Origin of the sequence: Streptomyces chilikensis (assembly GCF_001642695.1) — a bacterium.
GTDB classification, from domain to species: Bacteria; Actinomycetota; Actinomycetes; order Streptomycetales; family Streptomycetaceae; genus Streptomyces; species Streptomyces chilikensis.
Genome location: NZ_LWCC02000005.1, coordinates 415,983 through 504,782 on the forward strand (window position 1 = coordinate 415,983; position 88,800 = coordinate 504,782).

Genomic DNA, 88,800 nt, shown 5'->3' on the forward strand with positions numbered 1-88,800 from the left:
GTGTCCCTCGACGACCCGGCCGTCGTCGAGGGACACCACGACCAGGTCCTCCTCGGTGAGGTCGTCGTAGGAGACTCCGGAGGGCTTGATGACGAAGACTCCCGCCTCCCGGTCCACGCCGCTGACGTTCCCCCAGGTGAGGGTCGCGAGGCCGGCCTCGGGTATCCGGAGGTTGGCCGCCAGCACCTCGCGGCGCAGGTCCTCGAGGGGAGTTTGGTTCACTACGCTCTCACCGTCCTTCCAGGGGCGGCGGCAGTTCTCCGCGGGAATTTCGCGGGGACCCTGCGGCCGGTTATGGGTGGGCCTGAGAATTGTGAGCGCTAACATGGCGCTGACTCAAGGGTGGAGACAAAATTGCGGCGTGCGGTTGACGGTTCGCCGGGTTCATGATGTGAGCGCTCGCATCGAGCGTTCGCGGTACGGCCGCATACCGGTCCGCGATCCGGGGTGCCGCGTCGCGCGGGACGGCACCCCGGGACCGGCCGCCCATCGAGGAAGGAAGAGGATTGATCCAGATACCGGACGGCTCCAAGGCGCCCACGATGGCGGACGTCGCCCGGGTCGCCGGCGTGTCCCACCAGACGGTCTCGCGCGTGATCGGCGGTCACCCGAACGTCAGCGCCAAGACCCGCGCGGCGGTGACGGAGGTCATCGAGCAGTTGGGCTACCGCCGCAATTCGGCGGCCCGGGCGCTCGCCACCCGGCGGACGCACACGCTCGGGGTCATCGCCGTGAACACCACGCTGCACGGGCCCGCCAGCACGCTGGCGGGGGTGCAGGAGGCGGCGCGTGAGCGCGGGTACCTGACCTCCGCCGTCACCCTGCGGGCGGCCACGCAGGAGGCGCTCACCGAGGCGGTCCAGCACCTCGCGGGGTGGGGGGTGGAGGGGATCGTCGCCATCACCCCCTGGCGTGACGCCGTGCGGGCACTGGCGGCGCTCGACGCGCCGTGCCCGGTGGTCACCGTGGAGGGCGGTCACGACCTGGATCTGCCGGGGGTCTCCCTGGACCAGGACCTCGGGGCCCGCATGGTGACGGAGCACCTGCTGACGGCCGGCCACTCCACCGTCTGGCACGTGGCGGGACCCGCCGACTGGCTGGAGAGCGAGGCGCGCACGGCCGGCTGGAGGGCCGCGCTGCGGGACGCCGGGGTGGAGGAGCCGCCGTTGCTGCGCGGCGACTGGAGCCCTCTGTCGGGGTACCAGGCGGGCCAGCAGCTCGCGGGCCGGGTGCTGGCGTCTCCCGGGCAGGGCGACGGCCTCACCGCGGTGTTCGTCGCCAACGACCAGATGGCGCTCGGGGTGCTGCGGGCGTTCCGGGAGGCCGGGCTGCACACTCCCGCCGACGTGGCGGTGGCCGGTTTCGACGACATCCCCGAGGCGGAGTTCTTCCCGCCGCCGCTGACGACCGTGCGGCAGGACTTCGCCTCGCTCGGGCGCAGCAGCATCGGACTGCTGCTGGAACACATCGAGGGCACGGCGGAGGGCACCACCCACCTCACGCTGGCCCCGGAGCTGATCGTGCGCGCGAGCACCGCCCGGCGGCGGCCGGCTGAACGGCCGGCGGCGGCCGGCTGAACGGCCGGCGGCGGGCACGCGGACCCGCCCGGGCCGGCCGCCGCACCGGCCCGGCGGGCACCGGGGACGGCGCCCGGGCCACGGGTCAGGGCGCGGTGTAGGCGGCCAGGTGCTCGGCCGTGAGGGTGGACGCGGCGCCGACCAGGTCGGCGGGGGTTCCCTCGAAGACGACATGGCCGCCCTCGCGGCCGGCGCCCGGACCGAGGTCGATGATCCAGTCGGCGTGCGCCATGACCGCGAGGTGGTGCTCCACCACGACGACCGACTTGCCCGAGTCGACGAGGCGGTCGAGCAGGGTCAGCAGCTGCCCCACGTCGGCGAGGTGGAGGCCGGTGGTGGGTTCGTCGAGCACGTAGACGCCGCCCGGGTCACCCATGTGCGTGGCCAGCTTGAGGCGTTGGCGCTCTCCGCCGGAGAGGGTCGTCAAGGGCTGGCCGAGGGTCAGATAGCCCAGACCGACGTCGTCGAGCCGGGTGAGGACCCGGTGCGCGGCGGGCGTGCGGGCCTCGCCGGAGGCGAAGAAGTCCAGGGCCTCGGACACCGGCAGGGCGAGGACCTCGCTGATGTCCCGGCCGCCCAGGCGGTACTCGAGGACGGCCGGCTGGAACCTCTTGCCCTCGCAGTCCTCGCACGGCGTGGAGACGCCCGCCATCATCGCCAGGTCGGTGTAGACCACGCCGGCTCCGTTGCAGCCCGGGCAGGCGCCCTCGGAGTTGGCGCTGAACAGGGCCGGCTTCACGCCGTTGGCCTTGGCGAAGGCCTTGCGGATCGGCTCGAGGAGACCCGTGTAGGTCGCGGGGTTGCTCCGCCGGGAACCGCGGATCGCGCCCTGGCCGACGGACACCACTCCTGCCCCGTCGCCGAGGGGCGTGCCCACCAGCGAGCCGTGGACGAGGGAACTCTTGCCGGAACCGGCGACGCCGGTGACGACGACCAGGACACCGAGCGGGATGTCGACGTCGACGTCCCGCAGGTTGTGGGCCCGGGCCCCGCGGATCTCGAGCCGGCCGGTGGGGACGCGCACCTTCTCCTTGAGGAGGGTGCGGTCCTCGAGGTGGCGTCCGGTGACGGTGCCGGCCGCGCGCAGCCCTTCGACGGTGCCCTCGAAGCAGACGGTGCCGCCTTCGGTGCCCGCGCCCGGACCCAGGTCGACGACGTGGTCGGCGATCGCGATGGTCTGCGGCTTGTGCTCGACGACCAGGACGGTGTTGCCCTTGTCGCGCAGGCGCAGCAGGAGGTCGTTGACCCGCTGGATGTCGTGGGGGTGCAGGCCGACGGTGGGCTCGTCGAAGACGTAGGTGACGTCGGTGAGGCTGGAGCCGAGGTGGCGGATCATCTTGACGCGCTGCGCCTCGCCGCCCGACAGGCTGCCGGTGGGGCGCTCCAGGGAGAGGTAGCCGAGGCCGATCCCGACGAAGGAGTCGAGGACGCCTCGCAGGGAGGCGAGCAGGGGAGCCACGGCGGGCTCGTCGAGACCGGCGACCCACGCGGCGAGTTCGCCGATCTCCATGGCGCAGAGGTCGGCGATGTTCCGGCCGCGGATGCGGGAGGACCGCGCGCTCGCGCTCAGACGGGTGCCGTCGCACTCGGGGCAGCTCACGAAGGTGACCGCACGGTCCACGAACTCGCGGATGTGCGGCTGCATCGCGTCGCGGTCCTTGGAGAGGATCGACTTGCGGAGCTTGGGGATGAGGCCCTCGTAGGTGAGGTTGGCGCCTTCGACCTTGACCTTGACCGGCTCGTGGTGGAGGAAGTCCTCCATCTCCTTCTCGGTGAACTCGCGGATGGGCTTGTTCGGGTCGAGGAGGCCCGACGCGGCATAGGTCCTGACCGTCCACCAGCTGTCGGACTTCCACCCCGGGATGGTGAAGGCCCCTTCGGCGATCGACTTGGAGTCGTCGTAGAGCTGGGTGAGGTCGATGTCGGAGACGGTGCCGCGGCCCTCGCAGCGCGGGCACATGCCGCCGGCGCGGGAGAAGGTCTGCTTCACGGTCCTGGCCGTCCCCCGCTCGACGGTGATCGCGCCGGCGGCGCGCACGGAGGGGGTGTTGAAGGAGAAGGCGCTCGGAGGGCCGATGCGGGGCTCACCGAGCCGGCTGAAGAGGATGCGCAGCAGCGCGTTGACGTCGGTGACGGTGCCGACGGTGGAGCGGGGGTCCGCGGCGATGCGTTCCTGGTCGACGACGATCGCGGTCGTCAGCCCTTCGAGGACGTCGACGTCGGGGCGGGCCAGGGTGGGCATGAAGCCCTGGACGAACGCGCTGTACGTCTCGTTGATCAGCCGCTGGGATTCCGCGGCGATGGTCTCGAAGACCAGGGAGCTCTTGCCGGAGCCGGAGACGCCGGTGAAGACCGTGAGGCTGCGTTTGGGGATGTCGACGCTGACGTCCCGGAGGTTGTTCACCCGGGCCCCGTGCACGCGGATCACGTCATGGGGAGCGGGGACCGGTGTGTGCGGTCCGTTCTGGGCCGGGACTGCGGCTTTGCTCACGACGGGCTCCCACGCGGCAGAAGGACGGGTCGGCTCGGGCACGGGGCCACGGTAGACGCCGCCGCCGACAACGTCCGCGGATCGCCCGCACGCGCACGATCCTGTCGCCGGCGGTCGGCGGTCGGCGGTCGGCGGTCGGCGGTCGGCGGGACCCCACCGCACTGATCCGTACGGAACAGGCGTAGGGCGCGGTGACGGAGCCGGGCGGCGGCTCTCGGCGATAGTCGGCACATGTCGAACATCTGGGGAAGGCGGGAAGTCCGGGAGACCGGCAGACGGGAGAAGGGGCTCTGGGAGCTCAGGGAAGGTCTTTCCTCGCGCATCGGTGAACTCGACGCGCTGCTGCAGGCCGAGCGGGAGGGCGGCGGTGCGCAGCCCGGCCCGGAACGGGAAGCGCTGACGGCCCGGGCCTTCGAGGAACTGGACGAGGCGCGGGAGACGCTCCGCCATTCCCACCGGCGCAGACAGCCGGCGGCGCACCTCGCGGTGGCGCAGGCCCACTACGACACCGCGTACTCCCTGATGCTGCGTCTGACTCCGCCGGAGAAGATCGCGGCCATGCTCCCCGGACTGCTGGCCTTCGTGCGGGAGCACCTCGCGGTGAGTGACGAGCGGAGGGTCCAGACCGAGCAGATCGCGCTGTCCGTGCTGGCGGGCGGCGTCCTCGACGACGCCCGGCGACAGGTCCTCGTCGACGCGACGAGCGTCGCGCGTCAGGCGCACCTGAAGGAGACCCTGCGGGTCCGGAGCTTCACCCAGATCGTCTACGGGATCTCCGCCGTCCTCGCCGTGGTGGTGATCCTGGTCGGGGTGGTCGGGGCGCTGTCGCCGAGGATGGTCCCCCTGTGCTTCGAGCCGAAGGGCGTCGGAGTCGTGTGCCCGACGGGCAGCGCTCCCGCGCGGGCCGTGCGGCCCGGGCAGGACGTGGACGTGGTGATCGCGCAGGTGGTGTCCCGGTGGGACTACGCCGTCGTGCTGTTCGTGGGCATGGTGGCGGCCGCCATCGCCGCGGCGGCGTCGCTGCGGCGGATCAGGGGCAGTTCCACGCCGTACAACGTGCCGGTGGCGCTGGCGATGCTGAAGCTGCCGACGGGGGCGCTGACGGCCGTGCTGGGGCTCCTCCTGATGCGCGGGGAGTTCGTCCCCGGGCTGCAGTCCCTGGACTCTTCCGCACAGATCATCGCCTGGGCGGTGATCTTCGGGTACGCGCAGCAGCTCTTCACGCGGTTCGTCGACACCCAGGCGCAGAGCGTGCTGAATTCCGTCGGAGGGCCTGGCAAGACGCCCGCGAAACAGTCTCGTGATCCGCAGGGCCCTCCGGCCTGAAATGTTGACCGGGCAATCACGTCACCCCCTCCGACCGGTTTCGGAGGGAATTCCCGGAAAGCGGCCGGAGAACTACTCTGGAAGCATGACGACACGACATCTGACACGACACGAAACGTATTACACGGTACAAGCCGGGGATACTCTCACGGCCATCGCGAAGCACTATCGCACGACCGTGAAGCAGCTCCAGATATGGAACGACATCCCCAACCCGAACATCATCAGGGTCGGGCAGCGGCTCGTCGTCGCCAAGCACCACTCCTCCGAGAGCTACGTCCCGTTCCCCGGCAAGGAATGGTTCGCGAGCGTGCCGAACAGTCCCGTCATCGTGATGATGGGCTACCGGCTGGTCGACGAGGGGTGCGACTGCTATCCCGACGGCGTGGAGGGCATCGGCCCGCGCTGGGACGAACACCACCGGGATTCCTACGCCATGTGGCAGCGCAAGCTGGGATTCACCGGAGCGGACGCGAACGGCGTGCCGGGGCGCGTGTCCTGGGACAAGCTGCGTGTGCCCGTTCCCGTGGAGGGCGGCTGAGACGTCGGGTTCCCTCTTCCCGCACCCGCCGGACGGAGAGGGGCCCGGGAATTCTTCGACGCGGTGAATTTTGAAGGGGCAACGGGGTGCTCGTGCCGCGCATTTCCGGCGCACGGAATTGCGGGCGTCCGCGGCGAAGAGGAGGCTGGACACTGAAGGGGATTCCCGCAATACGCCCTGTGCGGGTGTGGAGGGGCGAGCGACATGACACGCCAGTACTACCAGCGCGGCCGGCTCCTGGAGGCCGAGGAGATCGACGGGGTCGTGGCGGTGAAGATAAGCGCGGACGCCCCCGGCGGCCCCACGGGAATCGGTGCGGAACTCGGCACGGCGGCGCTGGAGAGCATTCGCGACGCCGGTGTGGAGGAGGACGTCTCCGAGGCCTTCGCCCGCGCCAACTGGGTGCTGGTGCGGCCCGCACCCCACGTCCACGAGGCGTTCACCACCGGCGAGCCGCTGCCCGGCGCGGAGGCGACCGGGACGGTGGTGCGGCGGCCCAACGGCAGGATCGGCATCGCCACCGACGAGCTCACGGTCCGTCTGGATCCCGCCCTGTCCGAGGAGGAGGCGGAACGGGAACTGGCGGCCGCCCGTCTGACCACGCTGCACAGGCTCGCCTTCGCGAAGAACCTGTACCAGGTGCGCGCCCCGTCCGGTCTGGACTCCCTCGGCGCCTCCGTGCGACTGCACGAGAACGACCGTTTCCTCTTCGCCGAACCGGCCTTCGTGGAGCACATGCCCGCCCGGCTGCGGCCCACCGGCTCGCGTTACGCCCGGCAGTGGCAATGGCACAACACCGGCACCGACGGCGGCGTTCCCGACGCCGACGTCCACATCGAACCCGCGTGGGACCACACCCTGGGAGCCGGTGTCCGGGTCGCCGTCATCGACAACGGTTTCGACACCCTCCACCCGGACCTGACCGACGGCCTCGACCCCCTGTCGGGTCATTACACCGAAGGGGCCGACGGGACCACCTTCACCCGGGGCGCGGCGGGGATGCCCGACAGCGACCACGGGACCTTCTGCGCCGGCATGGTGGGGGGCCGGCTCGGCAACCCCTCCGGCGGGACCGGCGCCGCTCCCGAGTGCGACCTCCTCCTGCTCGCCTGCCTGCCCGACCAGGTCGGCACCCAGACCACACTCGCCCGCGCCGTCGCCTACACCGCCGACCCGTCGACCGAGACCGGCTCGGCACGAACCGGCGACGGGGCGGACGTCCTCGTGTGCAGCCTGGGCCCCAACGAGGCGGACTGGGACCTCACCACCACCCTGGAACTCGCCCTGGAGTTCGCCGCCGCGAACGGCCGCCGGGGCAGGGGACTCCCCGTCTTCTGGGCCGCCAGCAACGGCCGCAACGTCGACATCGGCAAGGACGAGGTCGTCTCGCACCCCGACGTCATCGCCGTCGTGCGCTCCACCAACCAGGACCGCGAGGACCAGGCCGCGCGCGGCCCGGAGGTCGAACTGATCGCCCCCGGCGTCAACGTCCTCAGCACCACCTCCGGCGGGGGCTACGGCACCGACACCGGCACCAGCTTCGCCGCTCCCTGCGCCGCCGGCTGCGCGGCCCTCGTCCTCGCCGCGAACCCCGGCCTCACCCGCGACCAGCTCCGCGGCATCCTGCGCGACACCGCCGACAGGATCGGCCCGCCCACCGTCGAGTACGACGCCGACGGCCACAACGACGACTACGGCTTCGGCCGCGTCAACACCATCGAGGCGCTCCGCGCCGCGCAGGCGGTCTCGTGACGGGCGTTTCCGGCGCCGCGCGCCCCCGGTCGTCCGGGGGCGGGAGCGGCGTCAGACGTGGAGTTCGGGCGGCAGGCCGGTCCAGCGCAGCGACTCCGGCAGGTGACGGGTGTCGTTGTAGGTGAGGAGGGCCGGGGGGCGGTCCGGGGTGTAGCGGATGACGGTGAGGCCCGCGTTGGCGTGGTCGAGGCCGATCCACCGGCCGGGCGGGGCGTCCAGCGCGGCCCGGACCAGCCAGCCGATGAGGAAGTTGTGGGTGACCACGAGTTCGTGCCGGGGGCCGTCCTGGTCCGCCGGTCCGGTGAAGCGGTCGAGGGCCTCCCGGGCCAGTCGCGGGCCCTGTTCGCGCTCCGCGGCGGGGAAGGAGGCCAGGAACTCGAGGATCCCGTCCGCGGACGCGGGGTGCAGTTCCTCCCGGGCCGGGAGGTGGGGGACGTAGTCCCCGGCCGGATCGCACGGATGGGCGGTCACGCCGCCGAGCCGGGCGGTGATCAGGGCCGCGGTCTCGGTGGTGCGGGGCAGCGGGCCGTGGTGGACCGCGGCGAAGGGGACGCCGCGCAGGCGTTCGCCGAGGAGGGTGGCCTGGCGGCGGCCGCGCTCGGTGAGCGAGGTCTCGTCCGCGGCGGCCTCGCCGTGGCGCGTGAGGTGGAGGAAGCGGTCGGAGAGGACGGGCACGCGGTGACTCCTGCGGTTGTCGGATGACGGACCGCCGCGAACCGCCCTGCCTTCCGGCGATCTTGGCGTCAGTGGGTTCCGACGCGCCTTCCGCCGCCGTGGTTCCGGAACGCCCCGGACCCGTTTCCTCGCTCTCCGCCGTCTCGTTGGACATGCGTTGGACAAGCCCGGGCGGATGAGGCCCCGTGGGCGGTCGGCGGGAACGGGGGCTCGTGTTCTCCGTCGGGAGCCGGACCGGTGGACGGGCCGGCGAACGGTTCCTCCCTCTCCGCCCCCTACGAAGGGATACGCCCCGGTGCGAGTGACCGACATCCAGCGATGCGACGTGCGTCCCGGACTGCTCGTCGAGTGGACGCTCAGTCCGGAGACCGTCGAGGCGGCCGCGGGCCTGCCGGAGGACTCCCGGCCGCCGGCGTACGTCCAGGAGTCGCACATCAGGACGGCACGGTCGGTGCGGGAGGACGGGCTGTTCGTGCCGACGTGGGTCGGCGCGGCGTTCGACGTCCCCGGGAACGTCGACCTCGGGGCGCTCCAGCGGGCGCTGCACCACTGGACGTTGCGGCACGAGACGCTGCGCAGCGGCTTCCGCTGGGACCGGGGGACGATGCGCCGGTTCACGCTGGACGCCGGCGCGGTGCGGCTGCGCCGCGAGGTGGTGGGCGAGTTCACCGGGGCGAGGGAACTGGTCGACCACCTGCAGGACCGGTTCGACGTCGCGGCGGACGCGCTGGACTGGCCGAACTTCATCTACGCGGCGGTGGTCCGGGAGGACTGCGCCAGTGTGTACATGGCCTTCGACCACAGCAACGTGGACGCGTACTCGCTGCACCGGATCCCGGCCGAGGTGCAGGAGTTCTACGCGGCGGCCGTCGAGGGCCGGGAGGTGGCGCAGCCGCCGGCGGGCAGTTACGTCGACTTCTGCGAGGCGGAGCGCGCGGACGCCGACCGCGTGGACGACAGCCACGGGATCGTGGCGCGCTGGCGGGAGTTCGTGTCGCGGTGCGACGGGCGGCTGCCCGGCTTCCCGGTCGACCTGGGGCTGGACGCGGAGGGCAAGCTGCCGACGCAGAAGCTGATGCAGGACATGCTGGCGGACGCCGGGGACGCGGCGGGCTTCGAGGCCTTCTGCCGGCCGTTCGGCGGCAGCCTGGTGGGCGTGCTGGCGGCCACGGCGGTGATCGTCCGGGAGATCTCCGGCACGCGGGTGTACCGGACCGTGGTGCCGTTCCACACCCGGGCGAAGTCGCAGTGGCAGGACTCGGTGGGCTGGTACGTGGGCGGGGTGCCGATCGAGGTCGACCTGTCGGACGGGGCGGGGTTCGAGGAGGCGCTGCGGCGGGTGCGCGCCGAGCTGCGCGAGAACCGGCGGCTGGCGCGGATGCCGATCGCCCGGGTGCTGCGCCTGCTGGGTTCCGAGTTCCGTCCGCGCTCGCCCGACCTGTACTCGATCGTGTCGTTCGTCGACGGCCGTCCGGTCCCCGGATCGGAGCGGTGGGACGAGCTGCACGCGTACGGGCTGCTGCGGGTGTCGTACGGGGACCAGGTGTGCGTGTGGGTGAGCCGGGTGCACGAGGGTCTGCAGTTCGCCGCCCGGTACCCGGACACCGGACCCGCGCTGCGGAGCATGGAGGCCTATCTGGAGCGGCTTCGGGAGATCGTCTCGGAGGTCGCCCGGCCGGCGGGCGGGGCTCGTGGGGAGGGGGCCCTGGTGTGAGAGCGGGCGTCACCCGGTTAGGGTGAGGGCCCACTGCTCGTGGTGCAGGAACCCGGTGAGAGTCCGGGGCGGTTCCGCCACTGTGTCGTTCCCCTCGGGGACGCAGCCAGACACTGACCACGGGTCGTCCGACCGTCGTACGGGGCGAGAACCCCGGGGGAGGAACACGGCCTTGACCGTGCCTGTTGCGCTGCTGTCCACGTCCGACACCGATCTGCTCTCCGCGCGGGCCAGTGGCGCCGCCTACGTGTGGGCGAATCCGTCCCGGGCCTCCGACGAGGAACTCTCCGCCGCGGTGGAGGGCGCCGCCCTGGTGGTGGTGAGGCTGCTCGGCTCTCCGCAGGACCTGTGGCCGGGACTCGCGGCCGTCCGCGAACGGGGGACGCCCCTCGTCGTGCTGGGCGGGGAGCTCCAGCCGAGTGCCGAGCTGATGGAGCACTCGACGGTGCCCGTCGGGGTGGCCGCCGACGCGCACCGGTACCTCGCGGAGGGCGGGCCGGCGAACCTGCGGCGGCTGCACGCCTTCCTCTCCGACACCGTGCTGCTCACCGGTGAGGGCTTCGACCCGCCGGAGGCGGTGCCGCTGTGGGGGTTCGCCCGGCGGGACGTTCCGGTGGACGAGGGCCTGCCGCGGGTGGGGATCCTCTACTACCGGGCGCACGAGGCGGGCGGCAACGCGGCGTTCGCGCACGCGCTGGCCGACGCGGTGGACGCCACGGGCCGGGGCGTGGGCGTTCCGGTGTTCGCGGGGTCGCTGCGGTCGGCGCCGGACGAGCTGTACGAGGCGCTGGGCGCTTTCGACGCGCTGGTCGTGACCGTGCTGGCGGCCGGCGGGAGCGTCCCCGCCTCCGCGAGCGCCGGCGGCGACGACGAGGCGTGGGACGTCGAGCGGATGGCCGCGCTGGACGTGCCGGTGCTGCAGGGGCTGTGCCTGACGAGCTCGCGGGCCGAGTGGGAGGCGTCGGAGGACGGCGTCACTCCGCTGGACTCGGCGAGCCAGATCGCCATCCCGGAGTTCGACGGGCGGATCATCACCGTGCCGTTCTCCTTCAAGGAGATCGACCGGGACGGCCTGCCGCGCTACGTGGCGGACCCCGAGCGGTGCGCCCGTCTGGCGGGGATCGCGGTCGGCCACGCCCGGCTGCGGCACGTGCCGAACGGGCGGAAGCGGATCGCGGTGGTGCTGTCGGCGTACCCGACCAAGCACTCCCGCATCGGCAACGCGGTCGGGCTGGACACGCCCCGCTCGGCGGTGCGGCTGCTGCGCCGGCTGCGTGAGGAGGGCTACGACCTGGGCGCGCCCGGCGACCTGCCCGGTCTCGACCTGCCCGACGACCAGGAGGCGGGGGACGCGCTGATCCACGCGGTGATCGCGGCGGGCGGGCAGGACGAGGAGTGGCTGACCTCCGGCCAGCTCACCGACGCCCATGTGCGGATCACCGCCGAGGAGTACGCGGCGTGGACGGCGGACCTGCCCGCCGGGCTGCGGGACGCGATGACCGGGGCGTGGGGCCCGGCCCCGGGCCGGCTGTTCGTCAACGAGGCCGGGGAGATCGTCCTCGCCGCGCTGCGCGCGGGCAACGTGGTGGTGCTGGTGCAGCCGCCGCGCGGCTTCGGGGAGAACCCGGTGGCGATCTACCACGACCCGTCGCTGCCGCCGAGCCACCACTACCTGGCCGCGTACCGCTGGCTGGAGAACGGTTTCGGCGCGGACGCCGTGGTCCACCTGGGCAAGCACGGGTCGCTGGAGTGGCTGCCGGGCAAGAACGCCGCGCTGTCCGCGTCCTGCGCCACCGACGCGGCACTGGGCGGGATGCCGCTGGTCTACCCGTTCCTGGTGAACGACCCCGGCGAGGGGGCCCAGGCCAAGCGCCGGGCGCACGCCACGGTGGTCGACCACCTGATACCGCCGATGGCGCGCGCCGAGTCCTACGGCGACATCGCGCGCCTGGAGCAGCTGCTGGACGAGCACGCCAACATCGCGTCGATGGACCCGGCGAAGCTGCCGGCGGTCCGGGGCGAGATCTGGTCCCTGTTGCGCGCGGCGGAGCTGCACCGGGACCTGGGGCTGGAACAGCGGCCGGACGACGAGGAGTTCGACGACTTCCTGCTCCACGTCGACGGCTGGCTCTGCGAGATCAAGGACGCGCAGATCCGGGACGGCCTGCACGTGCTGGGCGAGGCGCCGACGGGTGAGGCGCGGGTCAACCTGGTGCTGGCGATCCTGCGGGCCGCCCAGGTGTGGGGCGGGGTCGGCGGCGCCGTGCCGGGGCTGCGGAAGGCGCTGGGGCTGAAGGACGACGAGCGGCTGGACACGGTCGACGGCGTCGAGGCGCGGGCGCGCGAGCTGGTGGAGCGGATGGAGGCCGCGGGCTGGGACCCGGCGGCGGCCGCCGCGCTGCACGACGACCCGCAGGTGCGGCGGGTCCTGGAGTTCGCCGCCGAGCAGGTGGTGCCCCGGCTCGCCCGGACGACGGAGGAGCTGGACCACGTGGTCCACGCGCTCGCGGGCGGCTACGTGCCGGCCGGCCCTTCGGGGTCCCCGCTGCGCGGTCTGGTGAACGTGCTGCCCACCGGGCGGAACTTCTACACGGTGGACCCGCGGGCGGTGCCGTCGCGGCTGGCCTGGCAGACCGGCCAGGCGATGGCCCGCTCGCTCGTGGAGCGGCACCTGCAGGAGACCGGGGACTACCCGGAGTCGGTCGGCCTGTCGGTGTGGGGCACGTCGGCGATGCGGACCTCCGGCGACGACGTGGCCGAGGTGCTGGCGCTGCTGGGCGTGCGGCCCGAGTGGGACGAGGCGTCCCGGCGGGTGTCGCGGCTGGAGGTGGTGCCGCTGGAGGAGCTGGGCCGTCCCAGGATCGACGTGACGGTGCGGATCTCGGGTTTCTTCCGCGACGCCTTCCCCCACGTGGTGGCGATGCTGGACGACGCGGTGCGGATGGTCGCCGTGCTCGACGAGCCGGACGAGCGGAACTTCGTGCGGGCGCACGCCCGGGCCGATCTGGCGGTGCACGGGGACGAGCGCCGGGCGACCACGCGCATCTTCGGCTCGAAGCCGGGCTCCTACGGGGCGGGCATCCTGCAGCTGGTGGAGTCGGGCAGCTGGCGTGACGACCGCGACCTCGCCGAGGTGTACACGGCGTGGGGCGGCTTCGCCTACGGCCGGGGGCTGGACGGCGTGCCGGCCGCGGAGGACATGCGCGCCAACTACCGCCGGATCAAGGTGGCGGCGAAGAACATCGACAGCGCCGAGCACGACATCGCGGACTCCGACGACTACTTCCAGTACCACGGCGGCATGATCGCCACGGTGCGCGCGCTGACCGGCGCCGACCCCAAGGCGTACGTGGGCGACTCGACGACGCCGGACGCGGTGCGCACCCGGACGCTGGCGGAGGAGACGGCCCGGGTGTTCCGCGCCCGGGTGGTCAACCCCCGCTGGATCGCGGCGATGCGCCGCCACGGGTACAAGGGCGCGTTCGAGCTGGCGGCGACCGTCGACTACCTCTTCGGTTTCGACGCCACGGCCGGCGTGGTGCACGACTGGATGTACGAGAAGCTGGCCGCCGAGTACGTCCTCGACGAGGAGACCCAGGAGTTCCTGCGGCGCTCCAACCCGTGGGCGCTGCACGGCATCGTGGAGCGGCTGCACGAGGCGGCGGAGCGCGGTCTGTGGGCCGAACCCGATCCGGAGACCCTGCGGGCCATGGCCGAGGTCTACCTGGAGGTCGAGGGCGAGCTGGAGGAGCGGTCCGAGTGAGCGTCGCGGTGAGGGTGCGGATCCTCGGCATCGGCATGGGGCCGCGGCACCTGACGGCCGAGGTCGTGGAGGCGCTGCGGGGCTGCGACTACGCGGTGGCGGCCCGCAAGTCCGAGGACGACGGGCTGCTGGAGACGCGGCGCGCGGTGTGCGGGGCGCACGGCGTGGAGCTGGTGGAGGTGCCGGACCCCGAGCGCGACCGGCGCGATCCGAAGGACTACCCGGGGGCGGTCGCGGCCTGGCACGAGGCGCGGGTGGCCGCCTACGAGCGGGTGCTGGCCGCCCGCGGCGGCACGGCGGCGTTCCTGGTGTGGGGCGACCCCTCGCTGTACGACTCGACGGTGCGGATCGTGGAGCGGATCGCGGCGCGGGGGGTGGTGCCGGTGGAGTACGACGTGCTGCCGGGGGTGGGCGCGCCGCAGCTGCTGGCGGCGCGGCACCGGATGGTGCTGCACGAGGTGGGGCGGCCGGTGCACGTGACCACGGCCCGCCGGCTGGCCGCGGCGGTGGCGGAGGGCCAGGAGAACATCGTCGTGATGCTGGGCGCCGAGCCCCGGTTCGACGGGCTGGAGGACTGGTCCGTGTGGTGGGGCGCCAACCTCGGCACGGACACCGAGGAGCTGGTGGCCGGTCCGGTCGGTGAGGTGCTGCCCGAGATCGCGCGCGCCCGCGCCCGGGCGCGGGAGGCGGCCGGATGGGTGATGGACGTCTGTCTGCTGAGGAAGGGCGCGGGGGCATGAGCGGGCTGCTGGTGGCGGGGACCACCTCGGACGCCGGGAAGAGCGTGGTGACGACGGCGCTGTGCCGGGCGTTCGCGCGGCGGGGGCTGCGGGTGGCCCCGTACAAGGCCCAGAACATGTCGAACAACTCGATGGTCTGCCGCGGCCGCGACGGGGTGACGGCGGAGATCGGGCGTGCCCAGTGGGTGCAGGCGGTGGCGGCGCGCGCGGTGCCCGAGCCGGAGATGAACCCGGTGCTGCTGAAGCCGGGGACGGACCGGCGCAGTCACGTGGTGCTGATGGGGCAGCCGGCCGGGGACGTGTCGTCGGCGGACTGGGAGACGGGCCGCAGGCATCTGGCCGAGGCGGCGCACGCCGCCTTCGACGATCTGGCCGCCCGGTACGACGTGGTGGTGGCCGAGGGGGCGGGGAGCCCCGCCGAGATCAATCTGCGGGCGGGCGACTACGTCAACATGGGGCTGGCCCGGCACGCGCGGCTTCCGGTGGTGGTGGTCGGCGACATCGACCGGGGCGGGGTGTTCGCCTCGATGTACGGAACGGTGGGGCTGCTGGAGCCTGCCGACCAGGCGCTGGTCGCCGGGTTCGTCGTCAACAAGTTCCGCGGTGACGCGGGACTGCTGCGGCCCGGGCTGGAGGATCTGGAGCGGCTCACCGGTCGCAGGGTGTTCGGCGTGCTGCCGTGGGATCCGGGGCTGTGGCTGGACTCGGAGGACGCGCTGGACCTGGAGGGCCGGCGGGCACGCGGGGACGCGGTGCGGCGGGTGGCCGTGGTCCGGCTGCCGCGCGTCAGCAACTTCACGGACGTGGACGCGCTCGGGCTGGAGCCGGACCTCGACGTGGTGTTCGCGTCGGGGCCCCGGGACCTGTCGGACGCGGACCTGGTGGTGCTGCCGGGGACCCGGTCGACGCTGGCCGACCTGGCGTGGCTGCGGTCGCGGGGGCTGGACCGGGCGGTGGTGGAGCACGCACGGCGGGGCCGGCCGGTGCTGGGGATCTGCGGAGGGTTCCAGATGCTGGGGCGCGTCGTCGCCGATCCGGACGGGGTCGAGGCGGAGCCGGGGGCGCGCGCGGAAGGGCTGGGACTGCTCGACGTGCGGACGGACTTCGCGGTGGAGAAGACGCTGCGGCTGCCGGAGGGGTCGGCCCTGGGGGCGCCGGCGTCCGGGTACGAGATCCATCACGGGCGGATCACCGTCGGCGACGGGGCCGTGGAGTTCCTCGGCGGCGCGCGGGCGGGCAACGTGTTCGGGACGATGTGGCACGGAAGCCTGGAGGGGGACGCCTTCCGGCGGGCGTTCCTCGCCGAGACGCTGGGGTGCGCGCCGTCGGGGGTCCGGTTCGCCGCCGCGCGGGAGGGACGGATCGAAGGGCTGGCCGATCTGGCGGAGAAGCACCTCGACGTCGACGCGCTGGCCGGGCTGGCGCGGGACGGGACGCCGGGTGCGCTTCCGGTGCTGGCGCCCGGAGGTGTGCGGTGAGGCTGCTGCTGCTGGGCGGGACGGCCGAGGCCCGGGAGCTGGCCGCCCTGCTGGTGGACGCCGGGGTGGAGGTGACGACCTCGCTCGCGGGGCGGGTCGCCCGGCCGCGCCTGCCGGTGGGGACGGTGCGGATCGGCGGTTTCGGCGGCGTGCCCGGGCTGCGGGCGGCGCTGGCCGACTACGACGTCGTGGTGGACGCGACGCATCCGTTCGCCCAGGGCATGAGCGCCAACGCCGCGGTCGCGTGCGGGAGTTCGGGGGTGCCGTTGCTGCGGCTGGAGCGGCCGGCCTGGGACCCCGATCCGGCGTGGACGTACGCCTCCTCGCACGAGGAGGCCGCCGGGCGCGCCGCCGGGCTGGGCGGTCGGCCGTTCGTGACGGTGGGGCGGCAGGAGCTGGCGCGCTTCGTGCCCGCGCTGGGGGCACGTGCCGTGCTGGCGCGGGTGGTCGACGTGCCGGACCTCCGGCTCCCGCCCGCCTGGCGGCTGCTGACCAGCCGGGGGCCCTACGTCCTGGACGGCGAGCTGGAGCTGTTCCGCGAGCACGACGCCGATGTGCTGGTGACCAAGGACTCCGGGGGAACCTACACCTGGCCGAAGATGGAGGCGGCGCGACTGCTCGGGGTTCCGGTGGTGGTGGTCCGCAGGCCCCGCGGCACGGACGGTGTGCCGGTGGTGCACGACGTGGCCGAGGCGTTCGCCTGGGTGCGGGAGCAGGAGGGCTGACCGCTCCTGCGCTCAGGCGGTCCCGGCGGCGGGCACGGCGTAGCCGGGGACGGACGGCCATCGCACGGTGAGCACCACCGACTCCTCCTCCGCGCACCACGAGTGGTCCACGCCCTCGCCCCAGACGACGTAGTCGCCCTGGCGTTCCAGCACGACGCTGCGGCCGGGGAACTCCACGCGGAAACGTCCGCTGATCAGGACCTGCAGTGCGGTGCGCTTCTCGCCCCGCACCCACCGGGCACGGGTGTCGCCCCGCGGGTGGACGCCCCACTTGATCTCCACGGCTTCGCTGTGCCGCGGGTCGTCCGCGTCCTTGAAGTGCCCGAGCAGCCAGCCCCGGTCCAGGGCCGCGTCCTGGCCGGCGTTGCCGACGTACACGCTGTCGTCCATGGCTGCGGACACTAACAGCTCCGCCGCGCCGGCCCGCGGCGCGAGGCCGCCGCGGTCACCGCGGCGGTGACGGCCGCGGCCAGGGCGACGCGCCGGGCCAGGGCGGTGGCCCGGGGGATGTCGGTGGGCGCGGGGGGCGGGCCGTCGCCCATGACGGCCCGGTGCTCGGTTCCGGAGGCGTACCGGTTGGTTCCGCCGAGGCGGACGCCCAGGGCGCCCGCGAACGACGCCTCGACGACGCCCGCGTTGGGGCTGGGGTGGGCGGCGGCGTCCCGGCGCCAGGCGCGCAGCGGCCCGGCGGGGCCGGTCGGCGAGGCGGCGGCGGTGAGCAGGCCGGCGAGGCGGGAGCCGGGCAGGTTGAGGAGGTCGTCGAGGCGGGCGGAGGCCCAGCCGAAGCGCTCGTGGCGCGGGGTGCGGTGGCCGACCATGGCGTCGAGGGTGTTGGCCGCCCGGTAGGCGAGCAGCCCCGGGACGCCGGTGACGGCTCCCCAGACCAGCGGCGCGACGACGGCGTCGGAGGTGTTCTCGGCGACGGACTCGACCACGGCGCGGGCGATCTGCCCCTCGTCCAGGGTCGTGGTGTCGCGGCCCACCAGGGAACGGAGCCGGGTGCGGGCGGCGGGCAGGTCGGCGGCTGCGAGGTGGTCGTGGACCGCGGCCGCCTCGCGTTCCAGGGAGCGGCCGCCGAGGACCGCCCAGGTGGCCAGCGCGGTGGCGGCAAGGTGGGCGGCGGGGTGGCGGGCGGCGGCCCGCTCCACCGCCGTGCCCAGGGCCGCGGCGCCGCCCACCAGCAGGAGCGTGTGGACGGCGCCGCGGGCGCGGGAGTCGGCGTGCAGCCGTCGCTCCAGGGAGGCGGCGACGGTTCCGAAGCCGGCCACCGGGTGGAAGCGGCGCGGGTCGCCGAGGAGCCGGTCGGCGGCGTGGCCGAGCAGGAGGCCGGCCGCCCGGGTGTTCACGCGGTGGCGCATGCCCGCACCTCCGTCAGGGCGTCGAGGAAGCGGCGGCCGGTCTCCGGCGGGCGGACCGCCAGGCGGATCCAGGAGCCGTCCAGGCCGGGGAAGGTGTCGGCGCGCCGGACGGCGACGCCGCGTTCGCGGAGCAGGCCGTGGACCCCCTCCCCCGGCCGGGCCAGGACGAAGGGCGCGGCGGACGGGACGAACGGCACGCCCTGACGTGCCAGGCCCTCCTGGAGGAACTCCCGCCACTGCGTGAGCCGCCGGGCGCGCGACAGGGCCTCGGGAAGCGCCTCGGCGGCGGTGCAGGCGACGGTGGCGGCGACGGCCGGGGACGACAGCGACCACGGGGTCTGCGCGCGGGCCAGTTCCCGCACGACGTCCGGGTCGCCGACGACGTAACCGGCCCGGATGCCGGGGATCGACCAGTGCTTGGTGAGGCTGCGGATCACCAGGAGTCCTCCGGCCCGGTCGTCGGCCAGGGACTCCGGTTCGCCGGGGACGGCGTCCATGAACGCCTCGTCGACGACGACCAGGCGGCCCGGGCGGCGCAGCGCGCGCAGGGTGGCGGCCGGGTGGAGGACGCCGGTGGGGTTGGTGGGGTTGCCGATCATCACCAGGTCGGCGTCCTCGGGGACGGCGGCCGGGTCGAGGGCGAAGCCGTCCTCGGGGCGGCAGAGCACGGTGGTGACGGTGTGTCCGGCCTGTTCCAGGGCGGCGTGGGGCTCGGTGAACTGCGGGTGGACGACGACGGGCCGCCGCCAGGGGCGCAGGCGGGCCACCAGGGTGAAGGCCTCGGCGGCGCCGGCGGTGGGCAGCGCCTCGCCGGGCGGCCGGTGGTGGCGGCGGGCGACGGCCCTGCGGGCGGGCTCCGGGTCCGGGTAGGCGGCCGCGTCGGCGATGCCGTCGTGCAGGGCGCGGTCGAGCCAGTCGGGCCGGTCGCCGCAGTAGACGTTGACGGCGAGGTCGAGGAGTCCGCTGCGGGCCTCGACGTCGCCGTGGTGGCGCAGCGGGTCGGCGACCGCGCTCGTGGGGGCGGCGGGCGCGGTGTTCCCCGGCCGCGTGGCGGCGGCGAAGCGGGCGGCGAGGTGGGGGTGTCCGGCCCAGTGGACGTGCAGGTAGGAGGCGTGCAGGGTCGCGGTGGCGAAGCCCTCGGGCCGGCCGTCGATCTCCCAGGCGGGCGTGCCGGCCGAGGCGCCGGGGGTGGTGCGCGTGCGGTGGAACTCGTGTCCGGTGACCCGCTCCCCCGCCCGGGTGAGGAGGGTGTCACCGGGCGAGACGGCGTGCGGGTAGCGGAGGGTGAGGCGTTCGGTCATCCGGGCGTGGGCGGGGACGGCGCCGGCCATGGGGGTGTCGTCGAGGGTCTTCGCGAGGTAGAGCAGGCCGGCGCACTCGGCGACGGTGGGCACGCCGTCGCGGACCGCTTCCCGGATCTCGGCCAGCAGCGGCGTGTTGGCGGCGAGTTCGGCCGCGTACACCTCGGGGAAGCCGCCGCCCAGGTAGAGGCCGCGGGTGCCGGGGGGCAGGGCGGGGTCGGTCAGCGGATCGAAGGGGACGACCTCGCAGCCGGCGGCGGTGAGGAGTTCCTCGGTCTCGGTGTAGCGGAAGGTGAAGGCGCGGCCTCCGGCGACGGCGACGACGGGACGTCCGCCCCCGCGCGGTGCGGTCACCTCCTGCGCCGGGTCCCAGGGCCGGGCGTGGAGCGGGGGCGCGCTGCGCGCCAGGGCGAGGACGGCGTCCAGGTCGACCTGGCGGGCGATGCGCTCGCCGAGCCGCCGGACGGCGCGGGCGGAGCCGGCGCGTTCGGAGGCGGGCACCAGGCCGAGGTGGCGGGAGGGGGCGGCGATCTCGTCGTCGCGGGGGACGACGCCGAGCACGGGCAGCCGCAGGGAGCGGCGTATCTCGGCGACGTTCCGTTCGGAGCCGGCCTTGTTGAGGATGACGCCGACGACCTCGACGGCGGGGTCGTAGACGGCCATGCCCTCCACCAGCGCGCCGACCGAGCGGGACATGCGGGAGACGTCGACGACGAGCACCACGGGGGTCCGGGTGAGGGAGGCGACGTGGGCGGAGGAGGCGAAGCCGTCACCGCCGATCCGCCCGTCGTGCAGGCCCATCACGCCCTCGACGACCGCGACGTCGGCGCCGCGCGCCCCGTGCAGGAGGAGCGGCGCCACCCGGTCCTCGCCGGCCAGGTGGGGGTCGAGGTTGCGGCCGGGACGGCCGGTGGCGAGGGCGTGGTAGCCGGGGTCGATGTAGTCGGGGCCGGTCTTGTGGCCGCTGACGGTGAGCCCGGCGTCGCGCAGGGCGGCCATCAGGCCGGTGGCGACGGTGGTCTTGCCCTGCCCGGTCATCGGGGCCGCGATCATGATCCGCGGCAGGTCCACGGGGACCGGGGCGCCGTGGGACCGGCTCGGGCGGTGCGGATCGTGCGGGTCGTGCGGAGGGTGCGTCACCATTCGATGCCTCGCTGGCCCTTCTGCCCCGCGTCCATGGGGTGCTTGACCTTGGTCATCTCGGTGACGAGGTCGGCGGCCTCCAGCAGCTCGGGGGCGGCGCGGCGGCCGGTGATCACGACGTGCTGGCGGCCGGGCCGCTCGCGCAGGGTCGTGACGACGTCGTCGACGTCGATCCAGCCCCAGGCGAGGGGGTAGGTGAACTCGTCGAGGACCAGCAGGTCGTAGGTCTCGTCGGCCAGCCGGCGCTTGATCTCGGCCCAGCCCTCGACGGCGGCCGCGGCGTGGTCCTCGGCGTCGCCCTGCTTGCGGGTCCAGGACCAGCCGGAGCCCATCTTGTGCCAGTCGACGGGACCGCCCTCGCCGGTCTCCTCGTGGAGCCGGCCGAGGCGTTCCAGGACGGTCTGCTCGCCGATGCGCCACTTGGCGGACTTGACGAACTGGAAGACCCCGATCCGCCAGCCCTGGTTCCAGCCGCGCAGGGCGAGGCCGAAGGCGGCGGTCGACTTGCCCTTGCCGTCGCCGGTGTGGACGACGAGGAGGGGCTTGTTGCGGCGCTGGCGGGTGGTGAGGCCGTCGTTCGGCACGGCGGCGGGCTGTCCCTGGGGCATCAGGCGGCCCTCTCTCGGACGGCGGTGCTCAGCGCGTCGGCGCTGACCTCGCGGACGGGCAGGTGGTCGGCGTGCAGGCGGGCGGCCAGGTGGGCGGCCAGGCCGAGGCGGAGGGGTCCTGACTCGCTGTCCACGACGACGGTGCTGACGCCCAGGGAGGCGACCTGGTCGGCGGCGGCCAGCGAGCGGGCGACGGCGTCCTTGCCGCCGGTGGCGCGGCCGTCGGTGACCACCACCAGCAGGGGGCGCAGCCGCGGGTCGCGGCGGCGTTCGCGGGCGACGACGCGGGCCGCCTCCAGCAGCCCCTCGGCGAGGGGGGTGCGGCCGCCGGCCGGGAGGCCGTCGAGGCGGGCGGCGGCGATGTCGACGGAGTGGGTGGGCGGCAGGGCGAGTTCGGCGTCCTGGCCGCGGAAGGTGATCAGGCCGACCTTGTCGCGGCGGCGGTAGGCGTCGAGGAGTAGGGAGAGGACGGCCGTCTTGACCTGGGTCATGCGCTTGCGCGCGGCCATGGAGCCCGAGGCGTCGACGCAGAAGAGGATCAGGTTGGCCTCGCGGCCTTCCCGGACCGAGGTGCGCAGGTCCTCCGGGCGCAGCCGCAGCGGGCCGGCGGCGCGGACGGAACCGCTGCGGGCGGCACCGGCGCGGGCCGCGGCGGCGCGCACCGTCTCGACCAGGTGCAGGGACCCCCGGGCGCCCCGGTGGCCGGGCCTGTCGGCGCCGATCCTGCGGCCGCGGGCGCCCAGGGCGCGGCTGCGGCGGCCGTCGGCGCCCTCCCCGGTGCCGCGGACGGTGAGGAGGCGGGGGCGGTAGGGGGCGGTGGCCTTGACGGTCGTCTCGGCGGCGGGGGCCGTGCGACGGGGGCCGTCCGGGGCCTCGTCGCCGGCGGTGCCCGGGGCGGCCCCGTCGGGGAGGGCGGGGGTGCCGCCGGGCTGCGGGGTGCTGTCGGAGTCCGCCGCGCCCTCGGGTCCGTGCGTGCTCCCGCCGGACCTCGTGCCGTCGCCGGGGCCGTCCGTGGGGCCGCCCCCGTCGGGGCCGTCCCCGCCGGGGCCGGCGTCGGGCCCGTCCGGTCCGCCGTCGGCGGGCGGGGGCGGCGTCGTGCCGTCCGGCGGGTCCGGCGGGAGTTCGTCGTCGCCGAGTATCCGGTCGAGCAGCTCCTCGTCGAGCCCCGGCGCGTCGAAGGGGTTGCGGCGCCGGCGGTGCGGCAGGGCGAGCCGGGCGGCGCGGCGGATGTCGTCGCGGGTGACGGTGGTGCGGCCGGCCCAGGCCGCGTGGGCGACGGCGGTGCGCGCGGTGACGATGTCGGCGCGCAGCCCGTCCACGTCGAACGCGGCGCATATCTCGGCGATCTTGTGCAGGGCGGCGTCCGGGAGCCTGACCTCGCCCAGTCGCGAGCGGGCGGCGGCGATGCGGGCGGCGAGGGCCTCCTCCGACGGGCGGTGGCGGGCGGCGAAGGCGGCCGGGTCGGCGTCGTAGGCCATGCGGCGGCGCACCACCTCGGCGCGCGGGGCGGGGTCCCGGGGCGCGGCCACCTCGACGGTGAGGCCGAACCGGTCCAGGAGCTGCGGACGGAGTTCGCCCTCCTCGGGGTTCATGGTGCCGATCAGCAGGAACCGGGCGGCGTGCTCCATGGAGAACCCGTCGCGTTCGACGGTGACCCGGCCGGTGGCGGCGGCGTCGAGGAGGAGGTCGACCAGGTGGTCGGGGAGGAGGTTGACCTCGTCGGCGTAGAGGATGCCGCGGTGGGCGCGGGCCAGCAGGCCGGGCTCGTAGGCCACCTTGCCGTGGGAGAGGGCCTGTTCGAGGTGGAGGGAGCCCAGGACGCGGTCCTCGGTGGCGCCGACGGGGAGTTCGACGAGGCGGACCGGGCGGCTCTCCAGGGGGCCGCCGGGCTCGAACGGCCCGTCCGGGGAGGCGTCGTCGGGGTCGGCGGGGTCGGTGGAGAAGCGGTCCGCGGGGTGGACGTCCACGGGCGGCAGCAGGGCGGCCAGCGCGCGGGCGGCGGTGGACTTGGCGGTGCCCTTCTCGCCGCGGACGAGGACGCCGCCGATCTGCGGCGAGATCCCGGTGAGGATCAGGGAGAGGCCGAGGTCGTCGGGTTCGCCGGCGTCGCAGCCGACGATCGCGGAGAAGGGGTAGTGCGAACGCACCAATGGCATGTGAGGCTCCCGCTCGTTTCGCCATCCGTAAGGGGCGGGCGCGAGGCCGGTCTTCGGACTTGCCGAGTCCTCGCGAACGAGGCTCGGTTCACCGCAGCGGGCCTGTGCCGGATTCTCACCGGGCTTCCCAGATTCTCCCCGTCGACCGTCCTCGCCGTTTCCGACGGATGGGCCGTAGGGGCACCTCGTGCCTGTGATCGACCACGATAGCGTCATGGGTATGACGATCGGCACGCCCCCTCCCCCTGTTCCCCGCATCACGGGTCCCCGCACCGCGGGTCCCCGGATCACCGTCGTCGGCGTTGCCGCCGACGGCTGGTCCTCGCTGCCCGAGCGGCTGCGGCGGACGGTGCTGGAGGCGGAGGTGGTGCTGGGCGGACGGCGGCACCTGGCGATGCTGCCGAAGGCGCCCGGACAGCGCCGTGAGGTGTGGCCCTCGCCGCTCCGGGAGGGACTGCCGGCCCTGCTGGCCTCCCTCGCCGGGACGCGTGCGGTGGCGCTGGCCTCGGGCGACCCGCTGGTGTCGGGGATCGGCACGACGCTGATCGACGCGCTGGGGGCCGACGCGGTGCGCGTCGAACCGGCGGTGTCGTCGGTGGCGTTGGCGCGGGCCCGGCTGGGCTGGCCGTCCGAGCGGTGCGCCGTGGTGACCTTGGTGGGGCGTGATCCCCGGTCCCTGGTGCGGGAGTTGGCGCCCGGGCACCGGGTGCTGGTGCTCTCCTCGGACGCGACGACCCCGGACGCGGTGGCGGCGCTGCTGGTCGGGGCCGGCTACGGGGAGAGCGTGATGACCGTGCTCGGCGACCTGGGGGCGGAGTCGGAGTCCCGGCTGGAGGGCACCGCGGACGGCTGGCTGGCGTCGCCGCCCGGGGAGGTGCCGCCGCTGCACGTGCTGGCGCTGGAGCTGGCGGGGCCGCCCGGGTACGGGCTGGTGGCCGGGCTGCCGGACGACGCCTTCGAGAACGACGGACAGCTCACCAGGCGTGATCTGCGGGCCTCGGCGCTGGCCCGGCTGGCTCCCTGCCCGGGGCAGCACCTGTGGGACGTGGGCGCCGGCGCCGGCTCGGTGGGCATCGAGTGGATGCGGTCCCACCCGGCCTGCACGACGACGGCCGTCGAGGCGAACGGGGAACGCGCCGGGCGCATCGCCCGCAACGCGGGCCGGCTGGGCGTGCCGGGGCTGCGGGTGGTGACCGGGCGGGCCCCGGACGCGCTGGCCGAACTGCCGCCGCCGGACGCGGTGTTCGTGGGCGGCGGGGCCACCCGGCCGGGCGTCCTGGAGACGTGTCTCGGGGCGCTGCGGACGGGTGGCCGGCTGGTGGTGCACGGGGTGACCCTGGAGACCGAGGGGCTGCTGGCGGAGGCCTACCGCCGCCACGGCGGGGAGTTGACCCGCCTGGCGGTGGAGACGACGGCGCCCATCGGCTCGTTCACCGGATGGACGCCGGCGCGCACGGTCACCCAGTGGAGTCTGACGGTGGGCTGACGCGGGGGCGGGCCGGATCGTAGAGGAACGACTCGCCGCCGGGGGCCGGGTCGAGCGCCCGGCCCACCAGGATCACCGCGGCCTGCCGCAGTCCGGCCCGCTCCACCGCGTCGGCGATGTCGGCGACCGTGCCGCGGAGCACCAGCTCCTGCGGCTGGCTCGCCCGGTGGACCACGACCACGGGGCAGTCGGGACCGTACTCGGGCGCGATCTGCGCCATCAGTTCGCGGACGCGGGTGATGGCGAGGTGCAGGACCAGGGTGGCCCGGGTGGCGGCGAACGCGGCGAGCGACTCGGTGCCGGGCATCGCGGTGGACCGGGCCCGGGTGCGGGTGAGGACCACCGACTGGGCCAGCAGCGGCACGGTCAGTTCCCGCCCCGCCAGCGCGGCCGCGGCCGCGTAGGCGGGGACCCCGGGCGTGACGTCCCAGGGCACGCCGTGCGCGTCCAGGCGCCGGGTCTGCTCGGCGAGCGCCGAGTAGAGCGAGGGGTCCCCGGAGGTCAGCCGGACGACCTCCCGTCCGGCCCGGTGCGCGGTGACCAGGTGTTCGGTGATGCGGTCCAGGTCGAGCCGCTGGGTGTCGACCAGTTCTGCGCCGGGGGCGCAGTGGTCGAGGACCTGCGGGTCGAGGTAGGTGCCGGGGTAGAGCACGGTGCCGGCCCCGGCGAGCAGCCGTACGGCGCGGACGGTGAGCAGGTCGGCGGCGCCGGGACCGGCGCCGACGAAGTGGACGGTCACGGCTTCACCCACCTCGGCGTCCACACCCGGCCGGCCTGCGAGACCCGGGTGCCGGACGCGCCGACGATCAGCAGGCAGCGCATGTCGACGGTGGCCGGGTCGAGTTCGCCGAGGGTGGTGACGGTCAGCGACTCGCCGGGGCGTCCGACGTCCCGGCCGACCACGACCACGGTCGCGGGTCCGCGGTGCTCCAGCAGGACGCGGCGGGCGGTGGCGATCTGCTCGGTCCGGGACCGGGAGGCCGGGTTGTAGACGGCCAGCACCAGGTCGGCCTCGGCGACGGCGCGCAGGCGGCGCTCGACGACCTCCCAGGGCTTGAGCCGGTCGGAGAGGCTGACGACCGCGAAGTCGCCGCCGATGGGGGCGCCCGCGCGGGCGGCGACGGCCTGCACGGCGCTGACGCCGGGCAGCACGCGCACCGGCACCTGCCGGAAGGCGGGGTCCTCGGCGGCCTCGAAGACGGCGGTGGCCATCCCGAAGACGCCGGCGTCGCCGCCGGAGACCACCGCGACCCGCTCGCCGTTCCTCGCCAGCTCCAGGGCGAGGCGGGCGCGTTCGAGCTCGACGGTGTTGCCGGAGGCGTGCCGGGTCAGGCCGGGGCGCTGCGGCACCCGGTCGACGTAGGGGCCGTAACCGACGACGTGGTCCACCTCGGCCAGCGCCGCGGTGGCCTCGGGGGTCAGCCAGGCCCCGGGGCCGGGACCCAGGCCGACGACCAGCAGCTCGGCCGCGGGGACCGCGGGCCGTTCCCCGGCCTCGGGGGCGGCGGACCGGTCCCGGGCCTCACTCCGCTCGCCGGGGAGCCGGGAGCGGGTCCCGTTGCGGCTGTCGCCGGTGACGAGGATCAGCGAGAAGTACGGGACGCCGGCCGGATCCACCTCGGCGACGGGCAGGCGCCGTTCGCCCTCCATGGAGGCGCGCTCGACGTACACGGCGTGGTCGAGCCGTCCCGCCGCCTCCAGGGCGCGGCGGACGGCCGGGAAGGTGCGGCCCAGCTTCATCACGACGGCGGCGTCGGTGTCGGCGAGGCGGCGGGCCAGTTCCGGTTCGGGCAGGGTGCCGGGGAGCACGGTGAGCACGTCGGTCTGGCGCACCAGGGGCGCCGCGGCGGCCGCGGTGGCCGCGGCGAACGCGGGGACGCCGGGCACGATCTGCGTCTCGTACCGCTCGGAGAGCCGGTCGTGCATGTACATGAACGACCCGTAGAAGAGGGGGTCCCCCTCGGAGAGCAGCACGACGTCGCGCCCGGCGTCGAGGTGGGCGGCGAGGCGGGCGGCGGACTCCTCGTAGAAGTCGGCCAGGGCGCCCGCGTAGCCGCCGGGGTGGTCGGTGGCGCCGGTGGTGACCGGGTAGGCCAGCCGTTCCTCGATCGCGGTGTCCGGTATGAGCGGGGCGGCGATGCGGCGGGCGTTGGACTCCTTGCCGACGCCCGCGTGGTAGGCCACGACGTCGGCGGCGGCGATCAGCCGGGCCGCCTTGAGGGTGATCAGTTCGGGGTCGCCGGGGCCGACGCCGACTCCGTGGAAACGTCCGGTCACTCCTCCTCCTTCGCGAGTGCGTTCAGGGCCGACGAGGTCATGGCGGATCCGCCGCGGCGGCCGTGGACGGTGACGTACGGGATGTCGATTCCGTGCTCGTCGGCGAGTTCGGTGAGGGCCTGCTTGGACTCGGCGGCGCCGATGAAGCCGACCGGGCAGCCCACGATCGCGGCGGGGCGGGGCGCCCCGTCGATCAGCATCTCCAGCAGGTGGAACAGGGCGGTCGGCGCGTTGCCGACGGCGACCACGGCGCCTTCCATGAGCGGCTCCCAGAGGGAGACGGCCGCCGCGGTGCGGGTGGTGTTCCAGCGGCGGGCGAGGGCGGGCACGCGTTCGTCGCCGAGCAGGCAGACGACATCGTTGTCGCTCGGCAGGCGGCTTCGGGTGACTCCGGTGGCGACCATGGTGACGTCGCAGAGGATGGGCGCGCCCGAGCGCAGGGCGGCGCGGGCGGCGGGAACCAGTCGCGGGTGGACCACCAGGTCGTCGGCGAGGTCGACCTGCCCCGCCCCGTGGATCATCCGCACGGCGAGGCGTTCCGCCTCGGCGGGGATGTGGTCCAGTCGCGCCTCGCGGCGGATGGTGGCGAAGGAGTCGACGTAGATGGCCGGGCCGTCGGCGAGGTAGTCGTAGTGCGTGTTCGGCCGGCGGGGTTCGGTGTGTCCTGGGGTGGTGGTGTTCACGCGGCGGCTCCGGGGACGATGACGCCACGCCAGGGGGTGACGGTGAGTTCGGTGGCGCCCGCGGCGTGGGCGTCGTCCACCAGTCGGGCGGTGAGGCCGGGGGTCATGCCGTCGTCGGGAACCCCGACGTGCCGGCCGCCCTCCGGCAGCGGGCCCGGGGGCAGGGGTGGCTCGGGGCTCGGCAGACGTGGGTCCGGGCTCCCGGGGGGCGCCATGGGGGCGGGCAGTTCGACGACGTGCCAGGGCGCCGTGGGGCCGGTGCCCCGGGCGTCCATGAAGCTCCGGGCCAGGCCGGTCAGCGCCGGGGCGGCTTCGGGGAGCGGTACGACGGGACCCCAGGAGTCCCCGATCCGCAGTTGGGCGGTGTCCTGGTCGAGGGCCACCAGGCCGAGGTCGGCGGGGCGGGTGACCAGGTCGCCGCGGCCGTCGTCCAGGACGAACAGGAAGCGGGCGGGCAGTCCGGCGAGGTACGGGTCCGCGCACAGCAGCCGGTCGAGCTCGGCGGCCACGGGGCGCAGGTCGGCGCGGCCGCCGGCCGTTCCCGTGCGGGGCGAGACCATCACGTTCCTGACGAGTTCGTGCGTGCGCGAGGGCAGCAGGCCGGTGGCCTCCACGGCGTCGAGGACGGCGCTGCCGAGGCGGCCCTGGTGGCCGGGCAGGGCGCGGATCTGGAGGTTGGCCCGGCCGGTGACGTGGACCCGGCCGTCGCCGTGGCGTTCGGCGACGGCGGTGAGGGCGGTCAGCGAGGACGTCGGGAGGCGGCCGCCTATGAGGCGGAGCCGTATCAGGAGGCCGTCCTCGGCGGGCCAGGGGCGGAGCACGCCGGGGCAGCGGTCGCGGCGGGCACGGCGTGCGGAGACGATGGCGTTGTCCATCCGGGACATGCGAGTCCTTCGAGGTCAGGGACCCGTTCGCGGGGTCCGCGGTCGACCTGGCGGCCCGTCACCGCCAGCGCCAGCAGGTCTTCGGACTCGGGTTCCTCCGGTACGGGCGCCTTCCCGGAGCATCGCTCCAGTGGCTGCGCCGCGCTCGTCGCGCCTGCGCGTGCCCGACCGTCACCCTCACCGCTGCGCGTCAGTCCCGGACTCCCACCGGGTTCCCTGACCCCACCACGTGGAGTTCGACTGGCTGGACGAGAGTACCTTGCCCCGCGAGGGCCGTGGACGGCGGCGTCGGAGCCGGGGTTAGGGTCCGGCCATGACTTTCTCGATCGCCGCGCGCAGTGCGGACGGGACCTGCTTCGGGGTCGCCGTCGCGTCCAAGTTCCTCGCCGTGGGAGCGGCCGTTCCGGCGGCACGGGCCGGGGTGGGCGCCCTGGCCACGCAGGCCCTGGCCAACCTCGCCTACCGCCCGGACGGCATACGCCTGCTGGACGAGGGGCGCTCCGCCCGGGAGACCCTGGACACGCTGCTCGCCGGGGACGAGCGGCGGGACGACCGGCAGGCCGGGATCGTCGACCGGGACGGCGGCTCGGCGACCTGGACCGGTCGCGCCTGCATGACGTGGGCGGGGGGCGTGTCCGGGCCGGGGTACGCGATCCAGGGCAACATCCTGACCGGCCCCGAGGTGGTGCGGGCGATGGAGCGGGCCTGGCTGGAGACGGACCAGGACCTCCCGCTGGCCCGGCGGCTGCACGCGGCCCTGCTGGCCGGCGACCGCGCGGGCGGTGACAGCCGGGGCCGGCAGAGCGCGGCCCTGCTGGTGGTGACGCCGGACGGCGGATACGGCGGGGGCAGCGACGTGCTGGTGGACCTGCGGGTGGACGACCACGCCGATCCCTCGGCGGAACTGGGCCGTCTGCTGGACCTGCACGACCTGTACTTCGGCAGGCCCGATCCGCGGACCCTGCTGCCGCTCTCGGGCGAGCTGGCCGAGGAGGTGGCCGGACGGCTGGCCGCGCTGGGGCACCGCGGCGTGGAACTCGACGTGGCACTGGCCGAGTGGGCGGGGATCGCGAACCTCGAGGAGCGGCTGGTGACCGGGGCGATCGACCCGCTCGTCCTGGAGCACCTCCGGGCGGCGGGGGACCCGCGGGCGTAGCCCGCCGCGCCGCCGCCCGGCGGGCCCCGGCCACGCGGCCGGGGCCCGCCGTCCCGGTACCGGTCAGGGGACGTCGAGGAACGCCGCCAGCTCCGTCACGAAGGCCGGGGCGCCGACGGCGCCGGAGTGGTCGCCGGGCACCGTCCTCAGCGTGGCCGCGGGAAGTGCTCCGGCGAGCACCTCGGGCCGGGTGGCGAGCGGGTCGTCCTCACCGGCGAGGAGCAGCGTGGGCGCGGTGATCTCCGTGAGGGGGATCGGCTCCTGGTGGATCGCCCGCGCGTGGGCGGCCAGGGCGAGGCGGTCGGCGCCGACGGCGTCGGCGAAGGCCCGGAAGTCCGCCGCGGAGGGGTCGGTGACGGTGGAGGGGTCCTCGGCGGTCAGGGCGTCCACCAGCGCGGGTCCGCCGACGACGCGGCTGTCCACTCCCCCGAGTTCGACGACCGCGGCCCCCACGCCGCCGATCACCAGACGGCGGATCCGGGTGTCCCGGGCGGCGGTGAGCAGGCTGACGACGGCGCCCATGGAGTAGCCGACGAGGTCGTAGGCCTCCTCGTCGAGGAGGTCCATCAGTTCGCGCAGGTCCTCGGCCATGCGCGCCTCGCCGTACCGCGCGGGGTCGTGCGGCTTCCCGCTGCGGCCGTGTCCCCGGGCGTCGAGGGCGAGGACCCTGCGGCCCGTCTCGGCGAGCACCTGGACGATGCCGGGGGAGATCCAGTCCACGTCGGCGTCGGCGATGAAGCCGTGGTGCAGGAGGATCAGCGGCTGCCGGGAGTCCTGCTCCCAGAGCCGGTAGTGGATCTCGACGTCGTCGGAGGTCTTGAAGTACGGCATGTCAGGGGATCCTTTCCGGTCGCGCGGGCGCTGCGGCACGGCCCGCGCGGGTCAGCCGTCCCGGTGGCGGACGTGGACGTGGCCGGGGCCGGGATACCGCGGGGGCCACGGCGCGAGGACGCGGTCGAGGGCGTAGCGGCACCGCTCGGCGACGCGGCAGGAGGCCTGGTTGGACTCCTGGTGGGTGAGTTCCAGGGCGGTCAGGCCGTCGAGGACGGTGAACGCCCAGCCGGTGAGGGCCTCCAGGGCCCGCGGGGCGACGCGGCGCCCGCGGGCGGGGGCGGCCGTCCAGTAGCCGACCTCGGCGGTGGGTGCGCCGGGCCGGATCTCCCGCAGGACCACCTGGCCGGCGAGTTCGCCGGTCTCCTCCAGGACGGCGAAGGAGAAGCGTTCGCCGCGTTCGGCCGCCGTCCGCTGTTCGTCGATCCACCTGCGGGCCCCGGCCTCGTCGTCGAGCGGGTCGGTGAGCCACCGGCGCATGGCGTCGTCCCGGTGCGCCGCGGCCAGGGCGGCGGCGTCCGTGGCCCGCCAGGGCCGCAGGAGGAGGCCGGAGGCGGTGTCCGGCACCGGTCGGGTGGCGGTCACCGGACGCGGGCCGGCGGGCCGGGGGCGTGGCCGCCGTCGGCCGTCCGGCTGCCGGGCGTCACGCGTCGGGGGGCCCGGCGGGTGCGCCCGTCGGTGGCCGGGGCCGTGCCGTCACCGGCGGACCGGGGGACGCCGGCCTCCGTGCCGGTGTCCGTGCCGGTGTCCGGCATGCCGCCGCCAGGAGCGTGATCGGTTGCGTCCATGCCCGAAGCCTCACACGGCGCTCCGGGCTTTCGCCGGTGTTTCGGTCAGTTCGGCCGGGCCGGGCTCAGCCGGTTCTCGAGGAGGGTCCGCAGCCGGTCCCCCGAGCCCTCCTTGGGCAGCACCACCAGGCAGGGCTGGGCGCGGCCGGAGCCGATCAGCAGGAAGAGGCGGGGCGTCTCCAGGTGGCGGGAGATCTCCGGCCACGCGAAGCGGCGCTGCTCGGCGCCGGTGGTGACGCGCACGCCGGTCCCGTCGATGCGGACCCGCTGCCCGCCGTCCTCCGCGGCCTTGGCGGCGGCGCGGCCGGCCTGCGCCCGGGGCAGGAAGACCAGGGCGAAGAACAGGTAGGCGACGCCCATCAGCAGGGAGAGCACGGTGACCGAGCCGCCGCGGATGCCCACCGCCATCACCGCGACGGTCAGCGCGAGGGTGACGGCGAGCCGGCGGCGGCCCGCCCAGGTGGAGCGCGCGTGGGCGCGGTGCGCCTCGCGGAAGTCGCGTGCGGTCGGGGTGTGCCGGAGGTCCATGCGGTCCGTCCGGGTGTTCTTCTGCCGGCTGTCGGTGGTCACGTGCGTCGGCTGCCTGTTCTGTGGTGTGAGGACCGGCGGTGGGGGGCGCCGCCGGCGGGACCGGTGGAGCGGGGCGTGACCGCCCGGGGGAACGGAAGGGACGGTTCTCACCCGCTCCCTCCCAGTGTGCCCGTGTGCGCGGCTCCCACCCCCGCCCCGCCTGTCGCGTCGGGGCCCTCGGGTGAGGATCAGGCCGCTTCGTCCTCCAGGAGGGCGAGGAGGGTCGAGCGGGCGAGGTTCGACATGACCGGGTTGGTCTCCCGGTAGTACCAGAGGCAGCCGACGGCCTGGGCGAGGGCCCAGCCCTTGCCCCGGTCCCAGGCGGCGTCGTCGGCGCCGAGGGCGAGGCGGAACGCCTCGCGGGCGGTGGGGCCGAAGTGGTTCCAGGCCGGCTGCAGGTCCAGGGCGGGGTCGGCCACGCCCGCCTGGCCGACGTCGATCACGCCGGCGAGCCGGCCCCGCTCGGTGAGGAGGTTGCCGGGCATCAGGTCGCCGTGGGTCCAGACGTCCGGCTCGGTGCGGGGGGTCCGGCGCAGCCGTTCCCACAGGCGTGCCAGGGCGGGGGTGTCGATCAGGTCCCGGCTCTTCTCCAGGCACGAGGCGACGTAGTCGTCGTGGCCGCCGAGCAGTCCGCCGCGGCCCTTGCCCCGGAAGACGCGGCCCTCGGTGTCGAGGGCGCGGACGTCCAGGACGAAGGCGGCGAGGTCCTCGGCGAAGGCGGTGGAGTCGTGGACGTCCGCCGCGGTGGCGGTGGTTCCGGGGATCCAGTGGTAGACGCTCCAGGGGAGCGGGTAGCCCTGGCCGGGTTCGCCCAGGGCGGCGAACCGCGGGGTGGGCACGCGGGTGGCCCCGGCGATCCTGGCCGCCGCTTCGATCTCCCGGCGGATGTCCTGGAGTTTGCCGTCCGGGTCGTCGCCGAGGAGCGGGAGCCTGGCGACCAGGCCGTCGCCGATGCGGAAGAGGGCGTTGTCGGTGCCGTCCGAGGGGCAGGCACGGACCGGCAGTTCCTTCCACCGCGGGAACTGGGCGGCGACCAGGGCGGTCATCTGCTGTTCGGTGACGACGAGTTGACCGGCGTGCATGGGAGGTGAGGACGGCATGGGCGCATTCTGCCGGAACGCCGTACGGGCCGCCCGCCGGTTTCCGGGTGGTGCCCACCGGGCCGGAGGCCGCGACGGCACGAGGAGCTCTCGCGGGCCGTCGGCCTGTGCGGCGGGCGGGGTGACTGAGGCCCCGCCCGCCGCATCGCCGTGACCACGGTCCGGGTTGCCTGCGCGGCGGACGCCAAACCGGTCACTTCGGACCGTGGGTGAACCGCGGCTCGAGGGAGCCTCCGGCCAGCCGGAGGGCGGTGACGCACCGGTGCGGGGGGCGCGCTCCGCCACGCGGGCGGCGCCGGAGGGCGGTAGCGTGCTGGTGCCGGACGTCTCTCCCCGTGGAGGGCAGCATGCGCGACCCCGTACCGCACCCCGCCCTGCGGCGGCTGGACCCCCTGACCGGGGTCTGGGACATGTTCGCGCGGGGCACCGATGTCGGGCCCGTGCGCACCGAGTTCGCCTGGCGGGAGGGCGGCGCCTTCCTCGTCCAGCGCGCCGACCTGCGCCCGGACACCGTGCTGCCCGAGGACTGGCAGGGGCACGTGCCCTTCCCGACCTCCTGTGTCACGGGGTACGACGACACCGCCGACGAGTTCACGGTGCTCTACGCCGACGGGCGGGGCGTGGCCAGGGTCTACCGAGCCGATCTGGTGGACGGTGTCTGGCGGCAGTGGCGGGCCGCGCCCGGCTTCCACCAGCGCTTCACCGCCGACGTGGACCCTGCGGGCGGGACGCTGGCCGGGGCGTGGGAGTTCTCCGAGGACGGCACGGCCTGGCGCCGTGATGTCGACGTCACGTACCGGCGGGTCCGCTGACGGCCGGACCGCCGTAGGCTGGGCGGGTGCACCTGACGTTCGTCTGCAGCGGAAACATCTGCCGGTCCCCCTCCGCCGCCCTGGTGGTGGCGGAGCATCTGCGCCGGGCCGGTCTCGACGACCGGGTCCGGGTGACCAGCGCCGGCATCGGCGACTGGCACGTCGGGGAGCCGATCGACCCGCGCTCCGGGGGCGCGCTGGCGGGCCGCGGCTATCCGACCGCCCACGCGGCCGCGCAGGTCGGCGCCGAACACCTGGACGCCGACCTGTTCCTGGCGATGGACCGCACCCACGAGAAGGCGCTGCGCGGGATGGTGGAGGACCGGTCCCGGGTGCGGCTGCTGCGCTCCTTCGACCCGAAGGCGGTGGCGTCCGGCGACCTCGAGGTGCCCGACCCGTACTACGGAGGGGGTCAGGGCTTCGAGGACGTGCTGGACATGATCGAGGCGTCCGTCCCCGGTCTGCTCGCCTGGGTGCGCGAGCACCTGGACGGATGACCGCCGCGGACGGGCCCGCGGCCGCCGCGGCGCGTCTGACCGGCCGGCGGGTGACCGGGGAGCGCCGGGCGGCGGGCGGGCTCACCGAGGTGGAACTGGACGACGGGCGCCGGGTGATGGTCAAGCGCGGCGACGACGCCCGGGCGGTGCTCGCCGAGGCGGCCGGACTGCGCTGGCTCGCGGAGCCGGGTGCGGTCCGGGTGCCGGTGGTGCACGGCTGGGACGACCGGTGGCTGGTCAGTGACCGGGTGACGGAGGGCGGCCCCGGTCCGGCGGCCGCGTCGCGGTTCGGCCGGGCGCTCGCCGCGCTGCACGCCTCCGGTGCGCCCGCCTTCGGCGCCGCGCCACCCGACGGGCCGGTGGAGGCGTACATCGGGGCGGCCCCGATGCGCAACGCCCGCGGCGGGGACTGGCCCGCCTGGTACGCCGAGCACCGGGTGCTGCCCTACCTGCGCCGGGCGGTGGACGGGGGCACCCTCCGGGCGGCCGAGGCGGCCGTGGTGGAACGGGTCTGCGCCCGGCTGCCCGAGCTGTCCGGGCCGCCGGAGCCGCCTGCCCGGCTGCACGGCGACCTGTGGAACGGAAACGTGCTGTGGGGCGCCGACGGGGAGGCCTGGCTGATCGACCCGGCCGCGCACGGCGGTCACCGGGAGACCGACCTCGCCATGCTCCAGCTCTTCGGCTGCCCGCACCTGGAGCGGGTGCTGGCCGGCTACGACGAGGCCGCGCCGCTCGCCGGCGGCTGGCGGCGGCGGGTGCCGTTGCACCAGCTGTTCCCGCTGCTGGTGCACACCGTGCTCTTCGGCCGCGGTTACGCCGAGCAGACGCTGACGGCCGCCAGGGCGGCGCTGGCGGCCGGCTGAGCGGGCAGGACGACCGCCGGGCGGCCGGCCGCCGGCGCCCCGGACGCCCCCGCTCGCGCCGGGCGCCCAACGCTCGGCGCTCAGTGCCGGGAGGCCATCACCAGCGTCCACCAGGGGCCGCCGCGCGCGCGTGCCACGCCGACGCCGGCGTGGGAGTACCGGCAGCCGAGGATGACGGCCCGGTGCGGGGAACTGCGCATCCAGGAGCGGACCGCCGCGCGCGGTCCGGCCGGACCCGCGACGACGTTCTCCCCCACCCAGCCCGGACGGTATCCGGCGGCCCGGACCCGGTCGCCGGGAGAGGTGCCGCCCCGGCCGCGGTGGCTCAGACGGCCGAGGCGGGACAGGTGGGTGCTGTGCCCGGCGGCCGCCCGGTGCAGCGCCTGCCGCCCCTTGACGGGAGGGCATCCCGCGTCCCGGCGGTACTGGTTGACGGCGGCGATGACACGGGAACGCGCCGAAGCCCTCACCGGTGCCCCGGGGCGGGGACGCGGGGGAACGGCCTCCTCGCCCGGACGGTGCGGCCGCCCGTGCTCACCTCCGGGCAGCCAGGGCACCGGGGGACGGAGCGTCCAGGGCTGCGCGTGGTACGGAGGCGGCGGTTCGTGCGTCGACTGCCCCGCCCAGGACGGCGTCGTCGTGAGGGCCACCATCGCGAGGGCGATCCGCACGGCCGCCCCCGTTCTCCGCACCCCGGCCATCTCGTCCCCTTTCCGGATCATTGGCTTTCCCGCGCATTCTGGCACCTCGGTTCGGCGCGATTCCGATGGGCGCCGCATCCATTCGAGGGAAAACGCATCGGAGGCGGCTGTCCCGTGAACTCCGGCTCTTTCCCGTCTTTCTTTTCGGGGGCTCTTCGCCATGCCCTCCGCAGGCCGTCCGGCGGCTTTCCTCCTTGCGGGACGACCCTCTTCCGGCGGCGATGCCGCAGGCGGTCCCCCGGCCCCCGGGAACCGGTCCGCCGCACCCGAAAGGCGGCGGGACTCCTGGAAGGCCCCACCGCTTTTCCTTTTCGGACGCCGGGACGATCAGCTTTCGAGGAAGGCGGAACCGGCGACGGGAAAGAGCACCGCGGCCCGGCAGAAAACACCGGCGGCCCGGAGCGCGGTCTCGGCGACGGGGACGGGGACGGCACGACCGACGCGCCGGAAAGGGGAGCTCCGGCAGACGGCCGAGGCCGCGCCGGCCGGCCGTCGGCCGACGCGCGGGACCCCGCACCGGTCGCCCCGTCGACCCGCACCACACCGCACGGGAACCACCCCACGGCCAGAACGGTGCGTAACGACACAAATGCTTACGGACAGGTGTGCGATCCGGTGGCCTCGCGGGTACTCGGGGCGTCGCACGGGACCGCCCGGAACCGTCGGGAGGAGTAGCGATCATGACCACACTCGACTTCCACCGCCATCGCTCCAACGGACACCGCACCGAGACCCGCAGCCCGCAGACCGGCGGCGCCGACGCCCACGCCTCGGTGGGCCAGCTGGTGCAGCAGGCGTCGCGGCAGCTCACCGATCTGGTGCGGGCCGAGATGCGGCTGGCGCAGACCGAGATGACCCAGAAGGGCAAGCGGTTCGGCGCCGGCGGAGGCATGCTCGCGGCGGCCGGGGTGTTCGGGTTCCTGGCGCTGGCGACGCTGGTGACGGCAGCCGTCGCGGCGATCGCCGCGGAACTGCCGCTCTGGGCGTCGGCGCTGATCATCGCGGGCGCCCTGCTGCTGATCACCGCGGTGATGGCGATGGTGGGCAGGTCGATGATCCGTAAGGCGACCCCGGCAGCCCCACGCCGCACGATGGCGAGCGTGCGCACCGACGTGGCCGAGATCAAGGAGAGGACCCGGCGATGAGCAACACCCACACCCACCACTCCCACAAGGGCCCTCACGGTCCGCACTGCGAGGACGAACTGCGCCAGGACGTCGAGGAGAGGCGCGAGGAACTGGGGCACACGGTCGAGGAACTGGCCTCGCGCGCCGATGTGAAGGCCCGCGCCCGGACCCGGATGCGGGAGACGCGGCAGCACGCGGAGGCCCGGCGGGCCGAACTGCGGGGACGGGCGCTCGACGCCAAGCAGCGGATGCAGGGCAGGACGTCCTCCGACGCCGGTCGGGCGAACGCCGGGCCGGTCGGCGTGGGCTCCGGTGCCTACCGCGCGGACATGCGGGCGAGGACGAACCGCCGCAAGCCGCTGGTGGTCGCGGGCAGCGCGGCGGTGGCCGCCTGCGCGGCCGGCGTGCTGATGCACAGGAGCGGCCGCTCCCCCATGGCCGGATACTCCATGAGCAGGACCTCCATGGCCGGCCGAGCCATGGGCGGGCTCCACAAGGGCGGCCGCGGCATGAGCGCCCGCACCATGGTTGCCTCCACCATGGGGGGCCACCGGATGGGTGGACACGTCATGAAGTCCGTGCGCCCCGTGCACCGCACGGGCTCCTCGAAGGGCGGCTCCCTGACGGGCGGGCCGTTCCCCGGCGGCCGCTCGGCCCCCGTCGGCGGCCTGTCACACCTGTACGGCGGCCACCGCGGCACGACCGGCGGCTCGGCGATGCGCGACATGGCCCTCAGGAAGGGCGTGGCCATGGCCGGCGGCGCCCAGGTGCTGGGCACGAAGGTCATGGCTCAGGGGGTCCGCGAGGGCCGCGCCCTGATGCGCGCCGGCGTCCCGCAGGGAGGCGGCCGGTCCTCCGGGACGGGCGTGGCGCACGCCGTGGCGCACCACGTCGCCCCGGACCAGGGCATGGCCCACCGGCTGCACCACGCCCTGGGCCAGAGTCACCACCACGGCCTCACAGGCCACCGGCACTGACCCCACGCACCGCAGGGAGGCGATCATGACGGTCCGGCCCGCGATGGCCGCGCTGCTGACGGCCGCGGGCGCCGCGCTGGGCGCCCGGCTGTCCGCCGCACGGCAGGCGCGCCACCACGCGAGCGCCGCACGGGCGCCGTGGCGCCGCACCGCTCCGGCCGGTCCCGTGGGTCACGCGACCGGCCGGAGTCCACTGACCCCGCGGCCTCCCGCGGGGTCCGCCGAACCCCACCGCCCCGCCGGCGCGCAGCCGGCGACCGGGCCCGGCGTCACGCCGTCCGCCGGGGACCGGCCGGCGGACCGGGAGGCGCAGACGCTGGAGGAGGTGGAGAAGGACCTGCGCCGCTACTGGGACCGGATCCGGCCCCTCTATCCGCGCCAGTGAACCGCGGCGCGGCCGTCCAGGACCGGCGACGGCCGCGGAGGAGTCACAGGACTCCTTCGCGGTCGTCTCCGGTCCTGTCCACGACGTCCCGCCTGCCCTCGTTCTCCCGGTCGCTCAATGCCGCGTGCCGTGGATGGTGCAGGTCGAAGGCGGGCGAGTCGGACCGCACCGACGGCAGGGCGTGGAAGTTGTGGCGGGGCGGCGGGCAGGAGGTCGCCCATTCCAGCGACCGGCCGTAGCCCCAGGGGTCGTCGACCTCGATCTTCGGCGCGTACCTGCGGGTCTTCCAGACGTTGTACACGAACACCAGCGTGGACGCCCCCAGCAGGAACGAGCCCACGCTGGAGACCGTGTTGAGGGCGGTGAACCCGTCGGCCGCGAGGTAGTCGGCGTACCGGCGGGGCATGCCCTCGGCGCCCAGCCAGTGCTGCACCAGGAACGTGGTGTGGAAGCCGGCGAACAACGTCCAGAAGTGGATCTTCCCCAGCCGCTCGTCGAGCATCTTGCCGGTGAACTTCGGCCACCAGAAGTGGAACCCGCCGAACATCGCGAACACGATGGTGCCGAACAGCACGTAGTGGAAGTGGGCCACCACGAAGTAGCTGTCCGTCACGTGCCAGTCGAGGACCGGGGAGCCGAGGACGACGCCGGTGAGGCCGCCGAAGAGGAAGGTGACCAGGAAGCCGACCGCCCACAGCATCGGCGTCTCGAAGGAGAGCGAGCCCTTCCACATGGTGCCGATCCAGTTGAAGAACTTCACCCCGGTCGGCACGGCGATCAGGAAGGTCAGGAAGGAGAAGAACGGCAGCAGCACGGCGCCGGTGGCGAACATGTGGTGCGCCCACACCGTCGCGGAGAGGGCGGTGATGGCGATGGTGGCGCCGACCAGACCCATGTAACCGAAGATCGGCTTGCGGCTGAACACCGGGATGATCTCGGTCACCACGCCGAAGAAGGGCAGCGCCAGGATGTAGACCTCGGGGTGCCCGAAGAACCAGAACAGGTGCTGCCACAGCAGGGCCCCGCCGTTCTCGGGGGCGAAGACCCGGGAGCCGAACTGCCGGTCCGCCTCCAGGACGAAGAGCGCCGCGGCGAGCACCGGGAAGGCCAGCAGGACGAGCACCGAGGTGAGCAGTACGTTCCAGGTGAACAGCGGCATCCGGAACATGGTCATGCCGGGCGCGCGCATGCAGATGATCGTGGTGATGAAGTTGACGGCGCCGAGGATGGTGCCGAATCCGGAGAGCGCGAGCCCCATGATCCACAGGTCGGCCCCCGGACCCGGTGTGCGCTGTTCGAGGCTGAGCGGTGTGTAGGCGGTCCAGCCGTAGTCGGGGGCGCCCTGGGGGGTGAGGAAGCCGCTGATCGCGATCAGTCCGCCGAACAGGAACAACCAGTAGGAGAACATGTTCAGCCGGGGGAAGGCGACGTCGGGCGAGCCGATCTGGAGCGGCATCACCGCGTTGGCGAAGCCCGCGAAGGTCGGCGTCGCGAAGAGCAGGAGCATCACCGCCCCGTGCATGGTGAACGCCTGGTTGTACTGCTCGTTGGAGAGGAACTGGATGCCCGGCCGGGCGAGTTCGGCCCGCATCAGCAGGGCCAGCACCCCTGCCAGCAGGAAGAAGGCGAACGACGTGACCAGATAGAGGTGCCCGATCTTCTTGTGGTCCGTGGTCGAGGCCCAGGTGATGACCGCGCGGCCCCTGGTACGCCTCTTCCGCGGTGCGGGGGCGACCGGTTCGGTGTCTGTCATCGACGTCCTTCGCGATTCGGCGTCAGTCTTGCTTCCGTTGTTCCGGGAGCCGGGCCGCGCTCCTGCCGCCTCTCACCCGCCGCTCTCGCGCCGCCCGTCCCGGGAACCGGCGTAGGCCGCGACGCGGAGCGCGCGCAGTGAACGGGTGGGGTGCAGCCCCGGCAGGCAGTGGGTGTAGGGCTCGTACGAGACCGTCCAGGCGGCCGGTTCCGGTCCGGCGGGGCCGAGGGTCAGGGCGGCGAACATCCGCCGGGGTTCGCCCGCCGCCACGGTGCAGAGCCGGAACGCGACGGGCCCCTGGGCGAGCGCGTGACGGAACCCGGTCAGGCTGACGGGGACCCGGGACCGCGCGGCAGGGGGGCCTGCCGGGAAGGCCATCAGCAGCCGGTCGCGTCCGCCCACCCGATAGGCGGTGAGCGTGGAGTACGGCCCGCCGAGCGCGTCCCGGCGCGGGAGGGGCAGTCGCCGGCCGAGGCGGCCGCGGCCGCTGGAGGTGAGGAGCAGGTCGAGGGTCGAGCCCGTGCCGTCGGCGTCGTCGACCCGCAGCGCGAGTCCCACGCCGTCGGGCAGGCCGCCGGGCAGGCCGGCCGCGAGGGACCAGCGCGCGGTGACCGGGTAGGTGCCGGGCCGGTCCAGCCAGTCGGCCCCCCAGCCGCCCCGGGGGTCACCGGGGACCTCCAGCGTGCCCCGGCACATCACCCCCGCCGGGTGCAGGGCGGGCGCCCTCCGCAACCGGGCCACCCGCCGGGCGACCGCGTACACCGTGCTGTCGAACACCCCTGTCATCGCGCACCCTTCTTCTCCGGTCGGCCCACACCTGGCCGCGGCCGGACCACGGCCGGGCCATGGCCGGTTCTCCTACCCCTGCCCGTCCTCCGGGAACGTCCCGGGGACGGCGGCGCGGCGGCGCGGCCGAAGGGCCCCGCCGCCGCCCGTCGGTCCACGTCGGTTCAGCTGTCGCCCATGGCCCGCCGTACGGCGTCCCGGGTGCGGTCCATCAGCGCGGCCAGCGGCCCGGCCGCCACGTTGGCGGCGCCGGACTCCACCCCCGGGTGCGGGTGGGTGGGCGCCGTGGCCTCGGCCGCCTTGACCGCCTTGGCCATGGTGGCGAGCTGGGCGGGGCCGGCGGTGCGCAGGAGGTGGGTGAACTCGTACCGCTCCTCGGCGCGCGCGTGCTTCTGCACGTCCGTGCGCAGGAGGAGCAGCTTGGGGAGGAAGGCCGGGTCCTGCGGGTCCATGCCGTCCAGCTCGGCCAGCGTCTCCTTGGCGAGCCGCTCCTCCTCGAGCCGGTCGGCCACCACCTGCTCCCCGCCGGTGACGTTCCGCCGGGCGAAGGGGTGCACGACCTCCTCCTCCGCGGTCTCGTGGACCGCCAGCAGGCGGACCAGCCGGCGGAAGGCGTCGCGCCGGGCGTCGCCGGAGGCCGCCTCCACCTCGTCGAAGAGGTTGCGGATGTCGCCGTGCTGGCGCATCAGCAGGTCCACCACGTTGTCGTCGGCGGCGTTGTCGTCGCCGGCGTGCGGGGTGCGGGTCTTCTCCGCCCCGGTCCCGCTCATCCCGGTCTCGCTCATCCCGGTCACCCCTGCCGCATCGCCGGGTCGGGGTGCTCGCCCTCGGTCACCAGGCGGTACTCCCGGCCGAACATCGCGCGGTGCTCGTCGATCACCCGCTCGCTCGCGGGCTCCTCGCCCCCGTGGATGTCGGCCTGGAGCTTCTCGAACCGCTCGTGGGCGTCGCGCACGTAGCCCGTGCCGAGGGTGGTGAGGTCCATCTGCGTGGCCAGGAGCTCGCGGAGGTAGGCCTTGTTGGGCTCGAAGGTCATGACATCGGGCAGCTGCGGCGCCAGGATCTCCTCCGGCTCGCGGCCGTCGTGCCGCCGCATCAGGTCGCAGGCGATGCGCAGGTGCTCCAGCTCCATGTTGAGGTGGAGCTCCCAGATCGCCTTCACCTTGGGGTCGGACTCCTGCTCCATGAAGGAGTGATACAGGTAGCACTCGTTGTACTCGTGGTTGACGAGCTGCTCCCACCACGTCTCCCCCGGGTCGACCAGCGACTCGTAGTGGGTGACGTGCTCCTCCTCGATGAGCCCGATCTCCTGGTAGAGCTGGCGGGCGATGGGCTCCATGTAGGTGGGGCCGACGTTCATGTAGAAGTTCATCGTCTGCTGCTCCGTCGACATGATCGTCAGCGCGTGCAGCTTGGAGAGCGGGTCGGTCCGCGTGCGGTCGTACGGGTCGCGGACGTTGTCGGCCGGGTGGCGGTGGTGGTACTTCGTCGGCCGGCCGGGCATGACCTCGGTGAGCTGGTCGACGATGGCCTCCGCCTTGCGGTGCTCGATCATCTCGTACAGGTTGGCGTACCGGTAGAGGTGGTCGAAGTCCTCGAGCACGCCGAACTGGTACGCCTGCTCGAGGTACGGGTCGGGCTCCATCCGGGCGACCCATGCGGTCAGGTCGACGGCCACCTGCTCGTAGGCGATGGTCGTCTCGAGCACCGAGGCGACACCGGGGAGCAGCCAGTTGACCGCCTTCTGCTGCTGGTGCTCGATGTAGCGGACCTCGGCGAGCTGCCGCTTGATCTCGGGGTCGGGGCAGTGCCGGGCCATCTGGTGGCTGAAGAGGATCGCCTCCACCTCGATGCCGTTCATGGTGATGACGCGGCAGCGGGTGTAGGGGTCCCCGTGGTCGGGGTCGACGGGTTCCACGTCGAGTTCGCGCCAGTTGCGCAGTTGCCGGTCCAACGGGATGCCCCGTTGTTCGAGCGGGTTGAAGGTCACGGGTGCTCCTGGGGGTGGGCCTCGTCCCGGCCCGTCGTGGAGGTGACGAAGCCGGTCGTCCGTCATGCTGGGCGCCGGGTGCCACCGGAGGGCGGGTCCACGCCACGGCCGGCCGGGCGTTCATCCGTTCGGGGCAGTGGGGTCGCGGCCGAGTGGCGGGATCCGCCCGGGAGGACCTTCGCGGGCGGTCCCGTCGCCCGGGGGGCGGCGGGCGACGGGGCCGCGGGGGTCAGCGTCCGCCGTTCGGGGGGCGGTGGGGAGGCTGTTCGGGGGTGGGGCGGTGGACGGGGCTGGGGACGGGGCGGACGACGGGGCCGCCGCCGTTGGCGGTGACCCTCACCGGCGTGCCGTGGTGCCGGATGGTCAGCGGCCGCCCGCTCACCAGCCGGTAGGCCGCCGTCTCCTGGGTGATCTCCACCCGCAGGCAGCGCCCGAGCACCTGGAGGGTGAACGCGAGCCGGCTGAACTTCTCCGGCAGCCGGGGCGAGAACTCCAGCTGGTCGCCCCGCTGGCGCAGCCCTCCGAACCCGGCGACCAGTGCCAGCCAGGCTCCCGCCAGGGAGGCGATGTGCAGGCCGTCGCGGGCGTTGTGCTCCAGGTCGTCGAGGTCCATCAGCGCCGCTTCGGCCGTGTAGTCGTAGGCGAGCCGCAGATGCCCGGCGCGGGCCGCGATGACGGCCTGGCAGCAGGCCGAGAGGGAGGAGTCGCGGACGGTCAGCGGCTCGTAGTAGGCGAAGTTCCGGGCGATCTGCTCCTCGTCGAACATGTCGTCGCAGGTGTACATGGCCAGGACCAGGTCGGCCTGCTTGATGACCTGCTTGCGGTACAGGTCGAAGTACGGGAAGTGGAGCAGCAGCGGGTACTGGTCGGCGCCGGTCTTCTCGAAGTTCCAGCGCTGGTGGCCGGTGAACCCGGCCGACTGCTCGTGGACCCGCAGCTCCTCGTTGTAGGGGATGTGCATGGCCGACGCGGCGTCCCGCCAGCCGGCGCTCTCCTCGTCGTTGACGCCGAGCCGCGCGGCCTGGTCGGCGTGGCGCTCCACCGCGTCGGCGGCGGCGAGCAGGTTGGCCCGGGCCATCAGGTTGGTGTAGGCGTTGTCGTCGACGACGGCGCTGTACTCGTCGGGGCCGGTGACGCCGTCGATGTGGAAGTTGCCGTGGTGGTCGTGGTGGCCGAGCGAGCGCCACAGCCGCGCCGTCTCCACCAGCAGTTCGAGGCCGACCTCCTGTTCGAAGCGACTGTCCCCGGTGGCCGCGACGTAGCGCACCACGGCGGCGGCGATGTCGGCGTTGACATGGAAGGCGGCGGTGCCGGCCGGCCAGTAGCCGGAGCACTCGGAGCCGTCGATGGTCCGCCAGGGGAAGGCGGCCCCGCGCAGTCCGAGCGTGGCCGCGCGCTCCTTGGCGACCCCGAGGGTGTTGTGCCGCCATCGCAGGGCCTCGGCCACGGCCTTGGGCGAGGTGTAGGTGAGCGGCGTGAGCACGAACGTCTCGGTGTCCCAGAAGGCGTGCCCGTCGTAGCCGGACCCGGTGAGCCCCTTGGCGGGAATGGCGCGCTCCTCGGCCCGGACTCCGGCCTGCAGGACGTGGAAGAGGGCGAAGCGGACGGCCTGCTGGATCTCCTCGTCGCCGTCGACCTCGACGTCGGCGCGGCCCCAGAAGTCGGCGAGGAACTCCTCCTGCTCCTTGAGCAGCCCTTCCCAGCCGCTGTGCCGGGCGGCGGCGAGGGCCGCGTCGACCTGGTCGCTCATGGCGGGCAGCGAGCGGGTGCGGGACCAGCCGTGGGCGACCACCTTGTGCACCACCAGGCGCTGCCCGGGCGCCAGGACCGAGGTGACGGTGAGCCGGGCGAGGTCGTCCTCGCTCTCGCTGTCGGTGACGATCGGCTGGTGTCCGGTGATCACGTGGTCGGCGGCGACGGCGACCCGGATGCCGCTGCGCCGGGTCCGGTGCACCAGGCGCAGCCTGTTGCCCGAGGCGAAGTTCTGCTCCGGCTCCAGCGGGGACTGGAGCGCCCTGGCCGCCCGGGGATCGCTGTCGGTGCCGTCGGGGAGCTGCTCGTTCGCGACCAGTTCGGACTGCAGGACGACGCGCACCCGGGCGTCGACCGGTTCGACCTCGTAGGAGACCGCGGCGATGGCCCGCTGGGTGAGGGAGACCAGGCGGGTGGAGCGGATCCGGACCCGGGAGCCGGCCGGGGACACCCAGTCGCAGCTCCGCTCCAGCACGCCGCGGCGCAGGTCCAGCGTGCGCTCGTGGGCCACCAGCCGGCCGTGGCGCAGGTCGAACGGCTCGTCGTCGACGAGCAGCCGCAGCACCTTCCCGTTGGTGATGTTGATCACCGTCTGCCCGGACTCGGGGTAGCCGTAGCCGGCCTCGGCGTAGGGCAGCGGGTGGAGTTCGAAGACTCCGTTGAGGTAACTGCCGGGCAGGCCGTGCGGCTCTCCCTCGTCGAAGTTTCCGCGCCAGCCGACGTGGCCGTTGGAGAGCGCGAACACCGATTCGCTCTGGGCGAGGACGCCCAGGCTGAGTTCGGTCTCGCGGACGGTCCAGGGTTCGACGGCGTACGACCGCTGGGTGATCACCCGCCGCCTCCCGGGGTGTCGGTCGGCACGGCGGCCCGGGCGGGCCCGCCCGGGCCGGCCGGTCCGTCCGGACCGCCGAGCTCGCCGAGGTCCTCGACCACGACGTCCGCGCCGTGCGCGCGCAGGGCGTCGGCCTGGCCCACCCGGTCCACGCCGATCACCCGTCCGAAGCGTCCGGCCCGGCCGGCGTCCATGCCGGCCAGGGCGTCCTCGAACACGGCGGCCTCGGCCGGCCGCACGCCGAGGTCGCGGGCGGCGGCGAGGAAGGTGTCCGGCCTGGGCTTGCCCGGCAGGCCGCGCTCGGCGGCGGTCACCCCGTCGATCCGGACGTCGAAGAGGCCGACGGCGTCCACGGCGCGGAGCACGTCGAGGCAGTTCTTGCTGGAGGACACGATCGCGGTGGCGAGCCCGCGGGCGCGCACCGCCCTGATGTAGTCGAGGGTGGTGTCGTACGCCTCCACCCCGCCCTCGCGGATCCTGCGGAGCACCAGCTCGTTCTTCCGGTTGCCGAGCCCCTGCACGGTCACGGCGTCCGGGGGGTCGTCCGGGGATCCCTCGGGGAGCGTGATGCCGCGTGAGGCGAGGAAGGCGCGCACCCCGTCGGTGCGCGGCAGGCCGTCGACGTACTCGTCGTAGTCGTGCGCCGCGTCGAAGGGCCGGTAACCGGCCCCGTCCCGTTCCTTCAGGAAGGTGTCGAAGGTCTCCTTCCAGGCCGCCGCGTGCACCACGGCGGTACGCGTGACGACGCCGTCGAGGTCGAACAGGCAGGCCCGGATCTCCGGGGGAAGGCCGAGGTCGGTCATGCCGACCACCTTCCCACCGGGCGTGGATCCTTGCCTGCCGGCTTTACCCGGAGTGGGGTAAAGCGGACGACCGGACGTTTTCCGGCCACGTCTTCCCGCAGGGGCGGAAGGGAGGATTCCGCGCCGTCCCGGAGCCGGGCGGGAGAACAGGGCCCGAGGTCCCCGGCAGACGCCCTGACGTGGGCGTCCGCGTGATCTCGTCGCACCCGGTGTGCCATGCTCATCACGTGACGACCGATCCTGCCCCCGCCGCCGAGGCCGGCGCCGTCCCCGATGTGGTGGCGCCCGAGGCTGTGCTGGAGCGGGCCAAGGGCGTGATCATGGCCCTGACCGGCAGCACCGCCGACGAGGCGCACGCGGAGTTGCTCCGCCGGGCCCGCGCCGCGGGACGCACACTGCTGGACGAGTGCTGGACCACCCTGGACGGGACGGCGTCGGGCCGGCCCTCCTCCGCGGCCGGCACGGCCGTCCGCCGGATGCCCGCGGTGCCCGCTCCCGCTTCGCCGGCCGCCCATGGGGACGCTCCCGCGGCGTGGGGGTCCGCGCCCGCCCCGGCCGAGGACGCCAACGCCGCCGTGCTGCGGCGGGTGGGCCGTGCCCTGGTGCGGGTCCGCACCCCGATGGAGCTGGCCCGCCGGCTGCGCGAGCAGCTGGCCGACAGCGTCGGCGCGGACGCCGTGGTCGTCTTCTCCGCGCTGCCGGACGGCGGCCTCAAGCTGACCGGTCACGCCGGTCTGGGGAGGGGGCCGGCCGCCCGGTGGCGCCGCGATCCGCCGGGTGACGGCAGCCCGGTGGCCGAGGTGGTCCACACCCGCGAGCCGCTTTGGCTGGAAAGCGCCGCCGGGAGCGAGGGCCGTCCGGCCCGTCCCGGCGTTCCGCCGGGTCCGTGGGGTTCCCACGCGTGGCTGCCGATCGGCACGGGCGGCGGGCCCGCCGCCGCGCTCGGCGTGCTGCGCGGCCCACGGGCGCCGTTCGCTCCGCGGACGCGCGAGCTGCTGCGGTCGGTGGCCCGGCTGTGCTCAGGGCCGCTCGGCTCCTTCGACGCCCGGCCGCTGCCCTTCGAGGACGTCTCGCTGCCGACGGTGCGGGCGGTGCTGGACGCGCTGCCCGAGGCGGTGCTGGCGCTGGCCCCGCTCCGGTCGGTCTCCGGCCTGGTCGAGGACTACCGCATCGAGGCGGCCAGCCCCGCCGTGGTCGGGCTGACCGGCCTCAGCGGCCGGTCGCTGGTGGGCGTCCGGCTGCTCGAGTCGTTCCCGGCGCTGGCCGACGAGCACACCTGGGAGGGCCTGCGGCACACCCTGGCCACCGGGGAGCCCTACGAGGGCGAGCCGATGGCCTATCCGTCGCCGGACGGCGACGCGGCGGAGCTGCCCACCTTCTCGGTGCGGGCCCGGCGGCTGGGCGACGGCCTGATGGTGACCTGGTCCCGGTACGAGATCGCCGAGCGTCAGGAGCAGCGCCTGTCCGACGTGCAGCGCCTGGGCAACCTGGGCTGGACCAACTGGAACCTGCTGACCGGCGAGGTGAACTGGTCGCCGCAGGTCTTCAGGATCTTCGGCCGCTCCTCCGCGGACGGCCCCGTCCCCTACGGCGACCTGCCCGGCCTCGTGGTGGCGGAGGACCGGCCGGTGCTCCGCCGTGCCGTGGACGTCCTCGCCGCGGAGGGCCGGGCCTTCGACGTGCCGTTCCGGATCCGCACCGCCGGCGGCGTGCGCCACCTGCGGGCCGTGGCCGAGGCGGTGACGGACCCCCAGGGCACGCCGGTGGAGGCGCACGGCTTCGTCCAGGACCTGACGGCGCAGCGCAGTGCCGAGCTGGCGCTGGTGGAGAGCGAGCGGATGATGCTCACCCAGCACGGCATGCTGCGGGCCGAGCGGAGTCTGGCCAGCCGCCTCCAGCAGGCGCTGCTGCCGCTGCCGCACGAGCCGGTGCGCCCGGGCGGGCTGCGGGTGGACGTCGCCTACCTGCCCGCGCAGTCCGGGATACAGGTGGGCGGCGACTGGTTCAGCGCCATCGAGCTGCCCGACGGGGACGCCCTGTGCGTGGTGGGCGACGTGGCCGGGCACGGCATCGACGCGGTGGCCACCATGGCGCAGCTGCGGTTCACCGCCAAGGGCATGGTGATCACCGGCTCCTCGCTCACCGGTGCGCTGTCCCGGCTGAACGCCCTGCTGCTGCACACCGGGGAGCCCCGCGCCACGGCCACCATGGTGCTGGCCCGCTACGACCCGCGTGAGCGGAGGCTGGTGTGGGCGCAGGCGGGCCATCCGCCGCCGCTGCTGCTGCGCGACGGCGAGGCGCGGTTCCTGAAGCGGCCCACGGGCATGCTGCTGGGGGCGGTGGAGAACCCGCCGTTCCAGGAGGCCGAGTGCCTGCTGGAGCCCGGCGACCGGATCCTGCTGTACACCGACGGACTGATCGAACGGCCCTCGGAGGGCATCGACGCCGGCCTCCAGCGGCTGGCCCGCGCGGCCACCGGCCACGACGAGCAGCCGGGGTCGGCGTCGCTGGGGCCGCTGCTCGCCGAGATGCTGCGGGGCGAGCGGCGCGACGACGTCTGCGTGCTGGACATCCGGGTGATGCCGGAGGAGGAGCCGAAGGCCTGAGGGCGCGTCCCGGCCTGGCCGCCCTGTTCGGCGGGCAGGACGGGACGCGCGCCGCGGGCGGGACGCGCTTCCCGCCCGCGTGGACACCCGGTCCCGGACGGGACGCGCCTCCCGCGCGGCCTCCGCGTCTCAGGCGGGGTGCCCGGGCTCGACGTCCGAGACGTCCTCCAGCCTGAGCAGGCGCCCCCGTGCTCCGGGGCGCTCACCGCCCTGCTCGGGCGCGAGGACGTGGGCGACGTGGTCGCCGGTGTCGAAGCGCCGCTGGACGACGCCGACCGTCCAGGCGGCCGCTGCGGTGAGGACCGCGCTGCCGCCGGGGCCTTCCCGCCATTGCGCGCGGGCGAACTTGTCGGTGTCGTCACCCGTCTCCCCGCCGAACAGGGCGGCCAGGCCGTGCTGGTCCGGGGTGAGCAGGTGGACCGTCAGGCGTTCGGCCCGCAGCGCGACGCGGTGGGTGTGGTTGGCCTTGGAGATCCAGACGGTGAGCCGGGGCGGGTCGATGGAGCACTGGGTCCAGAACCCGACGAGGCAGCCGGACCGTTCCCCGTCGGCGACGGCGGTCACCACGCACATGTCGGGATTGAGCCGCTTCATGAACGCGTCGGTGGATCGCATGCGTGCCATGCTGCCCCGGAACGGGGTGCCCAACCGCTCAGCCCCGGTCGAGCAGGCGGCGCAGAGCGGCCTTGAGGGCGTCGACGAACGCGTCGCGGCGGGCGGCGGGGAGGGCGTCCAGGGACAGGTACGGGTTGAGGTCCTCCAGTTCGACCAGCAGCAGCGTGCCGTCGGGGGCGCGGCAGGCGTCGACGCGCTGGATGCCGTGCGAGACGGTGTTCCACTCGACGAAGCTGCGGGCGAACTCCAGGTCGTCGCCGGTGGGCTCGTAGGGGACGAGTTCCCAGCGGCGCTCCGGGTCGGGGGCGTGCAGGGCGTACTGGAACGCGTCGTCGACGAAGTAGAAGGAGACCTCGTACCGGAAGTCGATCCGGGGCTGCACCAGGACGTCGCCGTACTCGACGGCGTCGAGCTCGTCCGGCGCGACGACGCGCAGCCCCACGGAGTCGGCGCCGAGCCGCGGCTTCACCACGTAGGCGTCCGCGCGCGGCAGACGGCCGAGGTCCTCGGGCCGGTCGACGGTGGGGATGACGGGACGGCCCGCGGCGGTGAGGTCGAGCAGGTACTGCTTGCCCGCCATGTCCCCCCTGCCCGTCAGCTCGTTGTAGACGCGGGTCCCCGCGGACAGGGCACGGTCCCGGAACTCGCGGTGGGCGGCGAGGTGGCCCAGCACGGGGCCGCTGTTGCGGACCAGCACGGCGTCGAAGGAGTCCATCAGCGCCGCGGCCTGCCGGGGGGGGCAGAGGGCGACGTCGAAGTCCTCCGCCAGCCGGGCGGAGAGGTGGATGTCCTCGTCGCAGTAGCGTCGTCCCGCGGCGGGGTAGGCGAGGTCGGTGACGTGCAGGAGCCGGGGACGGGCGGGCGGCATGGGCTACTCCTCGAACGGGCGTCTACGCAGGTCAACCTAGCCGGTGCACTCCGTTCCCCGATGAGGGGACCCAGTACCGCGTGAGGGGTTCGGTGCTACGTTTCGCGGCATGAGTTCCCCGTCGAAGCCGCCGATGCGTGACGCGCTGGTCGAAGCCGCCTTCCGGCTCTTTCTGGAGCGCGGGTACGAACAGACGACGGTGGAGGACATCGTCACCCTGGCGGGGGTGGGCCGCCGTTCGTTCTTCCGGTACTTCCCCTCGAAGGAGGGCGTGGTCTTCCCCGACCACGAACGCCGGCTGGCCGAGGTGACCGGCTTCCTCGCCGCCGGCGGCGAGGGCGAGGACCCCGTGGCGCGCGTCTGCGAGGCGGTCCGCCTGGTGCTGCGCCTCTACACCGACAACCCCGTCTTCTCGGTCCAGCGTTACCGGCTCACCAAGGAGGTCCCGGGCCTGCGCGCCTACGAGCTGTCGGTGGTGTGGCGCTACGAGCGGACCTTCGCGGGCCACCTGCGCGAGCGGCTGGCGGACCGGCCGGACGGGGCGCTGCGGGCCGACGTGATCGCGGCCGCCGTGGTGGCCGCGCACAACAACGTGCTGCGCTCCTGGCTGCGTTCGGGGGGAGAGGGTGACGCCGGGGCCGCGGCGGACCGGGCGCTCGCCTACGTGCGCGAGGCGTTCGGGGACGGTGCGGGCCGGGGGGACGAGCGGGACGAGGACGTGGTCGTGGTGGTGTCGCGGCGCGGGGCGCCGATGTGGCGGGTGGTGCGGGAGATCGAGTCCGCGCTCGGACCCGGGGAGCGGTTCCCGGACCGGCCGTGAAAAGAGGCGGTACGCAGTGCCTTTACCTGTGGCACTGGGTGCCATACGCTGTGCTCGCGCGCGGGGGCGCCGCGCGCTCGGGATCTCGTCCGCGCGCAGGGAGATGACAGTCGTGTTCCAGTCAGGATTCACCTCGCACCCGGCCGCCGGCTCTTCCGCGACGGGTGTGCTCGACCACGGCACCCAGGAGACCGAGGGCCTCAGCTACCAGAGCTGCACCTGGTGCGGCACCGCCATGTACCACAAGCTGCTGTGCCCGGTCTGCGCGGGCAGCGAGCTGCGGACCGAGCGCAGCGCGGGCGCCGGAACGGTGCTGCGGTCGACCGTGGTCCACCGGAACACCCCGTCGGCCCGGAACGTCTCGCTGATAGAGATGGCCGAGGGATTCGTGGTCCGCGGCCGGGTGACCGGACCGCCGGCGGGCGTGCACACCGGCGACCGGGTGCGGCTGATCACGGCGAAGGACCCGGTGCGGGGCGAGCCCGTCTTCCAGCTCACCGACGACACGCACCGGTCCTGGCACTGACGGCGCCGGACCGGCGGCGGGTCCGGTCTCCACGCCCCCGCGGCGCGGGGACACGGGCGGCGGGCGAGGGGCTCAGGAGGCGCGGGCCGGGCACCGGCGGGGCTTGGGCCGCGGGGTCGCAGCGGCCCACTCCCCCACCAGACGCTGATACCTGCGGCGCTGCTCGTGGTCGAGCCGCCCGCCGGACTTCATCAACAGGTCCCGGATCTCCTCGTTCACCTCGGCCGCCGAACGAAGGCGGGCGGTTTCAGGAGTGGTGGACATGTTGTGAAGCATACGGCGGAAGCCGGGGGGACGATGTGAGCAATCCGACGGAAACGCGCAATGCGGACGTGGTTCTGATCACGTGCCGGGCTTGCGGCCCCACACGTACACCTCGTCGCCGGTCCGGAGCAGGTTCCAGTACTTCTCGGCGTCCCCGGGCATCATGTTGACGCATCCGTGCGAGCCCGGAGGGCTCCAGACGCTCACGCGGACGGAGTGGAACGCCTGGCCGCCGTCGAAGAACTGGCTGTAGGGCATGGGCACGTCGTAGAGGGTCGAGACGTGGTCGATGTTCCGCCACGAGATCCTCTTGAGACCGGTGCGGGTCTCGTAGCCGTCGCTTCCGGTGCGGACGGGGACGGGCCCGTACACGAGCTTCCTCCCGTCCTGGATCCAGCTGAGCTGGCGGGTGAGGTCGACGCAGGCGATGCGGCCCTTGTCGGCGGGGCAGCGCCCGTCCTCGTCCGGGGTGGCGCCGGCGGCCCGCTGCCGGTTCATGAGGTCCATCACGCCCCGGGTGACCGGCCCGGCGAAACCGGCGCTGGGGGTGATCAGGTGCTCCTCCTGGAAGGCGCGGATCGCCTCGCAGTCGGTGCGCGACTGCCGGCCGTCCACCGGCAGGCCGAGGAAACGCTCGGCCTCCTTCTGGTGGGGGCCCGTGCCGGCCGTGCAGGCCGCGGCGGCGGACGCGCTCCCGTCCGCGGCGGCCGGGGCGGCGCCGACGGTCAGTGCGAGCGGTGCCGCGAGCAGCGCGGCGAGCAGGGCTGCGCCCCGTCTGCGGATGTCCCCCATGGCCCAGGGCCTTTCTCGTTCTGTGACGTCCCGCGTTCTGTGACGTCCCGGTCCCGCCGACACGGGCGCGCGCCCCGGGAGGCGGTCCCGGGGCGCGGCACGTCGGCGGAGAAATGATGACATCACAGAACGGGCGCGCCGTGAACGGGGCGGGTACCGGTACGCCGCGCGGGCGGTCCCGTTCACCGCCCCGGTCGATCGGCGCGCCGGGGCCCGGCCGGCCGGATCAGTGGCCCCGGGCGATCCATTCGCCCAGGTGAGGGGCCTCTTCGCCGATGGTGGTGCCGTCGCCGTGGCCGGTGAGGACCTTGGTCTCCGGCGGCAGCGTGAGCAATTTCTCGCGAATGGATTCGATGATGTCCGGGAAGCTCGACCAGGACCTGCCGGTGGCTCCCGGCCCGCCCTGGAAGAGGGTGTCGCCGGTGAACACGACTCCCAGCCCGACGGCCCACAGGCAGACGGCGCCCGGGGCGTGGCCGGGGGTGTGGACCACCTTCAGGTCGGTGCCGGCCGTCTCGATCCGCAGGCCGTCCTCGAGCCAGGCGTCGGGCAGCCGGTCGGGGTGGGTCTGCTTCCACAGGTGCAGGTCGTCCGGGTGCAGCCAGATCGTCGCCCCCGTGCGCTCGGCGAGCTCGGGCGCCGCGCCGATGTGGTCGTTGTGCGCGTGGGTGCAGATGATGCCGGTCAGCCGGCGGTCGCCGACCGCCTCGAGGATCGCCTCCGCGTCGTGCGCGGCGTCGATCACCACGGCCTCGTGGTCGTCGCCGACGATCCAGACGTTGTTGTCCACGTCCCAGGTGCCGCCGTCCAGGCTGAACTGCCCGGAGGTGACGAGGTGTTCGATCCGCGCGGTCACGGGAGGACCACCACCGAACGCAGCACGTCGCCGTGGTGCATGCGCTCGAACGCCGCCTCCACGTCGGTCAGTCCGACGGTCTCGGTGACGAACTTCTCCAGCGGCAGACGGCCCTGGAGGTGCAGGTCGACCAGCATCGGGAAGTCGCGCGAGGGCAGGCAGTCGCCGTACCAGGAGGACTTCAGGGAGCCGCCGCGGCCGAAGACGTCGAGCAGCGGGAGCTCCAGCTTCATCTCCGGGGTGGGCACCCCGACCAGGACGACGGTGCCCGCCAGGTCGCGGGCGTAGAAGGCCTGCCGGTAGGTCTCCGGACGGCCGACCGCCTCGATCACCACGTCGGCGCCGAAGCCTCCGGTGAGTTCGCGGATCGCCTCGACGGCGTCCGTCTCCTTCGAGTTGACGGTGTGGGTGGCGCCCATGGTGCGGGCGGTCTCCAGCTTCCGGTCGTCGATGTCCACGGCGATGATCCTGGCGGCGCCCGCCAGGTTCGCCCCGGCGATCGCCGCGTCGCCGACGCCGCCGCAGCCGATCACCGCGACGCTGTCGCCACGGCCGACGCCGCCGGTGTTGATGGCGGCGCCGATGCCGGCCATCACGCCGCAGCCGAGCAGTCCGGCGACGGCGGGAGAGACGGACGGGTCCACCTTGGTGCACTGGCCCGCGGCGACCAGGGTCTTCTCGGCGAACGCCCCGATGCCCAGGGCGGGGCTCAGCTCGGTCCCGTCGGCGAGGGTCATCCGCTGCCGCGCGTTGTGGGTGTCGAAGCAGTACCAGGGGCGGCCGCGCAGACAGGCACGGCAATGGCCGCACACCGCGCGCCAGTTGAGGACGACGAAGTCGCCGGGAGCGACGTCGGTGACGCCCTCGCCGACGGACTCCACCACGCCGGCCGCCTCGTGACCGAGCAGGAAGGGGTAGTCGTCGCTGATGCCGCCCTGCTTGTAGTGCAGGTCGGTGTGGCAGACGCCGCAGGCCTGTACCTTCACGACGGCCTCGCCCGGTCCCGGGTCGGGCACCAGGATCGTCTCGACACGCACCGGCTCGTTCCTGCCCGGGGCGACTACGCCGCGTACTTCCTGCGCCATGGAGTGACCTTTCGTCGGGGACGTGGACCGGGTTCCGGCCTCCCCACGGTACGTCACGGGAATGAGGACGCGCCGCAGATGGTGGCGACGTCGCGCAGGTCAGCGGCGTGGGCCCGCCCCGGGCGGGGCGGGCCCGGTCCCGTCAGAAGGGGTAGTGGGCGTGCTCGGTGGCGACCGTCACCCAGCGGGTGGCGGAGAACGCCTCGATGCCCCAGCGTCCGCCGAAGCGGCCGTAGCCGGAGTCCTTGACGCCGCCGAACGGGGCCTGCGGCTCGTCGCCCACCGACTGGTCGTTGACGTGGACGATGCCGGTGCGTATCCGCCGGGCCAGCTTGAGGCCGTGGGTGGCGTTCTCGGTGATGATGCCGCAGGTGAGCCCGTTGTCCGTGTCGTTGGCGAGCGCGACGGCCTCGTCGTCGGTCGCGAAGCCCCGCACCACGCAGACCGGGCCGAAGGCTTCCGCGTGGTGGAGGTCGGCGTCCTCGGGCACACCGGTGAGCACGGTGGCGGGGTGGACGGCGCCCTCCGGCTCGCCCCCGCCGGTGAGGACGGTGGCGCCCTTGTCGACGGCGTCCCGGACCAGGGCGGCGACGCGGCGGGCGGCGTCGGCGGTGACCAGGGGGCCGATCACCGTCTCGGGGCGCGTCGGGTCGCCGGAGGGCAGCGCGGCGACCTTGGCGGCGAACCGCCGGCAGAACTCGTCGACGAGCGACTCGTGGACCAGGACGCGGTCGCCCGACATGCAGATCTGGCCGGCGTTCATGAAGACGCCGAAGGTGGCCGCGTCCACGGCATAGTCGAGGTCGGCGTCCTCCAGCACGATGACGGAGTTCTTGCCGCCGAGCTCCAGGACGGCCGGCTTGAGGTGCCGGGCGGCGTGGGTGCCGATGATCCGGCCGACTCCGGTCGAGCCGGTGAAGTTCACGGCCCGCACCCGCGGGTCGGCGATCAGCGTCTCGGCGATCTCGGCCGCGTCCTCGCGCGCGTTGGTGACGACGTTGACGACGCCGTCCGGCAGGCCGGCCTCGCGCAGCACGTCGGCGACGAACAGGGCACAGGCGACCGGGGCGTCCTCACTCGCCTTGACCACCACGGTGTTGCCCGCGGCGAGCGGCGCGGCGACGGCCCGGACGCCCAGGATCACGGGGGCGTTCCACGGGGCGAAGGCGGCCACCACGCCCAGCGGCTCGCGGACCGCCATGCCGAGCACTCCCTCCTGCTGGGAGGTGAGCACCTCGCCGCGCGGCGCGGTGACCGCGGCCGCCGCCTCGCGCAGGATGCCGGCGGCGAGCCCGGCGTTGAACATCGCCCAGGGACGGGTTCCGCCGGCCTCGTCCGCCATCATCCCGGCGACCTGCTCCGCCTTGCCGTCCATGACGTCGGCGGCCCTGAGCAGGATGGCGCGGCGGGCGAAGGGGGACAGCGCCGCCCATCCGCCGAAGGCGGCCTCCGCCGCGTCCACCGCGCGCCGCACGTCCTCGGGCCCGGCGGCGGCGACCCTCGCGTACACCTCACCGGTGAACGGATTGACGTCCTCCTCCGTCCGTCCGGAGGCGGCGGGCACGTCCTTGCCGCCGATGAGCAGGTCACGGGTGAGGGTCATGGTGCGATTCCCGTCGGTCTGGATGTACACGGATCCGCTGGGTGAACACGCGTTCACCTGCCCGGGCATGCTCCGTTCCGCGTCGAGGCAAAGTCAAGGCGCCGCCGGGCGGGGCCCGCGGGCGGTCGCTCACCACCACGGCGGCGGACGACCGGTCACGCACGCGCCGTGACCGTCCGTCACCGCGGGACTCCCGTGCGGGAAATCTGCACACCCGCTTCCCCAACCGGGCACCGCCGGCACCCTCCGCGCCCCGCGGGCGCCCCGCCGCGGTCCCGAATGCCCCGTTCCGGCCGGCGCGCCGGAGAAGGGCCTGCGACCACCGCGTGCCGCTTGTGTGGGAGAGATCCCCGCCCGGTGACGGGCCGTTCACGCTTCCTGCCGACCTCGCGGCAAAAGCCCAGCTCGCAGCGGTTCTTGAGTGGAAGGCGGCAACTCGCCCGTGCTTTGATCCCACCGCGCCGCAGGGCTCGGCGCGGCCCCCTCCGGAGCCCGGTGGCCCGCGGCGCGATTCCCCATCAGTAGGTCCTTACGAAGGGAAGTTCCCCATGAACTTCGTCCCCCAGGTCGAGACCGCCGAGATCTCCGACGCCGAGCTGGACAACGTCTCCGGCGGTCTGCTCGGTGAGACCCTCGGTGCCGTGACCGGCGTCGTCGACGGCGTCGTCCCGGTCTCCGGCGTCCTCAACACCGCGATCTCCACGGTCGAGGGCACCACCGGCCTGAACACCGCTCCGGTCACCGGCCTGGTCAACGGCCTCTGATCGCACGCGGCTCCTGACCGGCCCCTTTCCGGTCGGACACCGTGCCGCCGAGTCCCGGAGCCGTCACGCGGCTCCGGGATTCCCGGCGTTCCGCACCGGTTCCCGCCTCGGCGGCCGGTATGTCCGTACAGCCGAAAGAAGTTCCGTGCAGTTCCGTCAGCAGGCCCTCGACAAGCTGCGGTCACCGGAGGATCTCGAGCTGCCCGCCCGGCTCGCGCGGCCCCAGGGCCGGCTGGTGCTCTCGGTGACCCTGGCCGTGATGGCCGCCGCCTCCGTGTGGGCGGTGACCGGTTCGGTCGTCACCACCGTGAGCGCGCCGGCCGTGCTCAGCCACGGGCAGGGCGGTTACGTCCTGCAGAGCCCCGTCACCGGGCAGGTGACCGAGGTGCTGGCCGAGGAGGGGGACCGGCTCGCCGCCCGGGCGCCGGTCCTGAGGGTGCGCGCCGTCGAGGGCGACGTCCTGGTCCGGACCGTCGAGGCCGGACGCGTCACCGCCCTCGCCGTGAACGTCGGGGCCGTCCTGCGGACCGGCGCGGACGTGGCGGCGGTCGAGAAGGCGGCGGACGCCGACGCGCCCCTGTACGCCACCGTGTACGTCCCGGCCGGCGAGGCGGCCGAGGTCCGTGAGGGCGACCGGGTGGACCTCACCGTGCAGACCGCGCCGGCCTCCCGGTACGGGGTGCTGCGCGGCGAGGTGAGGTCGGTGGAACGGCGCCCGCAGTCGGCGCGCCGCATCGACTCCTTCCTGGGCGACTCCCAGCTGGCCGGACGTCTCACCGAGGACGGCGCGCCCGTGGCCGTCACCGTGGCGCTGGTCCGCTCGTCCTCGACGAGGAGCGGCTACGCCTGGTCCACCGAGGACGGTCCGCCCTTCCGTCTGGACTCCATGACACAGGCCACCGCCTCCGTCCGCGTGGCCGACCAGCACCCCGTCGATTGGCTCCTGCCGTGACCACCCAGCCCGCGACCGCCCGGAAGGACCTGCCGCCGCCCGTCCGCGGCCGGCGCCGGGCCGCCCCGGAGAGGAGGCCTCCGGCCCGCCGGAGGCGCCTGCGTACCGTGCGCACCCCGACCGTGCTGCAGATGGAGGCCGTGGAGTGCGGCGCGGCCGCGCTCGCCATGGTGCTCGGACACCACGGCCGCCATGTGCCCCTGGAGGAACTGCGGATCGCCTGCGGCGTCTCCCGCGACGGCTCGCGGGCCGGCAACCTGCTGAAGGCGGCCCGGAGGTACGGCCTGACCGCCAAGGGCATGCAGATGGACACCGCGGCCCTCGCCGAGGTCAAGGCCCCGGCCGTCCTGTTCTGGGAGTTCAACCACTACGTCGTCCTCGACGGCATGGGGCGGCGCCTCGGCCGGCGCGGCGCGTACGTCAACGACCCCGCCAAGGGCCGCCGGTTCGTGCCGGCGGAGGATTTCGACACCAGCTTCACCGGTGTGGTGCTGGTGATGGAACCGGGACCGGACTTCCGGCGCGGCGGACGCCGCCCGGGCGCGCTCGGCGCGCTCCCCGCCAGGCTGCGCGGCACCGCGGGCGCCCTGCCCGCCGCCGTGCTGGCCAGCCTGCTGCTGGTGCTGGTCGGCGCGGCGGTGCCGGCGCTCAGCCGTACCTACATCGACACCTTCCTCATCGGCGGCCGGACCTCGTTGCTGGACGTGCTGTTCACCTCGATGGGCGCCTGCGTGCTCCTCACCGCGGTGCTGACCTGGCTCCAGCAGGGCAATCTGCTGCGCGGGCGGATCATCTCGTCCACCCTCTCCAGCGCCCGGTTCCTGCGCCACCTGCTGCGGCTGCCGGTCACCTTCTTCTCCCAGCGCGGCCCGGCCGACCTGGTGCAGCGGCTGGAGTCCAACGACTCGGTGGCCGAGACCCTCTCCCGGGACCTGGCCTCCGCCGGTGTCGACGCGGTCGTGGTCGTGGTGTACGCGGTGCTGCTGTACACGTACGACCCGCAGCTCACCGCCGTCGGGATCGGCGTGGCGCTGCTCAACGTGGTGGCCATGCGGGTGGTGGTGCGGCTGCGCGCCACCCGGACCGCCAAACTGCGCGCCGACTCCGCGCGGCTCACCAACACCGCCTACACCGGTCTCCAGCTGATCGAGACGATGAAGGCGACCGGCGGAGAGGACGGCTACTTCCGCACGTGGGCCGGACAGCACGCCGTCACCCTGGAGGAGCAGCAGCGCCTGGGCGTGCCCACCGCCTGGCTGGGCGTGGTGGCGCCGGTCCTCGCCACCCTCAACAGTGCGCTGATCCTGTGGATCGGCGGCCTGCGCGCGGTGGAGGGCCACATCACGGTGGGTCTGCTGGTCGCCTTCCAGGCGCTGGTGACCCGTTTCACCGCGCCGCTGACCCGCCTCAACGGCGTGGCCGGGCGGATCCAGGACTTCGCGGCCGACGTGGCCCGGCTGAAGGACGTGGAGAACTTCGCGCCCGACCCGCTGCACGCGCGCGGCGGCGAGGACTCCACCCGCCGGCTGCGCGGGCACGTCGAGCTGTGCGACATCACCTTCGGCTACAGCCCGCTGGACGAGCCGCTGCTCAGCGGCTTCGACCTGACGGTGGGCCCGGGGCAGCAGGTGGCGCTGGTCGGCGGTTCCGGCAGCGGCAAGTCGACGGTGGCGCGGCTGCTCGCCGGCCTCTACACGCCCTGGGAGGGGACGATCCGGATCGACGGGCGGCGACTGGAGGACATTCCGCGCGGGGTGCTGGCCGCCTCGGTCTCCTTCGTCGACCAGGACGTCTTCCTCTTCGAGGGCACGGTCCGCGACAACGTCGCCCTGTGGGACCCGTCCGTCCCGGACGAGGCGGTGGTGGACGCGCTGAAGGACGCGGCCCTCTACGACGTGGTGATGCGCCGCCCCGGCGGCATCCACAGCCCGGTGGAGCAGGACGGCCGCAACTTCTCCGGCGGGCAGCGGCAGCGGCTGGAGATCGCCCGCGCCCTGGTCCGCCGTCCCAGCGTCCTGGTCCTCGACGAGGTCACCAGCGCGCTGGACGCCGAGACCGAGCTGGTGGTGATGGACAACCTGCGCCGCCGGGGCTGCGCCTGCGTGGTCATCGCCCACCGGCTGAGCACGGTCCGGGACAGCGACGAGATCGTCGTGCTCCGGCACGGCGTGATCGCGGAACGCGGCACGCACCACCGGCTGCTGGCCGCGGGCGGGGCCTACGCACAACTGGTCAGGGAGCGGTAGATGACGTCCGTGGACGACGGCGACCAGGTGCTCGGCGCCCTGGACGGACTGGGCACGCCCGTGGACTGCTCCGGCCCGCGGCTGGACCTGGAGGGTCCGCAGGTGCTGTGGCTGGTCGCCGCGGGCGCGCTCGACCTGTTCGCGGTGGACGTCGTGGGGCAGGGCCACTGGCACCATCTGGGCCGGCTGGAGGCGGGATCGCTGCTGCTCGGCCCGGTTTCCGGACCCCAGCACACCCTGGTGGCACGGCCGCTGCGGGACTGCGCGGTGCGCCGCGTCCAGCTGCGCGAGCTGTACCAGCCGGTGGCCGGGGGGACCTGGACGTACGACGCGTACGGCAACCCGCTCGGTCCGGGTCCCCGGGACACCGCGTCGGGGCCGGGCCCGCTGGAGCACGCTCTGGCCCTCGGCGTGGGGCGCGGGCTGTCGGTGCTGTTCCAGGCCCCGATGGCGGCCGTGTTCACCGCCGAGTTCACCGAGGGGTTCTCCACCGAGCCGGGCTTCCGGCGGACGGCCGAGCACATGGCCAGGAAGGCCGACGAGGACGTCTTCTGGATGCACGTGCCGCCCGGCGGCGTCGCCCACGGGTCGGTGTACGGCGCGGAGGCCGCCGCGGACCTGCTGGTGGACCCGGCGCTCTGGCAGGGCATGGTGGACCGGCAGTTCCGGCTGCTCTCCACCCTGGACCGCTGGATCGAGCAGCAGGAGAGGTCGTACGAGAGCCGCGCCGCGGCGGGCATCCGGGCCGGCCGGGAGGCGCGTGACCGTGCGGACCGCACCCTGCTGGCGTCACTGGGCGGCCGCTCGCGCCGCCGGATCACCGACGTGGACGAGGACGCCACCTGGGCGGCCTGCCGCCTGGTGGCCCGGGCCTCGGGGATCACGCTCACCGATCCGGCCCGCGGCGCCGCGGGCGCCGAGCGGCTGGACCCGGTGGAGCGGATCGCCGCCGCCTCCCGGGTGCGCACACGGACCGTGCGGCTGGGCGGCGGCCGCTGGTGGAAGGAGGACGTCGGCCCGCTGCTGGGCTTCCGGGCGCTGTCCGGCGCCCCGGTGGCGCTGCTGTGGCGGCGCGGGGGCTACGTGGCGGTGCATCCGACCACGGGCCGGGAGAACCGGATCGGCGCGCAGAACGCGGACGACTACGACGCGCGCGCGGTGATGTTCTTCCGTCCCCTCCCCGAGCGGCGCGTCACCCCGCTGCGCCTGGTCCGGTTCGTGCTGGCCGGCGCCCGCGGGGACGTGGCCTCCCTGCTGCTCGGCGGACTGGTGACGGTGGCGGTGGGGGTGACCGTGCCGGTGGTCACCGACAAGGTGCTGGGACAGTACGTGCCGCAGGCCCGCACCGACCTGATCGCGCTGGCCTGCACCGCCGTGGTGGTGGCGGCCGTGGTGTCGGCGGTGTTCCTGCTGCTGCAGAACCTGACGATGCTGCGGCTGGAGGGCCGGATCGAGGCCGTGCTGCAGCCGGCCGTGTGGGACAGGCTGCTGCGGCTGCCGGCGGCCTTCTTCGCCGGCCGGTCCACCGGCGAGCTGGCCGGGGCGGCGATGGGCATCAGCCGGATCCGGCAGCTGCTGGCCGGCGTGGGGCCGGTGGCGGTCCAGTCGCTGACGGTCGGGACGGTCAGCCTGGGACTGCTGCTCTGGTACGACGTGACCATGGCGCTGGCCGCCGTGGCCCTGCTGGCGGTGCTCGCCGCGGCGTTCCTGCTGCTGGGCCTGTGGCAGGTGCGGTGGCAGCGCCGGCTGGTGCGGCTCACCCACAAGCTCAACAACCAGGCGTTCCAGACCCTGCGGGGCCTGCCCAAGCTGCGGGTCGCGGCGGCCGAGAACTACGCCTACGCCGCGTGGGCGGGCGAGTTCGCCCGCAGCCGCGAGATGCACCGCCGGCTCGGGGGCATCAAGAACCTCAACGCGGTGCTCGGCTCGGTGGCCCTCCCGGTGTGCTCGCTGCTGATGTTCGTGCTGCTGGCGGGCCCGGCGCGCGGCGCGATGCCGGCCGCGGACTTCCTCGCCTTCAACACGGCCGTGACGATGCTGCTGGGCTCGGTCACCCAGCTCACCGGCGCCGCGGTCTCGGTCGCCGCCGCGCTGCCGCTGTTCGAGGAGCTCCGACCGGTGCTGGACGCGGTGCCGGAGGTGCGGCGGGCGAGCACCCCGCCGGGGCGGCTCTCCGGGGCGATCGAGGCGCGGCGGCTGTCGTTCCGCTACACGCCCGACGGGCCGCCGGTGCTGGACGACGTCTCCTTCACGGTGCGGCCCGGTGAGTTCCTGGCCGTCGTCGGACCGAGCGGCTGCGGCAAGTCGACGCTGCTGCGGCTGCTGATCGGCTTCGACCGGCCCGACTCCGGAAGCGTCCTCTACGACGGCCAGGACCTGGCCGCGCTGGACCGGGCGGCCGTGCGGCGGCAGTGCGGTGTGGTGCTGCAGCACGCCCAGCCGTTCACCGGCTCGGTGCTGGACGTCATCCGCGGACACGAGCCGTACTCGCCCGAGGAGGTGATGGCGGCGGCGGAGCTGGCCGGCCTGGGGGACGACATCCGGCGGATGCCGATGGGGCTGCACACCCTGGTGGCCGGCAGCGGCTCCCTGTCCGGCGGGCAGCGGCAGCGGCTGATGATCGCGCAGGCGCTGATCCGCGGACCGCGGATCCTGTTCCTCGACGAGGCGACCAGCGCGCTGGACAACGAGACCCAGCGGCGGGTCATCGAGAGCACCCGTGCGCTGGAGGCGACCCGCGTGGTGATCGCGCACCGGCTGTCCACGGTGATGGACGCCGACCGGGTGATCGTGATGGACGAGGGACGGGTGGCGCAGACCGGCACTCCCGCGGAACTGCTGGCCGACCGGGGAGGACGCCTGCACGAGCTGGTCCGGCGCCAGAGGGCGTGACGGGCGCCGACGGGTCTTGTCCGGGGCCGTACCGGGTACCCGCAGTCCGCCCCTCCGGGGCCGACACGACAGCACCCGTGCAACCGAGGAGACGAACGGTGAACCACCATCACGACCACGGCGACCAGGGCGACCACCGGGACGAGCCGCCGCGCACCGCGCTGGCCGAGGCCTTCCGGGAGGCCGAGCGGGCCGCGGCCCGCGTCACCGACCGGGACCGGGCCGCGGACGACCGGGGCCGGCCCGGCGGGGCGGGCGACGCCGTCTCGCCCGCCCCGGATGCCCAGGAACAGGCCCGGCGGCAGGGCTGACCTGGAGGTCCGCCCGGGTACCCGGCGTCGCGGCGGGTACCCGGGCGGCATGAGTCACGACCGCGACGACCTTCACGACCCCCACGCCCCCGGACTTCCCGCGCCCCGCGGCCCGCTGTCCGCGGGTGTCCTCGCGCTCCTTCGCGGCGAGGGCCCGCCGCCCGCCCCGGAGAGCGCCGGGACCGCCGATCCGTACGGCGACGACCTCCAGCTCGCCCTGTACTGCTGCTACGAACTGCACTACCGCGGCTTCGCGGGCGTCGACCCGGCCATGGAGTGGGATCCCGGCCTGCTCGCCGTGCGGCGGGCGATGGAGCACCGGTTCCTGGAGGCACTGCGCCGGGACGTCCCGGTGCACCGGGACGTGCGGTCCGCCGTCAAGGACCTGCTGACGGAGCCGGCCGAGGGGACGGGCGTCACCTGGTTCCTGCGCGACGAGGGCGAGCTGCGCCACCTGCGCGAGTACGCCGCGATGCGCTCCGTCTACCACCTCAAGGAGGCGGACCCGCACGCCTGGGTGCTGCCCCGGCTGTGGGGGCGGGCCAAGGCCGCCATGGTGTCCGTGGAGTTCGACGAGTTCGGCGGCGGCCGTGCCGACCGCGTGCACGCCAAGCTGTTCGCCGACCTCATGAGGGACCTCGGCCTGGACGACTCCTACGGCCGCTACCTGGACCCCTCCCCCGCCCCGGCGCTGGCCGTGGTCAACCTGATGTCCCTGCTGGGCCTGCACCGCGCCCTGCGCGGCGCGCTGGTGGGTCATTTCGCCGCCGTCGAGATCACCTCCTCCCCCGGCTCCCGCCGCCTCGCGGAGGCGATGCGGCGCACCGGCGCGGGCCCGGCGGCCGAGTTCTTCTACGACGAGCACGTCGAGGCGGACGCGGTGCACGAGCAGGTGGTCCGGCACGAGGTGATCGGCGGCCTGCTGGAGGAGGAGCCGTACCTGGAGGACGACGTGGTCTTCGGCATCGACGCCACGGTGTTCCTGGAGGACCGGCTGGCGGACCACGTCATGGCCGGCTGGCGGGGGAACGGCACCGCGATGCGCTCCCCGCTCGCGGAGACCGCGGCGGTGGTCGCGTGAGCGGGGCGGTGACCGGCGGCGGACGGCGCGTCCGGCCGCGGTACTGGACGGGTGACGCGAACGGGCCGGTGAGCCATGGTGCGGTCGCACCGGGGTATTCGGCCCGTGTGAATCATCCCTTGGTAATTCCCGGGGTGTATGCCCCGCAGGACGACACGGTCCTCCTCACCGAAGCCCTGGCCGACGAATCCTTCCCGGCCGGCGCCCGCGTCCTCGACGTGGGCACCGGTTCGGGCGCGCTGGCCCTGGCCGCCGCACGCCGGGGCGGCGAGGTCACGGCCGTGGACGTCTCCCGCCGCGCGGTCGTCGGCGTCCGGATCAACGCCCTGCTGCACCGGGTCAGGGTGCGCGCGGTGCGCGGCGACCTGTTCGCTCCGGTCCGGGGCCAGGCGTTCGACGTGATCACCGCCAATCCGCCGTACGTGCCGGCGCCTCCGGGCGGGCTGCGCGGACGTCCGCGCAAGGCACGGGCCTGGGACGCCGGGGACGACGGACGGCTGGTGGTCGACCGGATCTGCCGGGAGGCGCCGGGGCTGCTGCGCCCGGGCGGTGTGCTGCTGATGGTGCACTCGGAGCTCTCCGGGCCCGTCGCGACCGTGGAGCAGCTGCGGGCCGCCGGGCTCAAGGCCGCGGTGACCCTGCGGCGGCAGGTGGCCTTCGGACCGGTGCTCCGGGACCGGGTGCACTGGCTGCGGCAGCGGGGGCTGATCTCCCCGGAGCAGGCGCGTGCCGAGAGGGAAGAGCTGGTGGTGGTCCGTGCAGAACGACCCGTCTGAGCAGAGCCCGCGGGACGACACGGCGCGCCGGAGCGCCGCTCCGGCGCCGTCCGGGCGTCCGGCGGACGCGCGGCGCATCGTGGTGCCGCGCCGCGGACCGGTGCTGGTGGACGGTCCGGTGGAGGTGGAGCTCGAGGACGGCACGGTGGCGTCCTCGGACCGTTTCCGGGTGGCGCTGTGCACCTGCCGGCTGAGTGAGCGCTATCCGTGGTGCGACACCAGTCACCGAAGGCGGCGCTGACCGTGGGCCGGGCCGCCGGTGGATCACAGCTGCCATTCCCTGAGGCGGTCGGCGGCCCCGTAGACGTCGGCCTTGCCCGCGATCAGGTCGCGGGCGAGGTCGACGAGCGCGCCGTAGGGCGGGTCGATGCCCGCCCCGCTGGCGTACATGTAGGCCACCGCCGTGGCGCACGCGAACCGGGCGTTGGAGGACGGAAGCGGCCTGAGCACGGCGATGGTGTGCAGCAGGGCCGCGGCGCGCCAGGCCGGATCGGAGTCCACGCCGAGGCGGGGCGGGTCCACCCGGTGCCGGGCCACGGCGGCGACCAGCGCCGAGAAGTCGGTGATGGTCGGCTGGTCCGGCAGGACCTCCTCGTGCCGGTGCAGCAGCCAGGGCACGTCGATGTGCAGGGGCGAGGACATGGGTCAGGCGGCCCGGCCCGCGCCCCGGAGCGGCGGCTCGTCGTCCGGGAAGGCGGCGGCGAACTCGTCGGCGTGCGTGCTGAAGAAACGGCGGAATGCCTCGGCGCCCTCCTGCAGCGCCCGGTGCCGCGCTATGTCCGCCGCCGCCGCCTCGCGGACCAGGGCCTTCATGGAGGTACCGCGCTCCTTGGCGATCTGCCGCAGGTCCTCGAGCTCGCGGTCGCTGAACTCCACATTGAGAGCTGGCATGGCGCCAAGGTACCGCTCGTCCACCGGAGCGTAAAAACACGCAGGTCACAACCGTGGGTACACCCGTTCGGACCGGTACCCGCGGTGGTCCGCGCGCCGGACGCCGGGCCCTTCCCCGGGCCGGCCGGGGCGGGTGCCGCCGCTCGCCCGGCCCAAGGCGGCGGCACACGCCCCCCTCGGAGGGACTACGCTGGGACCGACGTGACGCGACGGTCACGGAAAGTGCCCGCGATGGAGTGCCGACCATGAGCCCGGTCAACCCGCTGGACGATGCCGCGACGGCACGGGCCGTCGTCGACGACGACGGCGTGGTGCTCGAGTGGAACGACGGCGCCGTCCGGCTCCTGGGGTACGGCCCGGACGAGGTGGTGGGCCGCCCGGCCTCCGAACTGTGCGCCGTCGAGGGCGGCTGCGAGGGTCTGCTCGCGCCCCTGTCCGTCGAGCGCCGGACGACGGCGACCGTGTCGCTGCGCCACCGCGACGGGCGGACGGTGCCGGTGGGCCTGATCGGCCACCGCAGGCCTCCGCGTGCGGGCCGTCCCGGCCACTGGCTGCTGGTCGCGCCGGTCGGCGAGACCTCCGGCCCGCTGCGGCCCGACGATCCGCTGGCGGTGGTGGAGCTGGTGCAGTCCCCCTGCGCGACGGCCGTCTTCGACACCGGCCTGCGGCTGCGCGCCATGAACGCCGACATGGCGAGGGTGCTGGGGGCCCCGGCCGACCGGCTGCGCGGGCTGCGGGTGACCGACATCGGCGCGCGCCCGGAACTCACCGAGGTCGAACAGGCCATGCGCCAGGTCCTGGAGACCGGCGAGCACCGGTCGGTGCGCGTCTACATCCCGCAGATCGGCGGCAGCACGTCGCGCGCCTGGCTGACCAGCATGGCGCCGGTCCGCGACGACCGCGGGGAGATCCGCGGCGTGTCCCTCGCCTCCCACGACTTCACCGAGCAGCTGCGCGCCCGTGAACGCCTCGAGCTGGTCAACGAGGCGAGCACCCGGGTGGGCACCACGCTCGACGTCCGGCGCACCGCGCAGGAGTTCGCCGACGTGCTGGTGCCGGCGCTCGCCGACCACGTGTCCGTCGACCTGCTGGACCCGGAGGACGGCGGCGACCCGCCCTCGGAACCGCCGCCGCCGACCGTTCCGGTGAGGCTGCGCCGGGTCGCCGACCGTTCGGTGGTCACCCGGGCGCGCGGCCTGCCGGACGTCGGCGAACTGGCCGCCTATCCCGCGACGACGCTGCAGGCGGAGTCGCTCAGCCAGGCACGGACCCTGGTGGTCACCGACACGCCGCGGGCCCTGGCGCGGCGCTTCGCGTACCGCGACGGCCTCGACACCCGGGCCGTCGAGGTCGGCATGCACTCGGCGATGGCGGTGCCGCTGCGGGCGCGCGGCATGATCCTCGGCGTGGCGCTGCTCACCCGGCACCGGCAGCAGGAGCCCTTCTCCCGCGACGACGTGCTGCTGGCCGAGGAGGTCGCGGCGACGGCCGCCGTCGGCATCGACAACGCCCGGCGCTACTCGAGGGAGCGGGAGGTGGCACTGGCGCTGCAGCGGAGCCTGCTGCCGCGCTCGCTGCCCATCACGGCCGCGCTGCAGGCCGCCTCGCGCTACCTGCCGGCGGCCCGGGCCGGCGGGGTGGGCGGGGACTGGTTCGACATCATCCCGCTCTCCGGGATGCGGGTGGCGATGGTGGTCGGCGACGTGGTGGGCCACGGCGTGCAGGCCTCCGCCACCATGGGCCGCCTGCGCACCGCGGTGCGCACCCTGGCGGACATCGACCTCGCGCCCGACGAACTCCTCACCCACCTCGACGACCTGGTGGTCCGCCTCTCCGAGGAGGCGGGGAACGACGGCAGTCCGGGCGAGGTCGGCGCGACGTGCCTGTACGCGGTCTACGACCCGGTGTCGCGGCGCTGCTCCCTGGCGCGGGCCGGGCACCAGCCGCCGCTCATGGTCCTTCCGGGCGGCCTTCCCGAGCCGGTGGAGATGCCGGCCGGTCCCCCGCTGGGCGTGGGCGGACTGCCGTTCGAGGCGGCCGAACTGGACCTGCCCGAGGGGACCGTCCTCGCCTTCTACACCGACGGCCTGGTGATGAACCGGGGCCTGGACGTGGACGCCGGCCGCGTCCTGCTGCAGGAGGCGCTGGCGGAGCCGGCCGCTTCGCTGGACGAGAGCTGCGAGCAGGTCCTGGCGACGCTGCTCCCCAGGGGCGACGTGGCCGACGACGTCGCCCTGCTGCTGGCGCGGACGCGTGGCCTGCCCGCCTCCAAGGTGGCGACCTGGGACATCCCGGCCGACCCGGCGCTGGTGGCGGCGATCCGCAAGCAGGCGGTGAAGCAGCTCGACCACTGGGGCCTGGAGGACGCCGCCTTCACCGCGGAGCTGGTGGTCAGCGAACTGGTCACCAACGCCATCCGGTACGGGGCGCGCCCCATCCGGCTGCGGCTGATCCACGGCTCCACCACGCTGATCTGCGAGGTGTCGGACACCAGCCACACCGCCCCCCACCTGCGCCGGGCCCGGACCTTCGACGAGGGCGGCCGCGGCCTGCTGCTGGTGGCCCAGCTGACCCAGCGCTGGGGCACCCGGCACACGCCTGACGGCAAGACGATCTGGGCGGAGCTGGCCCTTCTCGACGAGGCGTGAGCAGTCCGGATCCGGCCTTTGCGGATCCGGTCCGCCGGAGGAGCATGACGGGAGCATCCGGCACGACGATCTCCCGGAGGTGTGGACGAATGGGCCCCTCGCGCGCGCCGCGCCGGCGCGGCGTCCCGTGGCCGGTGGCCGCGGCGCTGTGCGTTCCGGTACTGCTGGCCGGCTGTTCGCAGACCGACGACGGTTCCTCCGCCCGCGCGGGCGGCCGGGCGACGGACGCGTCCCCCACGGCCTCCGCGTCCTCCGCCGCCTCCTCGGCCCCGGCCTCCGCCGCCCCGTCGGGTCCGCCCGCCTCCTCCGCCGCCCCGGAGTCCCGGGGAGGTTCACCGAGTCGCTGCCGCACCTCCGGGCTGGCGGCCTCGGTCGGACCGGGCGACGCGGGAGCGGGGCAGCGCGGCTTCCCGGTGGCCCTCACCAACCGGTCGCAGCGCTCCTGCACGCTGCGCGGATATCCGGGCGCGGCCTTCACGGACGCCTCCGGGACTCAGCTGGGCCCCGACCCGCGCCGGACCAGGGGGACGCCGGTCACCACGGTCGAGCTGTCCCCGGGAGAGAGCGCGTGGGCGACGCTGTCCTTCAGCGATCCGCGGCTCACCGGCTCGGAGGCGAAGGTCCCCGCCACCCTGCTGGTCACGCCGCCGGACGAGCGGCAGCCGCTGAGCGTGCGGTGGGAAGGCGGCGAGGTGCCGGTCTCCGGCAACGCGGCGGTCTCCGTCACGGCGTTCGGCGAGGGGTAGCCGTTCTCCCGGGCGGCCGCCGCGGCGGCGCGCCGTTGGTGCCCCCAGGTGAGCGGGCGGCGTGTCAGGTGGCTGCGGCGGCGGCCGAGGGGGAGCGGTCCTCCATGCTCGGCGGCGGACCCGACGCTCCCTACCCCCGGAGGAACCGGTGCCGGCATCCCCGACCCCGCCGCCCCGTGCCACGCTCACCCGGCGGACCCGCGCCGCCCTGACCGCGGGAGCGGTGATCGTGGCGCTGACCGCCCTCACCCCGCTGTTCGGATCCCGGTCGCCGGAACCTCCGCCGTCCGACGGCCGCGGCTCCGCTCCCGCCGCGGCCCCGGCCGCCGCGGAGGCCGCCGCGGAGACCCTCTGCGCGCCGGCCGGCGTCCTGCGCGGCGGGAGCGGCGCGAAGGCCGCGGTCAGCCTCTGCACCTCCACCGGCGGGCCCTCCCTCGCCCTCTCCGCCCCCGCCTCCTGCTCGGCGCCCGGCGGCAGGACGTACGCCTGCCGCACCTCCGGCACCTGGACGGCCCGCAAGGACGGCGAGGTGGTCGCCCGGGGCGCGCTGCCCGGATCCGCCGACCGTCCCGGCCCGGGCACGTACGAGATCACCGCCGAGGTCCGGGTCCGCTCCACGCCCGCCGGGATCGACCTGCGGGGCGGGGCGCGCGCCCCGCTCACCCTCACGGAGCCGCTGCGCGCGCCCACCCACCGCATCGAGGTGGACCGGGAACGGCTGCGCCCGGGCCGGACCACCGTGCTGACCTACACCGTGCACCGGGACAGCGAGGAGGGCGACGGCAGCGGCCGGTTCGGCCTGATCGGCGAGGAGGACTCCGGGATCCGGCTCACCACCGACGACGCCCGCTGCGTCAACCCGCTGATCGGCCGCCATCCGTCGAAGGAGCGTCTGGTCCACTCGCTGGACTGCGCGCTCACCGACCTCCAGCCGGGCAACCCCTCGACGGTCGTCGTCCGGGCCACCACCACCGACACCTGCTCGACCGTCGTGTCGAAGCTCGGGTACTGGATGCCCAAGGGGCAGACGTTCCGCACCGGCGGGATGGTGGCCGGTCCCGCCGTCGCCTGTACCGGGTGACCCGGAGCCCGGCACGGCCCCGCCCGGAGGGGCGATCTCCGGGGCCGCGGAAATTCCCGCCGGGCCGGCACGCATGAACCCGTGAGGGCGGGGCAGACGCTTGTCGGGCCCCGCCGCGCTCCCCCGTCGTGGCGGGGCCCACCAGCGTCCCGGCCCTCCTCACGCCGTGGGAACCGCTCCGCTCCCCCACCGCCGCCCCGGCCGGCCCCCTCTCCCCCGCCCCGCGCACGCACCGCCGTGCCACCGTGCCGACGTGCCGCCCGGGATCTTCGGCGGTGCCGAACGCCGAAAAGGGGGAACGCGTCCCTGGGAGCGGACACCATCCGGTCCGCGGACGGCAGGCGAGAGGGCGGGCGGCGATGGGCGGCGAGGGAAACACCCGGTACGGCCGCGAGAAGTTCGAACGGTCGCGGAGCCACTTCGCGGACCGGATCACGGCCGACGGCCGGGACGGCTGGCCGGTGGAACCGGGGCGCTACCGGCTGGTGGTCAGCCGGGCCTGTCCGTGGGCGAGCCGGGCGGTGATCTCCCGGCGGCTGCTGGGCCTGGAGGACGCGATCTCCATGGCGGTCACGGACCCCATTCAGGACGACCGCAGCTGGCGCTTCACCCTCGACCCCGGCGACCGTGACCCGGTGCTCGGCATCGGGTTCCTCCACGAGGCCTACGACCGGCGCGAGAAGGACTACCCCGGCGGCGTCAGCGTGCCCGCGATCGTCGACGTCCCGAGCGGCGCACTGGTCACCAACGACTTCCAGCGGATCACCCTGGACTTCGCCACCGAGTGGACCGGCCGTCATCGCGAGGGCGCGCCGGACCTGTACCCCGAGGCGCTCCGGGCGGAGATCGACGAGGTGATGGAGGACGTCTACCGGGACGTCAACAACGGGGTGTACCGGGCCGGCTTCGCGACCAGCCAGGCCGACTACGAGGAGGCCTGCGACGCGGTGTTCGCCCGGCTGGAACGGCTGGCCGGGCGGCTGGAGCGGCGGCGCTACCTGGTGGGCGACACCATCACCGAGGCGGACATCCGGCTGTTCACCACCCTGGTGCGCTTCGACCCGGTCTACCACGGCCACTTCAAGTGCAACCGGTGGAAGCTGACGGAGAACCCGGTGCTCTGGGCCTACGCCCGCGACCTCTTCCAGACCCCCGGCTTCGGGGACACGGTCGACTTCGACCACATCAAGCGGCACTACTACATGGTGCACACCGGCATCAACCCCACCCGGGTGGTGCCGGTGGGACCGGACCTGTCGGCGTGGCTGACTCCGCACCACCGGGAGCAGCTCGGCGGGCGGCCGTTCGGCGACGGGACGCCTCCGGGTCCGGTTCCGCCGGCCGAGGAGGTCCCCGCAGCGGGGCGTCCGCGACCGTCCTGACCGACCACGCCGGCCGACCGGTCCCGGCCGGCCGGCCGACCGAGGAACAGAGGAGAAACACCTTGGCCACGTACACGCAGAAGAAGCAGCACCTGCCCACCGTCTACAAGCCCCTCGGCTTCGCGGTCAGCTGGGGCGGCGGTCGGCTGGCCACCGCCGCCTTCCAGAAGACCTGGAAGGCGATCAGGCACGAGGACGACGCGCCGGACGCCCTGGACCGGGACCGCCGATGGGGCGAGATCCTGCTGGCAGCGGCGATCCAGGGAGCCATCTTCGCCGTGGTCCGGGCGGTCATCGACCGGACCAGCGCCCAGGCGGTCGAGCACCGGACCGGCGTGTGGCCCGAGAAGGCGAAGGGCAAGGGCCGGGACTGACACCGGTCACCGTGCCGCGGCCGGGGCTCCGGAGGATCCGGGGCCCCGGTTCTCCTTGTGGCGGGCCGCGGGCGGGGATCCGGGCGGGAGCACGTTCTCCCGGCACATGACCCGGGGAGTAATGCAGGTCACATGTTTGAAGGGTATGCGCGTGTGACCGGAAGGGCAGCTTCGGAACGGCTCTGTGTCGACTTGGCTTGTTCAAGACGCCTTTGGAGCCCACAGCCCGTCCCGAAAGGAACCCCCATGCCTCAGGACGTCACCTTCGACCTGCCCTTCTCCACACCGGTCAGCCCGCATCTGGAGTACGCGCGGGAGCGGCACCTGCGCTGGGTCCGTGACCGGGGGCTGGTGCGGAGCGACGCGGGGTTCGAGGAGTACTGCTCGTGGGACCTGCCGCAGGCGGCGGCGCGGACCTACCCGTACGCCTCCGCCGAGGACATGACGGTGCTGATGAACTGGTTCTCCCTCGCCTTCCTCTTCGACGACCAGTTCGACGCCGGCCGGCCGGACCGGGCCGACCGGGTCACCGAGGTGGCCCGTGAACTGATCGTCACCCCGCTGCGCCCGGCCGGTACCCCGCCGCGCGTGGTGTGCCCGATCACCGAGGCCTGGGCGGAGGTCTGGGGCCACCTGTCGCACGGCATGTCGCTCACCTGGCGGACCAGGTTCGCCGCCTCGTGGGGGCGGTTCCTGACCGCGCACTGCGAGGAGGTGGACCTGGCGGCGGCCGGACTCGAGGGCACGCTCACGGTGAAGGAGTACGCGGAGTTCCGCCGCCGGACGGTGGGCATACACCACAGCATCGACGCCGGCGAGCGCAGCCGCCGCTTCGAGGTGCCGGCCCAGGTCCAGGCGCACCCGGTGATGGAGCGGATGCGGGACCTGGCCGCCGACGTCATCGGCTTCATGAACGACATCCACTCCTTCGAACGGGAACGGCGCCGGGGCGACGGCCACAACCTGATAGCCGTTCTCCGCCGCGAACTGGGCTGTTCCTGGGAGGAGGCGGCGGCCGAGGCGTACCGGATGACCGCCGGGTGCCTGGTGGAGTACCTGGAGCTGGAGGCCCGGGTGCCGGAGATGTGCGACGAGCTGGGCCTGTCGGACGACGAGCGCCTGCGCACCCGGATGGGCGTGGAGGCCGTGCAGCACTGGATCAACGGGAACTACGAGTGGGCCCTGGTGACCGGGCGCTACGCGGCGGACAAGGACACGCCGGCCGCCGCGGCGGAGCGGGCGGGGCGGGGCTCGGTGGACGACCTGCTGTCCGTGGGCTGACGTCCGGCGCGGGGAGCGCGTACGACACGGCGGCCGCGCCCCCTCGGCGCGGAGGGGCGCGGCCGCCGTGTGGTGCGCGCTCAGGTCACCGGACGGGGAACTCCACCGGCAGGCTGTCCAGACCCGCCACCCAGGTCGAGGCGGTGGAGGTCAGCGCCTCCGGCGGGACGGCCAGCCGCAGCCCGGGCAGCCGGTGCAGCAGGACGTCGACCGCGATCTCGATGATGGCGTGCCCGATGCCCTGCCCCGGGCACTCGTGGGGGCCGGAGCTGAACGCCAGGTGCGAGTGGTTGCCCTGGAGCGACACCTCGCCGTCCGGACGGATCTCCGGGTCGAGGTTGCCCGCCGCCAGCCCCAGCAGGAGCATGTCGCCCTCCCTGACCGAGGCGTCACCGAGCTGCAGGTCCGCCGTGGCGAACCGGCCGGGCAGCACGGCGAGCGGCGGGGTGTTCCACATGACCTCCTCCACCACGGAGGACAGGGCGAGTTCGCCGCCGACCAGGGCGGCGAGCCGGGCGTCGTCGGTGAGGACCGCCTGGAGCACCCGGGCCAGCAGGTTGCTGGTGGTGGTGTGCGCGGTGATCAGCACCAGCCGCAGGTGGTGGAGGATCTCCTCCTCGTCGAGCCGGGCGGGGTGTCCGAGCAGTCCGGTCGTGAAGTCGGCGCCCGGTTCGTGGCGCTTGCGGTCGGCGAGTTCGCCGAGGATCGTCATGATCCGGCCGTTGTGGACGAGGGCGTCCGCACCGCCCTTGATGACGTGGTTGCTGGACTCGGCGAGGCTGCGCCCCTCGCTCGCCGCGAGGCCGAACAGCCGGGTGAGCACCAGCATGGGCAGGTACTCGGCGAAGTCGGCCACCAGGTCGGCCCGGCCGGCCCCGGCGAAGGCGTCGATCTGCCTGTCCGCGAAGTGCGCCACGTGGCGCCGGATGCCGCGGCCCGCGACCGCCTGGAGGCTGTCGGTGACCGCGCCGCGCAGCCGCCGGTGCGGTTCGCCGTCCTGGGAGACGCAGTCGGGGCGCCAGCCGACCATCTGCATCACCGGCAGGTCGTCGTCGACGCGTCCCTCCTTCCAGTCCCGCCAGATCCGGGCGTCCCGGCTGAACTGGAGCGGGTTGTCGAGCACCCGCCTGTTCTCCCGGTAGCCCAGCACCAGCCAGGCCGGGACGTCGCCCTCGATCAGGACCGGTGCCACCGCGCCGTGCTCGCGGCGCAGCCGCGCGTAGACGCTCTCCATGTCGTGGGTCGTCTCGGGCCCGTACAGCCGGGTGGCTCCCCCGTGGGCGACGGGGCAGCCGGTTGCGGTGGCGGGACCGTGGGAGGTCCGTTCGGTCATCGGGGCTCCAGGGCGACGGCGCGTTCCTGCAGGTGTCGTATGAGCGCGACGAGGACGTCACGGCTCGCGGCCCGGTCACGGGCGTCGAAGGCGACGACGGGGATGTCCTCCGGGATGTCCAGGGCGTCGCGGATCTCCTCGACCGGGTGGTCGCGGCTGTCGGGGAAGACGTTGAGGGCTATCACGAAGGGGACGTTCTGGCGTTCCATCTCCTCTATGGCGCGGAAGCTGGAGGCGAGCCGGCGGGTGTCGACCAGGACCACCGCCCCCAGCGCGCCCTTGAAGAGCCCGTTCCACAGGAACCAGAAGCGTTCCTGTCCCGGCGTGCCGAACAGGTAGAGCACCAGCTGGTCGTTGATGCCGATCTTGCCGAAGTCCAGGCTGACGGTGGTCTGCTGCTTGTCCGTGACGCCGATCAGGTGGTCCACCCCGGCGCTGGCCTGGGTGAGCGTCTCCTCCGTGGTGAGCGGACGGATGTCGCTGACCGACCGGACCATCGTGGTCTTCCCGGTGCCGAAGCCTCCGGCGATCATGACCTTCACCGAGCGGGTGCCGTCCGCCGCCGTGGTCCGGCCGGTGGGGTCAAAGCCTTTGAAGTCCACTGAGTACCTCCTCAAGGAGCGCGAGGTCGGGCCCGAGTCCGGCGGAGTTCGCCGGGACGGGGTCACGGGTTTCCACGCGCCCTGCTTCGAGCAGATCGGCCAGGAGCACCGCGATGATGTTGAAGGGCAGCCCCAGGTGGGCGCCGAGCTCCGCCACCGACAGCGGCTCGCGGCAGCGGCGGAGGATCTCCTCGTGCTCGTGCTGCAGGCCGGGCTGCGGCGACGGCTGCGGCCCCGTGCGGGAGACCACGAGGGTCGCCACGTCCAGGGTCGCCGCCGGGCCGGCCGGCTTGCTGCGGCCTCCGGTGAGGACGTAGTAGCGCTCGAGCCCGGTCGGGTCGGTGGGCCGGCGGGGAGCACTCATCCAGAGTGCTCCTCCAGCCGCGGAGTGGTGCCGAGCAGCTCACCCATCCTCCGGGCCAGGTCCCGCATCTGATGTCCCAGCAGGCCCTGGTCGAGGCCCTCCTTGGCGAGGACGCCCAGGTAGGTCTCCTGACCGGCCCGGACCACGAACAGGTGGCCCCCGTCGACCTCGATCATGGCCAGCCGCAGCTGCCCGGCGGCCGCCGGGAACTGCTCGGCGACCGGCTGTGCGAGCGCCTGCAGTCCGGCGACCACGGCGGCGAAGCGGTCCACGTCGTCGGGGTCGTCGGCGCCGTAGGAGGTGATGGCCTTGCCGTCACTGGAGGCCACCAGGGTGAAACGGATCTCCGGGATGCTCTCCGCGAGGTCGCGGAGAGCCCAGCTGACATCGTTTCCCTGCTGCGTCGTCATGCGGACCAGTCGCTTTCTTCCGTACGGGGTTCGGTGGACTCGCGGTCGTCGGCGGCCGCCCGGGGGGCCGGGGCGTGGGTGTCGCGACCGGCGGTGGCGAAGGCGGCGAGGCCGGCGAACGAGGCGTCGGGGGGGACGTCGGGCACGCCGGCGGATCGCTGCGGGGCGGCGTGGGCCCGCACGGCCTCCCGCGGTTCGGCGGCGCTCCGGCGCAGGCTGCGGCGGCGGGGAAGCCCTCCGGGGGTGGACTCGCCGGTGTGTCCGGCGTCGTCCGTGTCGTGCTCCGCCTCGGACTGCGCCGGCACCGCGGGGACGCCCGCGGGCCGCTCGGACGCCGTGGCGGCCGGAGCGGCGGCCAGCGGGCTGAAGTACTTGTGCGGCACCACCACGACGACCGAGGTGCCCAGCCAGGGCGAGTCGGCGAAGGTGACGCGGATCCCGTACCGGCGGGCCAGGGCGCCCACGACCCGCAGGCCGAGGTGGGCGTCCTCGGACAGACCGCCGAGACCGGAGCCGGCGGGGACGCCCGCCAGGGACCGCTCGGCCTCGCGCTTCTTCTCCTCGCTCAGGCCCTTGCCGGCGTCCTGGATCTCGATGCCGACGCCGTTGGGGACCTCCTTGCCGGAGACGATCACCGGCTCGCTCGGCGGGGAGTAGCGGGCGGCGTTGTCGAGGAGGTGCGCGAAGATCAGCGTGAGGTGGTCCACCAGACCGCCGTCGACGCCGAGTTCGGGCAACTGGCGGACCTCCACCCGGTGGAAGTCCTTGATCCGGCCGATGCCGCCGCGGACCACGCCGAGCAGCCGCTGGGGCTCCTGCCACTGGCGGCCGGGGCGGGCCGATCCGCCCAGCACCCCGATGGAGGCGGCGAGACAGTCGGCGGGACCGATCTGCTGGTCGAGTTCCATCAGGCCCTGCGCGACCACGGGGTGGCGGCCGTGCTCGCCCTGCATCTCGTGCAGGCGGACACGGAGCTTGCTGGTCAGGACGTGGATGCGGTTGCCGAGGCTGATGACGGCCTGCTCGGCGGAGGTGGAGCGGTTGAGCTCCTCCTCGACGCCGATGAGGGCGGTGCGCAGCACCTTGCGCAGTTCGGCCCTCACCTCGGGGGTGACGTCCCGCTCCTCGGCGACCAGCGGGAGGAGGTCCTCCACCGCCTCCCCGTCGCGCAGGCGCTTGAGCGCCTCGGGGAGGTGCTGGTCGGCGAACCGGGCGACGACGGCCAGGTCGCGCCCCCGGGTGGCGATCCACGCCTGGTCCCGCTCGGCGAGGCGCTGGTCGAGCGCCTCCCGTTCGGCGGCGAGGCGGCTGTCGGCCTGGGCGCGGGCCGCGGCGAGCTCGCTCTCCAGTCCGGCGGCCCGCTGCCGCCAGCGGCGCTCGATCTCCTGGCTCTCGGCCCGGAACTCCTCCCGGGAGCGCCGCAGCCGGTCCTGGGACCTGAGGAGGAGCCGGACGCACACGGCGCCGGCGGCGGTGGCCGCGGCCCCCGCGGGAGTGGTGACAGCGGGTTCCGGACCGAGGAAGGCGGAGGCGACCGTTCCGGAGCCCAGCGCCAGTGGCATGAGCCACCAGCTGTACCAGGCGGCCGGGGTCCGCACCGGTGGTGTGGCGAAATCCATCTGCATCCTTCGGGGCGACACGTCGGAGCGACAGGCGGGCGGGGGAAGTCGGGAGGGAACTGGCGGACGGGTGGACGGGAGGCACGGCGGGGCGCCTGCGGGCACCCCGGGGACACGCCGGCGAACCGTGCCACCGGCCGCCTCCCCGGCACCGCGGGCACACGGGCACGCATGTGCGGACGGTGAGGCGATCGCGGTGCGTAAGGGCCCCAACTCGCAGCGCTGCGGGGGAGCTTAGCCGGAATTCCGCACGCCGGATCAACTCCCCGGGATTCGGCCGGGAATATTCCACGGGGAAAGACCGCGGGCGCTACCCTCCTCCGGCGTCCGCCCTCCGGACCCGCCGTGCGCCCGGCGGGCACCGGTGGCAGGCTGGTGGCCATGAACGGCTCGAAGACCATGCGCGCGATCCGGCAGGACACCCTCGGCGGCCCTGACGTGCTGCGGGAGGTGGAGACGGAGCGCCCCTCGCCCCGGCCGGGCGAGGTGCTGATCCGGGTCCGGGCGGCCGGCGTCAACCCCACGGACTGGAAGCACCGGGCCGGTGGCGGGTTCCTCGGGGAGCCGCCGTTCGTGCTCGGGTGGGACGTGTGCGGCACCGTGGTGGAGACCGGATACGGCGTCACGATCCACCGAACGGGTGATGAAGTGTTCGGGATGTTGCCCTACCCCTTCGGTCACGGTGCGCACGCGGAGTACGCCGTGGGGCCGGCCCGCGCCTTCGTGGCCCGGCCGGAGGGCGTGGACGTGCTGCAGGCGGGAGCGCTCCCGCTGGTGTCGCTGACCGCCTGGCAGGCGCTGGTCGACACGGCGGTGCTGGGACCGGGGCAGCGGCTCCTGGTGCACGCGGCCGCCGGTGGCGTCGGGCACGTGGCGGTGCAGATCGCGAAGTCCCGGGGCGCGTACGTGGTGGGGACGGCCAGCTCCGCGAAGCACGGGTTCCTGAGGAGCCTGGGGACGGACGAGCAGATCGACTACCGGGAGACCGACTTCGCCGAGGCGGTCTCCGGGATGGACGTGGTGCTGGAGACGTTCGGCGGTGAGCACGCCCTGCGCTCGCTGCGGGTGCTCCGCCCGGGCGGGATACTGGTCTCCTTGCTGCCCCTTCCGCGGGAGCTGTACGCCGAGGCCGAGCGGCTGGGCGTGCGGACGGCCGTGATGCTGGTCGAGGACGACCAGGCCGGAATGCGCGCCGTCGCGGACCTGGCGGCCACCGGGAGGCTGCGGGCGGTCGTCGCGGAGACGTTCCCGCTGGCCGAGGCGGCGCGCGCGCACGCCGCGGGCGAGACGGGACGCACCGCGGGCAAGCTGGTGCTCACGGTCGACTGAGTCCGGCGCCCGGGGAGGGCGCCGCCGGCGCGGGACCGGCGCGGGGGCCGGTGCGACGGTCCTCACACGAACCTCGCGGCCAAAGGCCAGACATATGTCAATCGAACATGCTGGAATTCACTCTGTCGGGGTAACTTCCGTGCCGGGCAAGGGACTTGGGCGGACCCGAGCCAGGCTGCGGCCGGATGGAGGCGATCTCGTCGTGCGGCAGGAACCCGCGCCCCTGACCCGGCACCTGCGGGTGCGCGAGCACCGGGGCCACACGGTTCTGGAACTCCGCGGCGAGATCGACGTCCTCGGCGCGCAGGAGGTCTCCCCGCATCTGGACGCCGTGACGGGGCGCCCCCGGGCCGACGTCGTCGTCGACCTGACGCCCGTGGAGTTCTTCGACTGCGCGGGTCTGCGGCTGCTGTACCGGGCCCGGCGGCGGGTGCTGGCCCGCGGCGGGGAGTTACGGCTGGTGTGCGCGGACGGGATGGTGCTGAGGATCCTGCGGGTCACCGGCCTGGCGGAGCTGCTGACGGTCGCGCCCACCCTGGAGGAGGCGCTGCGCGCCCCCGGCGCCAGGACCGCCCCGGGTCTCCGGTAGGGCCCCTCCCGGGCCGCCTTCCGCGCCACCGTCCGGACCGTCCCCGGGTCTCCCCCGCTCCCCCTGCGCCACCTCCGTCCCGGCCGTCCGCGGCGTCCGGCCTCCGGGTCGATTCCCCTGTCTGAGAGGCCCGAGGGCGGGAAAGGGTGAGCAGGAAAGGGGAGGCCCGGATGACGACGAAGACCTCAGGTTCCGCGCGCGGGTCGCGGGTCATGGCATGGGTGGGAGCACTGCTGCTCGTACTGCTGGCGCTCGCCGCCGGGATCAAACTGAGCGGGATCCCCGGTCCCGGCGACTGGTTCGGCGCCGACACCCACGACCGGTCCGGTCCCGCACTGCTGAAGTCGGTCCAGGACATCAGCCGCCATGACGCGGCCACCGGGAACTTCCAGGTGGTCGTGGACCTGGAGAAGGACGCCAGGTTCCTGCCCGACGCGGTCCGCGGAACCCGCACGCTCTACGTGGGCGCGGGAACCGTGGACGCCTACGTCGATCTGGGCGAGGTCGGCGAGAAGGACGTCACCGTGAACGAGGACCGCACCGAGGCGACGCTCCGCCTGCCGCACGCCGAACTGGGCCGGCCGGCGCTGGATCCCGAGCGCTCGTACGCCGTCTCCAAGCAGCGTGGGGTGCTGGACCGCCTCGGCGACCTCTTCTCGGACAACCCCAACAGCGAGCAGGCGGTGCAGAAGCTCGCGGTGAAGCACATCGGGGACGCGGCGAAGGAGAGCGAACTGACCAGGACGGCAGAGAAGAACACGACGGGAATGCTGGAGGGCCTGCTGCACTCACTGGGCTTCGAGAAGGTGACGGTCACCTATGGCGACTGAACGCGCGATCCGCACGGGCGACGGCATGACGGCGTCCGGACCCCCCGCACGACGACCGCTGCCCTGGCCGCTGCGGGCCCTGGCCGTGCTGGCCGGTTTCGCACTGCTGGTCGGATTCTCCGTCCTGCTGGCCCGGCTGACGCTCAACCCGTCACCGGCCTCGGCGGAGCTGACGCACAGCAACCTGCGCCCCGGGGACTCCCTGCGGACGTACTTCACGGCCTACGAACCCCTCCAGGCGCTCAAGCAGGTCGGCGGAAACGTCCTGCTGGGGGTGCCGTTCGGGGTGCTGGTGCCGGTGGTCGCCCCGGCGGCGCGGGGCATGCTGCGGGTGCTCGCGCTCACCGCGGTGGTGATGCTGTGCGTGGAACTGGTGCAGGGATCCCTGGTGACCGGGCGGGCGTTCGACATCGACGACGTCATCATGAACACCACGGGAGCACTGCTGGGCCACCTGCTGATCGGCCGCAGGCTGGGCCGTGCGGTGCACGCCCGCCGGTCACGCCCGCCCGCGGCCTAGAGGTGCCGCCCCGCGACGACGACGTCGCGGGGCGGCACAACCCGGGCCCCGGCCCGTCCGGCGATCCCCGTGCGCCCCCTCGGAGGGGCGCACGGGGATCGCCGGACGGGTTTCTACCGCGGGCGCGGGCCCCAGGTGAACTTGTCGCCGCCCACCCAGCGCACGACGTCCGGGTCGTCGAGGTCGTGCACGACGATCCCGTAGGCGGCGGCGATCTGCAGGACGTCGGTGACGGACTTCGCCTCACCGACGAACTCGCCGTCGATCTCCACGATCCGGAAGGGCTGGCTGTCCGGCTGGACCCCGAGCACGGTGATCCGGGACCGGCCGACGCGAGGGCTCGAGATTTCCGTCATGGCTCCGAGAGTAGTTCGGCTCAGGGCCGACGCCAGTCGTCCCGGTCCAGGGACGCCCCGGCCATCGGCCCCATCCGCGTCATCCCGCCGTCGACGACCCAGGAGGCCCCGGTGACGTAGGAGGACTCGGGCCCGGCCAGGAAGGCGACGACAGCGGCGACCTCCCGGGCGTCGCCCGGGCGGCCCAGCGGAACGCCCGGACGCCGCTGGGTGGCCGGGTCGGTGTCCTCCTGGCCGGTCATCGGGGTGGAGATCTCGCCCGGGGCCACCGAGTTCACCGTGATGCCGTGCTCGGCGAGTTCCAGCGCCATCACCTGGGTGAGCAGTCCGAGCCCGCCCTTGGCCGCGCAGTACGGGGCCGCGCCCACCTTCGGCTGGTGCTCGTGCACCGAGGTGATGTTCACGATGCGGCCGCCGTCGCCCTGGTCGATCATGCGGCGGGCGGCGCGCTGCGAGCACAGGAAGGGACCTGACAGGTTCACGTCCAGCACGTGCCGCATGTCGTCGAGGCCCAGTTCCAGGAAGAGGGTGGAGGTGCCGGTGCCCGCGTTGTTGACCAGGACGTCGACGCGGCCGAGCCGCTCGCACAGTTCGTCCACCGTGTCGGCGGCCTCCGGAAGCCGGGTGAGGTCGACCTGGGCGATCTCGGCGCGGCGGCCCTTGGCGCGCACCTCCTCGGCGGTCCGTTCGGCGCCTTCGCGGTCGGTGTGCCAGGTGATGCCCACGTCCATGCCCTGCTCGGCCAGCCGGACCGCCACGGCCCGGCCGATGCCGGAGTCGGAGCCGGTGACGACGGCGACGGACGGTGCTTTCTCGGGCATGCGGCGCCTCCTGCGGGAGCGGTCGGGGGTGGGTGCTCGGTCCGTCGCAGTACCCGGGGGCCCGCCGGGCAAACCGGGCGGGGAGCGGCTTCGGCGGGGTCTGAAGGCGTGGTGGCCGTGGTACCCGGCGGAAGGGTCCGCCGGAGGCCGGCGGACAGCGAGCGAGAGGCGGGACGGGCATGGAACGGGCCGTGGTGTTCGACGTCGACGGAACCCTGGTGGACACCAATCATCTGCACGTCGTCGCCTGGTGGGAGGCGTTCCGCCAGGCAGGGCACCGGGTGCCGATGCACAGCGTCCACCGCGCGGTGGGCCTGCCGGGCGCGGACCTGGTCGCCCGGGTGCTGGGCGAGGACCGGGACGAGGAGCAGGACGAGGCCGTCAGCTCGGCGCACAAGACCCTGTACGGCCAGTACTTCGACCGGCTGGCCCCGCTGCCCGGTGCGGGCGACCTGCTGAAGCGGCTGCACGCGGCCGGGCGCCGGGTGGTGCTGGCCACCTCGGCGGGCGGCGCGGAGCTGACCGCGCTGCGGCGGGCCCTGGACGCCGACGAGGCGATCACCGCGACGGCGAGCGCGGACGACGTCGACCGGGGCAAGCCCGCTCCCGAACCGGTGGAGCGGGCGCTGGAACTGGCGGGGGTGCCGGCCGAGCGGGCCGTGTTCGTCGGGGACACGGTCTGGGACATGAAGGCGGCGACCCGCGCGGGCGTGACCGCGGTGGCGGTGCTGTGCGGGGGCATTCCGCGCGCCGACCTGGAGGAGGCGGGGGCGAGCGCCGTCTACGCCGACCCGGCGCACCTGCTGCAGGCGCTGGAGGAGAGCCCGCTGGCGTGAGGCGGGGCGGTCGGGGGGCGGGGCGGTTACCGGACCGCCTCCCGGCAACACGTGCCGGATGAACCGTGCGACGGAGGTGATCGGCCGGGAGCTGCGGGCCGTCGGTGTGACGGCACGGAACGCGGTGCGCGGTCCGGGGCGGGAGCGGGACCTGATGGTCCAGTCCCTCAAGGCGTCCGTGGCGGCGCTGCTCGCCTGGACGGTGGCCAAGCTGTGGCTGGAGGACCCGATGGCGCTGATGGCGCCGTGGGCGGCGCTGGTGCTGGTGCAGGCCACCGTGTACGGGTCGCTGCTGCGGGCGGCGCAGCAGTGCGCGGCGATCTGCGTCGGCACGCTGCTGGCCAGTGCCGCGCAGGCGGTGACCGGGGACGAGCTGGCGGCCATGGCGGTGTGCCTGCCGCCGCTGATGCTGCTCGCCCAGTGGTCGCGTTTCGGGGACCAGGGCAACTACGCGGCGACCACGGCGGTGTTCACGCTGGCCACCGGCGCGGTGAGTGCGCAGGCGGCGGGCCACCGGGTGGGACAGGCGGTGCTGGGGGCGGTGATCGGGGTGGCCGTCAACGCGCTGGTGCTGCCACCGGTCCATCTCCGTGACGTGCGGGACAACCTGGTGGGTCTGGCCGCGGAGGCGGGGGCGGTGCTGCGGAGGGTGGCCGGGGACCTCACGCGGGCCGAGTGGGACGACTCGGCGGCGGCGCGCTGGTCGCGCGCCACCGACCGGCTGGAGCGGCGCCTGGAGGGTCTGCGGTCGGCGCGCGGCTGGTCCGACGAGAGCCTGCGGCTGGCCCCGGACCGGCTGCGCCGGCTGCGGCGGATCCCCCCGAACGTGCCCTCGGCGGAGGAGGACGAGCGGTGGGCCCGGGTGACCGGCCAGGTCGTCGCGCTCACCCGTGCCCTGTCGGTGGCGGCGGACGCCGACCGGTCGCCCCTGCCGCCGGACGGCGCGGCACTGGAGCGGTACGCCGGGATGCTGGAGGTGCTGGGGCTGGCCTGCGAGGCGGAGAGCCGGCGGCTGGCCTCGGGCCCGGTCGGGGCGACCCGCAGCGACCTGCGGCGGAAGGAGGCCCGCGCGGCGTCCGGGCCGCGGGCGCCGGAGGGGCCGGCGGCCTCGCCTGAGCCGGACCCGGAGCCGGACCCGGAGCCGTCGGAGGAGAGGCTGACGGAGCTCCACGCGGGGCTGCGCGAGCACCTGCGCGAGCACGCCGCCCGGAACCCGTCGCAGGCCGCGGTGCTGGGCGCGCTGCTGCTGCACGCCGAGAACATCTGGGCGGACACCGCGCTGGGCGCCCGCCGGGAGTGAGCGCCGGAAGGGGGCGCCGGTCCGCCACCCCGCCGGTCCGCCACCCCGCCACCCCGCCGCTCCACCGGTCCGCCGGTCCACCGGTCCGCCGCCCCGCCGGTCCGCCGGGCGGGCGCCGGGCACGGGTGAGCACCGGGCGCGGCCGGGTACCCGGCCACCGGTACCGACGTGAGGAGCACGGCGTGAGCGGCAGGATCGTGGTGACGGGGGCGACCGGCAACGTGGGCACCAGCGTGGTGCGCGCCTTCACCGGGGACCCGGCGGTGACCTCGGTGACGGGGATCGCCCGGCGGGTGCCCGAGTGGCGGCCGGAGCGGACGGAGTGGAAGGCGCTGGACCTGGCCCGCGGGGAGTCCGCGGCCCGCCTGGTGGAGGTGTTCCGGGGCGCGGATGCCGTGGTGCACCTCGCGTGGGCGTTCCAGCCCACGCACGACCCGGTGACGACTTGGCGCACCAACGTGCTGGGCAGTCTGCGGGTGTTCGAGGCGGTGGCCGCCGCCGGGGTTCCGGCGCTGGTGCACGCCTCGTCGGTCGGGGCGTACTCGCCGGGCCCGAAGGACCGGGAGGTGGACGAGTCGTGGCCGACGCACGGCTGGCCGGACGCCGCCTACACCCGCGAGAAGTCCTACCTGGAACGTGCGCTGGACGCCTTCGAGCGGGAGCACCCGCGGATCCGGGTGGTGCGCATGCGGCCGGCGTTCCTGTTCAAGAAGGAGTCGGCGAGCGAGCAGCGGCGCATCTTCGGCGGCAGGTTCCTGCCGGGCGCCGTCGCCCGGCCGGGCGTGCTGCCGTTCCTGCCGGACGTCCCGGGGCTCCGGGTGCAGGCGCTGCACACCGACGACGCGGCCGAGGCGTACCGGATCGCGGCGCTCTCCGCCGACGCGCGCGGTCCGTTCAACCTGGCGGCCGGCCCGCCGCTGGACGCCCAGGTGCTCGGGCGGATGTTCGGTGCCCGGCCGGTGCGGGTGCCGGCGGGCGCGGTGCGGGCGGCGATCGCGGCGGCGTGGCGGATGCGGGTGCTGCCCGCGTCCCCGCACCTGTTCGACGCGGTGCTGCGGGTGCCGCTGCTGGACAGCGGGCGTGCCCGGGACGTGCTGGGCTGGCGGCCGACGCGGGACGCCGAGTCGGTGGTCGAGGAGTTCCTGGCGGGCATGCGCGAGGGCGCGGGCCAGGCGACGGCGCCGCTGCGCGGGCGGCTGGTGGGCTGAGGCCCGTGACCGGGGCCGCGGGGCCGCCGCCCCGTTCGCGCCCGGCCCCGGACGATCATGGCGTTTCGCTCCCGGGCCCGGAGGTACCCGCAGGGTCGGGCCGGTTCCGGCGGGCGATTCCGGAGAGTCCGGCCGGCGGCCCGGAGAAAGGGAGTGGAACACGTGAGTGACGCGACAACCGGGGCAGGCGCGCAGCCGGTCCCCCGGGACATGCCGGACCAGCAGGCCGGTTCGCAGGAGGCCGGGCACCGGGACGCGTCGCGTGCCCCGGAGGCGGGCCCGGGCGCGGCGGCCTCGCCGGACCGCGATCCGGCGACCGCCCCGAAGGACGCCGAGGCGGCCGCGGCCCGGGAGGAGCCGGGGGGCCGGGAGGACCCGGAGCGTCCCTCGGCCTCCGGCAGGCAGCCCGTTCCCCGCGACCTGCAGGACCAGCAGGCCACCGAGGGCGACGACCGCTGGGACGCCGGACCCGCCACCGGCCCGGGCGACCGGCCGGGCGGCGAGGAGGAGGCGGAGGAGGAGCTGCCCGACACCGACGAGGCGGGGACCGGCCGACAGGGCGCCCCGCTCGGCGGCAGCCCCAATCCGGCGCATCCGGTGCCCGACGAGCCCGCCGGCTGACCTCCTTCCCCCGGACGAACCGGACCGGAGCCCTCGCGGCCCGTGTCGTGGAGCGGATCCACGGCACGGGCCGCGACCATGGACCGCACAGGGCTCCACCTGGCGGAACACACGTGTTGGGGGCGCCCGGAAGCGGGAAGGCGCGGGGCATGCGGGACGTACGAGGTGTGAGGGAAGCGCTGGTCACGAGGTACCGGAGGTGGAAGAGGGATCCGGACGTCGTCCACACCCTGCGGGCGACGGCCGCCGCGACGATCTCCTACGTGATCGCGCTGCACCTCAGCCCCGAGGCCGTGCCGCTGACCGCTCCGCTGACGGCGCTGCTGGTCGTGCAGGTCACCCTCTACTCCACGCTGACCACCGGCATCGAGCGGGTGAACTCGGTGGTGGCGGGCGTGCTGATCGCCATCGTCTTCACCCGGGTGGTCGGCCTCACCTGGTGGAGTCTGGCGCTGATCATCCTGGCGTCGCTGGTCATCGGCCGGCTGGCGCGCACCGGGGACTTCCTGCCCGAGGTGGCGATCAGCGCCATGCTGGTGCTGGGCGTGACCACGGTCGGCGACACCGCGTGGGCGCGGATCGTCGAGACGCTGATCGGCGCGGTCGTCGGACTCTCCTTCAACTTCCTCTTCGTTCCGCCGGTCTGGGTGGACGTGGCCGCCGAGTCGCTGACGGACCTGTCCCGGCGGATGCGGCAGCTGATGCTGCGGATGGGTGAGGAGGCGTCGGGGCACACGCCGGTGTCGAACGCCACGGCCCGGCTCCACGAGGCGCGCGCCCTGGACCAGCACATCTCCGGCGTCGACGCCGCGCTGCGGCAGGCCGAGGACAGTCTGCGCCTCAATCCCAGGGTCCGGGAGGGCCTGCTGCACCGGGTGGTGCTGCGGACCGGGCTGGACACCCTGGAGATCTGCACGGTGGTGCTGCGGGTCATCGCCAGGAGCTTCACCGACCTGGCCAAGCGGCGCGACCCGGACCCGTTGTTCGACCCCCAGGCGGGCCCGGTGGTCGAGGAGCTGCTCGCCGAGGTCGGTGACGCGGTGGTGAGCTTCGGCGTGATGGTGATCTCCGACGTCAGCGCCAGCGCCGAGGAGGCGGAGGAGCGGCTGGCGGCCGAGCTGACGCAGGCGACGGCCACCCGGGACCGGCTGGCCCACATCCTGTTGGAGCGCGTGCGGGAGGACCCCAAGGACTGGCAGCTGGTGGGTGCCTTCCTCACCGAGATCACCCGCATCCTCGACGAGCTGGACACCGACCACCGCTCGCGCCGCCTGCTGGAGGAGCTGGACCGCAACACCCGCCTCCAGCGGGAGCGCAGGCGGCGGCTGGAGGAGCTGCGCCGCAGGCTGCGGTTGCCGCAGCCGCGGCGGAACCGTGCGCGGTCCTCGCGGCGTTCTTCCTGACGGGCCCGGAGTCCGGGCCGCGGACGAGGGGAGCGTGCGATGGGCGGGACGGACGGCGTGCGGATCGACGGGGACACCCTGTTGCTGCCGGGCGGGGTGCGGGTGCGGTTCATGCGGACCCTGCGCCTGCCGGAGACGGGCACCCACGCGCTGCCCCCGGGGCTCGGTTCGTTCCCGCTGCGCCGGGTCCAGGACTTCCCCGGCACCGCTCCGGCCGAGTGGCTGGCGCGCGGCGGCGTGATGCTGCCGGTGTACCTCCGGGAGGCGATGTGGCTGCACTTCGGCGGCACCTCGCGTCCGGCGGCGCTCAAGGTCGGCGTGGGGAAGGTCTGCGCGGTCTCCGGGAAGCCGTGGAGCGACCGGCTCTCCTCGGACCCGCAGAACTACCTGCCCCTGCCGGACCAGCCCTGGCTGGACGGCATCAACTCCGGGCGGGGGACGGTCCGCCAGTTCGTGGCGGTCCCGCTCGGCCTGGGAGCCACCGTGGAGGGCCAGGTGACGGGCGAGGAGACCTGGGGCGGCGTCCAGCTCCAGGCGTTCGGGCTGACCGACGGGAAACTGGCGGAGTGGACCCGGCTCCAGGCGCGGTCGGGGTCCTGGCCCCCGCCGGGGACCGGGGCGGTCCCTCCGCCCCCGCCGTTCGCCCCGGGGCCTCCCCCGCCCTCCCCGTTCACCGCCGTGCCCGTGTCGGCGCCTGCGCACGACGTGGTGTTCGGGGCGCCGCCGGCGCCCGGTGCGGCGCCGCCCGCTCCCGGCGCGGTGCCGCCTCCGGCTCCCGCCGCGGCCGCTCCGCGGGGC

Annotated in this window: 83 protein-coding genes, 1 pseudogene and 3 riboswitches; of the genes and pseudogenes, 44 read left to right on the top strand and 40 right to left on the bottom strand. The window is 74.5% G+C overall.

The features are described from left to right. Positions 1–222, bottom strand: a 222-nt coding sequence (locus A2U95_RS32355; protein WP_240957165.1) for a class II aldolase/adducin family protein, incomplete at its 3' end; no start/stop codon positions are given. Between the two features lie 320 nt (positions 223–542). Between A2U95_RS32355 and A2U95_RS02030 the strand changes: the two genes are divergently transcribed. Beyond that, positions 543–1,577, top strand: coding sequence for a LacI family DNA-binding transcriptional regulator (locus A2U95_RS02030; protein ID WP_206282930.1), 1,035 nt, complete (start codon positions 543–545; stop codon positions 1,575–1,577). Positions 1,578–1,662: 85 nt separating this feature from the next. On the opposite strand, the gene A2U95_RS02035 is transcribed toward A2U95_RS02030, so the two are convergent. After that, positions 1,663–4,068: an excinuclease ABC subunit UvrA gene (locus A2U95_RS02035; protein WP_166020523.1), complete on the bottom strand. Its 2,406-nt coding sequence runs from the start codon at positions 4,066–4,068 to the stop codon at positions 1,663–1,665. A 231-nt stretch (positions 4,069–4,299) separates the two neighbouring features. Here A2U95_RS02035 and A2U95_RS02040 point away from each other — a divergent pair, with 231 nt between their 5' ends. The 3 genes from A2U95_RS02040 to A2U95_RS02050 all read left to right on the top strand — a co-directional run bounded on the left by A2U95_RS02040 (position 4,300) and on the right by A2U95_RS02050 (position 7,687). Beyond that, a complete protein-coding gene (locus A2U95_RS02040) occupies positions 4,300–5,394 on the top strand; it encodes a hypothetical protein (RefSeq protein ID WP_166020524.1) in 1,095 nt (364 codons plus the stop codon). A 178-nt stretch (positions 5,395–5,572) separates the two neighbouring features. Continuing rightward, positions 5,573–5,935, top strand: coding sequence for a peptidoglycan-binding protein (locus tag A2U95_RS32360; protein ID WP_240957166.1), 363 nt, complete (start codon positions 5,573–5,575; stop codon positions 5,933–5,935). 204 nt (positions 5,936–6,139) lie between these two features. Beyond that, positions 6,140–7,687, top strand: coding sequence for a S8 family serine peptidase (locus A2U95_RS02050; RefSeq protein ID WP_166020526.1), 1,548 nt, complete (start codon positions 6,140–6,142; stop codon positions 7,685–7,687). A gap of 51 nt (positions 7,688–7,738) precedes the next feature. Here A2U95_RS02050 and A2U95_RS02055 read toward each other — a convergent pair whose 3' ends face one another. Beyond that, the gene (locus A2U95_RS02055) at positions 7,739–8,362 is read right to left on the bottom strand and encodes a histidine phosphatase family protein (RefSeq protein ID WP_166020527.1); all 624 of its coding nucleotides are present in this window, start codon (positions 8,360–8,362) and stop codon (positions 7,739–7,741) included. Between the two features lie 295 nt (positions 8,363–8,657). Between A2U95_RS02055 and A2U95_RS02060 the strand changes: the two genes are divergently transcribed. The 5 genes from A2U95_RS02060 (at position 8,658) to A2U95_RS02080 (ending at position 16,782) form a co-directional block, all read left to right on the top strand. Beyond that, positions 8,658–10,076 carry a condensation domain-containing protein gene (locus A2U95_RS02060; protein ID WP_206282795.1) on the top strand — a complete coding sequence of 473 codons (1,419 nt, stop codon included), beginning with the start codon at positions 8,658–8,660 and terminating at the stop codon, positions 10,074–10,076. A gap of 23 nt (positions 10,077–10,099) precedes the next feature. Then, positions 10,100–10,212: riboswitch (cobalamin riboswitch) on the top strand. Positions 10,213–10,254: 42 nt separating this feature from the next. After that, positions 10,255–13,839, top strand: a complete 3,585-nt coding sequence (gene cobN / locus A2U95_RS02065; RefSeq protein WP_206282932.1) for a cobaltochelatase subunit CobN — start codon at positions 10,255–10,257, stop codon at positions 13,837–13,839. Continuing rightward, positions 13,836–14,579, top strand: coding sequence for a precorrin-6A synthase (deacetylating) (gene cobF / locus A2U95_RS02070; protein WP_206282796.1), 744 nt, complete (start codon positions 13,836–13,838; stop codon positions 14,577–14,579). Before cobN ends, cobF begins: the two co-directional genes overlap by 4 nt. Beyond that, positions 14,576–16,057 (top strand): cobyric acid synthase, encoded by a 1,482-nt coding sequence (locus tag A2U95_RS02075; RefSeq protein WP_206282797.1) that lies wholly within the window; start codon positions 14,576–14,578, stop codon positions 16,055–16,057. The genes cobF and A2U95_RS02075 overlap by 4 nt, the downstream gene beginning before the upstream one ends. Next, on the top strand, positions 16,054–16,782 hold the full coding sequence (locus tag A2U95_RS02080) for a cobalt-precorrin-6A reductase (RefSeq protein WP_166020530.1): 729 nt from the start codon (positions 16,054–16,056) through the stop codon (positions 16,780–16,782). The genes A2U95_RS02075 and A2U95_RS02080 overlap by 4 nt, the downstream gene beginning before the upstream one ends. Positions 16,783–16,794: 12 nt before the next feature. On the opposite strand, the gene A2U95_RS02085 is transcribed toward A2U95_RS02080, so the two are convergent. From A2U95_RS02085 to A2U95_RS02105, 5 genes are read right to left on the bottom strand one after another with little or no spacing between them, the layout of a single operon-like run. Beyond that, positions 16,795–17,172 carry a cupin domain-containing protein gene (locus tag A2U95_RS02085; protein ID WP_166020531.1) on the bottom strand — a complete coding sequence of 126 codons (378 nt, stop codon included), beginning with the start codon at positions 17,170–17,172 and terminating at the stop codon, positions 16,795–16,797. An 11-nt stretch (positions 17,173–17,183) separates the two neighbouring features. Beyond that, positions 17,184–18,140 carry a cobalamin biosynthesis protein gene (locus A2U95_RS02090; RefSeq protein ID WP_166020532.1) on the bottom strand — a complete coding sequence of 319 codons (957 nt, stop codon included), beginning with the start codon at positions 18,138–18,140 and terminating at the stop codon, positions 17,184–17,186. Further along, complete coding sequence (locus A2U95_RS33530; RefSeq protein ID WP_206282798.1) at positions 18,125–20,584, bottom strand: bifunctional hydrogenobyrinic acid a,c-diamide synthase/histidinol phosphate aminotransferase CobBC; 2,460 nt, start codon at positions 20,582–20,584, stop codon at positions 18,125–18,127. Before A2U95_RS33530 ends, A2U95_RS02090 begins: the two co-directional genes overlap by 16 nt. Next, the gene (gene cobO, locus A2U95_RS02100; RefSeq protein ID WP_166020533.1) at positions 20,578–21,192 is read right to left on the bottom strand and encodes a cob(I)yrinic acid a,c-diamide adenosyltransferase; all 615 of its coding nucleotides are present in this window, start codon (positions 21,190–21,192) and stop codon (positions 20,578–20,580) included. Before cobO ends, A2U95_RS33530 begins: the two co-directional genes overlap by 7 nt. Next, on the bottom strand, positions 21,192–23,348 hold the full coding sequence (locus A2U95_RS02105) for a VWA domain-containing protein (protein ID WP_206282799.1): 2,157 nt from the start codon (positions 23,346–23,348) through the stop codon (positions 21,192–21,194). Before A2U95_RS02105 ends, cobO begins: the two co-directional genes overlap by 1 nt. A gap of 27 nt (positions 23,349–23,375) precedes the next feature. Continuing rightward, a riboswitch (cobalamin riboswitch) is annotated at positions 23,376–23,546 on the bottom strand. 22 nt (positions 23,547–23,568) lie between these two features. Between A2U95_RS02105 and cbiE the strand changes: the two genes are divergently transcribed. Next, positions 23,569–24,834, top strand: a complete 1,266-nt coding sequence (gene cbiE / locus A2U95_RS02110) for a precorrin-6y C5,15-methyltransferase (decarboxylating) subunit CbiE (protein ID WP_206282933.1) — start codon at positions 23,569–23,571, stop codon at positions 24,832–24,834. Here cbiE and A2U95_RS02115 read toward each other — a convergent pair. The 4 genes from A2U95_RS02115 to A2U95_RS02130 are packed head-to-tail and all read right to left on the bottom strand — an operon-like array spanning position 24,806 to position 28,678. Continuing rightward, positions 24,806–25,573, bottom strand: coding sequence for a cobalt-precorrin-4/precorrin-4 C(11)-methyltransferase (locus A2U95_RS02115; protein WP_206282800.1), 768 nt, complete (start codon positions 25,571–25,573; stop codon positions 24,806–24,808). The genes cbiE and A2U95_RS02115 overlap by 29 nt on opposite strands. Then, entirely contained in the window at positions 25,570–27,111 is a 1,542-nt protein-coding gene (locus A2U95_RS02120; RefSeq protein ID WP_166020536.1) for a precorrin-2 C(20)-methyltransferase, read from the bottom strand. The genes A2U95_RS02115 and A2U95_RS02120 overlap by 4 nt, the downstream gene beginning before the upstream one ends. Then, positions 27,108–27,794 carry a precorrin-8X methylmutase gene (locus A2U95_RS02125; RefSeq protein ID WP_166020537.1) on the bottom strand — a complete coding sequence of 229 codons (687 nt, stop codon included), beginning with the start codon at positions 27,792–27,794 and terminating at the stop codon, positions 27,108–27,110. Before A2U95_RS02125 ends, A2U95_RS02120 begins: the two co-directional genes overlap by 4 nt. Next, complete coding sequence (locus A2U95_RS02130) at positions 27,791–28,678, bottom strand: precorrin-3B synthase (RefSeq protein WP_206282801.1); 888 nt, start codon at positions 28,676–28,678, stop codon at positions 27,791–27,793. The genes A2U95_RS02125 and A2U95_RS02130 overlap by 4 nt, the downstream gene beginning before the upstream one ends. Positions 28,679–28,733: 55 nt before the next feature. Next, positions 28,734–28,937: riboswitch (cobalamin riboswitch) on the bottom strand. A 54-nt stretch (positions 28,938–28,991) separates the two neighbouring features. Here A2U95_RS02130 and A2U95_RS02135 point away from each other — a divergent pair. Beyond that, positions 28,992–29,834: a DUF1028 domain-containing protein gene (locus tag A2U95_RS02135; protein ID WP_166020538.1), complete on the top strand. Its 843-nt coding sequence runs from the start codon at positions 28,992–28,994 to the stop codon at positions 29,832–29,834. 63 nt (positions 29,835–29,897) lie between these two features. Here the strand turns inward: A2U95_RS02135 and A2U95_RS02140 are convergent, their stop codons facing one another. The 5 genes from A2U95_RS02140 to A2U95_RS02160 all read right to left on the bottom strand — a co-directional run bounded on the left by A2U95_RS02140 (position 29,898) and on the right by A2U95_RS02160 (position 33,123). Beyond that, positions 29,898–30,665 carry an alpha/beta fold hydrolase gene (locus A2U95_RS02140; protein WP_166020539.1) on the bottom strand — a complete coding sequence of 256 codons (768 nt, stop codon included), beginning with the start codon at positions 30,663–30,665 and terminating at the stop codon, positions 29,898–29,900. Between the two features lie 51 nt (positions 30,666–30,716). Next, a complete protein-coding gene (locus A2U95_RS02145; protein ID WP_166020540.1) occupies positions 30,717–31,250 on the bottom strand; it encodes a GNAT family N-acetyltransferase in 534 nt (177 codons plus the stop codon). After that, on the bottom strand, positions 31,247–31,453 hold the full coding sequence (locus tag A2U95_RS02150) for a hypothetical protein (RefSeq protein WP_166020541.1): 207 nt from the start codon (positions 31,451–31,453) through the stop codon (positions 31,247–31,249). The genes A2U95_RS02145 and A2U95_RS02150 overlap by 4 nt, the downstream gene beginning before the upstream one ends. Before the next feature lie 45 nt (positions 31,454–31,498). Continuing rightward, complete coding sequence (locus tag A2U95_RS02155; RefSeq protein WP_166020542.1) at positions 31,499–32,023, bottom strand: YcxB family protein; 525 nt, start codon at positions 32,021–32,023, stop codon at positions 31,499–31,501. A gap of 188 nt (positions 32,024–32,211) precedes the next feature. Then, entirely contained in the window at positions 32,212–33,123 is a 912-nt protein-coding gene (locus A2U95_RS02160) for an aminoglycoside phosphotransferase family protein (RefSeq protein ID WP_240957167.1), read from the bottom strand. 347 nt (positions 33,124–33,470) lie between these two features. On the opposite strand from A2U95_RS02160, the gene A2U95_RS02165 reads away from it, so the two are divergent. Genes A2U95_RS02165 through A2U95_RS02175 form a run of 3 tightly spaced genes read left to right on the top strand, consistent with a single transcriptional unit; the run spans position 33,471 to position 35,295 of the window. Further along, on the top strand, positions 33,471–33,935 hold the full coding sequence (locus A2U95_RS02165; RefSeq protein ID WP_166020543.1) for a hypothetical protein: 465 nt from the start codon (positions 33,471–33,473) through the stop codon (positions 33,933–33,935). A 26-nt stretch (positions 33,936–33,961) separates the two neighbouring features. After that, positions 33,962–34,432, top strand: a complete 471-nt coding sequence (locus tag A2U95_RS02170) for a low molecular weight protein-tyrosine-phosphatase (RefSeq protein WP_166020544.1) — start codon at positions 33,962–33,964, stop codon at positions 34,430–34,432. Continuing rightward, positions 34,429–35,295: a fructosamine kinase family protein gene (locus A2U95_RS02175; RefSeq protein ID WP_166020545.1), complete on the top strand. Its 867-nt coding sequence runs from the start codon at positions 34,429–34,431 to the stop codon at positions 35,293–35,295. The genes A2U95_RS02170 and A2U95_RS02175 overlap by 4 nt, the downstream gene beginning before the upstream one ends. 80 nt (positions 35,296–35,375) lie before the next feature. Here A2U95_RS02175 and A2U95_RS02180 read toward each other — a convergent pair whose 3' ends face one another. Further along, entirely contained in the window at positions 35,376–36,017 is a 642-nt protein-coding gene (locus A2U95_RS02180) for a CAP domain-containing protein (RefSeq protein WP_166020546.1), read from the bottom strand. Positions 36,018–36,676: 659 nt separating this feature from the next. On the opposite strand from A2U95_RS02180, the gene A2U95_RS02185 reads away from it, so the two are divergent. Genes A2U95_RS02185 through A2U95_RS02195 form a run of 3 tightly spaced genes read left to right on the top strand, consistent with a single transcriptional unit; the run spans position 36,677 to position 38,485 of the window. After that, entirely contained in the window at positions 36,677–37,141 is a 465-nt protein-coding gene (locus tag A2U95_RS02185) for a phage holin family protein (RefSeq protein ID WP_166020547.1), read from the top strand. Beyond that, positions 37,138–38,100 carry a DUF3618 domain-containing protein gene (locus A2U95_RS32375; RefSeq protein WP_240957168.1) on the top strand — a complete coding sequence of 321 codons (963 nt, stop codon included), beginning with the start codon at positions 37,138–37,140 and terminating at the stop codon, positions 38,098–38,100. Before A2U95_RS02185 ends, A2U95_RS32375 begins: the two co-directional genes overlap by 4 nt. Before the next feature lie 25 nt (positions 38,101–38,125). After that, positions 38,126–38,485, top strand: coding sequence for a hypothetical protein (locus A2U95_RS02195; RefSeq protein ID WP_166020548.1), 360 nt, complete (start codon positions 38,126–38,128; stop codon positions 38,483–38,485). 43 nt (positions 38,486–38,528) lie between these two features. On the opposite strand, the gene ctaD is transcribed toward A2U95_RS02195, so the two are convergent. From ctaD to A2U95_RS02225, 6 genes are all read right to left on the bottom strand, one after another. Continuing rightward, positions 38,529–40,238 carry an aa3-type cytochrome oxidase subunit I gene (ctaD, locus tag A2U95_RS02200; protein WP_166020549.1) on the bottom strand — a complete coding sequence of 570 codons (1,710 nt, stop codon included), beginning with the start codon at positions 40,236–40,238 and terminating at the stop codon, positions 38,529–38,531. Positions 40,239–40,310: 72 nt separating this feature from the next. Continuing rightward, on the bottom strand, positions 40,311–41,024 hold the full coding sequence (locus tag A2U95_RS02205) for a phosphodiesterase (protein ID WP_166020550.1): 714 nt from the start codon (positions 41,022–41,024) through the stop codon (positions 40,311–40,313). Positions 41,025–41,188: 164 nt separating this feature from the next. Then, positions 41,189–41,809, bottom strand: a complete 621-nt coding sequence (locus A2U95_RS02210) for a hemerythrin domain-containing protein (RefSeq protein WP_420856945.1) — start codon at positions 41,807–41,809, stop codon at positions 41,189–41,191. 5 nt (positions 41,810–41,814) lie between these two features. Continuing rightward, positions 41,815–43,014, bottom strand: a complete 1,200-nt coding sequence (locus A2U95_RS02215) for a hypothetical protein (RefSeq protein ID WP_166020551.1) — start codon at positions 43,012–43,014, stop codon at positions 41,815–41,817. Positions 43,015–43,243: 229 nt separating this feature from the next. Then, positions 43,244–45,598, bottom strand: coding sequence for a glycoside hydrolase family 65 protein (locus tag A2U95_RS02220; protein ID WP_166020552.1), 2,355 nt, complete (start codon positions 45,596–45,598; stop codon positions 43,244–43,246). Continuing rightward, positions 45,595–46,401, bottom strand: coding sequence for a beta-phosphoglucomutase family hydrolase (locus tag A2U95_RS02225; protein ID WP_166020553.1), 807 nt, complete (start codon positions 46,399–46,401; stop codon positions 45,595–45,597). The genes A2U95_RS02220 and A2U95_RS02225 overlap by 4 nt, the downstream gene beginning before the upstream one ends. Before the next feature lie 227 nt (positions 46,402–46,628). Between A2U95_RS02225 and A2U95_RS02230 the strand changes: the two genes are divergently transcribed. After that, entirely contained in the window at positions 46,629–49,007 is a 2,379-nt protein-coding gene (locus tag A2U95_RS02230; protein WP_166020554.1) for a SpoIIE family protein phosphatase, read from the top strand. A gap of 129 nt (positions 49,008–49,136) precedes the next feature. Here the strand turns inward: A2U95_RS02230 and A2U95_RS02235 are convergent, their stop codons facing one another. Further along, positions 49,137–49,622 carry a flavin reductase family protein gene (locus tag A2U95_RS02235; RefSeq protein ID WP_166020555.1) on the bottom strand — a complete coding sequence of 162 codons (486 nt, stop codon included), beginning with the start codon at positions 49,620–49,622 and terminating at the stop codon, positions 49,137–49,139. Positions 49,623–49,659: 37 nt separating this feature from the next. Further along, complete coding sequence (locus tag A2U95_RS02240) at positions 49,660–50,490, bottom strand: ATP-grasp domain-containing protein (RefSeq protein WP_166020556.1); 831 nt, start codon at positions 50,488–50,490, stop codon at positions 49,660–49,662. A gap of 109 nt (positions 50,491–50,599) precedes the next feature. Here A2U95_RS02240 and A2U95_RS02245 point away from each other — a divergent pair, with 109 nt between their 5' ends. Both A2U95_RS02245 and A2U95_RS02250 read left to right on the top strand, forming a co-directional pair. Beyond that, positions 50,600–51,310: a TetR/AcrR family transcriptional regulator gene (locus A2U95_RS02245; RefSeq protein ID WP_166020557.1), complete on the top strand. Its 711-nt coding sequence runs from the start codon at positions 50,600–50,602 to the stop codon at positions 51,308–51,310. A gap of 103 nt (positions 51,311–51,413) precedes the next feature. After that, positions 51,414–51,836 (top strand): Zn-ribbon domain-containing OB-fold protein, encoded by a 423-nt coding sequence (locus A2U95_RS02250; protein WP_166020558.1) that lies wholly within the window; start codon positions 51,414–51,416, stop codon positions 51,834–51,836. A gap of 72 nt (positions 51,837–51,908) precedes the next feature. Here A2U95_RS02250 and A2U95_RS02255 read toward each other — a convergent pair whose 3' ends face one another. From A2U95_RS02255 to A2U95_RS02275, 5 genes are all read right to left on the bottom strand, one after another. Further along, positions 51,909–52,112 carry a hypothetical protein gene (locus A2U95_RS02255; protein WP_166020559.1) on the bottom strand — a complete coding sequence of 68 codons (204 nt, stop codon included), beginning with the start codon at positions 52,110–52,112 and terminating at the stop codon, positions 51,909–51,911. Positions 52,113–52,178: 66 nt separating this feature from the next. Further along, on the bottom strand, positions 52,179–52,892 hold the full coding sequence (locus A2U95_RS02260; protein ID WP_166020560.1) for a L,D-transpeptidase: 714 nt from the start codon (positions 52,890–52,892) through the stop codon (positions 52,179–52,181). A gap of 226 nt (positions 52,893–53,118) precedes the next feature. Continuing rightward, positions 53,119–53,748 carry an MBL fold metallo-hydrolase gene (locus tag A2U95_RS02265; RefSeq protein WP_166020561.1) on the bottom strand — a complete coding sequence of 210 codons (630 nt, stop codon included), beginning with the start codon at positions 53,746–53,748 and terminating at the stop codon, positions 53,119–53,121. After that, positions 53,745–54,833 (bottom strand): S-(hydroxymethyl)mycothiol dehydrogenase, encoded by a 1,089-nt coding sequence (locus A2U95_RS02270; RefSeq protein WP_166020562.1) that lies wholly within the window; start codon positions 54,831–54,833, stop codon positions 53,745–53,747. Before A2U95_RS02270 ends, A2U95_RS02265 begins: the two co-directional genes overlap by 4 nt. 142 nt (positions 54,834–54,975) lie before the next feature. Then, a complete protein-coding gene (locus tag A2U95_RS02275; protein ID WP_166020563.1) occupies positions 54,976–56,436 on the bottom strand; it encodes an aldehyde dehydrogenase family protein in 1,461 nt (486 codons plus the stop codon). A 548-nt stretch (positions 56,437–56,984) separates the two neighbouring features. Between A2U95_RS02275 and A2U95_RS02280 the strand changes: the two genes are divergently transcribed. The 8 genes from A2U95_RS02280 to A2U95_RS32380 all read left to right on the top strand — a co-directional run bounded on the left by A2U95_RS02280 (position 56,985) and on the right by A2U95_RS32380 (position 65,699). Beyond that, on the top strand, positions 56,985–57,200 hold the full coding sequence (locus tag A2U95_RS02280; protein ID WP_166020564.1) for a type A2 lantipeptide: 216 nt from the start codon (positions 56,985–56,987) through the stop codon (positions 57,198–57,200). Between the two features lie 145 nt (positions 57,201–57,345). Continuing rightward, the gene (locus A2U95_RS02285; protein WP_166020565.1) at positions 57,346–58,152 is read left to right on the top strand and encodes an HlyD family efflux transporter periplasmic adaptor subunit; all 807 of its coding nucleotides are present in this window, start codon (positions 57,346–57,348) and stop codon (positions 58,150–58,152) included. Positions 58,153–58,181: 29 nt separating this feature from the next. Next, the gene (locus A2U95_RS02290) at positions 58,182–60,398 is read left to right on the top strand and encodes an NHLP family bacteriocin export ABC transporter peptidase/permease/ATPase subunit (protein WP_166024712.1); all 2,217 of its coding nucleotides are present in this window, start codon (positions 58,182–58,184) and stop codon (positions 60,396–60,398) included. Further along, positions 60,399–63,290 (top strand): NHLP bacteriocin export ABC transporter permease/ATPase subunit, encoded by a 2,892-nt coding sequence (locus A2U95_RS02295; RefSeq protein ID WP_166020566.1) that lies wholly within the window; start codon positions 60,399–60,401, stop codon positions 63,288–63,290. Between the two features lie 98 nt (positions 63,291–63,388). Next, entirely contained in the window at positions 63,389–63,601 is a 213-nt protein-coding gene (locus A2U95_RS02300) for a hypothetical protein (protein WP_166020567.1), read from the top strand. A gap of 49 nt (positions 63,602–63,650) precedes the next feature. Beyond that, positions 63,651–64,682 carry an iron-containing redox enzyme family protein gene (locus A2U95_RS02305; protein ID WP_166020568.1) on the top strand — a complete coding sequence of 344 codons (1,032 nt, stop codon included), beginning with the start codon at positions 63,651–63,653 and terminating at the stop codon, positions 64,680–64,682. A 134-nt stretch (positions 64,683–64,816) separates the two neighbouring features. Next, a complete protein-coding gene (locus A2U95_RS02310; RefSeq protein ID WP_166020569.1) occupies positions 64,817–65,458 on the top strand; it encodes a HemK2/MTQ2 family protein methyltransferase in 642 nt (213 codons plus the stop codon). A 76-nt stretch (positions 65,459–65,534) separates the two neighbouring features. Then, positions 65,535–65,699 (top strand): CDGSH iron-sulfur domain-containing protein, encoded by a 165-nt coding sequence (locus A2U95_RS32380; RefSeq protein WP_240957405.1) that lies wholly within the window; start codon positions 65,535–65,537, stop codon positions 65,697–65,699. 23 nt (positions 65,700–65,722) lie between these two features. Here A2U95_RS32380 and A2U95_RS02320 read toward each other — a convergent pair whose 3' ends face one another. Beyond that, entirely contained in the window at positions 65,723–66,100 is a 378-nt protein-coding gene (locus A2U95_RS02320) for a toxin Doc (protein ID WP_166020571.1), read from the bottom strand. Between the two features lie 3 nt (positions 66,101–66,103). Beyond that, positions 66,104–66,349, bottom strand: a complete 246-nt coding sequence (locus A2U95_RS02325) for a hypothetical protein (RefSeq protein ID WP_166020572.1) — start codon at positions 66,347–66,349, stop codon at positions 66,104–66,106. A gap of 245 nt (positions 66,350–66,594) precedes the next feature. Between A2U95_RS02325 and A2U95_RS02330 the strand changes: the two genes are divergently transcribed. The 6 genes from A2U95_RS02330 to A2U95_RS02355 all read left to right on the top strand — a co-directional run bounded on the left by A2U95_RS02330 (position 66,595) and on the right by A2U95_RS02355 (position 73,861). Then, on the top strand, positions 66,595–68,997 hold the full coding sequence (locus tag A2U95_RS02330) for a SpoIIE family protein phosphatase (protein ID WP_166020573.1): 2,403 nt from the start codon (positions 66,595–66,597) through the stop codon (positions 68,995–68,997). An 89-nt stretch (positions 68,998–69,086) separates the two neighbouring features. After that, complete coding sequence (locus A2U95_RS02335) at positions 69,087–69,743, top strand: DUF4232 domain-containing protein (RefSeq protein WP_166020574.1); 657 nt, start codon at positions 69,087–69,089, stop codon at positions 69,741–69,743. A gap of 148 nt (positions 69,744–69,891) precedes the next feature. After that, on the top strand, positions 69,892–70,824 hold the full coding sequence (locus A2U95_RS02340; RefSeq protein ID WP_240957169.1) for a hypothetical protein: 933 nt from the start codon (positions 69,892–69,894) through the stop codon (positions 70,822–70,824). Positions 70,825–71,183: 359 nt separating this feature from the next. After that, the gene (locus A2U95_RS02345; RefSeq protein WP_166020575.1) at positions 71,184–72,206 is read left to right on the top strand and encodes a glutathione S-transferase family protein; all 1,023 of its coding nucleotides are present in this window, start codon (positions 71,184–71,186) and stop codon (positions 72,204–72,206) included. Between the two features lie 62 nt (positions 72,207–72,268). Then, positions 72,269–72,580 (top strand): DUF4235 domain-containing protein, encoded by a 312-nt coding sequence (locus tag A2U95_RS02350; RefSeq protein ID WP_166020576.1) that lies wholly within the window; start codon positions 72,269–72,271, stop codon positions 72,578–72,580. 246 nt (positions 72,581–72,826) lie between these two features. Then, entirely contained in the window at positions 72,827–73,861 is a 1,035-nt protein-coding gene (locus A2U95_RS02355) for a 7-epi-alpha-eudesmol synthase (protein WP_166020577.1), read from the top strand. Positions 73,862–73,946: 85 nt separating this feature from the next. Here A2U95_RS02355 and A2U95_RS02360 read toward each other — a convergent pair whose 3' ends face one another. The 5 genes from A2U95_RS02360 to A2U95_RS02380 are packed head-to-tail and all read right to left on the bottom strand — an operon-like array spanning position 73,947 to position 78,189. After that, a complete protein-coding gene (locus A2U95_RS02360; RefSeq protein ID WP_166020578.1) occupies positions 73,947–75,194 on the bottom strand; it encodes a cytochrome P450 in 1,248 nt (415 codons plus the stop codon). Beyond that, entirely contained in the window at positions 75,191–75,796 is a 606-nt protein-coding gene (locus A2U95_RS02365) for a GTP-binding protein (RefSeq protein WP_166020579.1), read from the bottom strand. The genes A2U95_RS02360 and A2U95_RS02365 overlap by 4 nt, the downstream gene beginning before the upstream one ends. Continuing rightward, entirely contained in the window at positions 75,777–76,160 is a 384-nt protein-coding gene (locus tag A2U95_RS02370; RefSeq protein WP_151774034.1) for a DUF742 domain-containing protein, read from the bottom strand. The genes A2U95_RS02365 and A2U95_RS02370 overlap by 20 nt, the downstream gene beginning before the upstream one ends. Next, the gene (locus A2U95_RS02375) at positions 76,157–76,570 is read right to left on the bottom strand and encodes a roadblock/LC7 domain-containing protein (protein ID WP_166020580.1); all 414 of its coding nucleotides are present in this window, start codon (positions 76,568–76,570) and stop codon (positions 76,157–76,159) included. Before A2U95_RS02375 ends, A2U95_RS02370 begins: the two co-directional genes overlap by 4 nt. Continuing rightward, positions 76,567–78,189 carry a sensor histidine kinase gene (locus A2U95_RS02380; RefSeq protein ID WP_166020581.1) on the bottom strand — a complete coding sequence of 541 codons (1,623 nt, stop codon included), beginning with the start codon at positions 78,187–78,189 and terminating at the stop codon, positions 76,567–76,569. Before A2U95_RS02380 ends, A2U95_RS02375 begins: the two co-directional genes overlap by 4 nt. Before the next feature lie 381 nt (positions 78,190–78,570). On the opposite strand from A2U95_RS02380, the gene A2U95_RS02385 reads away from it, so the two are divergent. The 4 genes from A2U95_RS02385 to A2U95_RS02400 all read left to right on the top strand — a co-directional run bounded on the left by A2U95_RS02385 (position 78,571) and on the right by A2U95_RS02400 (position 81,457). Continuing rightward, positions 78,571–79,518: an NADP-dependent oxidoreductase gene (locus tag A2U95_RS02385; RefSeq protein WP_166020582.1), complete on the top strand. Its 948-nt coding sequence runs from the start codon at positions 78,571–78,573 to the stop codon at positions 79,516–79,518. 202 nt (positions 79,519–79,720) lie between these two features. Beyond that, positions 79,721–80,107, top strand: a complete 387-nt coding sequence (locus tag A2U95_RS02390; protein WP_240957170.1) for an anti-sigma factor antagonist — start codon at positions 79,721–79,723, stop codon at positions 80,105–80,107. A 170-nt stretch (positions 80,108–80,277) separates the two neighbouring features. After that, complete coding sequence (locus A2U95_RS02395) at positions 80,278–80,937, top strand: DUF4230 domain-containing protein (protein WP_166020584.1); 660 nt, start codon at positions 80,278–80,280, stop codon at positions 80,935–80,937. Then, positions 80,927–81,457: a VanZ family protein gene (locus A2U95_RS02400; protein WP_166020585.1), complete on the top strand. Its 531-nt coding sequence runs from the start codon at positions 80,927–80,929 to the stop codon at positions 81,455–81,457. Before A2U95_RS02395 ends, A2U95_RS02400 begins: the two co-directional genes overlap by 11 nt. A 113-nt stretch (positions 81,458–81,570) precedes the next feature. Here A2U95_RS02400 and A2U95_RS02405 read toward each other — a convergent pair whose 3' ends face one another. Further along, positions 81,571–81,813 carry a cupredoxin domain-containing protein gene (locus tag A2U95_RS02405; protein ID WP_166020586.1) on the bottom strand — a complete coding sequence of 81 codons (243 nt, stop codon included), beginning with the start codon at positions 81,811–81,813 and terminating at the stop codon, positions 81,571–81,573. A 20-nt stretch (positions 81,814–81,833) separates the two neighbouring features. Continuing rightward, entirely contained in the window at positions 81,834–82,634 is an 801-nt protein-coding gene (locus A2U95_RS02410; protein WP_166020587.1) for an SDR family oxidoreductase, read from the bottom strand. A 179-nt stretch (positions 82,635–82,813) separates the two neighbouring features. On the opposite strand from A2U95_RS02410, the gene A2U95_RS02415 reads away from it, so the two are divergent. The 6 genes and pseudogenes from A2U95_RS02415 to A2U95_RS02440 all read left to right on the top strand — a co-directional run. After that, entirely contained in the window at positions 82,814–83,470 is a 657-nt protein-coding gene (locus tag A2U95_RS02415) for an HAD family hydrolase (protein ID WP_166020588.1), read from the top strand. 58 nt (positions 83,471–83,528) lie between these two features. Next, a complete protein-coding gene (locus A2U95_RS02420; RefSeq protein ID WP_166020589.1) occupies positions 83,529–84,770 on the top strand; it encodes an FUSC family protein in 1,242 nt (413 codons plus the stop codon). A gap of 182 nt (positions 84,771–84,952) precedes the next feature. Then, on the top strand, positions 84,953–85,978 hold the full coding sequence (locus A2U95_RS02425) for an NAD-dependent epimerase/dehydratase family protein (protein ID WP_240957171.1): 1,026 nt from the start codon (positions 84,953–84,955) through the stop codon (positions 85,976–85,978). A 162-nt stretch (positions 85,979–86,140) separates the two neighbouring features. Further along, entirely contained in the window at positions 86,141–86,599 is a 459-nt protein-coding gene (locus tag A2U95_RS33535) for a hypothetical protein (protein ID WP_338104413.1), read from the top strand. A gap of 149 nt (positions 86,600–86,748) precedes the next feature. Then, positions 86,749–88,002 (top strand): FUSC family protein, encoded by a 1,254-nt coding sequence (locus A2U95_RS02435; RefSeq protein ID WP_166020590.1) that lies wholly within the window; start codon positions 86,749–86,751, stop codon positions 88,000–88,002. Positions 88,003–88,041: 39 nt separating this feature from the next. Beyond that, a pseudogene (locus A2U95_RS02440) lies at positions 88,042–88,800 on the top strand (hypothetical protein); the annotation flags it as partial.

Coding starts and splice junctions, on each gene's coding strand:
- A2U95_RS02030 (WP_206282930.1), top strand. CDS start 543: ATGGCGGACGTCGCCCGGGTCGCCGGCGTGTCCCACCAGACGGTCTCG.
- A2U95_RS02040 (WP_166020524.1), top strand. CDS start 4,300: ATGTCGAACATCTGGGGAAGGCGGGAAGTCCGGGAGACCGGCAGACGG.
- A2U95_RS02050 (WP_166020526.1), top strand. CDS start 6,140: ATGACACGCCAGTACTACCAGCGCGGCCGGCTCCTGGAGGCCGAGGAG.
- A2U95_RS02075 (WP_206282797.1), top strand. CDS start 14,576: ATGAGCGGGCTGCTGGTGGCGGGGACCACCTCGGACGCCGGGAAGAGC.
- A2U95_RS02085 (WP_166020531.1), bottom strand. CDS start 17,172: ATGGACGACAGCGTGTACGTCGGCAACGCCGGCCAGGACGCGGCCCTG.
- A2U95_RS02090 (WP_166020532.1), bottom strand. CDS start 18,140: ATGCGCCACCGCGTGAACACCCGGGCGGCCGGCCTCCTGCTCGGCCAC.
- A2U95_RS33530 (WP_206282798.1), bottom strand. CDS start 20,584: ATGGTGACGCACCCTCCGCACGACCCGCACGATCCGCACCGCCCGAGC.
- cobO (WP_166020533.1), bottom strand. CDS start 21,192: ATGCCCCAGGGACAGCCCGCCGCCGTGCCGAACGACGGCCTCACCACC.
- A2U95_RS02105 (WP_206282799.1), bottom strand. CDS start 23,348: ATGCCATTGGTGCGTTCGCACTACCCCTTCTCCGCGATCGTCGGCTGC.
- cbiE (WP_206282933.1), top strand. CDS start 23,569: ATGACGATCGGCACGCCCCCTCCCCCTGTTCCCCGCATCACGGGTCCC.
- A2U95_RS02130 (WP_206282801.1), bottom strand. CDS start 28,678: ATGTCCCGGATGGACAACGCCATCGTCTCCGCACGCCGTGCCCGCCGC.
- A2U95_RS02135 (WP_166020538.1), top strand. CDS start 28,992: ATGACTTTCTCGATCGCCGCGCGCAGTGCGGACGGGACCTGCTTCGGG.
- A2U95_RS02140 (WP_166020539.1), bottom strand. CDS start 30,665: ATGCCGTACTTCAAGACCTCCGACGACGTCGAGATCCACTACCGGCTC.
- A2U95_RS02150 (WP_166020541.1), bottom strand. CDS start 31,453: ATGGACGCAACCGATCACGCTCCTGGCGGCGGCATGCCGGACACCGGC.
- A2U95_RS02160 (WP_240957167.1), bottom strand. CDS start 33,123: ATGCCGTCCTCACCTCCCATGCACGCCGGTCAACTCGTCGTCACCGAA.
- A2U95_RS02165 (WP_166020543.1), top strand. CDS start 33,471: ATGCGCGACCCCGTACCGCACCCCGCCCTGCGGCGGCTGGACCCCCTG.
- A2U95_RS02175 (WP_166020545.1), top strand. CDS start 34,429: ATGACCGCCGCGGACGGGCCCGCGGCCGCCGCGGCGCGTCTGACCGGC.
- A2U95_RS02180 (WP_166020546.1), bottom strand. CDS start 36,017: ATGATCCGGAAAGGGGACGAGATGGCCGGGGTGCGGAGAACGGGGGCG.
- A2U95_RS02185 (WP_166020547.1), top strand. CDS start 36,677: ATGACCACACTCGACTTCCACCGCCATCGCTCCAACGGACACCGCACC.
- A2U95_RS32375 (WP_240957168.1), top strand. CDS start 37,138: ATGAGCAACACCCACACCCACCACTCCCACAAGGGCCCTCACGGTCCG.
- A2U95_RS02195 (WP_166020548.1), top strand. CDS start 38,126: ATGACGGTCCGGCCCGCGATGGCCGCGCTGCTGACGGCCGCGGGCGCC.
- ctaD (WP_166020549.1), bottom strand. CDS start 40,238: ATGACAGACACCGAACCGGTCGCCCCCGCACCGCGGAAGAGGCGTACC.
- A2U95_RS02205 (WP_166020550.1), bottom strand. CDS start 41,024: ATGACAGGGGTGTTCGACAGCACGGTGTACGCGGTCGCCCGGCGGGTG.
- A2U95_RS02210 (WP_420856945.1), bottom strand. CDS start 41,809: ATGAGCGAGACCGGGATGAGCGGGACCGGGGCGGAGAAGACCCGCACC.
- A2U95_RS02225 (WP_166020553.1), bottom strand. CDS start 46,401: ATGACCGACCTCGGCCTTCCCCCGGAGATCCGGGCCTGCCTGTTCGAC.
- A2U95_RS02235 (WP_166020555.1), bottom strand. CDS start 49,622: ATGCGATCCACCGACGCGTTCATGAAGCGGCTCAATCCCGACATGTGC.
- A2U95_RS02240 (WP_166020556.1), bottom strand. CDS start 50,490: ATGCCGCCCGCCCGTCCCCGGCTCCTGCACGTCACCGACCTCGCCTAC.
- A2U95_RS02245 (WP_166020557.1), top strand. CDS start 50,600: ATGAGTTCCCCGTCGAAGCCGCCGATGCGTGACGCGCTGGTCGAAGCC.
- A2U95_RS02250 (WP_166020558.1), top strand. CDS start 51,414: ATGACAGTCGTGTTCCAGTCAGGATTCACCTCGCACCCGGCCGCCGGC.
- A2U95_RS02255 (WP_166020559.1), bottom strand. CDS start 52,112: ATGCTTCACAACATGTCCACCACTCCTGAAACCGCCCGCCTTCGTTCG.
- A2U95_RS02260 (WP_166020560.1), bottom strand. CDS start 52,892: ATGGGGGACATCCGCAGACGGGGCGCAGCCCTGCTCGCCGCGCTGCTC.
- A2U95_RS02270 (WP_166020562.1), bottom strand. CDS start 54,833: ATGGCGCAGGAAGTACGCGGCGTAGTCGCCCCGGGCAGGAACGAGCCG.
- A2U95_RS02275 (WP_166020563.1), bottom strand. CDS start 56,436: ATGACCCTCACCCGTGACCTGCTCATCGGCGGCAAGGACGTGCCCGCC.
- A2U95_RS02280 (WP_166020564.1), top strand. CDS start 56,985: ATGAACTTCGTCCCCCAGGTCGAGACCGCCGAGATCTCCGACGCCGAG.
- A2U95_RS02295 (WP_166020566.1), top strand. CDS start 60,399: ATGACGTCCGTGGACGACGGCGACCAGGTGCTCGGCGCCCTGGACGGA.
- A2U95_RS02305 (WP_166020568.1), top strand. CDS start 63,651: ATGAGTCACGACCGCGACGACCTTCACGACCCCCACGCCCCCGGACTT.
- A2U95_RS02320 (WP_166020571.1), bottom strand. CDS start 66,100: ATGTCCTCGCCCCTGCACATCGACGTGCCCTGGCTGCTGCACCGGCAC.
- A2U95_RS02325 (WP_166020572.1), bottom strand. CDS start 66,349: ATGCCAGCTCTCAATGTGGAGTTCAGCGACCGCGAGCTCGAGGACCTG.
- A2U95_RS02330 (WP_166020573.1), top strand. CDS start 66,595: ATGAGCCCGGTCAACCCGCTGGACGATGCCGCGACGGCACGGGCCGTC.
- A2U95_RS02335 (WP_166020574.1), top strand. CDS start 69,087: ATGGGCCCCTCGCGCGCGCCGCGCCGGCGCGGCGTCCCGTGGCCGGTG.
- A2U95_RS02345 (WP_166020575.1), top strand. CDS start 71,184: ATGGGCGGCGAGGGAAACACCCGGTACGGCCGCGAGAAGTTCGAACGG.
- A2U95_RS02355 (WP_166020577.1), top strand. CDS start 72,827: ATGCCTCAGGACGTCACCTTCGACCTGCCCTTCTCCACACCGGTCAGC.
- A2U95_RS02360 (WP_166020578.1), bottom strand. CDS start 75,194: ATGACCGAACGGACCTCCCACGGTCCCGCCACCGCAACCGGCTGCCCC.
- A2U95_RS02370 (WP_151774034.1), bottom strand. CDS start 76,160: ATGAGTGCTCCCCGCCGGCCCACCGACCCGACCGGGCTCGAGCGCTAC.
- A2U95_RS02375 (WP_166020580.1), bottom strand. CDS start 76,570: ATGACGACGCAGCAGGGAAACGATGTCAGCTGGGCTCTCCGCGACCTC.
- A2U95_RS02380 (WP_166020581.1), bottom strand. CDS start 78,189: ATGGATTTCGCCACACCACCGGTGCGGACCCCGGCCGCCTGGTACAGC.
- A2U95_RS02385 (WP_166020582.1), top strand. CDS start 78,571: ATGAACGGCTCGAAGACCATGCGCGCGATCCGGCAGGACACCCTCGGC.
- A2U95_RS02395 (WP_166020584.1), top strand. CDS start 80,278: ATGACGACGAAGACCTCAGGTTCCGCGCGCGGGTCGCGGGTCATGGCA.
- A2U95_RS02400 (WP_166020585.1), top strand. CDS start 80,927: ATGGCGACTGAACGCGCGATCCGCACGGGCGACGGCATGACGGCGTCC.
- A2U95_RS02405 (WP_166020586.1), bottom strand. CDS start 81,813: ATGACGGAAATCTCGAGCCCTCGCGTCGGCCGGTCCCGGATCACCGTG.
- A2U95_RS02410 (WP_166020587.1), bottom strand. CDS start 82,634: ATGCCCGAGAAAGCACCGTCCGTCGCCGTCGTCACCGGCTCCGACTCC.
- A2U95_RS02415 (WP_166020588.1), top strand. CDS start 82,814: ATGGAACGGGCCGTGGTGTTCGACGTCGACGGAACCCTGGTGGACACC.
- A2U95_RS02420 (WP_166020589.1), top strand. CDS start 83,529: ATGAACCGTGCGACGGAGGTGATCGGCCGGGAGCTGCGGGCCGTCGGT.
- A2U95_RS02435 (WP_166020590.1), top strand. CDS start 86,749: ATGCGGGACGTACGAGGTGTGAGGGAAGCGCTGGTCACGAGGTACCGG.